This window comes from Neomegalonema sp., from assembly GCF_028688855.1.
Taxonomy (GTDB): Bacteria; Pseudomonadota; Alphaproteobacteria; order Rhodobacterales; family Rhodobacteraceae; genus Neomegalonema.
Window position 1 is genome coordinate 1 of record NZ_JAQTXI010000013.1, and the last position, 97,112, is coordinate 97,112.

The 97,112-nt window shown below is 69.0% G+C and carries 94 protein-coding genes, 3 tRNA genes and 1 pseudogene; 56 read left to right on the plus strand and 42 right to left on the minus strand.

Annotated elements, in window-relative coordinates; genetic code table 11:
• The 4 genes and pseudogenes from PHN62_RS10935 to PHN62_RS10950 form a co-directional block, all read left to right on the plus strand.
• Positions 1 to 794, plus strand: a pseudogene (locus PHN62_RS10935) (ATP-binding protein); the annotation flags it as partial.
• Positions 795 to 929: 135 nt separating this feature from the next.
• The gene (locus PHN62_RS10940) at positions 930 to 2,150 is read left to right on the plus strand and encodes a phage portal protein (RefSeq protein WP_300150335.1); all 1,221 of its coding nucleotides are present in this window, start codon (positions 930 to 932) and stop codon (positions 2,148 to 2,150) included.
• Between the two features lie 12 nt (positions 2,151 to 2,162).
• Positions 2,163 to 2,717 carry an HK97 family phage prohead protease gene (locus tag PHN62_RS10945; RefSeq protein ID WP_300150338.1) on the plus strand — a complete coding sequence of 185 codons (555 nt, stop codon included), beginning with the start codon at positions 2,163 to 2,165 and terminating at the stop codon, positions 2,715 to 2,717.
• A 23-nt stretch (positions 2,718 to 2,740) separates the two neighbouring features.
• Entirely contained in the window at positions 2,741 to 3,841 is a 1,101-nt protein-coding gene (locus PHN62_RS10950; RefSeq protein WP_300150341.1) for a phage major capsid protein, read from the plus strand.
• Between the two features lie 26 nt (positions 3,842 to 3,867).
• On the opposite strand, the gene PHN62_RS10955 is transcribed toward PHN62_RS10950, so the two are convergent.
• Entirely contained in the window at positions 3,868 to 4,863 is a 996-nt protein-coding gene (locus PHN62_RS10955; RefSeq protein ID WP_300150345.1) for a hypothetical protein, read from the minus strand.
• A gap of 110 nt (positions 4,864 to 4,973) precedes the next feature.
• Between PHN62_RS10955 and PHN62_RS10960 the strand changes: the two genes are divergently transcribed.
• The 9 genes from PHN62_RS10960 to PHN62_RS11000 all read left to right on the plus strand — a co-directional run bounded on the left by PHN62_RS10960 (position 4,974) and on the right by PHN62_RS11000 (position 9,604).
• Positions 4,974 to 5,552 carry a head-tail connector protein gene (locus tag PHN62_RS10960; protein ID WP_300150347.1) on the plus strand — a complete coding sequence of 193 codons (579 nt, stop codon included), beginning with the start codon at positions 4,974 to 4,976 and terminating at the stop codon, positions 5,550 to 5,552.
• Between the two features lie 16 nt (positions 5,553 to 5,568).
• Positions 5,569 to 5,910 carry a head-tail adaptor protein gene (locus PHN62_RS10965; protein ID WP_300150350.1) on the plus strand — a complete coding sequence of 114 codons (342 nt, stop codon included), beginning with the start codon at positions 5,569 to 5,571 and terminating at the stop codon, positions 5,908 to 5,910.
• Positions 5,907 to 6,341 carry a DUF3168 domain-containing protein gene (locus tag PHN62_RS10970; RefSeq protein WP_300150353.1) on the plus strand — a complete coding sequence of 145 codons (435 nt, stop codon included), beginning with the start codon at positions 5,907 to 5,909 and terminating at the stop codon, positions 6,339 to 6,341. Before PHN62_RS10965 ends, PHN62_RS10970 begins: the two co-directional genes overlap by 4 nt.
• A gap of 60 nt (positions 6,342 to 6,401) precedes the next feature.
• Positions 6,402 to 6,815: a phage major tail protein, TP901-1 family gene (locus tag PHN62_RS10975; protein ID WP_300150355.1), complete on the plus strand. Its 414-nt coding sequence runs from the start codon at positions 6,402 to 6,404 to the stop codon at positions 6,813 to 6,815.
• A gap of 9 nt (positions 6,816 to 6,824) precedes the next feature.
• Positions 6,825 to 7,136 carry a gene transfer agent family protein gene (locus PHN62_RS10980; protein WP_300150357.1) on the plus strand — a complete coding sequence of 104 codons (312 nt, stop codon included), beginning with the start codon at positions 6,825 to 6,827 and terminating at the stop codon, positions 7,134 to 7,136.
• A 1-nt stretch (position 7,137) separates the two neighbouring features.
• Positions 7,138 to 7,332 carry a rcc01693 family protein gene (locus PHN62_RS10985; RefSeq protein WP_018632115.1) on the plus strand — a complete coding sequence of 65 codons (195 nt, stop codon included), beginning with the start codon at positions 7,138 to 7,140 and terminating at the stop codon, positions 7,330 to 7,332.
• Entirely contained in the window at positions 7,329 to 7,967 is a 639-nt protein-coding gene (locus PHN62_RS10990) for a phage tail tape measure protein (RefSeq protein WP_300150363.1), read from the plus strand. Before PHN62_RS10985 ends, PHN62_RS10990 begins: the two co-directional genes overlap by 4 nt.
• A gap of 123 nt (positions 7,968 to 8,090) precedes the next feature.
• Entirely contained in the window at positions 8,091 to 8,714 is a 624-nt protein-coding gene (locus tag PHN62_RS10995; protein WP_300150366.1) for a DUF2460 domain-containing protein, read from the plus strand.
• The gene (locus tag PHN62_RS11000) at positions 8,711 to 9,604 is read left to right on the plus strand and encodes a DUF2163 domain-containing protein (protein ID WP_300150368.1); all 894 of its coding nucleotides are present in this window, start codon (positions 8,711 to 8,713) and stop codon (positions 9,602 to 9,604) included. The genes PHN62_RS10995 and PHN62_RS11000 overlap by 4 nt, the downstream gene beginning before the upstream one ends.
• A 10-nt stretch (positions 9,605 to 9,614) precedes the next feature.
• On the opposite strand, the gene PHN62_RS11005 is transcribed toward PHN62_RS11000, so the two are convergent.
• The 3 genes from PHN62_RS11005 to PHN62_RS11015 all read right to left on the minus strand — a co-directional run bounded on the left by PHN62_RS11005 (position 9,615) and on the right by PHN62_RS11015 (position 11,861).
• Complete coding sequence (locus PHN62_RS11005) at positions 9,615 to 10,331, minus strand: bifunctional 2-polyprenyl-6-hydroxyphenol methylase/3-demethylubiquinol 3-O-methyltransferase UbiG (RefSeq protein WP_300150371.1); 717 nt, start codon at positions 10,329 to 10,331, stop codon at positions 9,615 to 9,617.
• Positions 10,332 to 10,368: 37 nt separating this feature from the next.
• Complete coding sequence (gene dcm / locus PHN62_RS11010; RefSeq protein ID WP_300150375.1) at positions 10,369 to 11,799, minus strand: DNA (cytosine-5-)-methyltransferase; 1,431 nt, start codon at positions 11,797 to 11,799, stop codon at positions 10,369 to 10,371.
• A tRNA-Ser gene (locus PHN62_RS11015) sits at positions 11,772 to 11,861 on the minus strand. The genes dcm and PHN62_RS11015 overlap by 28 nt, the downstream gene beginning before the upstream one ends.
• Before the next feature lie 83 nt (positions 11,862 to 11,944).
• On the opposite strand from PHN62_RS11015, the gene PHN62_RS11020 reads away from it, so the two are divergent.
• Genes PHN62_RS11020 through PHN62_RS11050 form a run of 7 tightly spaced genes read left to right on the plus strand, consistent with a single transcriptional unit; the run spans position 11,945 to position 20,980 of the window.
• Positions 11,945 to 12,385 (plus strand): NlpC/P60 family protein, encoded by a 441-nt coding sequence (locus PHN62_RS11020; RefSeq protein WP_300150379.1) that lies wholly within the window; start codon positions 11,945 to 11,947, stop codon positions 12,383 to 12,385.
• Positions 12,386 to 12,400: 15 nt separating this feature from the next.
• A complete protein-coding gene (locus tag PHN62_RS11025) occupies positions 12,401 to 16,372 on the plus strand; it encodes a glycoside hydrolase/phage tail family protein (RefSeq protein ID WP_300150382.1) in 3,972 nt (1,323 codons plus the stop codon).
• On the plus strand, positions 16,365 to 18,362 hold the full coding sequence (locus PHN62_RS11030; protein WP_300150384.1) for a DUF2793 domain-containing protein: 1,998 nt from the start codon (positions 16,365 to 16,367) through the stop codon (positions 18,360 to 18,362). Before PHN62_RS11025 ends, PHN62_RS11030 begins: the two co-directional genes overlap by 8 nt.
• A 20-nt stretch (positions 18,363 to 18,382) precedes the next feature.
• The gene (locus PHN62_RS11035; RefSeq protein WP_300150386.1) at positions 18,383 to 19,390 is read left to right on the plus strand and encodes an N-acetylmuramidase domain-containing protein; all 1,008 of its coding nucleotides are present in this window, start codon (positions 18,383 to 18,385) and stop codon (positions 19,388 to 19,390) included.
• On the plus strand, positions 19,390 to 19,656 hold the full coding sequence (locus PHN62_RS11040; protein ID WP_300150388.1) for a hypothetical protein: 267 nt from the start codon (positions 19,390 to 19,392) through the stop codon (positions 19,654 to 19,656). The genes PHN62_RS11035 and PHN62_RS11040 overlap by 1 nt, the downstream gene beginning before the upstream one ends.
• Before the next feature lie 23 nt (positions 19,657 to 19,679).
• Entirely contained in the window at positions 19,680 to 20,591 is a 912-nt protein-coding gene (locus PHN62_RS11045; protein WP_300150389.1) for a trypsin-like serine protease, read from the plus strand.
• Between the two features lie 32 nt (positions 20,592 to 20,623).
• Positions 20,624 to 20,980 (plus strand): DMT family protein, encoded by a 357-nt coding sequence (locus PHN62_RS11050; RefSeq protein ID WP_300150391.1) that lies wholly within the window; start codon positions 20,624 to 20,626, stop codon positions 20,978 to 20,980.
• Between the two features lie 5 nt (positions 20,981 to 20,985).
• Here PHN62_RS11050 and PHN62_RS11055 read toward each other — a convergent pair whose 3' ends face one another.
• From PHN62_RS11055 to PHN62_RS11070, 4 genes are all read right to left on the minus strand, one after another.
• Positions 20,986 to 22,296: a folylpolyglutamate synthase/dihydrofolate synthase family protein gene (locus tag PHN62_RS11055; protein WP_300150394.1), complete on the minus strand. Its 1,311-nt coding sequence runs from the start codon at positions 22,294 to 22,296 to the stop codon at positions 20,986 to 20,988.
• On the minus strand, positions 22,293 to 23,291 hold the full coding sequence (gene accD / locus PHN62_RS11060; RefSeq protein ID WP_300150397.1) for an acetyl-CoA carboxylase, carboxyltransferase subunit beta: 999 nt from the start codon (positions 23,289 to 23,291) through the stop codon (positions 22,293 to 22,295). The genes PHN62_RS11055 and accD overlap by 4 nt, the downstream gene beginning before the upstream one ends.
• 155 nt (positions 23,292 to 23,446) lie before the next feature.
• Positions 23,447 to 24,877: an esterase-like activity of phytase family protein gene (locus PHN62_RS11065; RefSeq protein WP_300150400.1), complete on the minus strand. Its 1,431-nt coding sequence runs from the start codon at positions 24,875 to 24,877 to the stop codon at positions 23,447 to 23,449.
• An 84-nt stretch (positions 24,878 to 24,961) separates the two neighbouring features.
• The gene (locus tag PHN62_RS11070; protein ID WP_300150402.1) at positions 24,962 to 25,324 is read right to left on the minus strand and encodes a DUF2794 domain-containing protein; all 363 of its coding nucleotides are present in this window, start codon (positions 25,322 to 25,324) and stop codon (positions 24,962 to 24,964) included.
• A 190-nt stretch (positions 25,325 to 25,514) separates the two neighbouring features.
• Between PHN62_RS11070 and PHN62_RS11075 the strand changes: the two genes are divergently transcribed.
• The 8 genes from PHN62_RS11075 (at position 25,515) to PHN62_RS11110 (ending at position 33,978) form a co-directional block, all read left to right on the plus strand.
• Positions 25,515 to 26,195, plus strand: coding sequence for a methyltransferase (locus PHN62_RS11075; RefSeq protein WP_300150404.1), 681 nt, complete (start codon positions 25,515 to 25,517; stop codon positions 26,193 to 26,195).
• Positions 26,196 to 26,529: 334 nt separating this feature from the next.
• Complete coding sequence (gene greA / locus PHN62_RS11080; protein WP_300150406.1) at positions 26,530 to 27,003, plus strand: transcription elongation factor GreA; 474 nt, start codon at positions 26,530 to 26,532, stop codon at positions 27,001 to 27,003.
• Positions 27,004 to 27,140: 137 nt separating this feature from the next.
• A complete protein-coding gene (locus PHN62_RS11085; protein ID WP_300150408.1) occupies positions 27,141 to 29,747 on the plus strand; it encodes a hypothetical protein in 2,607 nt (868 codons plus the stop codon).
• A 2-nt stretch (positions 29,748 to 29,749) separates the two neighbouring features.
• On the plus strand, positions 29,750 to 30,538 hold the full coding sequence (gene trpC, locus PHN62_RS11090; RefSeq protein WP_300150409.1) for an indole-3-glycerol phosphate synthase TrpC: 789 nt from the start codon (positions 29,750 to 29,752) through the stop codon (positions 30,536 to 30,538).
• A gap of 1 nt (position 30,539) precedes the next feature.
• Entirely contained in the window at positions 30,540 to 31,043 is a 504-nt protein-coding gene (gene moaC, locus PHN62_RS11095) for a cyclic pyranopterin monophosphate synthase MoaC (protein WP_300150410.1), read from the plus strand.
• A 39-nt stretch (positions 31,044 to 31,082) separates the two neighbouring features.
• Entirely contained in the window at positions 31,083 to 32,882 is a 1,800-nt protein-coding gene (recJ, locus tag PHN62_RS11100) for a single-stranded-DNA-specific exonuclease RecJ (protein ID WP_300150412.1), read from the plus strand.
• A 99-nt stretch (positions 32,883 to 32,981) separates the two neighbouring features.
• Positions 32,982 to 33,057 (plus strand) — tRNA-Glu (locus PHN62_RS11105).
• 99 nt (positions 33,058 to 33,156) lie between these two features.
• Complete coding sequence (locus tag PHN62_RS11110) at positions 33,157 to 33,978, plus strand: squalene/phytoene synthase family protein (protein WP_300150414.1); 822 nt, start codon at positions 33,157 to 33,159, stop codon at positions 33,976 to 33,978.
• Between the two features lie 12 nt (positions 33,979 to 33,990).
• Here the strand turns inward: PHN62_RS11110 and PHN62_RS11115 are convergent, their stop codons facing one another.
• From PHN62_RS11115 to PHN62_RS11125, 3 genes are read right to left on the minus strand one after another with little or no spacing between them, the layout of a single operon-like run.
• The gene (locus PHN62_RS11115; protein ID WP_300150416.1) at positions 33,991 to 34,506 is read right to left on the minus strand and encodes a DUF934 domain-containing protein; all 516 of its coding nucleotides are present in this window, start codon (positions 34,504 to 34,506) and stop codon (positions 33,991 to 33,993) included.
• Between the two features lie 10 nt (positions 34,507 to 34,516).
• The gene (locus tag PHN62_RS11120) at positions 34,517 to 36,175 is read right to left on the minus strand and encodes a nitrite/sulfite reductase (RefSeq protein ID WP_300150419.1); all 1,659 of its coding nucleotides are present in this window, start codon (positions 36,173 to 36,175) and stop codon (positions 34,517 to 34,519) included.
• A gap of 34 nt (positions 36,176 to 36,209) precedes the next feature.
• Positions 36,210 to 36,521 carry a DUF2849 domain-containing protein gene (locus PHN62_RS11125; RefSeq protein ID WP_300150422.1) on the minus strand — a complete coding sequence of 104 codons (312 nt, stop codon included), beginning with the start codon at positions 36,519 to 36,521 and terminating at the stop codon, positions 36,210 to 36,212.
• Between the two features lie 204 nt (positions 36,522 to 36,725).
• Here PHN62_RS11125 and PHN62_RS11130 point away from each other — a divergent pair, with 204 nt between their 5' ends.
• Positions 36,726 to 37,190: a DUF2147 domain-containing protein gene (locus PHN62_RS11130; protein ID WP_300150425.1), complete on the plus strand. Its 465-nt coding sequence runs from the start codon at positions 36,726 to 36,728 to the stop codon at positions 37,188 to 37,190.
• Between the two features lie 2 nt (positions 37,191 to 37,192).
• Here PHN62_RS11130 and ung read toward each other — a convergent pair whose 3' ends face one another.
• From ung to gatB, 4 genes are all read right to left on the minus strand, one after another.
• On the minus strand, positions 37,193 to 37,900 hold the full coding sequence (gene ung, locus PHN62_RS11135) for a uracil-DNA glycosylase (protein WP_300150427.1): 708 nt from the start codon (positions 37,898 to 37,900) through the stop codon (positions 37,193 to 37,195).
• 22 nt (positions 37,901 to 37,922) lie between these two features.
• Positions 37,923 to 38,273, minus strand: coding sequence for a DUF1304 domain-containing protein (locus PHN62_RS11140; RefSeq protein ID WP_300150429.1), 351 nt, complete (start codon positions 38,271 to 38,273; stop codon positions 37,923 to 37,925).
• Positions 38,274 to 38,465: 192 nt separating this feature from the next.
• Positions 38,466 to 39,671 (minus strand): hypothetical protein, encoded by a 1,206-nt coding sequence (locus PHN62_RS11145; protein WP_300150430.1) that lies wholly within the window; start codon positions 39,669 to 39,671, stop codon positions 38,466 to 38,468.
• A 137-nt stretch (positions 39,672 to 39,808) separates the two neighbouring features.
• Positions 39,809 to 41,287: an Asp-tRNA(Asn)/Glu-tRNA(Gln) amidotransferase subunit GatB gene (gene gatB, locus PHN62_RS11150; RefSeq protein WP_300150431.1), complete on the minus strand. Its 1,479-nt coding sequence runs from the start codon at positions 41,285 to 41,287 to the stop codon at positions 39,809 to 39,811.
• Between the two features lie 226 nt (positions 41,288 to 41,513).
• Here gatB and PHN62_RS11155 point away from each other — a divergent pair, with 226 nt between their 5' ends.
• The 4 genes from PHN62_RS11155 to gorA all read left to right on the plus strand — a co-directional run bounded on the left by PHN62_RS11155 (position 41,514) and on the right by gorA (position 46,349).
• Complete coding sequence (locus tag PHN62_RS11155; RefSeq protein WP_300150434.1) at positions 41,514 to 43,580, plus strand: tetratricopeptide repeat protein; 2,067 nt, start codon at positions 41,514 to 41,516, stop codon at positions 43,578 to 43,580.
• 144 nt (positions 43,581 to 43,724) lie between these two features.
• Positions 43,725 to 44,039 (plus strand): hypothetical protein, encoded by a 315-nt coding sequence (locus tag PHN62_RS11160; protein ID WP_300150437.1) that lies wholly within the window; start codon positions 43,725 to 43,727, stop codon positions 44,037 to 44,039.
• 87 nt (positions 44,040 to 44,126) lie between these two features.
• Positions 44,127 to 44,855, plus strand: coding sequence for a ribose-5-phosphate isomerase RpiA (gene rpiA / locus PHN62_RS11165; protein WP_300150439.1), 729 nt, complete (start codon positions 44,127 to 44,129; stop codon positions 44,853 to 44,855).
• A 138-nt stretch (positions 44,856 to 44,993) separates the two neighbouring features.
• A complete protein-coding gene (gorA, locus tag PHN62_RS11170; protein WP_300150442.1) occupies positions 44,994 to 46,349 on the plus strand; it encodes a glutathione-disulfide reductase in 1,356 nt (451 codons plus the stop codon).
• Between the two features lie 32 nt (positions 46,350 to 46,381).
• Here gorA and PHN62_RS11175 read toward each other — a convergent pair whose 3' ends face one another.
• Together PHN62_RS11175 and eno are read right to left on the minus strand one after the other, a co-directional pair.
• A complete protein-coding gene (locus tag PHN62_RS11175; RefSeq protein ID WP_300150446.1) occupies positions 46,382 to 46,690 on the minus strand; it encodes a septum formation initiator family protein in 309 nt (102 codons plus the stop codon).
• Between the two features lie 3 nt (positions 46,691 to 46,693).
• Positions 46,694 to 47,971 (minus strand): phosphopyruvate hydratase, encoded by a 1,278-nt coding sequence (gene eno, locus PHN62_RS11180; RefSeq protein WP_300150448.1) that lies wholly within the window; start codon positions 47,969 to 47,971, stop codon positions 46,694 to 46,696.
• Positions 47,972 to 48,213: 242 nt separating this feature from the next.
• On the opposite strand from eno, the gene PHN62_RS11185 reads away from it, so the two are divergent.
• From PHN62_RS11185 to PHN62_RS11195, 3 genes are all read left to right on the plus strand, one after another.
• Positions 48,214 to 48,741, plus strand: a complete 528-nt coding sequence (locus PHN62_RS11185; RefSeq protein WP_300150450.1) for an MgtC/SapB family protein — start codon at positions 48,214 to 48,216, stop codon at positions 48,739 to 48,741.
• Positions 48,742 to 48,869: 128 nt separating this feature from the next.
• A tRNA-Lys gene (locus PHN62_RS11190) sits at positions 48,870 to 48,945 on the plus strand.
• Positions 48,946 to 49,052: 107 nt separating this feature from the next.
• Positions 49,053 to 50,777, plus strand: a complete 1,725-nt coding sequence (locus PHN62_RS11195) for a tetratricopeptide repeat protein (RefSeq protein ID WP_300150453.1) — start codon at positions 49,053 to 49,055, stop codon at positions 50,775 to 50,777.
• 66 nt (positions 50,778 to 50,843) lie between these two features.
• Here the strand turns inward: PHN62_RS11195 and PHN62_RS11200 are convergent, their stop codons facing one another.
• The 8 genes from PHN62_RS11200 to PHN62_RS11235 all read right to left on the minus strand — a co-directional run bounded on the left by PHN62_RS11200 (position 50,844) and on the right by PHN62_RS11235 (position 58,580).
• The gene (locus tag PHN62_RS11200) at positions 50,844 to 51,236 is read right to left on the minus strand and encodes an HIT domain-containing protein (RefSeq protein WP_300150455.1); all 393 of its coding nucleotides are present in this window, start codon (positions 51,234 to 51,236) and stop codon (positions 50,844 to 50,846) included.
• A gap of 19 nt (positions 51,237 to 51,255) precedes the next feature.
• The gene (locus tag PHN62_RS11205) at positions 51,256 to 51,579 is read right to left on the minus strand and encodes a phosphoribosyl-ATP diphosphatase (protein ID WP_300150459.1); all 324 of its coding nucleotides are present in this window, start codon (positions 51,577 to 51,579) and stop codon (positions 51,256 to 51,258) included.
• A gap of 122 nt (positions 51,580 to 51,701) precedes the next feature.
• Positions 51,702 to 53,081 (minus strand): aspartate aminotransferase family protein, encoded by a 1,380-nt coding sequence (locus tag PHN62_RS11210; RefSeq protein WP_300150462.1) that lies wholly within the window; start codon positions 53,079 to 53,081, stop codon positions 51,702 to 51,704.
• A 145-nt stretch (positions 53,082 to 53,226) separates the two neighbouring features.
• Positions 53,227 to 54,201 (minus strand): agmatinase, encoded by a 975-nt coding sequence (gene speB, locus PHN62_RS11215; protein WP_300150465.1) that lies wholly within the window; start codon positions 54,199 to 54,201, stop codon positions 53,227 to 53,229.
• Between the two features lie 37 nt (positions 54,202 to 54,238).
• On the minus strand, positions 54,239 to 55,072 hold the full coding sequence (locus tag PHN62_RS11220; protein ID WP_300150467.1) for an ABC transporter permease subunit: 834 nt from the start codon (positions 55,070 to 55,072) through the stop codon (positions 54,239 to 54,241).
• Positions 55,072 to 55,914 (minus strand): ABC transporter permease subunit, encoded by an 843-nt coding sequence (locus tag PHN62_RS11225; protein ID WP_300150656.1) that lies wholly within the window; start codon positions 55,912 to 55,914, stop codon positions 55,072 to 55,074. The genes PHN62_RS11220 and PHN62_RS11225 overlap by 1 nt, the downstream gene beginning before the upstream one ends.
• 287 nt (positions 55,915 to 56,201) lie before the next feature.
• Positions 56,202 to 57,353, minus strand: a complete 1,152-nt coding sequence (locus PHN62_RS11230; protein ID WP_300150470.1) for an ABC transporter ATP-binding protein — start codon at positions 57,351 to 57,353, stop codon at positions 56,202 to 56,204.
• A gap of 129 nt (positions 57,354 to 57,482) precedes the next feature.
• Positions 57,483 to 58,580, minus strand: a complete 1,098-nt coding sequence (locus tag PHN62_RS11235) for a polyamine ABC transporter substrate-binding protein (RefSeq protein ID WP_300150473.1) — start codon at positions 58,578 to 58,580, stop codon at positions 57,483 to 57,485.
• A gap of 680 nt (positions 58,581 to 59,260) precedes the next feature.
• Between PHN62_RS11235 and PHN62_RS11240 the strand changes: the two genes are divergently transcribed.
• Together PHN62_RS11240 and PHN62_RS11245 are read left to right on the plus strand one after the other, a co-directional pair.
• A complete protein-coding gene (locus tag PHN62_RS11240) occupies positions 59,261 to 60,607 on the plus strand; it encodes a glutamine synthetase family protein (RefSeq protein ID WP_300150475.1) in 1,347 nt (448 codons plus the stop codon).
• Between the two features lie 82 nt (positions 60,608 to 60,689).
• On the plus strand, positions 60,690 to 61,949 hold the full coding sequence (locus PHN62_RS11245) for an FAD-binding oxidoreductase (RefSeq protein WP_300150478.1): 1,260 nt from the start codon (positions 60,690 to 60,692) through the stop codon (positions 61,947 to 61,949).
• A 31-nt stretch (positions 61,950 to 61,980) separates the two neighbouring features.
• Here the strand turns inward: PHN62_RS11245 and PHN62_RS11250 are convergent, their stop codons facing one another.
• From PHN62_RS11250 to PHN62_RS11275, 6 genes are all read right to left on the minus strand, one after another.
• Complete coding sequence (locus PHN62_RS11250; protein ID WP_300150481.1) at positions 61,981 to 62,238, minus strand: hypothetical protein; 258 nt, start codon at positions 62,236 to 62,238, stop codon at positions 61,981 to 61,983.
• 111 nt (positions 62,239 to 62,349) lie between these two features.
• Positions 62,350 to 62,640, minus strand: coding sequence for a hypothetical protein (locus tag PHN62_RS11255; protein WP_300150484.1), 291 nt, complete (start codon positions 62,638 to 62,640; stop codon positions 62,350 to 62,352).
• 154 nt (positions 62,641 to 62,794) lie between these two features.
• On the minus strand, positions 62,795 to 63,097 hold the full coding sequence (locus PHN62_RS11260) for a hypothetical protein (protein ID WP_300150487.1): 303 nt from the start codon (positions 63,095 to 63,097) through the stop codon (positions 62,795 to 62,797).
• A 177-nt stretch (positions 63,098 to 63,274) separates the two neighbouring features.
• Positions 63,275 to 64,129 carry a 2,3,4,5-tetrahydropyridine-2,6-dicarboxylate N-succinyltransferase gene (dapD, locus tag PHN62_RS11265; protein ID WP_300150489.1) on the minus strand — a complete coding sequence of 285 codons (855 nt, stop codon included), beginning with the start codon at positions 64,127 to 64,129 and terminating at the stop codon, positions 63,275 to 63,277.
• 26 nt (positions 64,130 to 64,155) lie between these two features.
• Positions 64,156 to 66,453 carry a phosphoenolpyruvate--protein phosphotransferase gene (ptsP, locus tag PHN62_RS11270; RefSeq protein ID WP_300150492.1) on the minus strand — a complete coding sequence of 766 codons (2,298 nt, stop codon included), beginning with the start codon at positions 66,451 to 66,453 and terminating at the stop codon, positions 64,156 to 64,158.
• A 24-nt stretch (positions 66,454 to 66,477) separates the two neighbouring features.
• Positions 66,478 to 67,707: an aspartate kinase gene (locus tag PHN62_RS11275; RefSeq protein ID WP_300150495.1), complete on the minus strand. Its 1,230-nt coding sequence runs from the start codon at positions 67,705 to 67,707 to the stop codon at positions 66,478 to 66,480.
• A 176-nt stretch (positions 67,708 to 67,883) separates the two neighbouring features.
• Here PHN62_RS11275 and PHN62_RS11280 point away from each other — a divergent pair, with 176 nt between their 5' ends.
• Both PHN62_RS11280 and glpK read left to right on the plus strand, forming a co-directional pair.
• Positions 67,884 to 68,744: a uracil-DNA glycosylase gene (locus PHN62_RS11280; protein WP_300150497.1), complete on the plus strand. Its 861-nt coding sequence runs from the start codon at positions 67,884 to 67,886 to the stop codon at positions 68,742 to 68,744.
• Between the two features lie 93 nt (positions 68,745 to 68,837).
• Entirely contained in the window at positions 68,838 to 70,310 is a 1,473-nt protein-coding gene (gene glpK, locus PHN62_RS11285; protein WP_300150499.1) for a glycerol kinase GlpK, read from the plus strand.
• Here glpK and PHN62_RS11290 read toward each other — a convergent pair.
• Positions 70,307 to 71,455, minus strand: coding sequence for an MFS transporter (locus PHN62_RS11290; protein WP_300150502.1), 1,149 nt, complete (start codon positions 71,453 to 71,455; stop codon positions 70,307 to 70,309). The genes glpK and PHN62_RS11290 overlap by 4 nt on opposite strands.
• A 264-nt stretch (positions 71,456 to 71,719) precedes the next feature.
• Between PHN62_RS11290 and tatA the strand changes: the two genes are divergently transcribed.
• From tatA to PHN62_RS11310, 4 genes are all read left to right on the plus strand, one after another.
• Positions 71,720 to 71,980: a twin-arginine translocase TatA/TatE family subunit gene (tatA, locus tag PHN62_RS11295; RefSeq protein ID WP_300150505.1), complete on the plus strand. Its 261-nt coding sequence runs from the start codon at positions 71,720 to 71,722 to the stop codon at positions 71,978 to 71,980.
• A 68-nt stretch (positions 71,981 to 72,048) separates the two neighbouring features.
• Positions 72,049 to 72,513 carry a Sec-independent protein translocase protein TatB gene (tatB, locus tag PHN62_RS11300; protein WP_300150508.1) on the plus strand — a complete coding sequence of 155 codons (465 nt, stop codon included), beginning with the start codon at positions 72,049 to 72,051 and terminating at the stop codon, positions 72,511 to 72,513.
• Between the two features lie 12 nt (positions 72,514 to 72,525).
• A complete protein-coding gene (gene tatC / locus PHN62_RS11305) occupies positions 72,526 to 73,344 on the plus strand; it encodes a twin-arginine translocase subunit TatC (protein WP_300150510.1) in 819 nt (272 codons plus the stop codon).
• Positions 73,341 to 74,246 (plus strand): ATP-binding protein, encoded by a 906-nt coding sequence (locus PHN62_RS11310; RefSeq protein ID WP_300150513.1) that lies wholly within the window; start codon positions 73,341 to 73,343, stop codon positions 74,244 to 74,246. Before tatC ends, PHN62_RS11310 begins: the two co-directional genes overlap by 4 nt.
• A 3-nt stretch (positions 74,247 to 74,249) precedes the next feature.
• Here the strand turns inward: PHN62_RS11310 and PHN62_RS11315 are convergent, their stop codons facing one another.
• From PHN62_RS11315 to dnaG, 3 genes are all read right to left on the minus strand, one after another.
• A complete protein-coding gene (locus tag PHN62_RS11315; protein WP_300150516.1) occupies positions 74,250 to 74,633 on the minus strand; it encodes a DUF4180 domain-containing protein in 384 nt (127 codons plus the stop codon).
• Positions 74,634 to 74,770: 137 nt separating this feature from the next.
• The gene (rpoD, locus tag PHN62_RS11320) at positions 74,771 to 76,945 is read right to left on the minus strand and encodes an RNA polymerase sigma factor RpoD (RefSeq protein WP_300150519.1); all 2,175 of its coding nucleotides are present in this window, start codon (positions 76,943 to 76,945) and stop codon (positions 74,771 to 74,773) included.
• Positions 76,946 to 77,016: 71 nt separating this feature from the next.
• Complete coding sequence (dnaG, locus tag PHN62_RS11325; protein WP_300150523.1) at positions 77,017 to 79,002, minus strand: DNA primase; 1,986 nt, start codon at positions 79,000 to 79,002, stop codon at positions 77,017 to 77,019.
• A gap of 158 nt (positions 79,003 to 79,160) precedes the next feature.
• On the opposite strand from dnaG, the gene PHN62_RS11330 reads away from it, so the two are divergent.
• Positions 79,161 to 79,589, plus strand: a complete 429-nt coding sequence (locus PHN62_RS11330; RefSeq protein ID WP_300150526.1) for a VOC family protein — start codon at positions 79,161 to 79,163, stop codon at positions 79,587 to 79,589.
• 56 nt (positions 79,590 to 79,645) lie between these two features.
• Here PHN62_RS11330 and PHN62_RS11335 read toward each other — a convergent pair whose 3' ends face one another.
• From PHN62_RS11335 to PHN62_RS11355, 5 genes are all read right to left on the minus strand, one after another.
• Positions 79,646 to 80,227, minus strand: coding sequence for an NADPH-dependent FMN reductase (locus PHN62_RS11335; protein WP_300150529.1), 582 nt, complete (start codon positions 80,225 to 80,227; stop codon positions 79,646 to 79,648).
• A gap of 117 nt (positions 80,228 to 80,344) precedes the next feature.
• The gene (locus PHN62_RS11340) at positions 80,345 to 81,583 is read right to left on the minus strand and encodes a lipid-A-disaccharide synthase (protein WP_300150532.1); all 1,239 of its coding nucleotides are present in this window, start codon (positions 81,581 to 81,583) and stop codon (positions 80,345 to 80,347) included.
• The gene (locus PHN62_RS11345) at positions 81,580 to 81,909 is read right to left on the minus strand and encodes an AzlD domain-containing protein (protein WP_300150535.1); all 330 of its coding nucleotides are present in this window, start codon (positions 81,907 to 81,909) and stop codon (positions 81,580 to 81,582) included. Before PHN62_RS11345 ends, PHN62_RS11340 begins: the two co-directional genes overlap by 4 nt.
• The gene (locus PHN62_RS11350; protein WP_300150537.1) at positions 81,906 to 82,562 is read right to left on the minus strand and encodes an AzlC family ABC transporter permease; all 657 of its coding nucleotides are present in this window, start codon (positions 82,560 to 82,562) and stop codon (positions 81,906 to 81,908) included. The genes PHN62_RS11345 and PHN62_RS11350 overlap by 4 nt, the downstream gene beginning before the upstream one ends.
• A 229-nt stretch (positions 82,563 to 82,791) precedes the next feature.
• Positions 82,792 to 83,196 (minus strand): hypothetical protein, encoded by a 405-nt coding sequence (locus tag PHN62_RS11355; protein WP_300150540.1) that lies wholly within the window; start codon positions 83,194 to 83,196, stop codon positions 82,792 to 82,794.
• A gap of 286 nt (positions 83,197 to 83,482) precedes the next feature.
• Between PHN62_RS11355 and PHN62_RS11360 the strand changes: the two genes are divergently transcribed.
• From PHN62_RS11360 to PHN62_RS11380, 5 genes are all read left to right on the plus strand, one after another.
• Positions 83,483 to 84,181 carry an alpha/beta fold hydrolase gene (locus PHN62_RS11360; protein WP_300150542.1) on the plus strand — a complete coding sequence of 233 codons (699 nt, stop codon included), beginning with the start codon at positions 83,483 to 83,485 and terminating at the stop codon, positions 84,179 to 84,181.
• 113 nt (positions 84,182 to 84,294) lie between these two features.
• Positions 84,295 to 85,479: an aspartate aminotransferase family protein gene (locus tag PHN62_RS11365; protein WP_300150545.1), complete on the plus strand. Its 1,185-nt coding sequence runs from the start codon at positions 84,295 to 84,297 to the stop codon at positions 85,477 to 85,479.
• A gap of 129 nt (positions 85,480 to 85,608) precedes the next feature.
• A complete protein-coding gene (argF, locus tag PHN62_RS11370) occupies positions 85,609 to 86,580 on the plus strand; it encodes an ornithine carbamoyltransferase (RefSeq protein WP_300150547.1) in 972 nt (323 codons plus the stop codon).
• 150 nt (positions 86,581 to 86,730) lie between these two features.
• Positions 86,731 to 87,615 carry a CoA ester lyase gene (locus PHN62_RS11375; RefSeq protein ID WP_300150549.1) on the plus strand — a complete coding sequence of 295 codons (885 nt, stop codon included), beginning with the start codon at positions 86,731 to 86,733 and terminating at the stop codon, positions 87,613 to 87,615.
• Positions 87,615 to 88,175, plus strand: a complete 561-nt coding sequence (locus PHN62_RS11380; RefSeq protein WP_300150551.1) for a hypothetical protein — start codon at positions 87,615 to 87,617, stop codon at positions 88,173 to 88,175. Before PHN62_RS11375 ends, PHN62_RS11380 begins: the two co-directional genes overlap by 1 nt.
• Here the strand turns inward: PHN62_RS11380 and PHN62_RS11385 are convergent.
• Both PHN62_RS11385 and PHN62_RS11390 read right to left on the minus strand, forming a co-directional pair.
• Positions 88,172 to 88,756 (minus strand): GNAT family N-acetyltransferase, encoded by a 585-nt coding sequence (locus PHN62_RS11385; RefSeq protein ID WP_300150554.1) that lies wholly within the window; start codon positions 88,754 to 88,756, stop codon positions 88,172 to 88,174. The two genes, PHN62_RS11380 and PHN62_RS11385, sit on opposite strands and share 4 nt — an antisense overlap.
• Positions 88,723 to 89,166, minus strand: coding sequence for a PACE efflux transporter (locus PHN62_RS11390; RefSeq protein WP_300150557.1), 444 nt, complete (start codon positions 89,164 to 89,166; stop codon positions 88,723 to 88,725). The genes PHN62_RS11385 and PHN62_RS11390 overlap by 34 nt, the downstream gene beginning before the upstream one ends.
• Positions 89,167 to 89,545: 379 nt before the next feature.
• On the opposite strand from PHN62_RS11390, the gene topA reads away from it, so the two are divergent.
• From topA to PHN62_RS11420, 6 genes are all read left to right on the plus strand, one after another.
• Complete coding sequence (gene topA, locus PHN62_RS11395) at positions 89,546 to 92,176, plus strand: type I DNA topoisomerase (protein ID WP_300150560.1); 2,631 nt, start codon at positions 89,546 to 89,548, stop codon at positions 92,174 to 92,176.
• Between the two features lie 3 nt (positions 92,177 to 92,179).
• Positions 92,180 to 92,818, plus strand: a complete 639-nt coding sequence (locus PHN62_RS11400; RefSeq protein ID WP_300150563.1) for a thiamine phosphate synthase — start codon at positions 92,180 to 92,182, stop codon at positions 92,816 to 92,818.
• Positions 92,819 to 93,059: 241 nt separating this feature from the next.
• On the plus strand, positions 93,060 to 94,895 hold the full coding sequence (locus tag PHN62_RS11405) for a hypothetical protein (protein WP_300150565.1): 1,836 nt from the start codon (positions 93,060 to 93,062) through the stop codon (positions 94,893 to 94,895).
• 231 nt (positions 94,896 to 95,126) lie between these two features.
• Positions 95,127 to 95,747, plus strand: a complete 621-nt coding sequence (gene rpsD / locus PHN62_RS11410) for a 30S ribosomal protein S4 (protein ID WP_018632199.1) — start codon at positions 95,127 to 95,129, stop codon at positions 95,745 to 95,747.
• 185 nt (positions 95,748 to 95,932) lie between these two features.
• On the plus strand, positions 95,933 to 96,604 hold the full coding sequence (locus PHN62_RS11415) for a ceramidase domain-containing protein (RefSeq protein WP_300150568.1): 672 nt from the start codon (positions 95,933 to 95,935) through the stop codon (positions 96,602 to 96,604).
• Positions 96,601 to 97,112: DUF599 domain-containing protein (locus PHN62_RS11420; protein ID WP_300150570.1), on the plus strand; the 512-nt coding region annotated here is incomplete at its 3' end. The genes PHN62_RS11415 and PHN62_RS11420, both read left to right, overlap by 4 nt.

Sequence of the window (97,112 nt, forward strand, 5' to 3'; positions counted from 1 at the left end):
CTCAGGCTCTGGTGACGACGACTCCCCGGCGCAATCCTGTCCTTGAGACGCTTCTGGCGGATCCTTCGACGGCCGTGACCCGCGCCCCGACTTCGGAGAACGCGGCGAATCTGGCTCCGGCCTTCCTGAGCTACGTGCGTCGTCGTTATGGCGGCACGTCTCTGGGGCGTCAGGAGCTTGAAGGCGAGCTTCTCACCGAGGCCCCCGGCGCCTTGTGGAGCGCGGCGCTTCTGGACGCCTCCCGCGCTTCGGAGGCTCCGCTTCTGGATCGGGTGGTGGTTGCTGTGGACCCTCCGATTCTGGGCGGCCCTCAGTCGGACGCCTGCGGGATCGTGGTCGCGGGGGCGGTGATGGAGGGCGAGCCTTCCGACTGGACGGCCTGGGTTCTGGCGGATTGGTCTGCGCGGGGGAAGAGTCCTGCGGTCTGGGCCGAGCGCGCCGCGACGGCCTTCGCGCAGTTTCGGGCGGATCGCCTGGTGGCCGAGATCAACCAGGGCGGCGACATGGTGGAGACGATCCTTCGCCAGAGCGCCCCGAACATCCCTTTTCGGGGGGTCTACGCGACTCGCGGGAAGCGCCTTCGGGCGGAGCCTGTGGCTGCCTTGTATGAACAGGGCCGCATCCGCCATGTGGGGATGTTTCCCGAGCTTGAGGACCAGATGCGGAGCTTCGGCGCTTCGGGTCTGGGGCCTGGGGGGGGCCGCAGTCCCGACCGCCTCGACGCCCTGGTCTGGGCGATCACGGATCTTCTCCTGAGCGCCCCGCCGCCTGCTCCTCGGGTGCGCGGCCTCTGACGCCTACTCCCTGAGCAGGGGAGCCCCTTCCGCCTCCAAGGTTCGAATCCCTTTGGCGGAGTCGAACCCGCGCTTCGACCTCTCCCTTACCAAGGGAGAGCTCCTCGCCCGCCTCCTTCTCCCACAGGAGTCCCCTTGTCCCTCTCTTCTTTTCTTTCGCGCGCCTTTCGGGGCGCGCCCTCTTCCGCGAGTCCGGGGCCTCCTCAGGCCAAGGCGAGCGCCGCCGGCCCCCTGGTGGCCTTTCAGACTCCGGGCCGCGCGGTCTGGACTCCGCGCGATTACGGCGCTCTGGCGCGCCGGGCCTATGTGGAGAACGCGGTTGCGCATCGTTGTCTGCGCCTGATCGCGGAATCGGCGGCTTCGGTTCCCTGGCTTCTGACGCGCGGCGAGATTCCGATGGAGCGCCATCCTCTGCTCGATGTCCTCCGGCGCCCGAATCCGTCCCAGAGCGGGCCGGAGTTTCTGGAGCATCTGTATGGGCATCTGGTGGGGGCCGGAAACGCCTATGTGGAGGCGGCGGGCCCGCCGGAGTCTCCTCCGCGCGAGCTTTACATCCTTCGCCCCGACCGGATGCGCCTGCTTCCGGGCCCGGACGGCTGGCCGGAGTCCTATGAATATCGCGTGGAGGGCCGTTTCCACCGCTTTCCGATGCGGGGTCTGGATCCTCCGATCCTGCATCTGAAGACCTTCCATCCTCTGGATGATCATTACGGCCTTTCGGCTCTGGAGGCTGCTGCGGTGGCGGTTGATCTTCACGGGGCTGCGGCGGTCTGGAACAAGGCTCTGCTGGACAACGCGGCCCGACCCTCGGGCGCCATCGTCTACAGCGGGTCGGACGGCGCGGGCCGCCTGACCGATCCGCAATACGACCGCCTGAAGGAGGAGCTGGAGAGCCATCACCAGGGCCCGCGCAACGCGGGCCGCCCGATGCTCCTGGAGGGCGGCCTCGACTGGAAGCCGATGGGCTTCAGCCCGGCCGACATGGAGTTCCTGCGCTCGAAGGAGAACGCCGCCCGCGAGATCGCGCTTGCTCTGGGGGTGCCTCCGATGCTGCTCGGCCTTCCTGGCGACAACACCTACGCGAATTACCAGGAGGCGAACCGCGCCTTTCACCGCCAGACGATCCTGCCGCTTCTGCACAAATGCGCTTCGGCCCTGACGAGCTGGCTTGCTCCGCGCTTCGGCCCGGACCTGACCCTGACCCCTGATCTTGACGAGGTTCCGGCCTTGTCTCTGGAGCGCGACGCCTATTGGGCGCGCGTGGCGGGGGCGGATTTCCTGAGCCTTGCGGAGAAACGGAGTCTTCTGGGCTTCGGCCCGCCCCCTCCCGATTTCGACCCGCCTTCCGAAACCTGACCGCGAGTCCTCATGCTTCACGCTCCTCTTCTCGAGACGAAATTCTGCGCGTCTCCGCCCTTGCGCGAGAGCGCTTCGGCGTCTTCCGGCTTGTTCTCCGGCCATGCGGCCCTCTTCGACGCCCCCGACCAGAGCGGCGACCGGATCGCTCCTGGGGCCTTCGCGGCGAGTCTGGCGCGCCGCGGGGCTTTCGGGCCTTCGGTGAAGCTGCTGTGGCAGCATGACCCTGCGACGCCGATCGGCGTCTGGGACGAGATCCGCGAGGATTCGCGGGGTCTGTTCGTCTCGGGCCGCCTGGCTCTGGAGACTCAGGCTGGCCGCGAGGCTGCGGCTCTTCTGGCCCTGGGCGCTCTGGACGGCCTGTCCATCGGCTATCGCGCGACCAGCGCCGAGAGCCTTGCGGACGGGGGCCGCCGCCTTTCCGAGATCGACCTCTGGGAGATCTCCCTCGTGACCTTCCCGATGGCTCCGGGGGCGCGCGCGGCGCCCGTCGTCCCCTCGCCCGACCCGGACGAGCAGGCCGTGGCCGCCGCTCTGGCCGAGGCCGCTCTGGCCCTCGCCCTCTGACCTTCCCCATTCAAGGACATCCGATGACTCCCGATCTGAAGACCGCCGCCCTGGCTCTGGCCTCCGAGGCGAAGACCCTGCGCCGCGCCCTGGACCGCCGCGCCTCCGAAATCTCCCGCCCGGCCCTCGCGACGAGCGTCGAGAGCCGTCCCCAGGCGAAGGCCTTCGCGGCCTATGTGCGTCAGGGCGACGAGAGCCAGCTTCGCGCCCTGGGCTACCAGGAGAAGGGCATGACGACCGCCGTGGCCGCCGACGGCGGCGTCCTGGTGGATTCCCAGACCTCCGCCCGCATCGAGACGGTGTTGCGCGGGGCTTCCCCGATGCGCGTTCTGGCGAACGTGGTCCAGGTGGAGTCGGGGAGCTACGACGCCCTGATCGACCACAGCGAGATGACCGCCAGCTGGATCGCCGAGAGCGGAACCGTGGCCGAGACCACGACCCCGGCTCTGGCGCGGATCTCGATCCGCCTGCACGACCTGACGGCCAATCCGAAGGCTTCGCAGCGCCTCCTCGACGACTCCGCCTTCGACGTGGAGAGCTGGCTGGCCGAGCGGATCGCGGCGCGTTTCGCGCGGGCCGAGACGGCTGCGGCGGTGACGGGCGACGGCGTGGACAAGCCGCGGGGTTTCCTGAATCACACGGCTGTGGCGAACGCCTCCTGGGCCTGGGGCTCTCTGGGCTATGTGGCGACGGGCGCGGCGGGCGCCTTCGCGGCGAGCCATCCGGGCGACGCCCTGGCGGATCTGGTCTACGCGCTTCCTGCGGGCTACCGCTCGAACGCCTCCTTCGTGATGAATTCGAAGACGGCGGGCGCGATCCGCCGGATGAAGGACGTGGACGGCCGCTATCTCTGGAGCGACGGGCTGGCGGCGGGTCAGCCCGCGACCCTTCTGGGCCATGGGGTGACCATCGTGGAGGAGATGCCGGACGTGGCCGCGAATTCCTTCGCGGTGGCCTTCGGCGATTTCCGGTCGGGCTACACCCTGGCCGAGCGCCCCGAGCTGCGGATCCTGCGCGATCCCTACAGCGCGAAGCCGCATGTGCTCTTCTACGCGACGAAGCGCGTGGGCGGCGACGTGACGGATTTCGCGGCGATCAAGCTTCTGAAGTTCGCGGCCTCGTAAGGCGGCGTCGAGAGGGGCGGGGGCTTTCAGCCTCCGCCTGCGACCGCCCTGATGGCCCGGAAATGGGCGTAGTTCTGATCGATGCGCATGCGGTCGGCGAAAGGCATGCCGAGGGTCTGCGCCAGCTCTCTGGCTTCCCTGAAGAGGCTTTCCGCCTTGACGCAATCGCCTGTGTGAAACAGCGCGACGGCGAGATTGTTGGCGCTGTAGGCTGCGGCTCTCGACTTCGCGCCGAACTGACCGATCATGGCGGGCCGATCGGTGGTTTCGTAATAGCGCCTGGCCTCTGCGGCTCTTTTCCTGTCGAATTCGGCCCAGAACATTTCGGGCGCGGCGCCCGAGGCTCCGGCGACGGCTTCGGAGCGGATGAAGAATCTGGCCGACCCGAGGGAGACGGGCTTTCCGCCGCAAGTGGGCGCGACGGTTTCCCCGCCGAAGATCTCCCTGACTTCCGGCGAGAGCGTCGCGGCCTGCTCCGGCGGCCTCGTCTCGATCACCCGATGCGAGGCGGGCTGGATGGCCCTCGGCTCGGGCTGTCGCGGCTCCAGCCAGAGGGTCTGTTCGACCTGCGGCGTCCAGGGCTGCGGATAGACGGGGCCTGCGTAGACCGGTCCTGGCCCGGAATAGGCGACGCCCGCCTCTCCCCGCAGTTGCCGATGCGCGAGCACGCCCGTCAGCACGACGAGCCCGACGAGCAGGAAGAAGTTCCTCCAGAGCGGCCTGTCGCTTCCATGCCTGGGATCGGGCAGGGAGTTGTCTCCGAGGGGGGCGAGCTTGAGTCCGTTTCGTTCTGCGGCCTGGGCCCTGACCTGCTGGGCCCTGCGCTCCATGTCGAGCGTTCTGGCGCGCTGCGAGAGGACGACGACCCAGAAGAGCAGGAAGAGGACCAGCCCCAGCACCGCCAGCTTGAGCCATGCGGGAGAATCGCCTTCGAGCTCCGCGTAGAACCGCGCGGCCTGATCCTGGATGGCTCCCCAGAGCTCCGTGAGCTTCTGCCAGACCGTTCCTTGCGACTGCATCATTCCCGATCCCGTCCAGACGTCGCGCGATTTTCTCACGTCGCGCGCCGTCCATCAACCCGCCCCTCCGCTCCTGCCCTTAAGGTTGGGGCTCAGCTTCCGGAGGTTAACACATGGCGACGCTTGACGTCTCGCCTCTCGCCTCTCCGCCTGTTCCCCGGAGCGCCTTCGGGCGCCGTCTCGGTCTGGCGGAGGGCTTCGGCTCGGGTTCTTCTCCTGCGGAGGATTCCGGCCTCGATTCCTGGCTTCTGGCGGCTTCGGCCCATCTGGAGCGCCGTCTCGGCCTTCTCCTGACTCCCCGCGCCTGCGTCTGGCGGCTTGCCTCCTGGCCTCTGGAGTCTTCGGGCGCGCTTCGTCTGCCGAGGAGCCCCTTGAGCGGCCTGCCGGAGATCCGCCTGATCGACGCGGCGGGCGCGGAGACCCTCTGGACGGACTGGCGCCTCGACTCCGCGGCTTCCTCTCCTCGCCTGCGTCCGGTCCCCGGCGCCTTCTGGCCGGAGATCCTTCCGGGCGGATCGGCCCGGGTGAGCTTCACGGCTGGCCTGGACCCTCTTCCTCCGGATCTTGCGGAGGCTGTCCTGATGCTGGCGGCCCACTGGTTCGAGAACCGCGAGGCTTCGGCCTCGGGGCTTTCCGAAACGCCTTTCGGTCTGGCTTCCCTGCTCGCGCCCTGGGCCGGGATCCGTCTTTGAAGAAAGGAGGCTCCTGATGCCTCGCGCCACCGTTCCCCGCTGGCGCCTCGATCTGGAGGCGCGCGCGGCGCTTCCCGACGAGGGCGGCGGCTATCTGTCGGGCTGGGTGAAGATCGGCGAGGTCTTCGCCGTCGTCGAGGCGGCCAGCGGCTTCGAGAGCCTGCTGGAGAGCCGCCAGGCCCAGCGGGTGACTCACCGCGTGACCCTGCGCTCTTCGGCGCCCGGAGCTTCGGCGCGTCCTCGCGCGGATCAGCGTTTCCGGACGGGCGAGGCCATCCTGGACATCCGCGCGGTCTTCGACATGGACGGCCGCGGCCGTCGCCTCGTCTGCCTCTGCGAGGAGGGTTCTCCGTCATGACCGCCGCCCTGAGCTGGCCCTTGCACCGGGCGATCTTCGCGCAGCTTTCGAGCTTTCCGGCCCTGACTTCGGCTCTGGGCGGCTCGGGCCGCGTCTTCGACGCTCCCCCGCACGCCGACGGCCCCGGGGCGCCTCGTCCTCCCTATCTGACGATGGGCGACGAGACGACCGAGGCCTGGGACGCCCGGGGCCATTCGGGAGCCCTTCACCGCCTGAGCTTCGAGATCTGGTCTCGGGGCCGGGGCTTTGCGGAGGCCAAGAGGATTCTCTCGGCCTTGTGCGACGCCCTCGACGACCCTTCTCTGGTCCTCACACGCGGCCGCCTGATCCATCTGCGCTTCGAGGGCTCCGAAACCCGGCGCGAGGAGCAGGGCGAGACCCGCCTGATCCGCGCGGTCTTCTCGGCCCGCGTCGAGGACGACGAATCCTGACCGGATCGCGCGCTTCGCTTCCGCCCTTCCTGCAATCATTGAAGATGAAGGCGTTTCCTCATGGCCGCCCAAAAAGGCAAGGACCTTCTCCTGAAACTCGACGCCTCCGGCTCCGGCGTCTTCACGAGCGTTGCGGGCTTGCGCTCGGCGCGCCTGAGCTTCAACGCCCAGACCGTGGACTCCACCCATTCCGAGAGCGCGGGCCGCTGGCGCGAGCTTCTGGCGGGGGCGGGGGCGCGTTCGGCTTCGGTCTCGGGCTCCGGGATCTTCAAGGACGCCGCCTCCGACGCCTCGGTGCGGAGTCTGTTCTTCGCGGATTCGATCGTCTCCTGGCGGATCGTGATTCCGGATTTCGGAACCGTGGAGGGCCCGTTTCAGATCACGGCTCTGGAATATCGCGGCGAGCATGACGACGCCGCGAGCTACGACCTCGCCCTCGCTTCGGCGGGGGCCCTGACCTTCACCCCTCTCTGAGGTTTCCCCATGCCCGCCAATCCTCATCGCGGCGAGGTCGAGGCGCTTCTCGACGGCGCTCCCCGCCGCCTTCGCCTGACTCTCGGCGCTCTGGCCGAACTCGAACAGACTCTCGGCGCCGAGGATCTGACCGCTCTGGCCGCCCGTTTCGAATCCGGGAGTCTCCGGGCTTCGGATCTTGCGGCGGTGATCGGGGCCGGCCTTCGCGGCGCGGGGGCCGAGACCACCGACGCCGAGGTCTCCCGCATGGAGATTCCCGGCGGGGCTTCGGGCGCGGCGCGTCTGGCGGCGGATCTTCTCAAAGCGGCTTTCGGGGCCTGACATGGATTGGCCTCGCCTGACGGCTCTGGGTCTGGGCGTGCTGCGCCTGTCTCCCGAGAGCTTCTGGAGCCTGAGTCCCCGCGAATTCGCGGCGGCCTTGCGTGGAGCCTTCGGCCTGACCGAGACCCCCGACCCGATGAGCCGCGCCGATCTTGAATCCTTGCTCTCCCGCCATCCTGACGAAGGCCCTTCATGACGACTCCCGAGGATTTCCGCGCCCTGAGTTCGGCGGCTTCCGACTGGCGCGCGACGAGCGCCCGGACTTCCGCCGCCGTGACGAGCGACCTGCGCAACGTCGGCGCTCAATTGCGGGCGGTCTCCGAGGACTCGCGCCAGTTGTCGCGCAGTTTTTCGGGCGATCTGGGGCGCGCCTTCGATTCGATGCTCTTCAAGGGGACGAAGCTTTCGGACGCCCTGCGGGGCCTCGCCCTGGACGTCTCCCGGACGGCGCTTTCGGCGGCCCTGAAGCCGGTTCAGAACGCCTTCGCCTCGATCCTGAGCAACGCCGTTCCGGGCTTCGCCCAGGGCGCGGCCTTCGAGGGCGGCCGCATCCGCGCCTTCGCCTCCGGAGGCGTGGTCGGCGCCCCGACGCTCTTTCCGATGCGGAGCGGCCTGGGCCTGATGGGAGAGGCCGGGCCCGAGGCGATCATGCCCTTGCAGCGTGGCGCGGATGGACGCCTCGGCGTGGCGGCGGAGGGAGGAGGGCGCGCCCGTTCCCCGCACGTGACGATCAACATCAGCACGCCCGACGTGGAGGGTTTCCGGCGTTCGGAAACCCAGATCGCGGCTGCGATGCGCCGTCTGGCCGCGCGGGGCGGCCGCAACCTTTAGAGCGTTTTCCGACCAGGTTGGGTCGTTCAAACGCTCTAACCTTTTGTTTGGTCGCGTTTTCACGACGCGAAGCCGAAGCGGCTTCGCTGGAAAACGCTCTAACCCCTTCTGCGCGAGCGCCTGATGACCGCCTTTCACGAAATCCGCTTTCCGACCGATCTGTCCTTTGGCTCCGTCGGCGGTCCCGAGCGGCGCACGCGCGTCGTGACTCTGGCGAGCGGCCGCGAGGAGCGCCAGACTCCCTGGCGTCATTCGCGCCGCCGCTATGACGCGGGGCTCGGCCTTCGCCGGCTCGACGATCTTCACGCCCTTGTGGCCTTCTTCGAGGCTCGCCGGGGGCGTCTGCACGGCTTCCGCTGGAAGGACTGGCTGGACTTCAAATCCTGCGCGCCTTCGCAGGCCCCGAGCGCGACCGACCAGCTTCTGGGCTTCGGCGACGGCTCCCGCCGCGAGTTCCAGCTGGTGAAGGCCTATCTGTCGGGGAGCGCGTCTTACGAGCGCCCGATCTTCAAGCCTCTGGAGGAGAGCCTCCTCGTCGCCGTGGAGGGCGCGCCCGCCTTTCCCTCCCTTGATCCCATCACGGGGCTTCTGAGCTTTCCGACTCCTCCGCCCGAGGGGGCCCGCGTGACGGCGGGCTTTCTCTTCGACACGCCCGTGCGCTTCGACACGGACCGCCTGGAGATCGACCTTGCGGGCTTCGAGGCGGGGGCTGCGCCCTCCATTCCGATCATCGAGATCCGCCCATGAGCCGCGTTCTTCCGCCCGCCCTGCAAGCCGCTCTGGATTCGGGGGCGGCTTCCTTGTGCCGCTGCTGGCGTCTGGATCGCCGCGACGGCTCCGCCCTCGGCCTGACCGACCATGACGAGCCCCTGACCTTCGACGGCCTGACCTTCCGCCCCGCCGCCGTGAACGAGGCGGGCGCTCTGGACATGGGCCTTGGGCTCGCCCCGACCTCCACGGAGCTTCAGGGCGCGCTCTCTTCGGAGAGCCTGACGGAATCCGACCTCAGCGCGGGCCTTTACGACGAAGCCGAGGTGCGCCTCTGGCTGGTGGACTGGTCCAACCCCGGGGAGGCTCGGGCCCTGATCTTCCGGGGGTCTCTGGGCGAGGTCTCGCGTGGCTCTCTGGGCTTTCAGGCGGAGTTGCGGGGCCTGAGCCATCGCCTGAACCAGCCTTTCGGACGGGCCTATCTCCTGCACTGCGACGCCGAATTCTGCGACAGCCGTTGCGGCCTGAATCCTGCGGCCCACCAGCACGCCGCCAGTCTTTCCCGCCTCGAACCCGACGGCTCCTTTCGCGCCGCCGAGCTGGATTCCGAGACGGCGGGGCTTTTCGCGGGCGGGGTTCTGGAATGGACTTCGGGCGCGAATGCGGGCCGCCGCCAGCGCCTGCGGAGCCACATGCGGGATTCCCTCGGCGCCCGCCTCGAATTCTGGACGGAGCCTCCCGTGGCGCCTTCTCCGGGCGACGCCTTCACGATCCTTCCCGGCTGCGACAAGGCCTTTGCGACCTGCCGCGACCGCTTCGCCAATCAGAAGAATTTCCGGGGCTTTCCGCATATGCCCGGCGACGACTGGCTGACCTCCTATCCCCGCTCCGGCGAGCCCCATGACGGCCGCTCGCGCTTCACATCCTGACGTCCTGTTTTCACGTCTCCTTGCGCCATTCGAGGATATGGAACCAGGGCGCCCGGACGTAGCGCGCCGCGATCTCCGGATCTCCGCCATGGGGCTTCGGCTCGGCGAAATGGGTCAACCTCAACCCGAGATCGAGGAAGACCCGCATGTAGCTTTCCAGAGGCCTGTGCCAGTTGCGGATGCGGATTCCCTTCCATTCGACCCATTCGGCCCGTTCTTCGAGATAATGATCCATGAGGAATCCCCTGAGCGCTCCATCCCTGTCGCGCAGCCATCTTCCCGCGACGGTCCCCGCCGAGGAGAAGGAGGTGAGATTCGCGACGAGCAGCCTTCCGCCGGGCTCCAGCGCTCTGGCCATGTTGGCGGCGGCCTGCTCCAGCCCCGGAATGTCGATGAGCGAGAGATAGGAGACGACGAGATCGAATCCGCCGTCCTCGACCTGCATGTCTTCGGCGGTGGCCTGGAGATATCCGCCTTGCGGATGCCTTTCTCGGGCTCTGGCGACGAGTCCTTCCGTGGGATCGACTCCGAGCGTCCGCGTTCCCTGAGCCTGCATCATGCGGCAGAATCGTCCTTCGCCGCACCCGACGTCGAGCGCCTTCCTTGCGCCTTTCGCTCTTTCGAGCATGGGCCTGTCGAGCACCCATCTGCGTCCGAAATCGCCGTCTTCTCCGAGGCTGTCGATCCAGGCCTGCGCGGATTCGCGCCATCCGTCTGTCGCGTTCATGTGGCGCTCTCCTCCCTTTCCGGTTCACCGGCGAGTCTCACGCCTGTGGCTTCTCCGTCAAGCTGCGGAGTCTGCGCGCCATCTCCTCCGCGACGGCCCTTGCGAGGAGGGGCGGGGCGGCGTTGCCGATTCCGGTGCGGATCGTCCCGAGCTTTCCGGAGAACCGGAAGGAATCGGGGAAGGATTGCAGCCTTGCGGCTTCGCGGATGGTGAGCGCCCTTGTGGCGTGGGGATGGACGTTCCTTGATCCCGAGATCATGCCGAAGGTGGTCTGGACCGTCGCGGCGGGCTGATTCCAGATCTGGCGCTTGTAGGTGGTGTTGTATCCCGAGGGCGGTCTTTTCGCGGGATCCTGGTTGTCATGGGCGCTTGCGCCTTCGGGCACCTCCCTGAGCCAGTCCAGCACATGGTCGGGATGGGCGACGGCGCGATGCAGCGGATCTTCGCCCTGTTCTCCGGCCTCCAGGAATTCGAGATCCGAGCAGGCGTCTCCGAAGCTGCGGAGCGCCGCGCGTCCTTCGCCATGGCCGGGCCGAGGGGGCTCCGGCGCCCTCCCGAGCCTTCGGTCGACGGCGAGGAAGAAGACCCGCTCCCGATGCTGGGGCACGCCGAAGTCCTGGGCGTCGAGCAGACAGGCCCTGACGTCATATCCGGCCTCCCTGAATCCCTGCGCGATGTCGGCCCCGACCGATCTCCCCGAGGCCCCGCGCATGGAGGTGAGCCGGGCGACGTTCTCCATCACCGCGAGTTTCGGCCTGATGCGCCCGAGGACCCGCAGATAGTCCCGGAAGAGGGCGTTGCGGGGATCATCCTCGCGACGCTTTCCCGTGAGGCTGAATCCCTGGCAGGGCGGCCCGCCGATCAGCGCGTCGACCGGCCCATGGGCTTCGAGGAAGGCGTCCATCTCCCTGTTCCCGAATCTCCGGACGTCGGCGCCGATCCGGCGGGCTTCGGGGAAGTTCGCGGCGTAGATGGCGGCGAGCTCTTCGTCGATCTCGACGAATCCTCCAACGGCGAATCCTGCGCTGCGGAATCCGAGGCTCATCCCACCGGCTCCGGCGAAGAGGCTGAGCGCCGAGAACCCGGCCGAGGCCTTCTCCTCCAGCCTGGCCAGCTCCCGGAGATACTCCGGATTTCCTGCGGTGAGTCCGGGCCGCGCTCTGGATTGCGGCTCCCTGGGCCTTTCCGAGCGGACATGAGGCTGGAATCTCTTCGGCCTTGCCCTTGCGGCTCCGATCCTCCCGGGATCCCGGAGGACGGCCTCCAGCTTCGCGCGTTCTTCCGGCCTGAGGCTTCTTGCGCCGCGTTCGCCTCCCGAGAGCCGATGCTGCGCGACTCCGCTGAGTTCGGCGAGCCGCGCCTGCGAGAGTCCCGCCGCGATCCTGCGGGCCCTGAGATCCGCGTCTCCGGTCACGCGCCGCCCCACGCCCCGGGGAGGCCTGGCGGAAGAGGTGGGATTCGAACCCACGAACGGGTCGCCCCGTCGCTGGTTTTCAAGACCAGTGCCATCAACCGCTCGGCCACTCTTCCCCTGCGGCCTCGCCGCATGCGGGGCGTTTATAGGGGCGGAGTCTTCGCGGCGCAACGCCGCCCTGCGCAGCCTGGAGTCCTGCATGACCGCTTCCGCTCTCGTCCTGTCCGAGGCCCGTCTGTGGCTGGGCACGCCCTATCTTCACCAGCAGTCGACTCGCGGGGCGGGCTGCGATTGCCTCGGCCTTGTGCGGGGGATCTGGCGCGCGCTGCACGGCGCGGAGCCCGAACCGACGCCCCCTTACGCCCCCGACTGGGGCGAGGCGGACGGCGCCGAGCCCTTGCAGGCGGCGGCGCGCCGCTGGCTTGAGGAGGTCCCTCTTGCGGCGCGTCTTCCCGGCGACGTCCTGCTGTTCCGGATGCGCCGTTCCGGCCCTGCGAAGCATGTGGGGATCCTCAGCGCGCCCGACCGGATGATTCACGCCTGGAGCGGCCACGCCGTCGCGGAGACCGCCCTCGATCATCCCTGGCGGCGGCGCCTGGTGGGCGCCTTCCGTTTCCCCGCCCTTCCCCCCGAGTCCTGACCGGAGTTCTGATTCATGGCGACTCTCGCCCTCATGGCGGCCGGTTCGGCCCTGGGTTCGGCGCTTCTGCCTTCGGGCGTGGGCTTTCTGGGAGCGGCCCTGACGGGCGCCCAGATCGGTTCGGCGATCGGCGGCGCTCTGGGCGGCCTGCTGGACCAGCGCCTTCTGGGCCCCGGATCGAGCGCGGTCCAGGGCCCCCGGCTTCAGGATCTGCGCCTGACGGCCTCGACGGAGGGGGCTCCGGTTCCGCGTCTTTTCGGAACGCTTCGTCTGGGCGGACAGCTTCTCTGGGCCTCGCGCTTTCTGGAGCGCGCGACGACCCGCAAGGTGGGGGGCGGCAAGGGGGCCCCGAGCTCCCGCGTGACGGAATACAGCTATTCGATCAGCCTTGCGGTGGGGCTTTGCGAGGGCCCGATCTCGGGGATCGGCCGCATCTGGGCCGACGGCCAGCCGATGGACCTGAACGGCGTGACCTGGCGGCTGCATCGCGGGACGGAGGATCAGGAGCCCGATCCCCTGATCCTCTCTCTGGAGGGGCCCCGTCATGCGCCCGCCTATCGCGGTCTCGCCTATCTGGTGTTCGAGGATCTTCCTCTCGGACCTTTCGGCGACCGCGTTCCGCAGATTTCGGTGGAGACCCGCCGCGCGCCCGAGGAGTCGGGGTCTCCGAGCCGCCTGATCCGCGGCGTGACCCTGATTCCGGGGGCGGGCGAATGGGTTCTGAACGCGGATCCTGTGATTCTGGAGGGCGCTGCTCCCGGCGCCACCGAGGCGGAGCGGGCCGCCGCCGAGGGCCAGTCCTGGACGCCCAATCTGAACGCCTCGGCCGATGTTCCGGATCTCGTCCTGTCTCTGGACCAGCTTCAGGACCAGGCTCCGCATCTGGAGAGCGTGGCCCTTGTGGCCTCGTGGTTCGGCGAGGATCTGCGTTGCGGCTCCTGCCGGATCCGCCCCGGGGTGGAGCATGCTTCGGCGGCGGAGGTCCGCGCGCCCTGGATGGCGGGAGGCGTGGGGCGTCCTGAGGGTCGCCTTCTGGCCCGGGACGGCTCGGGCCATGCGGTTTACGGCGGCACGCCCGCCGACGCCGGAGTCTTCTCCGCCATCCGCGAGCTTCGCCGCCGGGATCTGCGGGTTGTCTTCTATCCCTTCCTGATGATGGAGGTGCTTGGGGGGAACGCGCTCCCCGATCCCTGGACGGGGGCTTCTGCGCAGCCCGCCTTTCCCTGGCGGGGCCGGATCACGCTGTCGACGGCTGCGGGCCGCCCCGGCTCACCCGACGGGACTCCCTCCGCGGCTTCCGAGGTGGCGAGCTTCTTCGGCTCCGCCGCTCCGGGAGACTTCGGCTCCTGGAACGGCCTGACGATCCCTTACCACGGGCCTGCGGAATGGTCCTTCCGCCGCCAGATCCTGCATTACGCGCATCTGTGCAAGGCTGCGGGGGGCGTGGAGGCCTTCCTGATCGGCTCGGAGATGCGCGGCCTGACGCAGATCCGTTCCGGTCCCGGGATCTATCCTGCGGTGGCGGCCTTCAAGGCCCTGGCCTCCGACGTGCGGTCCATTCTGGGCCCTTCGACGAAGATCAGCTACGCCGCCGACTGGTCGGAGTATTTCGGCCATCACCCTCAGGACGGCTCCGGCGACGTGTTCTTTCATCTGGACCCGCTCTGGTCGGACCCGGACATCGACTTCGTGGGGATCGACAATTATTTCCCTCTCTCCGACTGGCGCGAGGGCTCGACCCATCTCGACGCTTCGGCGGGCTCGATCCAGAATCCGGATCACCTTCGGGCGAACATCGAAGGCGGCGAGGGCTACGACTGGCATTACGCCTCCGATTCCGACCGCTCCGCCCAGATCCGGACGCCGATCACGGACGGCGCCCATGGCGAGCCCTGGGTCTTCCGCCCCAAGGACATCCGCAGCTGGTGGAGCCGGGCGCATCACGACCGCCCCGGCGGCCTCCGCAGCGCCGCGCCCACGGCCTGGGTTCCCGGCTCGAAGCCTGTGTGGTTCACGGAATGCGGCTGCCCTGCGGTGGACAAGGGGACGAACCAGCCCAACGTCTTCCACGACCCCAAGAGTTCGGAGAGCGCGCTTCCCTGGTTTTCGACCGGCGCCCGGGACGATTCCCTGCAGGGCGCCTATCTTCAGGCCCTGCTCGGCTACTGGTCGGATCCGTCGAGGAATCCGCCCGGCTTCGTCGATGCGTCGAACATCCACGTCTGGACCTGGGACGCCCGTCCCTATCCGCAATTCCCCCTGCGGACGGACCTGTGGTCCGACGGGCCGAACTGGGCTCTGGGCCATTGGCTGACGGGCCGGCTTGGTTCGGCTCCTCTGTCGGCTGCGGTCCGCGAGATCTGCGCGGCGGCTGGCGAGCCCGATGCGGAGGTCTCGCGCCTTCAGGGTTCGGTTGCGGGCTACGCCCTCGACCGCGCGATGTCGGCCCGCGAGGCCCTGACGCCCTTGTCTCTGGTCCACGGCTTCGACGCGGTGGAGAGCGCGGGCCGCCTGATCTTCGTTCCGCGCGGCTCTGCGCCTGTCGTGGAGCTGACCGAGGCGGATCTGGTCCTTGCGGAATCTCCGGAGTCCGAAGCCTGGAGTCTGACCCGGGCGCAGGAATCGGATCTTCCTGCGGCGGTGCGCATTCATCACATCCGCCCGGAATCGGAGGACCGGCGCGGGGCTGCGGAGGCTTCGGCTCCTGGCGCGGCCGGCCGCCGCGTGGAGGTTCTGGAGGCGCCCATGGCTCTGGACGCCTCTGCGGCGCGTTTCGTGGCGGAGCGCTGGCTCGCCGAATCCCGGGCCGGCCGCGAGAGGGCGCGCTTCGCCTTGCCGCCTTCTCGTCTGGGGCTTCAGCCGGGCGACGTGGTGCGTTTCGCTCCGGAGGGCGGGGTCCCGGCCTTTCACCGCATCGACCGCCTGGAGGATTCCCTGTCCCTGACGGTGGAGGCGACCCGCGTCGAGCCTCCCCTTCACCGGCCTGCGCCTTTGAGCGCCCCGCTTCCGGCCTCGCCGAGAAGCGCGGCTCCCGGTCCTCTGGCGGGCGAGCTGGCGGATCTTCCCGTGGGCCCGTCCGCAGGCGTGGGCGGACAGGAGGCCCCTCTCTGGGCTGCGGTCTTCGCCTCGCCCTGGACGGGCCCGGCGCTGCTCTGGCGCGAGGCTTCGCCGGACGAATGGGTTCTGGCGGCCCGTCTGGAGTCTCCGGCCGCGATGGGCCGCCTTCTGGAGCCCTTGCCGCCGTCGTCGCCGCATCTCTGGACGCGGGGCCCCGGCTTGCTGGTGGGCCTTGCGGGGGGCGGCTCCGCGCCTCCTCTTCTGGGCCGCCCTCCCGGCGCGCTCTACAACGGGGCGAACGCGGCGGCGATCCGGACTCCTTCCGGCGCCTGGGAGATCCTGCAATTCTCCGGGGCGCGCCTTGAGGCTCCGGGCGTCTGGCGTCTGGGGCCCTTGCTGCGGGGCCGGGCGGGGACGGAGCATCTGTGCGCCGACTCCCTTCCGTCGGGCTCGCGCTTCCTGCTGCTGGATGAAGCCGTGGTTCCGGTTCCCGAGGCGCCTCTGGGCCTGGCGCGCCGCTGGCGTTTCGCTCCGGCTTCCCTGAGCTGGGCGGATTCCCGCGCTCTGGCTCTGGAGGCGGCGTCCGGCGGCTCGGCTTTTCGTCCTCTGTCTCCTGCGGGCCTGCGGGCTCGCCTCGCCGTTTCCGGCGATCTGTCCCTGACCTGGTCCCGCCGCTCCCGCGGCTCCGCCGACGGCTGGACCGAACCCGAGGATCCTCCCCTGAACGAAACCCGCGAGTCTTACCGCCTGGAGCTCCGTTCCGGCGGCCTCCTGCGCCGCGCCGAGACCCTGAGCTTTCCGGCCTTCCTCTATTCCGCCGCCGCCCGCGCCTCCGACGGGGCGGGCTTCCCCCTTGAAATCTCCGTGGCGCAGATCTCCGCGATCTTCGGGCCCGGCGTCTTCGCAAGGAGCGTCTTCACGCATGGCTGACACGCTCCGCCTCGGGCTTCCCCTGATCGAAGCCGCCCAGACCCAGAAGCACGTCCCCCTCAACGAGGCCCTGGCCCGCCTCGACGCCCTGACTCATCTGGCGGTCTCTTCGCGGGGCCTGTCCGATCCTCCGGCCTCTCCGGACGAGGGCGCCCGCTGGATCGTGGGGCCTTCGCCTTCGGGGGCCTGGTCGGGTCATGCGGGCGAGATCGCGATCTTCCAGAACGGCGGCTGGCTCTTCGCGTCGCCCGTCGAGGGGATGTTCCTCCGCATCTCCGATGAGGATCTGACCCTTCTGCATGACGGCTCCGCCTGGCGGCCTCTTCCTGGCGCCACTCCCGAGGCCGCCTTCGAGCGCCTCGGGCTTGGCGGCTCCACGGCGGATGCGACGAACCGGCTTTCGGTGTCTTCGCCTGCGGTCCTGTTCAATCATGCGGGAGCGGGGGTCCAGGCCAAGCTGAACAAGGCCGCCTCCGCCGATACGGCCAGCCTCCTCTTCCAGACGAACTGGTCCGGGCGCGCGGAGATGGGCCTGAACGGCTCGGACGCCTGGAGCCTCAAGACCTCCGCCGACGGCTCCGCCTGGGTGGAGGCGATTCGAGTCGCGGCGACGACGGGGGCTTTGACTCTGGCGCAGCCTCTGGGCCTGACGCAGGGCGGCACGGGGGCTGGCACGGCTGCGGCGGCCCGGACGGCTCTGGGGGCTGCGGCCTCCACGACGGCCCTGACGGCGCTGGGCGGCCTGACGCCCGCCGCCGACCGCCTCGGCTATTTCACGAGCGCGAGCGCCGGGGCCCTGACTCCCCTGACCGCCGCGGCCCGGGCGCTTCTGGACGACGCGGACGCTCCGGCGATGCGGACGACTCTGGGGGCGGCCTCCTCGACCGAGCTTGAGGCGGCGGCCTTCGGAGACCTCGCGCTTCCGGTCTCCTCCGGCGCCTATTCCGGCTGGTCGGCGACCCTGCTTCCTGCGGGAGATCCGGCGATTCCGGCGGGCTCCTCCGGCCCCGTCGTGCAGTACGTCAGCCCCGGAACCACCGGAGTCCTCTACGTCCCGGTCCATCCGGTTCTGAGGAATTCGGCGGATGCGTCCCTGATGGCGATGCGTCCCGGCGAGACCTACCACGCGCGCGCGCGGATCTTTCTGGACGCCGGGGCGGGCGAGACGGGCCTGTGGTTCATGGGGCGCAACGGCGCGGCCGCGAGCCGGGACGTTCAGGCGGCGGCGAGTTCATCGACGCGGGGCGCCTGGGTGGAGATCGGAGGCCGCGTGACCCTGAGCGCGGCGGATCTGGTCGAGGGGCGGTTCTATCTGCGCCCGGCGAACATCCCCACGGGGGGGAAGGTCTTTCTGGAGTTCGTCGAGATCCGTCAGCTCCAGGGCTCGCGTGCGGCGGCGACGATCCAGCGGGCGGCGGATCAGCTCAGGTCCGGCCCTGCGGAGTTCGGCGGCCACCTGACGCCCACGACGGACAACGCCTTCAACTTCGGCTCGGCTTCGCGACGCCTCGGGACTCTCTTCGCGGGGACGGGGGCGATCAACACCTCCGACGCGCGGATGAAGCATCTCGCGCCCGACGAAGAGCTGGAGGCCCTGTCCCGGGCTCTGGCGGATCTTCCGTTGCACGCCTGGCGCTGGCTGGACGCCCTCGCCCTGAAGGGCGACCGCGCGCGGCTTCACGTGGGGCCTCTGGCTCAGGATGTGGAGGCTGCGCTTCTGGCTGCGGGCCTGGACCCCGACGACCACGCCCTGTTCTGCCGCGATTACGAAACCGAGGAGTCCCCCGCTCCGGACGCCTCCGGAGCCCCCCTTCTCGACGAGTCCGGCGCGCCCGTGACGCAGAGGCGCCGCCGCCGCGACGCGTCCGGCGAGCCTGTCTCCCGCCTCGGGCTCAGACCGGATCAGCTGACCTTCGTCCTTCTGGCCTGCGAACGCCGCGCCCGCGCCCGACTTGAGGCCCGGGTGGCGGCTCTGGAGGCCTTTCCCTGAAGATTCCGGAAATCCGCGCCATGCGATTGAAGACCAACCTTCCCACCGAGGCCCTCGGGCCTCTGACCGAGGCGGCGGAGGCGCTGGGCTGCGCGCCCGCGATTCTCGCCGCGATCCTTCACCGCGAGAGCGGACATCTGAGCGGCGCGGCGCGTCTGGCCGCCCGCCGTTTCGAGCCTCATGTGTTCCGGCGTCTGGGGGGCGGGCTCGCCGCGACTCACGCCGGAGCGGCGAAGCTCGACCCCGAGCTTGCGGAGCAGGCGAGCAGCCACGGGGCTCCGCAGATCATGGGCCATCACGCGAAGATGCTGGGCTACGCCTCGGCTTCGGCGATGCGGGCGGCCTTTCTGGCGGGCGGCTGGCCCGAGCAGATGCAGGCGATGCGCCTTTACGCCGAGCGGACGGGGCTTGCGTCTCCGCTGCGGGCCCTGAACATGCCGGAGATCGCCCGCATCTGGAACGGCCCGGCCTACGCCCGCGCGGGCTACGACCTGAAGCTGACTGCGGATCACGCCAGGATCAGCGGCGCCTCCCCGACGCGCGCCCTGCGGCTCGGGGATCAGGGCGAGGAGGTGTCCCGCCTTCAGCGCGCCCTGAGCGCGGCGGGCCATCCGGTCGCGCCGGACGGGGTCTTCGGTCCCCGGACGGAGGCGGCCTTGCGGGCTTTCCAGCAGGCGCGGGGCCTGTCTCCCGACGGCCTGGCCGGCGCCCTGACGCAAGCGGCTCTGGAGTCCTCGGGCTTTCTGGAACCGCCGGAGGAGTCTGCGCCGTCGCGCCTCGACGTGGAGGCCGACCGCCTTGTGCGTCACCGGGGCAAGCTTCTTGCGCTTCTGGGGACGCTTCTGGCCCTGCGCGAGGACTTCGCCTTCTGGAGCGCGCGCCTCGGCCTTGATCCAGATTTCCTGTCCGGGCTCTGGACGCGACTTTCCGCGGCGCCTCTGGAGCGCTGGGCTCTGGCTGCTCTGGGCGTCGCCTTGCTCTGGCCTCGTCTGGCGCCATTCGCGCGCCGTCTTCCGGAGCGCCTGTGATGACCTCTCCCGGAGACCGCATGGACTGGATCGAGAAGCTCGGCTCCGCCCTGACGACCAAGAGCCTTGCGGCGACCTCCGCGCTTTCGGCTGCGGGGGGCGTGGCTGCGGAGCAGGCGCCTCGCCTTTCGGAGGCGGTCCTGTTCCATGCGGGAGGCTACGGCGTGACCCTTCCGGCGCTTTCCCTGCTCGTCGCGATCGCGGCGGGGCTGCTGAGCATCTTCAAGCCCTTGATCGCGGCGGGCCTTCGCGGGTTCTCCCGCTGACCTTCGCCTGTCCCGGAGACGTCATGAATCTGAGATCCTCCCTTCTTGCGGTTCTGGCCGCGAGCCTTCTGGCTGCGGGCTTCGCCGCGCCGCGCCTGAGCCTTTCGCCTTCGGCGCCGGTTCCTGCGGATCTGCGCCTGTCCGAACGCCTGGAGGATGCGGGCTGGCGTCTGGTGGAGGAGCTGACCCCCGGCCCGGCGCGTCGTCTGTCTGCGCCCGCGAGCCTCATCGGCGGCGAGTCCCTGTCCGTTTCTCCGGAATGGTTCGTTCTGGTGCGGGCGATTCATCCGCCTTCCGCCCGTCTTCCGCAGGAGTCCCGCAGCGAATGCGGCGGGACTCTCTATCGCGGCGGCCTCGTGGTGACGGCGGCCCATTGCCTCGCCGAGGCCTGGAGCCGCGTGGAGGTCCTGATCGAGCCTCGGGGCCGTGAGCATGGCCGCGCGGCCTGGAGCCTCGGCCTCGCGGCTCTGGACGCCGGGTTCGAGCCCGACGGCGCGGGGCGCCATCGCCATGACCGGGCGGTTTTGCGCCTCCCCGAGGACCCCGGCGGCGGCCTCGATCTGCCCCAGAGCGCCCGCGCCCAGGTCTCCCCCGGCGAGACCCTGACGATCTTCGGCATGGGTCTGGACGAGGAGGGCGTCCTTGCGCAGAGCGTCCGGATCTGCCGCCAGCGGGCGACGGACGTGCGCCTCGGGGTCTTCGAGGCTCTGGGCGATCTCTGCCGTTTCCGCGACGCCGACAGCGGGAGTCTGGCGGCGCGGGTTCTTCCCGGGGGCGAGGTGGTTCCGGTGGGGATCGTGTCGCATCGCCTTCAGGGCGCCGAGGATCGGCAGTTCTACGCCCCGCTGAGCCCGGCGAAGATCCGTGCGGCGTGGGCGGCTCTGGCGGAGTCCTCTCCTCCGGAGCCTCTTGCGGATCTCCGTCCGCCGACTTAAACCCCCGCGGCCATTCGCCCGAGGGTTTCCCCATGATTCTGACCTCGCCTTACGTCCTGCCGATTCTCCTGCTGATCTGCTCGAACGTCTTCATGACCATCGCCTGGTATGGCCATCTGAAATTCCCTCAGGCCTCCCTGACGACGGCGGTGATGGCTTCGTGGGGCGTGGCCTTCGTGGAGTACTGGCTTGCGGTTCCCGCCAACCGGATCGGCTATGGGGTCTATTCCGGCGCGGAGCTGAAGACCATGCAGGAGGTGATCTCCCTGGCGGTCTTCGTGGGCTTCGCCGTGACGGTCCTGGGCGAGCGCCTGACGTGGAATCACGCCTTCGGCTTCGGCTTCATCGCTCTGGGGGCCTTCTTCATCTTCAAGGGGCCGTTTTCCTGAGAGCTTCAGGAATGGTCCCTGAGCACCACGCCCGCCAGATGCAGCGATCCGCAGATGAGCACCCGCCCGGCGGGCGAGGCTTCGCGCCCGATTTCGCGCATGGCCTCTTCGAGCGAGGGCGCGGGCCTTGCGTCGAGTCCGGCGCGGCGGGCGGCTTCGGCGAGCTTTTCGGCGGGGACGGCGCGGGCTTCGTCGGGGATGGTCACCGTCCAGATCTTGCGGAGTCTTCTGCGGAGCGGTCGGAAGAATCCTTCGGCGTCCTTGGTGTCGAGCATGCCGCAGACGGCGTCGACCGGCAGCGGCCAGCCCCGGAGGGCCTCCTCGTCGAGATGATCGGCGAGGGCCTGCCCAGCGGCGGGATTATGCCCGCCGTCGAGCCAGACGGCGGCGTCTCGCGGGGCGAGTGCGAGCAGCGGTCCGAATCGCAGCTTCTGGAGTCTGCCCGGCCATTCGACGTCGAGCATGGCCCTGGCGAGATGTTCGGGATCGGTGACGCCCATGGCCTGGAGCGCGACGACGGCGCCTCCGGCGTTGGCGATCTGATGGGGCCCCTTGAGGGCCGGGAGCGGCAGATCGAAGAGTCCGAAGCGATGTTCGACGATCAGCCTACCGGCTTCGGCTCTGGCCTCCCAGTCGCGTTCGTGGAGTCTGAGCGGCGCCCCGACCCTCATGGCCTGGGCTTCGATGGCTCGGAGGGCTTCGGGCTCCTGGGGCCCGACGACGCCGGGCGTCCCCTTCTTGAGGATCCCGGCCTTTTCATGGGCGATGGCCCCGAGCGTCTCGCCGAGATAGGCCTGATGGTCGAGCGAGACGGGGGTGATGATGGTGAGGGCGGGCCGTTCGATCACATTGGTGGCGTCGAGCCTTCCGCCGAGGCCCACTTCGAGGATGATCTGATCGGCGGGCTCTCTGGAGAAGGCGAGGAAGGCGGCTGCGGTGGTGATCTCGAAGAAGGTGACGGGCTCTCCGCCGTTGGCGCGCTCGCATTCTTCGAGCAGGGCGGCGAGTCTTTCTTCTTCGATCAGTTCGCCGGTCAGCCGGATCCGCTCGTGGAAGCGCGTCAGATGGGGCGAGATGTAGACATGGACCCTTCGCCCTGCGGCTTCCAGCCCGGCGCGCAGATAGGCGCAGGTCGATCCCTTGCCGTTGGTCCCCGCGACATGGATGACGGGGGGGAGCTTCCTCTCCGGATTCCCGAGCTTTCCGAGCAGCCTTTCGATCCGGCCCAGCGAGAGGTCGATGGATTTCGGATGCAGCGCGAGCAGCCGCTCCAGGATGGCGTCGCTGGGCGCCTTGTGAGCCGGGGCCTCGCTCACGCCTGAGGCGCCTGGGTCTGGAGGGGGGCGGCCTGGGGGGCTGCGCCCGGGGGCTCGACGGCCTCCGCCGGGCGGATTTCGGCTTGCGGCGCGGCTTCGAGCAGCGGGAGCTTCTCTCTGGGCGCTTCCTCCTCGGGAGGTTCGGGCGGCAGATCCATGAGCAGCCGCAGCAGCCTGGCGAGGGTGGGTCGATGTTCGCGGCGGTCGGTCACCATGTCGAGCATGCCATGGTCGAGCAGATATTCCGAACGCTGGAATCCTTCGGGCAGCTTTTCGCGGATGGTCTGTTCGATGACCCTCGGCCCCGCGAAGCAGATAAGCGCCTTCGGCTCGGCGATCTGGACGTCTCCGAGCATGGCGTAGCTGGCGGTGACGCCGCCTGTGGTGGGATGGGTCAGCACGACGACATAGGGCAGCCCGGCTTCCTTGACCATCTGCACGGCGATGGTGGCGCGGGGCATCTGCATGAGCGAGAGGATGCCTTCCTGCATGCGGGCTCCTCCGGCTGCGGAGAAGAGCACGAAGGGCGCCTGCTCCGCGACGGCGGTTCTCGCGGCGGTGAGGATGGCGTCTCCGACGGCCATGCCCATGGATCCGGCCATGAAGGCGAAGTTCTGGGCGGCGACGACGGTTCTGACTCCGCCTATGGCGCCTTTTGCGGCGGCCATGGCGTCCTGTCGGTTGAGCTTCTTGCGGGCTTCGCGGAGCCGGTCGACATAGCGCTTTTCATCGCGGAACTTGAGCGGATCGAGCAGCGGATCGGGCAGGGGGATGAGGTCCCATCTCCCCTCGTCGAAGAGCGCGTCGAATCGGGCGTCCGGCGAGACGGGCATGTGATGGCTGCAATGGGGGCAGACCTGGAGGCTTTCGGCCAGCGCGCGATGAAAGATCATCTCGCCGCATTCCGGACATTTGATCCAGAGATTGTCCGGCGACTCGCGACGGTTGAGCAGCGTGTCGAGCTTGGGGCGGACGAAGGAGGTGATCCAGTTCATGCGGGTGCGGGCTCGCTTCAGGGCGGCTGATCGGGGGGAGCTTCGAAGAGGCGGCGGTCCTGCGCCGCGCGGCCGCCTCTTCGTTATGTAGCCATCCCCTCCGCGCGGCGCAATCTCTCCGCCCGGGGAAGGCGGAGAGCGGTGGTCGCCGGGCTTCAGTCCTTCTTCGGTTCTTCTTTGGGCGTCTCTCCGGTTTCGATCTTTCCGTCTTCTCCGGCTGCGGCTGCGGCGCGCTGGACGATGGGCGAGGCGAGGGTGATCAGCTTGACCTGAGGCTTGTCCTCATCTCCGCCGAGTCCGCCGTCATGGAGATTGGCGACGAGCAGCGTGTTGAGCGCCAGCACAGCGACGCCTTCGACATGGGGCGGCAGCTTTCCGGGGGCCCAGGCCGAATCGAAGACGAGGGTCTTCTTGAGCGGCGCGAGTCTGGCCTTGCGCAGTCCGGCTTCGTCGAGGCTCTCGTAGGCGGCGTTCCCCGAGGCCGAGGCGACGGCGTCCGAGAGCCTGGCGCCTTCCTCGAAGGTGACGGCGAAGACGAGCAGCCTGCGCCCGTCGCTTTCGGCCATGAGCGTGAGGGTTTCGCCGGCGAGGGCGTCCATGTCGACGAGCCGGACCTGATCCTGGGTGGCGGCGGCGCCGAAGGCGATGGCGGGTTCGAGCTGATAGGCCCAGACTCCGTCGGGCTGACGGTCGGGCAGATTGAACCGGTAGATCCGCAGGGCGCGGGCGTCGGCCTTTCCGCCGAGCGGCGCGGCGGCGGCGAAATAGGCGTATCCTCCGTCGGGCGAGGCGCCGACGGCGGTGATGCCTCCACTGGCTCCGGCTCGGGCGAGTTCGGCGGGCAGCACGGCGCGGACGGGATAATCGGCGCCCTTGAAGCGGGCTGCGGATCCGCGCGGGGCGTATCGGTCGAGGATTTCGCCGTCGATGGCGACATGGAGCAGCGAGGGCCCGTTGGCGTCTCCGATGAGGAAGCTCTGATCGGGCAGACGCGCGATGGCGGCGGGCGCGATTCCCGAGGGATCGGGCTTGAGCTTTTCGCCGCTGGCGTCATAGGGCGTTTCGGAGGCGAATCCGGTGAGAGGCAGATTGGGCAGCGCGCCGACGGGCCCTTTCGCGCCGCGCAGCGGCAGCGAGAATTCATATTTGAAGCCGCCTGCGCTGGTGAGCAGGAATTCATGGATCATGGGGGTGAACTCGGGCAGGGCGTAGGCCCGTCCCTTGTCGTCGCCCGCGCAGAGCGCCGCGACGGTCGTTCCGAAGTCTTCGGCCCGGGCGCAGGGGATGGTCGGCCCTCGCCCCGAGAGCAGGAAGAGCCTGCGTTCGCGGAAGGAGAAATGCGCTCCGGCCCCCATGGGCGAGACGAGTTCGCGCACCTTGCCCCCGACGACTCCGTCTCCGAGCGAGATGGCGGGAATCTTCACGTCCGAGACTTCGGCCAGGGCTTCGGGCATGAAGTCCGCTTCCTTTCCGGTCGCGGGTCTGGGCTTCGCCTCTTCGGCCCATGCGCCTGGCGCCGTCGCGGCGCCCGCCAGCGTCGCGAGGGCCAGCCCCGTCGCGGCGCCCATCGCCCAAGCCCGAATCATGTCGCCTCTCCTCAGGATCTTCACCGGATCTCTCATGATGTTTTCGCTCGCAGCCTCTGGCGGCCCTCCCGGGGCCGCGACGCGTCAGTCTTCCGCAGGCCGCAGCAACAAACGGTTAAAGAAGCTCAGCACGGCTTCAAGATCCCGTCCGCGCTTGAGGATGCGCCCGTCTGCGCCGATCAGGGCGTATGCGCCTTGTTTCTGGGCGTCGGCGGGGATCTTCCTTACGGCGTAGAGCGGACGCTCCGACGTGCGGCGGAAGATGGAGAAGAAGGCTTCGTCCCGCAAGCTGTCGATGGCGTAATCGCGCCATTCTCCTTCCGCGACCATCCGTCCGTAGATCCGCAGGATGAGCTGCAGCTCCTGACGATTGAAGTGCACCTGCGGAGTGAACTGCGTCGCGCGCCCGGGCTGCGGGAAGGGAATGACGTTGTCGGCCTCGTTCATGCTTCCAGCATGCCCCCGGCTTGCGCGCGGCGCAAGCCCCTGCGGCTCCTCCTGCGGAGGGGACAGGCTGTCCGGGAGCGGCTATGCTGCGGGCCCGGTCGGCGAATCGCGAGAGGCGCCCTGGTCTTCATCCCCTTGAATCTACGTTCATTTTTCTGAACTGCCCTGATCCCTTGCCCAGGAGGCGGATTTGGCTCTGCGTTTGGACGACGAGGCCGCTCTGGAGGATTTCGTGCGGCGCAACACCGCCGTGACGACTCCCCCCCTTCTGCCCGAGCTGCGCCATCACGCGGCCACGGAGATCACGCCGATCTGGGAGATGGCCGAATCCGAACTGGAGCGCGAGGGCCTTCCTCCGCCTTTCTGGGCCTTCGCCTGGGCGGGGGGGCAGGCTCTGGCGCGGCATGCTCTGGATCATCCCGGGATCGTGAAGGGCAGGCGGGTGCTGTGCTTCGCTTCGGGGGCGGGTCTGGAGGCGGTGGCGGCTTCCCTTGCGGGCGCGGCGCGGGTCTGGGCGAACGACGTGGATCCTCTGGCTCTGGCGGCCTCGCGCCTCAACGCGGCGCTGAACGGCGCGTCTCTGGAGACCATCGGCCGGGATCTTCTGGCGCCGGGCGCCGAGGCCCCCGACGCCGAGGTGATCTTCGCGGGCGACATCTGTTACGAGAAGCCTCTGGCGGCTCTGGTGGAGGCGCGCTTGCGGAGCTGGAGCGCCGAGGGGCGCCTCGTGCTTCTGGGGGATCCTGGCCGGACCTATCTTCCGCGCTCCGGCCTGGAGCGGGTCGCGGGCTATGCGGTGAAGACGACCCGGGCCATCGAGGACGCTGATGTGCGCAATGCGGTGGTCTGGCGCGTTCCGGCTCCTTCCTGAAGGATCTCCGGCTTCCTGCGGGATTTCGCGCAAGATTCCGTCGCGATTCCGTCATGGTCTTTCGGATCGCGTCTCCGTGGTCTGCGGCGCGCGGTTTTCCCGGAGGCCGTCGGCTCCCATGGGCGCGCCAAAGTCAAGCGGGATATTTCCCGCATTGATCTTCAGGATTAGAACAAATTTCGAACAATCCCTCTTGCATCCTCAAAAAAGGACGCTATCTTCGGGTTCAGGTGTGATCGAGCGTCGAAACGGCCTCCTACGGGCGGGCCGTTTGCTTTTTTTGAAACTTTCTGAAACGCCGGACGCTGGAGTCCGGTCGTCGGGAGGCGAAGCCATGGAAAAGATCCCCATGACGGCGGTGGGCTATGTCCGGCTGGAGGAGGAGCTGAAGCAGCTCAAGTCCATCGACCGTCCCGGCGTCATCAAGGCGATCGCCGAGGCGCGCGAGCATGGCGATCTGTCCGAGAACGCCGAATATCACGCCGCTCGGGAGCGTCAAAGCTTCATCGAGGGGCGGATCCTGGAGCTCGAGGCGACGATCTCGCGGGCCGAGATCATCGACCCTGCGAAGCTGGGCGGCTCGACGGTGAAGTTCGGAGCGACGGTCCGCCTCGTGGACGAGGACACCGAAGAGGAGAAGACGTACCAGATCGTGGGCGAGGTGGAAGCCGACATCGCTCTGGGGAAGCTGAACGTGAATTCTCCTCTGGCGCGCGCGCTCATCGGCAAGGAGAGCGGCGACAGCGTCGAGGTGATGACCCCGAACGGCGGTCGCGGCTATGAAATCCTCGAAGTATCTTATCAGTAAAAACAACGGCTCAGAGGCATAAGGCGTAAATTTGGGTTTTCTCGGGCGGTCGGTTCGGCCTATGCTGCGGCGAAGTCGATGGACCACACCCCCGCGCGTCTCCGAGAGACGGCCAACGAGAAGCCGAAGCCCACGCCATGAGCGACATCGCCACCTCCGCCTCCATCACCGGCGCCGCGCGGAATTCGCGCGGCGCTCCCGTCGAATCGCGCGACGCCGCGTCGCCCCGGGCTTCCGATGGAGGCGGGTTCTGGTGGCGGGTTGCGGGGGTCGCCTGGGTGGGAGCCGTTCTGGCTTACGTCTGGGGGCGTTACGATCTTCCCTTTTCCCTGGAGGCCTGGCCTCTGGCGCGCGAACGCATCTCGCAAGCGGACTGGATGCTCATCCTTGCGGCCCTGCTGGGGCCTCTGGTGCTGTTGTGGGTTCTGGCTTCGGCCTTGCGGGGCTCCCGTCGCCTGAGCGACGAGTCGCGGTCCATGGCCGAGGCGGCGCGGCGCATGGCCGACGAGGCGGCGCGCGTTCCGGCGCAGGCGGCTGCGGATGAGGATTCCTGGCGGGCTTCGGGGCTGATGGGCGAGGTCCAGGGGGCGAGTCCGGCGCATATCCGCCGCGAGGTGGAGCGGGCGACTCACGCCATCGGGGCTCTGCATCAGCAGATGCGGGCCATCGAGGAGGCTCTGGCTTCGCAGTCCGCCGCTCTGGACGACGCCGCCGAGCGCGCCGAGGCCCGGGCCCGGACCATCGCCGAATCCCTCCGCGTGGAGCGCGAGGCGCTTCAGGAGCTGGTTTCGGCCATCGAGGCCGACGGCGGCCGGGCGATGAATCTGGTGTCGATGCGCCCCGGCGACATGGAGAAGACCCAGCGCACGCTCGACGCCCTGAAGTCGCAATCCGACGCCATCGAGCGGACGGTGGAGGCTGCGGGGCTTCGCCTGAACTCCATCGCGGCCGAGATCCAGCAGGCCTTGCGCAAGGCCGCCCCCGCCGACGCGCGCAGCCTCGCCGAGGACGCGCGGGCTTCGGTGCGCGAGGCCGCCCATGACGCCATCGGGGCCATCGGCGACACGGAGGCCGCAACGCGCGCCCGTCTGTTCGAGGGCGAGGCTGCCCGGAGCGCGGCGCCCGGCGAGGAATCGGCTCTGTCTCTGGCGGACGACGAGGCCGCCGAACTGCGCCGCCGCAATCTGGCGGAGTTGCGCCGTCAGATGGACCGCCTGCGCAAGGGCGAAGAGGAGCCCGCCGCCACGCCGACTCCGCCTCAACCCGGCCAGGGGCTTGCGGCCCGTCTTGCGGGCGCGGGCGCGGCTGCTGCGGGCGCCGCCCTCGCGTCGAGCGCCGCGGCCAGGACCGGAGAGGCCGCCGGATCCGTGAGCGCGCGGGTTGAGGAATCCGCCGGATCCGTGGCCGATGCGGTTTCGGAGGCGGCTTCCGCCACGCGGGCCTCCGCCTCCGAGACGCTCAGCCGGGTGGCCCAGGCCTTCAAGGAGGTGGAGGGCGACCTTCCCCGCACCGAGGCCATCGCGCCGCCTCCCGCCCCCGAGCCCGTCGCCATCGAGCCTCACGCCCTTGAACCGGCGGTCTTCGAGATCGAGCCTCCTTCCGTCGAGCCTCCGCCCGAGCCGCGTTTCGAGACCGCCTTCGCCGGTCTGATCCGCCCGCCCGAGGGCGCGGGTCAGCCCGCCGCGCCTTGGGACATGATCGGCGATTTCGACGCCTCCATGGTGGAGAGCGAGCCCCTGGACCAGGACGCCGCCGCGCTTGCGGCTCAGGCCTCCGCCCGAGGGCTCCGCGCGCCCGAGGCCGCCGTTCCCGTGCCCCCGCCTCCGCCCGAGGCGGCTCTCCCTGCGCCCGAGCCTGTTCCGGCCGCTCCTGCGCCGCTGTTCCGCGATCCGACTCCTCCCCGCGCGATGAGCTTCGATCTGGAGCGCCTTGCGCCTCTGGCGGACATGAACATCCCTTCGCCTTTCGCGGCGACGGGCGGCTCCTCGCGCCCCGAGCCTCAGGCGCCTTCGCCCGCCGGACCTCCTGCGCCTGCGGCTCCGCTGTTCCATCCCGTCGGCTCTCTGGGCGAGGGCTCCGGCGAGCCCGCCGCGCGGGGCTGGCTCGGGGCCTCCGCGCCCAGCGAGGTTCCTGCGGGCGGCCTTGATTCCTTCGGCGAGCGCCGCGAGGTGGAGGCCGCTCCGGCTCCGGCGACGCCGCCGCGTCCTGCGATCGTGTGGCGTCAGCCCGAGAGCCCGATGTTCGGGGCCCGGGCCATGCCGCGCGCGAAGCCTCTGGATTGGGAGAAGGTGGCTCTGGGCCTGAACTTCCCGGTCAGCGAGGAGGACGCCGACGCCGAGGAGGCTCTTTACGAGGTCTCGATCGATCATCAGATCGGCGCGCTGATCCAGGCGAGCGAAGACATGCTGGCGGCTCTGGTGGACCTTCGCCTCTACATGGAGGACCATGCGCCGCGCATCGCGCCGCCCGAGGTCTGGCGTTCCTGGCTGGACGGCCGCGCCAGCGTCGACTCTCCGCCGGTGATCGAGATCGGCCCCGAGGAGGCCCTGAGCCGCGTGCGCGACCTGATCGACCGCGACCCTGCGGTGGAGCGTCTGGCGGTGTCCTTCGCGGGCCGCTTCGAGGATCTGATTCGCCGCGCTCTGGACGAATCGCCGGATTCCGGCGTGGTGACCCGCCTTGCGGATACGCGCACGGGTCGGGCCTATGCGATGGTGGCTTGCGCCGGCGGGCGGGTGGACTGAGCATGGCCGACATCCTCGACCGCATCCGCGATTACAAGCTTGAGGAGATCCGCCAGCGCAAGGCGGCGCGCTCCCTGAGCGATCTTGAGGCTGCGGCGCGCGCGGCTTCTCCCTTGCGCGATTTCGCGGCGGCTCTGGCGGCCCGGGCCGCGACGGGCTGGGCGCTGATCGCCGAGATCAAGAAGGCGAGTCCTTCGCGCGGCCTGATCCGGGCGGATTTCGACCCTCCCGCTCTGGCGAAGGCCTATGAGGCCGGAGGCGCGGCCTGCCTTTCGGTGCTGACCGACGGCCCGAGCTTTCAGGGCGAGGATTCCTTCCTCTCCGCGGCCCGGTCGGCCTGTTCGCTGCCTGCGCTGCGCAAGGAGTTCCTTTACGATCCCTGGCAGGTGACGGAGGCTCGGGCTCTGGGGGCGGATTGCATCCTGATCATCATGGCCGCCGTCTCCGACGCCCAGGCCCGGGAGCTGGAATCCGCCGCCGAGTCCTGGGGCATGTCGGTGCTTCTGGAGACTCATGACGAAGCGGAGATGGAGCGGGCCTTGCGCCTGCGTTCGCCCTTGATCGGGGTGAACAACCGCAATCTGCAGACCTTCGAGGTCTCCCTGGGCGTCACCGAGCGCCTTGCGCCGATGGTTCCTGCGGATCGGGTTCTCGTGGCGGAGAGCGGCCTTTTCGTCGCGTCGGATCTGGCGCGGATGGAGCAGGTTGGCGCGCGCCGTTTCCTCGTGGGCGAGAGCCTGATGCGTCAGCCCGACGTGGCTGCGGCCACCCGCGCCCTGCTGACGGCCTGACATGAGCGATCTGACTCATTTCGACCCTGGTGGCGCGGCGCGGATGGTGGACGTCTCGGCCAAACCCGAGACCTTCCGTCTGGCGGTGGCGCGCGGCGCGGTGGAGGCCTCCCCGGAGACGATCCGCCTGATCGGATCGGGCGGCGCGTCGAAGGGCGACGTCCTGGGCGTTGCGCGCCTGGCGGGGATCATGGCGGCGAAGAAGACCGCCGACCTCATTCCGCTCTGTCACCCTCTTCCGCTCTCCGAGGCCTCGGTGAGCTTCACCCTGGACGCCGCGCGCGGCCGGGTGGAGATCGAGGCCCGCGTGAAGACCGCCGGACGCACCGGCGTCGAGATGGAGGCCCTGACGGCGGTCTCCGTGGCGGCCCTGACGATCTACGACATGGTCAAGGCGGCGGACAAGGGGATGAAGATCACGGAGATCCGCCTGATCTCCAAGGAGGGCGGACGCAGCGGCTCCTGGCGCCGCCCCGGCGAGCCGGAGTCCGATCCCGCCGCCTGAGCCCTTCCCCCGGCCTGCGGCGAGGTCTATCCTGCGCGCATGGCTATGGATGCGACCCTTGAAGACCCTCCCTATCTTGGCGTGAGCCGCTCTGTTTCGGGGCGGCGCTGGCTCGGCCCGACTCCTGAGGTGGAGCGGCGCGGCCTGGGGCTTGCGCAGCGTTGCGGCCTTCCCGAGCTTCTGGGGCGCCTTCTGGCGGGACGGGGCGTCTCGGTGGAGGAGGCGCCGCTCTGGCTGGAGCCGACCCTCAAGCAGTACATGCCCGACCCTTCGCGCCTGCGCGACATGGAGGCGGCTTCCGCGCGTCTGGCGGCGGCGGCGCTTCGGGGCGAGCGTGTGGCGCTCTTCGGCGACTATGATGTGGACGGCGCCTGTTCGACGGCCCTGATGTCGCGTTGGCTGGCGCATTTCGGCATTCCGGCGACCATCTACATTCCCGACCGCCTGAAGGAGGGCTACGGCCCGAACGTCCCGGCGATGGCGCAGCTTGGCGCGAGCCATGATCTGGTGATCACGCTGGATTGCGGGACTCTGGCCTTCGAGCCCGTCGCGGCGGCCTGCAAGGCGGGCGCCGAGGTGATGATCGTGGATCATCACCTTGCTCTGGAGACCTTGCCGGACTGCGTGGCGGTGGTGAATCCGAATCGTCAGGACGACGATTCGGAACAGGGTCATCTCTGCGCGGCGGGTGTGGCCTTCCTGTTGCTGGCGGCGACGAATCGTCGTCTGCGCGCTCAGGGGGCCTTCGCCTCGCGCGCCGAGCCCAACCTCCTGGAGGAGCTGGACCTCGTGGCTCTGGCGACCGTGGCCGACGTGGCGGCCTTGCGGGGAGTGAACCGGGCTTTCGTGCGTCAGGGCCTGAAGGTTCTGGGGCGTCGGGGGAATCCCGGGCTTGCGGCGCTCTCCGACGCCGCGCGTCTGAGCGGCGCGCCGAGCGCCTATCACCTGGGTTATCTTCTGGGGCCTCGGGTGAACGCGGGGGGGCGCGTGGGCGATTCCGGAGCTGGCGCGCGTCTGATGACCTGCGCGGATCCTGCGCTTGCGGCGAAGCTTGCGGCGGATCTCGACCGCTGGAACCGCGAGCGCCAGGCCATCGAGGCGGACGTCCTGTCTCAGGCGACGTCCCAGGCCGAAGCGCGCTGGGAGCGCGAGGGTCCGGGCGGCCTCGTCTGGGCGGCGGGCGAGGGCTGGCATCCCGGCGTGATCGGGGTTGTGGCGGGTCGGCTGAAGGAGAAGTTCGACCGCCCGTCTCTGGTGGTGGCTCTGGAGGGGGCTCTGGGCAAGGGCTCTGCGCGCTCCGTGAACGGGGTGGATCTGGGGAGCGCGGTCCATGCGGCGGAGAAGCTGGGCCTTCTGGTTCAGGGCGGCGGCCACGCCATGGCGGCGGGCCTGACGGTCGAGGCCGCGCGCCTGACGGAGGCCGTGGGCTGGCTCGAAGCGGAGCTGAGCCGCCAGGGCGCGAATCGCCTGGGGCTGCGGGACTTGCGGATCGACGGCGCCGTGACGCCTTCGGGCGCGACTCTGGAGCTGTGCGAATCTCTGGATCGCGCGGGGCCTTTCGGAGCGGGGGCTCCGTCTCCGCGTCTGGCGGTGACGGCGGCGCGGGTGAGCTGGCCCAAGCCTGTGGGCGAGACGCACATGCGCTGCGTCCTGACCGATTCGCGCGGCGGACGCCTGGAGGCCGTGGCCTTCCGCGCTCAGGAGACGGCGTTAGGGGGCTTCATGGCGGCCCGCACCGACGGGGCTCTGGTCCATGCGGCGGGGCGTCTGACGGCGGATGAATGGAACGGTCGGCGCCGGGTTCAGCTTCAGATCGAGGACATGGCGCCTCTGGCGTGACCGCCGGAGCCTCCTTGCGTTTTTCCTGCCGGATCCGGGCGCGCAAGGCGGAAAAGCCGCTTGAAACCTGCTTCCGACCCCCGTATAAGGCCCCCCGAAGCGCCCTTCGTCTAGTGGACTAGGACACCACCCTTTCACGGTGGGTACACGGGTTCGAATCCCGTAGGGCGCGCCAATCCCCTTCATCGACGTCGGGTCCGCTCTCCAGGCCTTTCAGCCTGGGCGTCCTGCGCCTGCCCGGGATGCGGTGCCCGACGGCGATCTTCGGCGGAGCATGATGACCCGACTGGATTCCCTTTCCGCGCGGCTGCGCGCGGCCGATCCCGAACGCTGGCGCGCCGTCATGATCGCCCCCGCCGAGACGCAGGAGGCCCTTGCGGCCCTGCATCTCTGGACCTTCGAGGTGGCGCAGATCCCCTGGAGCGTGGCCGAACCGACTCTGGCGGCGATGCGGCTGCAATGGCATCGGGACCGCCTCTCGGAGCTGGCCGCCGGAGAGCCCGCTCCGCGCCACGAGCTGTTCGAGCCTCTGGCGCCCCGGCTGAAGGACGGCAGCGCCTCTCTGGATCTTTTCCTGAACCACCTCGCCGCGCGGGAGCGCGACCTCGACCCCACGCCGCCGCAGGATCTCGACGAACTGCGCCTCTATCTGGAGGACACGGGCGGGGCGCCCTTTCGTCTGGCGGCGCGGATGCTCGCGCCGGGGCTCGCCCCGGAGGTCGAGGCTGCGGCGGGCGAGGCGGGTTTCGCGAAGGGCGCGGCGCGCTGGATCGCGGCCTTGCCGCATCTGGCGGCTCGGGGACGGGTGGCTGCGCCCAATGCGGGCGAGGCGGCGCGGATCCTGCGCGGCGAATCGACGCCGGAAGTCCTGCTTGTGGCGCGGGGCCTCGCCGAGGAGGCCCTGACGCGTCTGGAGGCGGCGCGTCGCGTGAAGCCCGGGGCGGCCTTGCCCGCCTTTCTTCCGGCGGTCACGGCGGAGGCGGCCTTGCGGACGGCGGCGCGTCCGGGCTTCGATCCCTTCCGGGAGGCGCTCGGCCCGAGCGAATTCCGCAGCCGCCTCCTGAATCTCCGGGCGGTCCTCTTCGGTCGCTGGTGAGGGGGGAGGCCTTCAGCCTCTTGCGGCGCGAGCGGCCTTGCGCTGCTCCAGGATGCTGGCGACGCCCGGCGCGCGCTCCTCGGTCTGATAGGCGGCTGAGATGGTCTTCGCGGCGGCCAGCCAGTCTTCGAGCGGCTGGCGCGCGAAGAGGTCTTCGGGGATGCGGGCGCTGTCGAATCCGCAGGCCCTCAGATAGGCGAGCTGATCGGCGATGACGCGCCCGTCGGCCCAGAGCTCGCCGCGCCATCCGAGTCCCCGCAGCCGCTTCGCGATGGAGAATCCGCGCCCGTCGCCGAATCCGGGGAATTCGACGGTGATCAGCGAGAGCCGGTTGAACAGGGGCTGCAGCGTTTCGGCCTCGATGGTGTTGGGCAGGGCCACGCCGGTGCGCCCCGTGCGCGGCGCGGCCAGGGCCTCCTCCAGCCGGGCCTGAGGCACGATCACATCGCCTTCGAGGGGGATGGGCTCGTGATCCTCCAGCTCGCGCCAGATCTCTTCCTGAAGGCCCTTTTCATTCAGCAGCGGCATGGCGTTTTCCTCAACCGGCTTCGGCGTAGAGCGCGTCCTTGAAGGACTCGGCGCCCGTCCGGCGATAGGTCTGGAGGAAGGTCTCGCTCGGCTCGCGGATCTCCAGATAGCGGTCCACCAGCCTTTCGATGGCGTCCACCACGCCCTCCGCCGAGAATCCCGCGCCTGCGCGTTCGCCGATGGCGGCGGTTTCGGTGGGATCTCCGCCCAGGGTGAGCTGGTAGAATTCGGCTCCGGCCTTGTCGAGTCCCAGAATGCCGATATGGCCGATATGGTGATGTCCGCAGGCGTTGATGCAGCCCGAGATCTTGATCGACAAGGGCCCGATGTCGCGCTGACGCTTCGGATCGGCGAAACGCTCCGTCAGGCGCTGGGCGATGGGGATGCTGCGTGCTGTCGCCAGAGCGCAATAATCCAGTCCGGGGCAGGCGATGATGTCGGTGACGAGTCCGCGGTTGGCGGAATCGAGACCGGCCCCCGCGAGCTTGCGGTAGAGCGGATAGAGATCGTCCTTCTTCACATGGGCGAGGACGAGATTCTGCTCATGGGTGACGCGGAGTTCGCCGAAGGCCCAGAGATCGGCGGCTTCGGCGGCGACGCGCATCTGTTCGGCGGTTGCGTCTCCGGGCGCTCCGCCCACCGGCTTGAGCGAGATCACGACGGAGGTGTATCCCGGCGCCCGGTGCGGATGCAGATTGGTTTCGGCCCAGATCCTGAAATCCGGATCGGCGGTCCTGGCGCGCTCGAAGGCCTTCGACTCCTCCGGCAGATTCTCCAGAGCGGGGGGCGCGAAATAGGCCTGGATGCGCTCGACCTCTTCGGCGGGGGCGGCGAGGCTCTCGACGTCGAGCCGGGCGTATTCGCGTTCGACCTCCTTGCGGAAGGGCTCTTCGCCCATCTCATGCACGAGGATCTTGATGCGGGCCTTGTATTTGTTGTCGCGGCGACCGTGCAGGTTGTAGACCCGCATGACGGCTTCGAGATAGGGCAGAAGCTCCGCCTTGGGCAGGAATCCGCGGATCACCTTGCCGATCATCGGCGTGCGTCCGAGTCCGCCGCCCACGATCACCTCATAGCCGAGATCCCCGTCCTCGTTCCTGATCATGCGCAGGCCGATGTCATGGGCCTTCACGGCGGCGCGGTCGTTGGGGGATCCGGTGACCGCGATCTTGAACTTGCGCGGCAGGAAGGAGAATTCCGGATGCAGGCTCGACCATTGGCGGATGAGCTCGCCGGTCGGGCGCGGGTCTTCGAATTCGTCGGCGGCGGCGCCGGCGAAGGGATCCGAGGTGACGTTGCGGATGCAGTTGCCGCTGGTCTGGATGGCGTGCATCTGCACGCTGGCCAGCTCCGCGAGGATGTCGGCGGTCTCCTCCAGCTTGATCCAGTTGTACTGGATGTTCTGGCGGGTGGTGAAATGGCCGTATCCGCGATCATGGCGTTCGGAGATGTCGGCCAGCTTGCGCATCTGCGCCGAGGAGAGCGTGCCATAGGGGATGGCGACGCGCAGCATGTAGGCGTGCAGCTGGAGATAGAGGCCGTTCATCAGCCGGAGGGGTCGGAATTCTTCCTCCGTCAGCGCGCCCGAGAGTCGGCGTCGGGCCTGATCCCGGAATTGCGCGACGCGCTCCTCGACGAAGCGCTGGTCGAATTCGTCATAGCGATACATGGCTGGAGCCCCCGGCGTCCGGCTGGATGAGGAGTCAGGCCGCTTCGGTCAGAGCGTCGGCCCGGCGCAGATCGGCGCGATGGGTCGGGCCCTCGGCGCGGATACGCTCGCGGCGGAGCTTCGCGCGGCCTTCGGCGTCGATTTCGACCAGATAGGCCCCGACCACATGGCGGGCGGCCTCTTCGGCGGCGCCGAGGGCGGAGAGCTCCGCGCCTTCTTCGGCGCTGGCGGCCACGCGCAGGTCGGCCCAGTCGCGGGACCATCGGCCGTCCCTGGTCAGGAAGACCGACCAGCCCTCCCGCAGGTCGTTGGCGGTGAGGATGGAGGAAACGAAGGCCTTGGCCATGAGCGCCGCTCCTGAAAATGCGCGTCCTGACGGTTCGGGAAAGCTTAGGTGCGGCGCAAAATCCGCGCCAATGCGCATCCTCGATAACCCCATGCGCATTTCGGATAAGGGCGGGGCTCCGGAAGCGGACGCGGCGTCAATCTTTACAGCGCCCCGCGACAGGCGGAGGATGTCCGCAGAACAAGAACTTCGGGAGGATTCGCGATGAAATCGCGTGTTTCGGCCGCTTTCGCGGCGGCCCTGACGCTTTCGGCGCCTGCTGCGGCTCTGGCCCAGAACGCCGAGGCCGCCTTCGGCACATGGCTGGTGGAGAACCGCAACGCCATCGTGCGGATTTCGCCCTGCGGCGAGAAGGCTTGCGGGACCATCGTCTGGCTCGCCGAGCCGCGCGACGCCTCGGGCGCCGCGAAGGTCGACTTCCGCAACGAGAACGCGGCGCTTCAGACGCGTCCGATCTGCGGCATGGCGATGATCGGCGACTTCACCCGCGGTTCGGACGGGCGCTGGAGCGACGGCTTCATCTACAATCCGGAAGAGGGCAAGACCTACAAATCCACGATGCACGTCCGCGAGGACGGATCGCTCTATGTGCGCGGCTATGTGGGGGTCTCGCTCTTCGGCAAGTCCCAGACCTGGACCCGCGCGGCCGACGATCAGGGCGGCTGCTGAGGTCATGTCCAGCGGATCGGCGCCGCGCCCCGGGTCTTGAGGAAGGCGTCGATCTGCGAGAAGGGCCTTGAGCCGAAGAATCCCGTCCGCGCCGAGAGCGGCGAGGGATGGGCCGATTCGATCACGAGATTGCCTTGGCGCGAGACCTTCGCGCCGAGGTTCTGGGCGTGTTTGCCCCAGAGCAGGAAGGCGCGTCCCGAGTCGGGGCGGCCCAGATGGGCGAGGATCTGATCCACGAGCGCGCCCCAGCCGTATTTCGCATGAGCGCCCGCTTCTCCGGCCCGGACGGTCAGGGCGGAGTTCAGCAGCAGGACGCCGGATTCGGCCCAACGGGTCAGATCGCCGTCCCTGGGCGCCTTGACGCCGAGGTCGGCTTCGATCTCCTTGAAGATGTTGCCCAGAGAGCGCGGCGTCCTGACGCCCGGCGCGACCGAGAAGGCCAGACCCATGGCGTCGCCGGGGGTGGGATAGGGATCCTGCCCGAGGATCACGACCCGCGCCTTCTCGGGCGGCGTGAGGCGCAGCGCCTTGAAGAGATCCTGCGGCGGCGGCAGCACCTGCGCGCCGCTTTCGGCCTCCGCCTCGATCCGCGCGAGCAGCCTTCCGCAGGGCGATTCTCCCGAGGCGTCCTTGTGGAGGAAGGGCAGGAGCGCGCCCCAATCTCCCGGACCGGTCTGCGGGTCCGTCTCCTGATCGCGCCAGATTCCCATGTCGTCCTCCCCGGTCTTCGCCTCACCAGCCCGGCAGCAGCGCGGCCATCGCGAGGCTCGCCGGGGCCGTCTGGATGTAGAGGATCTTCGTCTTGCGCGTGGTGGCCGCGCCATAGAGCCCCGCCACGATCACGCAGAGCAGGAAGAAGACCTTGAATTCGAAGCTCGGGGCGAAGATCCCCCAGAGCAGCCCCGCCGCGAGGAAGCCGTTGTAGAGCCCCTGATTGGCGGCCAGGGTCTTCGTGGCCCTGGCGAATTCCGGCGTCAGCCCGAAGGCCGCCCAGCCTTTGGGGGTGTCCCAGGCGGCCGTCTCCAGATAGAGGATGTAGAGATGGATCAGGGCCACGAGCCCGATCAGCAGATTCGCCAGCATCAATCCCTCCGCGCCGTCTGTCTCCGCCCAGCCTTAAAGCATTTCCCCGCGCAGCCGGAAGGGCTTGCGTGGTGAAAATGCGGCCGGATGCGGGATTCGGAGCTTTCGGGCGATCCTGATCGGTCGGAGGACGCCCTGAAACAGGAAGGCGCCCCCGATCGCGGGAGCGCCTGAAGCTCTGCGGCCTGGGGATCAGTCTTCGGGCGGACGCCAGAAGGGATCGTTCTCGATGTGGGTGATTTCGAGATCGCGCGCGTCTTCGTCGCGTTTCGCGCGCCCGAGCCGCCCGATCATCGCGGAGGGCGTGGCGGAGCTGGCTTCCTCCGGCGCGACATAGGTGAAGAGCCGCGGATCCTCGCCCCCGACCAGCCATCCGCCGCCATTGGGCAGGGCGGTGACTTCGGGCTCCGGCGCGACGCCGGAGCGGGGCGCGATCTGGGTCTTGAGCAGCGCCCTGGCTTCGGCTTCGGCGTTGCGGGGCTTGACCTCGAAGAGCACGACGGTGCCGTGCTTGAAGAGCGCCCATGCGCCGTCGGGCCCCTGCATGCGCGAGAGGGCCGCCCTCCAGCGCGCCACGAGCATGTCGAGGGGCGGAGCGGCGAGGAGCGGTCTGGCGCGGGTGAGCGTGCGGGCGTCCAGCGCCTCCATGTCTTCGTCCACGAGGGAGAGATCGACGAGATCCTCCTGATCCTCCTCGAAGTCGAGGGGGAGGACGGGAGGCGCGAGCAGCGCGGAGGGGGGCGCGAGATCCAGCTTCATCATGTCCGCAGGCTGCGCCTCGTCGTTTAACCGGACGTTAAGCGTGGGGCTATGCGGATGATCAGGGTCGGTCGCCTCCGCCGCTTCCTGCGCCGGGAGCTTCGGCGTCCCGGCGACGAGGGGCGGCGCGAGCAGCGAGATGGGCGGCAGGATGGGCGGCGGCGCGGGAGCGGCGTGCTCGGGCGCTTCGGCGGGAGCTGGTCCGGCGAGGGCTTCCGGATCCCTGTCGGGCGGAGGGGCCGCAGGCTCTGGGATGTCGAAGGCGGCTTCCTGCGTCTGCACGAGGCGCCGCGCTTCGCCGATGGCGAGGGCTGGCGGCGCGGCCGCAGGCGCCGGATCGGCGGCCGGGGGCCGCTCGGGAGCCTCCTGAGCGCTTCTGGCGGGCGCGGGCTTCGGCTCCACGAGGGGCGCGGCGGGCGGCGCGGCCGAGGGCGTCGGCGCGGCGGGCGGCGCCGGCGGAGCGGCTCCGCCGCGGGGATAGGGGGTCGGCTCCGCCTTGAGCGGCGGGGCTGCGGATGTCTTGAGCCCGACTCCGGTCGGACGGTGGCGTGCGATCTCCTCGCGCAGCGCCTGGGTGGGATTGGGGCGACCGCCGAAGAGGCGACCCACCCAGCTCCGGAGGTTTGAGAAGAAGCTCATTCGGATAGGGAACCCTGCGGCGGAGGATGCGTCAAGTCGATGAGCGGGTTTCTCGCAAGAACCACGCCGCCGGGCCAGCGAAAATCACGCCGAAAGGGGGTGGAGGAGGGCGCTGCGAATCGCCCTTCCCTCTGCGTTCACTCCACGCCGAGCTTGCGCTTGACGAGTTCGTTGAGGGCCTGGGGATTGGCTTTTCCGCCCATGGCCTTCATGGCCTGCCCGACGAACCATCCGGCGAGGCTGGGCTTGGCCCTGGCCTGCTCGACCTTTTCGGGATTGGCGGCGATGACGGCGTCGACGGCGGCTTCGATGGCGCCTTCGTCGGTGACCTGACGCATGCCGCGCGCCTCGACCACGGCGGCGGGGTCTCCGCCTTCGGTCCAGAGGATCTCGAAGAGGTCCTTGGCGATCTTGCCGGAGATGTCGCCCTTCGCCACGAGATCGACCACGCCGCCGATCTGCGCCGCCGAGAGGGGCGAGGCGGCGAGCTCCAGGCCTTCCTTGTTGAGGCGCCCGAAGAGTTCGTTGATGATCCAGTTGGCGACGGATTTTCCGTCCCGTCCCTGCGCGGCCTCCTCGAAGAAATCGGCGGAGGCGCGGTCTGCGGCGAGCACGGCGGCGTCATAGTCCGTCACGCCGTAATCGGCGACGAGGCGGGCGGTCTTGGCGTCCGGGAGTTCGGGCAGGCTGGCGCGGATGCCCTCGACGAAGGCTTCGGTCAGCACGAGGGGCGGCAGGTCGGGATCGGGGAAATAGCGATAGTCCTGCGCCTCCTCCTTGGAGCGCATGGCGCGGGTCTCGAGCTTGCGGGGATCGAAGAGGCGGGTCTCCTGATCGATCTTTCCGCCGTCCTCGATGACGGCGATCTGACGCCGGGCCTCGGTCTCGACCGCCTGCATGACGAAGCGGATGGAGTTGACGTTCTTGATCTCGCAGCGCGTGCCGAGCGGCCCGCCGGGGCGACGCACCGAGACGTTGACGTCGGCGCGGAGGTTGCCTTTCTCCATGTCGCCGTCGGAAGTCCCGAGATAGCGCAGGATGGTCCGCAGCTTGCGCAGATAGGCTCCGGCCTCCTCGGCCGAGCGCATGTCCGGCCGCGAGACGATCTCCATCAGCGCCACGCCCGAGCGGTTCAGATCCACGAAGGAGGAGTCCGGGTCGAGATCATGGATGGATTTTCCGGCGTCCTGCTCCAGGTGGATGCGCTCGACGCCCACCTTGCGCGCGATTCCCGGCCCGAGCTCGACCAGCACTTCGCCTTCTCCGACGACCGGCGTCTTGAACTGGCTGATCTGATAGCCCTGCGGCAGATCGGGATAGAAATAGTTCTTGCGGTCGAATCCCGAGCGCAGGTTGATCTTCGCGGCGATTCCGAGTCCCGTCCGCACGGCCTGCTCGACGCAGAAGGCGTTGACCACGGGCAGCATGCCGGGCATGGCGGCGTCGACGAGGCTGACGTTGGCGTTGGGCTCGGCGCCGAAGCTGGTGGAGGCGCCCGAGAAGAGCTTCGCCTCGGAGGCGACCTGCGCATGGACCTCCATGCCGATCACGACCTCCCATTCGCCATCGGCGCCGGAGATGTATCTGGGTTCGGGTTCGCGAAGGGCGGCGGACATGCAGGGACTCCTCGAAGACTGCGCGCCCTCTCCCTAGCGCCTTTCGCGGCGCGGCGGAAGCTTTTGCGCGCAGGCCCCGGCCGGAGAAGCGGGGGCGCCTTCCCCCGGCGGCGATGCGCCGGACCGCGATTCCGCCTTGACGGACAAGGGCTTTCCATGGCGTTTCCTCAAATTCTGGCGGCTGCGGCGGGATGGGCGTCGGGACGGGCGGGAGACCATGGAGATCATGAGAAAAGCGGGGATGGGCGCGGAGGCTTTCCGCGTCGCGGCTGTGCTGGCGGCTCTGGCGGCCGGAGGCGCCGCCGCGCAGGAGGCCTCCCCGCTTCCGGAGCCTGCGCCCGCCCTCTCCGCCGCCGCCGAGGCGCAGATGGCCGCCGAGAGCCGCCTCGGCGCCGAGATCGACCTCGAAGCCGCCCTGCGGGCCATGGACGCGGGCCGCCTCGCCGAGGCGGCGGGCTTCTTCGACATGGCTCTGGCCAAGATCGGGGGCCGCGCCTCGGCTCAGGACGAGGGCTTGCGCGGCCGCGCGGTTTTCGGGCGGGCTCTGGCTCTGGCCTCGCTGGACCGCGCGGCGGGCCGGGGCCCCCGCGAGAGCCGCGCCCTGGCGCAATTGCCGCCCCGCAGCCCGGAGATGGAGGAGACCGCCGAGACGGCGCTTGCGCGGGCTGCAGTCCATCTGGCGCTCGGCTCCTCCACGCTGGAGGAGGCGCAGATGGCGCTCGACGCGGCCTCCGCCCGGGGCCTTCGCGCCGACGGCTGGCGTCTGGAGATGCTGCGCGGCGAGATCGCCTATCGTCTGGCGGGCTACGAGGCGGCCCTGACCCATTTCAAGGCGGCCGGACAGGCGGGCGCGCCCGGCGGCGCTGCGGAGCAGGCGGTGGGCGACGCGCTGATGGCCCTGCGCCGCTGGCCCGAGGCCGAAGAGGCCTATCGTCTGGCGGCGGAGGCGCGTCCTCAGGATCCGGAGGCTCTGCTCCGCCGCATCCGCGCCCGCGAGGCGCAGCGTCGTCCTGCGGGCCGGGATTTCGACCCTCTGGCGGCGATGGACCTGGCCGGAGCGCGGGGCGCTTCGGGCTACGCCTTCCTGGCCGAGCGCGGGGCTCTGCGCCGGGCGGCGGGGCTGACGAAGGAGGCTCTGGAGGATCTGCGCGAAGCGGTGGATCTGGCGCCTCAGGAGAAGAAGGCGATGGCCCGTTACGCCTATGGGGCGGCGCTTGGCGACGCCCGGCGCTGGCAGGAGGCGGATCAGGTCTTCCAGAGCATCGAGAATCAGCCGGAGATGCGGGCCCTGCTGGATTTCCAGCGCGGCCGCATGATGCTGGACGCGGGCCAGCCGGCGCGGGCCCTGACGCTGTTCGAACGGGTGCTGGAGCTGCGTCCCGGAGATCCTTCGGCGCTCTACAACCGGGGCGTGACGCGCCTGCGGATGGGCCAGCTCTCCGCCGCCGAGGCGGACTTCGCCGCCGCCGCCGCCCGCGACCCGACGGCGCCCGATCTGCGCGACGCGCTCGGGCGGATGAAGTTCCAGTCCAGCGTGATGCAGGGCGCGGCCTTCTACGACGCGGCGGTTCTGGCCCATCCCAACGATCCGGAGAGCTGGACCCAGCGCGCGGGCCTTCTTCTGGCGATGGGTCAGCCCGCCTCCGCCGCCCAGGACGCCGCCTCGGCTCTTCGCCTTGCGGAGCGCCATCCTCAGGCGACGCTCTACATGGCCGAGGCGCAACTCGCCCTCGGCGACGTGGCGGCGGCCTACGACTACGCCGAACAGCTGCGGCGCTCCCCGACTCAGGCGGGCCCTGCGGCTCTGGTGCGGGCCCGGGCGCGTCTGGCGCAGGATCAGGCGAACGCGGCCATGCGCGAGCTGGACGCGGCGGAGGTGGCGGGCGCGCCCCTCGACCAGATCGCTCTGGCGCGCGGTGAAGCGGCCCTGGCCATGGGGCTCTCCGATCACGAGATCGGCGGCTATTACGATCAGGCGGTGTCCTTGTCGGGGGGGGCTGCTGCGGCCTTGTCGGGTCGGGCGCGTTTTCTGGCCTCGCGGGGCATGACGAGCGGGGCGCTGGCCGACCTCACCCAGGCCCTGAACATCGCGCCGAACGATCCGACGCTTCTGGCGCGGCGCGGCGAGCTTCTGCGGCTGCTCGGCGAATGCGCGCGGGCTCAGGAGGATCTGGACCGGGCTTTCGAGATGGGTCTGAAGGATTCGGAGGCGCGTCGGGCCCGCGCGGCCTGCCGCGCCAAAGATGGACGGATTTTCGGCGCCATCGGCGATTTTTTCCGCGCGATGTTCTGATTCGAATCAATATGCGGCGTTTCGACGGTTGTTCTTGCGCCGGTTTGCCTCCATTTTGGGACGGCGTCGGGCGAAACCCTCGGCGCGAAGATCCGGAGCGGGCGGGCAGGGGGCCGGGCTCGGGCGCAGGAACGAGTTTGAAACGTGAGGCGTTTTTTCGGCTTTTTCTTTCTGATCCTCGGGATCGCGGCGGCTTTCCTCGACTACGCCGCGACCGAAGGGCCGCCGACGGCGGTGGATCTGCGGCCTTTCGGCCAGTACTGGGAGCGGCTGCATGCGGCGAGCCTTCAGGGCTTCGCGGGCTTCGCCGCCGAGGAGTTTTCTCAGGGGTTCTGGAACGGGGCGGTGCGTCCCCTCCTGGAGGCGCCGGGGGCTCTGGTGTCTCTGGGGCTGGGGGCTTTCCTTCTGGTCTGGTCCCGGCTTTCGGGACGCCTGCGTCGGCGTCGGCGCTCCGGCTGAGGCGCCTCCTCCAGGCGTCGGATTGACGCGGCCTTCGCCGCATCGCAATATGCGGCCCGCGAAAGGCGCGGGCCAGGGGGAAAAGCCATGACGAACGCCGCCGACAAAGGCAAGAAGGCCGCCGCCGAGCAGGCTGTGGCTCTGGTTGAGCCGGGGATGCGTCTGGGTCTGGGCACCGGCTCGACCGCAGAGATCTTCGTGAAGCTGCTGGGGGCGCGCGCCAAGCGCGAGAAGCTGGAGCTGGTCTGCGCGCCGACGTCGATCCGCACGGGCGAGCTGGCGGAATCCGTGGGTCTGAAGCTGGCGACGCTCAACGAGCTGGGCTGGCTGGACCTCACCGTGGACGGCGCCGACGAGATCGACCCCGAGCTTCGCCTGATCAAGGGCGGCGGCGGCGCGCTTCTGGTGGAGAAGATCGTTGCGGCGGCCTCCAACGAGATGGTGGTGATCGCGGATTCCTCCAAGAAGGTGGAGCGCCTCGGAGCCTTTCCGCTGCCCATCGAGGTGGTGAAGTTCGGGTGGCGCAACACCGCCGCGCTGATCGAGCAGACCTTCGAGGAATTCGGCTGCCGCCCCGTCGAGGGCCAGCTGCGCATGCTGCGCGGGGCTCCCTTCCTGACCGACGAGGGCCATTACATTCTTGATTATCCGCTTGAATCCATTCCCGATCCGGACGAGCTGGCGATCTTCCTGCCGACCATTCCGGGCGTGGTGGATTCCGGCCTCTTCATCGACTACGCCACCCGCGCCCTGATCGGCGCGCCGGACGGCTCGGTGGAGCTCCTCGCCCTCGACGACGAGGAAGACGAGGACTGAGCCTCCGCCTTCCGTGAGGGCGGAGCGGCGTTGCGGCGCGCTTTTGGCGCATGTCGCCTTGCGGGGCGAATCGGATAGCCCTTCCGCAGCCGGAGGGGCCGCGCCCTCCCGCCAGACGCGCTTTGCAGGAGATCGCCCATGACCCGGAGCCCTTATGACCTCGTCGTGATCGGCGGCGGCTCCGGCGGCGTGCGGGCGGCGCGCATGGCGGCCCAGACGGGGGCGAAGGTGGCTCTGGCCGAAGAGAGCCGCGTCGGGGGCACCTGCGTGATTCGCGGCTGCGTGCCGAAGAAGCTCTATGTCTACGCCTCCGGCTTCTCCGAGAGCTTCCATGACGCCGAGGGCTTCGGCTGGAGTCTGCCCGCCGCGCCGGTCTTCGACTGGAGCAGGCTGGTGGCGGCCAAGACTCGCGAGATCGCCCGCCTGGAAGGGGTCTACGGCGCGAATCTCGCGGCGGCGGGGGTGGAGACGATCCCTCAGCGCGCCACGGTGGCCGATCCGCATGGGGTGCGCCTGGCCGACGGGAGCCTGCTGGAGACCCGTCACATCCTGATCGCCACGGGGGCGCGCCCGACGCGGCCTCCGGTTCCGGGCGCGGAGCATTGCCTGATCAGCGACGACGTCTTCGATCTGCCGGAGTTCCCGAAGCGGCTTCTGGTCCTGGGGGCGGGCTACATCGCGGTGGAGTTCGCGGGAGTCTTCAACGGGCTCGGGGCGGAGGTGACGCTGGCTCATCGCGGCCCGAATCTGCTGCGGACCTTCGACGCCGATCTCCAGAGCCATCTTGCTGAGGAAATGGTGAAAAAGGGCGTGACCCTGCGCCTGGACGCCGAGCTCGAGCGCATCGAGAAGACGCCTTCCGGCTTGCGGGCGCATTTCGCGGGCGGCGAGGTTCTGGAGGCCGACGCGATCCTTGCGGCGATCGGGCGGGCGCCGAACACGGCGGGGCTCGGGCTGGAGGCGGCGGGCGTCGAGCTGAACGCCCGGGGCGCCGTGCAGGTCGACGAATATTTCCAGACCCGCATTCCTTCGATCTTCGCGGTGGGCGACGTGATCGGCGGCGTGGCCCTGACCCCTCTGGCGATTCGTCAGGGCGCGGCCTTCGCCCGGACGGTCTTCGAGGGGGTGCGGACCAGGGTGGAGCTCGCCGCCCTGCCGACGGCGGTTTTCTCGCAACCCGAGATCGGGACCGTCGGCCTGACCGAAGAGCAGGCCCGCGCCCGCGGAGAGGTGGAGATCTACCGCGCGAAATTCCGGGCGATGTTTCACACGCTCGGCGGCCGCGACGAGCGGACCCTGATGAAGCTGGTGGTTTCAAAGCCGGACCGGAAGGTTCTGGGGGCGCATGTCTGCGGCCATGGCGCCGCCGAGATGATCCAGACTCTGGCCGTGGCGGTGGGGATGGGCGCGCGCAAGGAGGATCTCGACCGGGTTCTGGCCGTGCATCCCTCCTCCGCCGAGGAGCTGGTGCTCATGAGCAAGCCCGTCGCCTGACGGGCCGTCGCGCAAGGGCGGTCACCCTGCCTTCATGGCAGGATGATCACCTCGTTCGTCTTGAGATAGCCGAGCGTGGCGCGGAGGCGCTCTTCGAGCAGGTCGGGATCGAGGTCGTCTTCTCCGAGCCCCTTCACCCGCCCTTCGAGCGCCGCGATCTCCCGATCCAGTTCGGTGCGCTGGGCTTCGAGCCTTTCGATCAGCGCCAGCTGCTCGTCGCGGGCGACGAGGCCGTATTTGCCCTGGAAGGCGTGGAAGGTGAAATAGGCCACCCCCGCCAGCAGAGCCGCCGGCAGCAGCCATGATCCGATCCGATCCGCCCAGAACCCGGCGCGCTCCATAGGTCAGCCTTTCAGCACGTCGCGTCCGGCGTAGATCGCCGCCGCGCCCAGCTCCTGTTCGATGCGCAGGAGCTGATTGTATTTCGCCACCCGATCCGACCGGGCGAGCGATCCGGTCTTGATCTGCCCGCAATTCGTGGCCACGGCAAGATCTGCAATGGTGGAGTCCTCGGTCTCGCCGGAGCGATGGGACATCACCGCGCGATAGCCCGCCTTGTGGGCCATCTCGACGGCTTCGAGGGTCTCGGTGAGGGTGCCGATCTGGTTGACCTTGACGAGGATGGCGTTGCCGACGCCGCCCTTGATCCCCTGGGCGAGGCGCTTCGGATTGGTGACGAAGAGATCGTCGCCGACGAGCTGGACCTTGCCGCCGATCTGGTCGGTGAGGATCTTCCAGCCCTCCCAGTCGTCTTCGGACATGCCGTCCTCGATGGAGAGGATGGGATAATCTCCGGCGAGCTTCGCCCAGTAGGCGGCCATTTCGGCGGGCTTGAGCTTCAGGCCCTCGCCGTCGAGATGATAGAGGCCGTCCTTGAAGAATTCGGTGGCGGCGGCGTCGAGCGCCAGCATGACGTCATGGCCGGGCTTGAATCCGGCGGTCTCGACGGCCTTGACCACGAAGTCCAGCGCGGCGCGGGTCGAGGCGAGATTGGGCGCGAAGCCGCCTTCGTCGCCGACGTTGGTGTTGTGCCCGGCGGCCTTGAGCTCCTTCTTGAGCGTATGGAAGATCTCGGCGCCCCAGCGCAGCCCCTCGGAGAAGCTCTCCGCGCCGACGGGCATGATCATGAATTCCTGGACGTCGATGGGATTATCCGCATGGGCGCCGCCGTTGACGATGTTCATCATGGGGGTGGGCAGCCTGCGCGCCGAGACTCCGCCGACATAGCGGTAGAGCGGCAGCCCGACGCTTTCGGCGGCGGCCCGCGCCACGGCCAGCGACACGCCGAGGATGGCGTTGGCGCCGAGGCGGCCCTTGTTCTCGGTGCCGTCGAGCTCGATCAGCGCCTGATCGACCTCGACCTGATCGGTGGCGCGCAGGCCCACGAGGGCGCCGAAGATCTCTCCGTTGACGGCTTCGACGGCCTGGGTCACGCCCTTGCCGAGGTAGCGGCCCTTGTCTCCGTCGCGCAGCTCGACGGCCTCATGGGCGCCGGTGGAGGCGCCCGAGGGCACGGCGGCGCGTCCGAAGGATCCGTCCTCCAGGGCCACGTCCACTTCGACGGTGGGATTTCCCCGGCTGTCGAGAATTTCGCGGCCAGTCACGTCGATGATGGCGACCATGGAATGCGCTCCCTGAGGCTCCGGTGGGCGGTTGAAGACCTGTCGGCTGTCTAACGCAGCGCAGCAGGAAAGGAAAGCGGCGGAAGCCCGGCCCCGAGGGCCTTGCGGCCCCGGAGATCCCCGTGACGGAATCGCGGAGCGGCGGCTTCCTGATCGGGGGGCTCCCTCGCGAAAGGCCTTCCGCCCGCCTATCTCCAGAGGCTTGAGCGCGCCTCCGGGCGCGGCGCATCCGGGAGAAATTCATGGCGATCGAGGCTCTGGCGGAGATCTGGGACGATGTGGCGAGTTCCTTTCAGGCGACTTCTGCGCCTGTCGCGGCGGCGCGGATGTTCATCGCGGCCTGTTTCGGGGCTCTGGTGGGAATCGAGCGGGAGCTGAGCGCGAAGGCGGCGGGTCTGCGGACGCATATCCTGATTTCTCTGGGGGCCTGTCTGTTCGCGCTGGTCTCCTTCGAGATCGTGGAGTTCGCGCAGCAGGATCCGACGGCGCAATCGGCGGATCCCTTGCGCCTGATCAGTTCGGTGACTTCCGGAGTGGCCTTTCTGGCGGCGGGTTCGATCATCGTGAGCAAGGGGCGGGTGCGCGGCCTGACCACGGGCGCGGGCATGTGGATGGCGGGCGCGATCGGCCTGGCTTGCGGAGTGGGCAAGATCGGGCTTGCGGCCATGGCGACGGGCTTCGTGCTGGCGGTGCTGTGGCTGTTGCGGGGCGTGAAGGAGGCGCTCGCGCCCGAGGAGGAGCCGCCCGTCGATTCGAAGGGCGGCGGCTGAGCTTTGGGGGGCTTCGCAGAAAAAACAGATTTCCTGCGTCTTGATGCCGTCTTCCTGCTTGCCAAGCCTGAAACGGCCGATTATAAGCCCCCCATCCGCCGCCGAGCCAAGATGTTCGAAGGGCGTAGGGGTGCATAGCTCAGTTGGTAGAGCAGCTGACTCTTAATCAGCGGGCCGTAGGTTCGAGTCCTACTGCACCCACCAAGATCTCTCCAGATCGTTGAAAATCATCTTCAAATCGTCATGAAGGCTGGGCTTCACCTTCGCCTCTGAAAGCGTTAACCTTTCCGAGAAATCGGAAAGGAGCCGTCATGAAGGCCTGGTGGGAGAATGTTTCGGTCTGGTTCGGGGCTCTGGAGCCGCTCGCGAAAATCGCCGTGGCGATCGCGGGCCTCCTTCTGCTGGTCGGAGTCCTGAGAGGGCTCCTGGGCGGTTCGCGGCGCAAGACCGTCGGAACGCCCTTCACGCCCGCCGCCTCCTATGGCGCTCCCCCCATTCAGCCGAGAATCACCCCTCCCTCCGCGCCCGCCCCAAGGGACGAGCCGAAGGAGGAGGCGCGTCCGGTCCCGGTCTCCGCGTCCGCCTCCGCGCTTCCGCTCTCGCTCGCGACGGGCTCGGCGCTCGGGCGCTACGTCGATCTGGAGCCTCTGGACCGCGCTCTGGTCGAGCAGGCCTTCGACGCCTTCCGCCGTCGGGCGGGCAAGGGCGGCGAGGTCGGCCTCGCCCCCATCCTCGCCGAGGCCGAGGAGGGACGCGGCGCCAGACTTCTCGCGCGGGCCGAAGCCGAATACGCCAAGGCGGCGGGTCCTCAGGCTCTCGGCGAGGCGGCCTGGCGTCTGGCGGGCCTGACCCATCCCGAGGACAGGACGCGGGCTCTGGCGCTCTATCGCGAGGCGACGGGCCTTGCGCCGCATCTGGCGGGGGCCTGGCTGGGGCGCGCCCGCGCCGCCGAGGCCGCAGGCGAGTCCGCCGAATCCGTCGAGGCTCTGGAGCGGGCCGTCTCCCGGGCGCGCGAACCGCGTCTGCGGGCGGCGGTCCTCGCGGAGCAGGCCGCGCGGGCTCTGGCCGCGGAGCAGACCGCCGAGGCGCTGCGGATCGCTTCCGAGAGCGCGGCGCTCTGGCGGCCTTTCGCTCTGGAGCAGACTCCGGCGGGCGAGGCGGCGCAGACGGCTCTTGCGGCGGTTCTGGGCTCCTCCGGCGAGGCGGCGCAGGCTCTGGGGGACTGGGCTCAGGCGCGGCTGCGCTTCGAGGAGGCGATGGAGCTGACCGCCTATCTGGCCACGCGCCGTCCGGCGGACGTCGAGCGGGCCTGGGCGGCGGGCGAGGCCGCCGACCGCATGGCCGATTTCCAGGAGGCCGAAGTCGAAGCCCGTCAGGCGGCTCAGGCGGCTCTTGCGGCGCGTCGGGCTGCGGCGGCGGAGCGCCGCGAATCGGGCGTGACGGCGGTGAAGATCGGCGATTCCCTGCGGATGCGGGGCAAGACCGAGGAGGCGCGGGCGCAATACGCCGAGGCTCTGGAGATCTTCGACGAGCTCGCCCTGAAGTCGCCCTCCAGCGCGACCGCCCGGCGGGATCGCGCCGTGGCTCTGGAGCGTCTGGGCGACGCGGCCTTCGCTCTGGGCGATCTGGAGGAGGCGCGCAGGCGCCTCGAAGCCAGTTTCCAGCTTCGCGAGGCGCGCGCGGCCGTGGATTCCTCCGATTCGGAATCCCGGCGGGATCTCGTCCTGGCGCTGATCAAGCTGGGGGACGTCGGGCGGGCTCTGGGCGAGCCGGGCGCCGAAGGCCGCTATGGGCGGGCTCTGGATCTGGCGCGCGGGCTTCCCGTCGCCGGTCCGGATCAGGTTCCGGCGGCGCATGTGCTGGTTCTGGCTCTGGACCGGGCGGCGACCGTCGCGCCCGCCGGAGAGGCGCGGGCGCTCTATGAGGAGATCCGGAGGATTCTCCAGCCTCTGGCCGAGGCGGGCCGGCTTTCCCCCGAGCAGCGGGCGGCGCTCTCCGCCGTGGAGGCTCATCTGGCGGGGTCGAGCGCGGCCTGAAACGGAGAAGGGCCCTCGCGGGCCCTTTCCTGTCGTCCTGTCGTTCCTGGGCGAGGGAGGGGCCTTTCAGGCCTTGTCGCGGGGTTTCTGCGCGCCCACCGGGCCGAGGTCTCCCCCGCCGAGAAGATGCATGTGGAGATGCGGAACCTCCTGATGCGCGGCGGGTCCGGCGTTGGCGACGAGGCGGAAGCCCTGGCCGCCGTCGGCTTGGGTCAACCCGGCCTTTTTCGCGGTTGCGGCGATGGCGCGCACGAATCCGACGATCTCCGCCTCGCTGGCCTTTTCGGCGAAATCCTCGAAGGAGACGTATCTTCCCTTGGGAATCACGAGGATATGCGTCGGGCCGAGCGGATTGATGTCCGGGAAGGCGAGGCTGTGCTCATCCTCATGGACGGGCCTGGAGGGGATTTCTCCGCGCAGGATCCTGGCGAAGACGTTGGACTCGTCATAGGCGGTCATGCCGTTCTCCTTGGAAGGCTCAATGCGCGCGCGAGGCCTTTTCGGCGAGGCCCGACAGGCCCTCGCGCCGGTCGAGTTCGGCGAAGACCTGCGCCATCCCGACGCCGCGCGCCTGAAGCAGCACCAGCCAGTGATAGAGCAGATCCGCCGATTCCGAGACCAGAGCTTGCGGGTCGTCCTGCAAGGCGGCGATGACGGTCTCCACCGCCTCCTCTCCGAGCTTCTGCGCGCAGGCTGCGGGGCCTTTGGCGAGCAGGCTGGCGGTGTAGGATTTCTCCGCTTCGCCCGCCGCCGCGCGCGCGCGAATCCGCGCCTCCAGACGATCCAGCGCCGATTCGCTCACTTCGCTTCTCCCGCAGAGGCCTCGGAGCGTCTCCCGGCCAAGCTGGGCCGTTCGACGCTCTCAGTTTCGAACTGGTCGCGTCTTCACGACGCGAAGCTGAAGAGGCTTCGCGGGAAAACGCTCTAGATTTCCCCCGTTTCTTTCACATGCCGATGAAGCTCGTCCAGAGTCTTGAGCGCCTTGGCGGCCATTTCGTCGATCTCGGCTTTGGTGATGCTGAGCGGCGGCGAGATGATCATGGAATCGCGCACCGCCCGCATGACCAGACCATTGGCGATGGAGCGGTTGCGCGTCCAGCCGCCGATGCGGCCCGGCTTGGCGAACCGCTTGCGGCTGGCCTTGTCCGGCGTCAGCTCCAGCTTGCCGAGCATGCCGAAGGTGGAGGCGTCGCCGACCACGGGGTGATCCGCGAGGGCGCCCCATTTCTCCTTGAGATAAGGCGCGAGCTCGCGCCTGGCCTTGCCCACGAGATCCTCGCCTTCGAGAATCGCGATGTTGGCGAGGGCCGCCGCGCAGGCCGCCGGATGCCCCGAATAGGTGAAGCCATGGGTGAACTCCCCGGCCTTCTCGTACATCGTCTCGGAGACGTGATCGGCCACCGCCACCGCGCCCATGGGCAGATAACCCGAGGTCAGGCCCTTGGCCATGCAGAGCACGTCCGGCTGGAGGTCGAAGCTGGTCGAGCCCCACCATTCGCCCGTGCGGCCGAATCCGCAGATGACCTCATCGGCGATGAAGAGGATCTCGCGCTCCCTGAGGATGCGCTTGACCTCCGGCCAGTAGGTCGAGGGGGGGATGATCACGCCGCCCGCGCCCTGGATGGGCTCGGCGATGAAGGCCGCCACGCGGTTCTCGCCGAGGCGGTCGATTTCGGCTTCCAGCGCCCGCGCGGCCTTGAGTCCGAATTCCTCCGGCGAGAGGTCGCCGCCTTCGTCATACCAGTAGGGCTGGTCGATATGGGCGATGTCGGGCACGAGCGGCCCGCCCTGCTCGTGCATGGCCTTCATGCCGCCGAGCGTCACGCCCGCCAGCGTCGAGCCGTGATAGCCGTTGCGGCGGCCGATGATGATGGTCTTTTCGGGCTTGCCCTGCACGGCCCAATAGGTGCGGACCAGCCGCAAGGCCGTGTCGTTCGACTCGGAGCCCGAGCCGGTGAAGAAGATCTTGCTCATGCCGGGCGGCGTCAGGCTGGCGATCTTCTCGGCCAGCTGGGTGGCGGGCGGATGGGAGCACTGGAAGAAGAGATTGTAATAGGGCAGCTCGTCCATCTGCTTCGCGACGGCGTCGCGGATCTCCTTGCGGCCGTAGCCGACCATCACGCACCAGAGCCCGGCCATGCCGTCGAGGATCTTGTTGCCGTCGGAATCGTGGATGTAGACGCCTTCCGCCCGCGTGATGATCCGCGAGCCATGAGCGTTCACCTCCTTCATGTCGCTTTGCGGATGCCAGTGATGGGCGGCGTCGCGTTCGCGCCATTGGGCGGTGGTCTGATTGGTGAGCATGTGAGCTTCCTCCCGGGGCTCGGAACGACCCTTGGGCCGCGGCCCGAAGGCTGCGGCGAAGGCCGGATGACTCCGGCGGCCAGGTCGAGGGTTCGGCGCGGCGCGGAGGGCTTCGCGCCCTCCATCCGTCCCGCGCATCTGAAATCTAGAGCCGCCCCACCGGACGGGGCGTCGCGCCTTTGGCCAGAGCCTGCAGGCAGAGCCATTCATAGGCCACGTGCGCGCCCGCCAGGGCGGTGATTTCGGCGTGGTCGTAAGGGGGCGAGACCTCCACCAGATCCATGCCGATCAGGTTCAGGCCGCGCAGACCCCGCATCAGCTCCAGCGCCTGCCAGCTCGCGAGTCCTCCGGGCACTGGCGTGCCGGTTCCGGGCGCGAAGGCGGGATCCAGCACGTCGATGTCGAAGGAGACGTAGACGGGTTTGTCGCCCACCCGCGCGCGGACGGCCTCGATGGTTCTGGCGACGCCTTCGCGGTGAATCCACGGGCTGCTGAGGATCTCGAAGCCGAAATCCGAGTCGTTATAGGTGCGCAAGCCCACCTGGACCGAATGCCCGGCGTCCACGATTCCCTCGCGGACGGCCCGCAGGAACATGGTCCCGTGGTCGAGGCGGCCCGGATCGTCGGGCCAGGTGTCGCAATGGGCGTCGAACTGCACGAGCGCCACCGGGCCATGTTTCCGCGCATGGGCCCTGAGCAGCGGGTAGGCCACGAAGTGATCGCCGCCGAAGGTCAGCATCTTCGCGCCCGAGGCCAGCAGCTCCGCCGCATGGGCTTCGATGCGGGCGGGAACCTCGGTCGGGTGATGGGGATCCACGAAGTGGTCGCCCCAATCGGCCACGGCCAGAGTCGCGAAGGGGTCGAAGCCCCAGGGAAAGGACTTCAGCTCCGCCAGCTGCGTCGAGGCCTCGCGCAACGCCCGCGGCCCGAAACGGCAGCCCGGACGGTTCGTCACGGAGGAATCGAAGGGGATCCCGCTCACGACCACATCCGCGCCCGTCAGGTCGCGGGTGAAGCGGCGGCGCAGAAAGGACAGCGCCCCGCCATAGGTCATCTCCGGAACCGAGCCGAGCAGGGATCCGGCCCGGAAGGCGCGGTCGCCATGGGTTTCTGAAGTCACGACGCCGCTCCTCTCTGGAAGCTCATGCAAGCTCCTGTCATTTGCCCGCGAGGGCCTTCTGTTCGTCGCGCCGCCTCTGACGCTCGGCGCGGATCATCAGCAGGCTCGCGATGAGGAAGCCCACCGCCACCACCACGATGATCAGCGTGGCCAGCGCGTTGATGACCGGACTCACGCCGCGCCGCACGCGAGACAGGATCTCGACGGGCAGGGTGGTCGAGCCGGGGCCCGAGACGAAGCTCGCGATCACCGCGTCGTCGAGCGAGAGCGTGAAGGCCAGCAGCCACCCCGAGATCAGCGCCGGAGCGATGATCGGCAAGGTCACCGAGAAGAAGACCTTCAGCGGTCTTGCGCCCAGATCCATCGCGGCCTCTTCGAGCGAGCGGTCGAAGCCCGCCAGCCGCGACTGCACCACCACCGCCACATAGGCGAGGCAGAAGGTGGTGTGGGCGATGATGATCGTGGTGGCGCTGCGTCCTGCGGGCCATCCGGTGGCCTGCTCCAGCCCCACGAAGAGCAGCAGCAGCGAGAGCCCCGTGATGACCTCGGGCATGACGAGCGGCGCCGTGACCATGCCCGTGAAGAGCAACCTTCCCTTGAATCGCCCGAAGCGCGAGAGCACGAAGCCCGCGATGGTGCCGAGGATCGTGGCCAGAGTGGCGGCGATCACCGCCACCTTGAGGCTCACGAGGGCGGCGTTGACCAGGGCGACGTCCTTGAAGAGCTCGCCGTACCATTTCGTGGTGAATCCGCCCCAGACCGTCACCAGCCGCGAGTCGTTGAAGCTGTAGACCACCAGCGAGACGATGGGCGCATAGAGGAACAGAAAGCCCAGACTGGCGGCGATGAGCAGGAAACTTCCGCTACGCATCAGCGTTCCTCCCCGGTTTGGCCCTGCGCGTTGCGGAACAGCATGATCGGAGCCACCAGAAACAGCAGCATGGCGATGGCGACCGCCGAAGCGATGGGCCAGGCGCGTCCGGTGAAGAACTCGTCCCAGAGCACGCGGCCGATCATGAGCGTGTCGCTCGGGCCGAGCAGCGCGGGGATGACGTATTCGCCCACCGCCGGAATGAAGACCAGCAGACAGCCCGCCAGGATTCCGGGCAGCGACAGCGGCAGCGTGATGCTGAGGAAGCTGCGGATGGGCCCCGCCCCGAGATCCGCCGAAGCCTCCAGCAAGGTGCCGTCGAGCTTCTCCAGGGTGGTGTAGAGCGGCAGGATCATCAGCGGCAGATAGGAATAGACGATGCCCACATAGACCGCGAAATTGGTCTGCATCATCACGATGGGCTCGTCGATCACGCCGAGCCACATCAGGAAGTTGTTGATCACGCCGTTGTTGTTGAGGATGCCGATCCAGGCGTAGACGCGCAGCAGGAAGCTCGTCCAGAAGGGCAGGATCACGAGCATCAGCAGGGTGTTGCGCCAGGCGGGCGAGCTGCGCGCGATGGCGTAGGCCATGGGATAGGCCACGAAGAGGCAGAGGATCGTCGAGATCGCCGCGATCCGGATCGAGGTCAGATAGGCGTCGATGTAGAAGCGGTCTTCGAGCAGGAACTGATAGTTCTCCAGATGGGCGGTGATCTGGAGCTTGCCCTCCGCCCAGGTGAAGAGCGGCGAATAGGGCGGCTGCGCGATGAGCTGCTCGGCCACCGAGACCTTGAACACCACCAGAAAGGGCGCGAGGAAGAACAGCAGCAGCCAGATCATCGGCAGGGCGATCACCAGCCGCCGCCCGTCGGTGAGGACGCGCAGCAGCCAGAGCGCCAGACCCAGCCCGAGAATCGCGTAGATGATGGTGCCGAAGCCCACGCCCTTGTTCGAGAAGAGCATGACCGCGAAGACCAGCCAGGCCAGCCCCAGACCGATCAGGGCGACGGCGCCGCGCGTTTCGGCGCCCTTCGTCACGCCGAGCCGGTGGAGCGTCGGGGCGAGGCGTTGCGCCCAGGGTTCGGGGGCGGCCATCGCCGTCCCTGCGCCCGCGAGGTCCGGCGCGCTCATGACGACAACGCGACGCCGCTGGGCGTCTCCCAGGAGAGGAAGACGGGCTCTTCCCAGGTGATGGGGTCTTCATGGCGGTCGCGGTTGGTCTGGGTGATGCGCACCCGCTTTCCGCTCGGCAGCCGGATGCGGTAATGCGAGAGCCCGCCCAGATAGGAGATGTCCTCGACCACGCCGGAGAGCACGTTCTCCGTTTCGGCGGGGCGCTCGCGGCCCATGAGGATCTTCTCGGGCCGCACGGCCACCGCGATGGGATCGCCCTCGCGGCCGGGCACGGCGTAGCCGATGCGGATGCGCGCGCCGGCCTCCTCGGAGTCGATCACGGCGTGGTCCACGCCGTCGACGAGGATGCGGCCCTCGAACATGTTCACGTCGCCGATGAAGTTCGCGACGAAGCGGCTGCGCGGATATTCGTAGATCTCGCGCGGCTCGCCGACCTGGGTGATCTGGCCCTGATTCATGACGCCGATGCGCGTCGCGAGGGTCATGGCCTCCTCCTGGTCGTGGGTGACCACGATGAAGGTGGTGCCGAGCTTCTCCTGGATTCCGACCAGCTCGAATTGCGTCTCCTCGCGGAGCTTTTTATCCAGCGCGCCCAGCGGCTCGTCGAGGAGCAGCAGCTTGGGGCGCTTGGCGAGGGCGCGGGCCAGCGCCACGCGCTGTCTCTGGCCGCCCGAGAGCTGATGGGGCCTGCGCTTGCCGTAGGGCTCCAGCTTGACCATGCGGAGCATCTCGGCGACGCGTTCGTCGCGTTCGGCGCGCGGGACGCCGTCCTGCTTGAGGCCGTAGGCGACGTTGTCGGCCACGCTCATGTGCGGAAACAGGGCGTAGGACTGGAACATCATGTTCACGGGGCGGTCGTAGGGCGGAGCCCCCGCCATGTCCTGGCCCTCGATCTCGATGGCGCCGGAGGTGGGCTGCTCGAATCCCGCCAGCATGCGCAGCAGCGTGGACTTCCCCGAGCCCGAACCGCCCAGCAGACAGAACAGCTCCGAACGGTAGATGTCGAGGGAGACGTTGTTCACCGCGACGAAGTCGCCGAACTTCTTCGTGACGTTCCTGATGCGGATGAAAGGCTTGGCGTCGGGATCGGCCCATGGCGCGCGCGCGGCGGCCCCCGGAACCTTGGGTTTCTGGGCGAGGCTCATGCTCCGCGTTCTCCCCTCTGTGGCGCTTTTCTGTGGCGCTGCGGGCCGGAGCGCCGCCCCGCCCTCGGGAGCGGGGAGGCGCGAGAGCTCCGCCCGGTCCCCTCGGCCGGGCGGCGCGGGATCTCCGGATCAGCGGCCGGTGCGGATCTCGGTCCACATGCGGTTGATGATCCGGTCCACGTTCGGCGGATAGATCGGCGAACCGAAGGTCTTCTCCATGACCTCGGGGGGCGGATAGACGCCTTCGTCCGCGCGGACGCTCTCGTCGATCAGCTCCTCGGAGGCCGGGACGGCGTTGGCGTAATGGACGTAGTTGGAGATGCCCGCGATGATGTCCGGCCGCAGGATGAAGTCGATGAACTTCTGGGCGTTCTGCGGATGCACGGCGTCCCTGGTGATGGTCATCAGGTCGAACCAGAGGATCGAGCCTTCCTTCGGGATGACGTAGCCGATCTCGACGCCGCGTCCGGCCTCTTCGGCGCGGTCGCGGGCCTGGAGGATGTCGCCCGACCAGCCGTAGGCCACGCAGATCTCGCCGTTGGCGAGGTCGTTGATGTATTGCGAGCTGTGGAAATACTTGATGTGCGGCTGCACGCTCTTGAGCAGCGCGGCGGCCTTGTCGAGATCGGCGCGCTCGAAGCTGTCATGGGGCAGGCCGAGGTAGTTCAGCGCGACGGGGAAGGTGTCCGGCGCGGCGTCGAGCAGCGTCACGCCGCAGGCGGCGAGCTTGCTGACGACCTCGGGCTTGAAGAGCAGGTCGAAGGTGTTGAGCTCGAAGTCCTCGCCGAGGATCTCCTTCACCTTCTGGACATTGTAGCCGATGCCGTTGGTGCCCCAGAGGTAGATGGCCGAGAACTTGTTGTCGGGGTCGTATTTGGCGACGCGCTCGGCGAGGACCGGATCGACGCCCTGCAGGCTGGGCATCTTGTCCTTCTCGAACTCGCGGAAGACGCCCGCCTGGATCTGGCGCGCGAGGAAGTTGCCGGTCGGGACGACGATGTCGTAGCCCGAGGAGCCGGCCAGGAGCTTGGCCTCCAGCACGTCGTTCGAGTCGAAGACGTCGTAGGTGACCTGGATGCCGGTCTCCTCGGTGAATTTCGCGACGGTGTCCTCGGCGATGTAGTCGGACCAGTTGTAGACGTTGAGGCGCTTGGGCTCCTCCTGGGCGGCGGCCGGGAGGGCGATCAGGGCCGTCAGGGCGGCGACGCTGAGCGAAGAAAGACGCATCTGCGGGCATCTCCTCAAAGAGAACCGTGGTCCCGACCCGAAGGCCGGAGGGCTTTTGCGGCGAAGCCTCGCCACGACGTTCAGGGAACGCGCAAATCGCGACGCGCGCAAGAGCCAACTGCGAAAATCTCACAAGGTCATGCGCGGCGGCGGATCCTGAGCGCGGGGCCCTGACGAAAATGTGAACATGGGCGCGGAGCCGCGTCAAGCCTTCCCGAAGGGGCTCCGGCGGGGCGCGGAAGAACTTCCGCAGGCGGAAGGCGCCCCGATTGACAGCCTGCGAAATCTCCCGCTAGGCTTGGATCCGGAGAAGATCATGACCAGAACGCAGAAAGACGACCGCGTCGCAAGGGCGACGCGAGCTCCTGATTTGCGGCTTGGCCGCCAGACTTCGGATGCGCGGCCTGGCCGCCAGGCTTCGATCGGCGGCCGCTTCCGGAAGGCGGCCTCCGGGCGCAGCTTCGCCGAGCCCGACCCTGACCCCATGGGCGGTCGGGTCCCGGCGCAGGCCCTGTCCGGGGCTGCGTCTTCCGGCGCCCCCGACGGGGAGGACGTCCAGCGCGCCTTCGGGCGATCCGCCGGACCCGGCGCCGCCTTTCCCGATTCCGTGATCGACGCCGTCCGGACGAGGCCGCGCGCCTGAGGGCCGGCCCCCAATCGCTATCATGAGGAGGAACGACATGAGCTTCGCCGATGAGGTGGAAGCCTTCGCTGCGGCGAATCCCGGAGTCGACGTGGTGGAGGTGCTCTTCTCCGACATCGGCGGCGTCTGGCGGGGCAAGCAGTATCCCTTCAAGTCGCTCGCGAAGATGGGCGATTCCGGAGCCAACTTCCCGCTTTCGGCGATGCTGCTGAACGCGCATGGCGAGACTCCGCGCGAGGTGCTCGAAGATCCGCTCGGGGGCGACCCGGACGGCGTCTTCTTCCCGGTGCCGGGGAGTCTGCGCATCATCCCCTGGGAGAAGCGCCCGACGGCTCAGGTGATCGTCCGCGCCCATGGCCCGGACGGCAAGCCCTGGCTCGGCGATCCGGCGCGGGTGCTGCATCAGGCGCTGGAGCCCTTCCGGCTGATGGAGCTGCGGCCGGTGGTGGCGCTGGAGTACGAGTTCTATCTCGTGGACGCGAGCCAGGATCCGCCCCGTCCCCTGACTCCGCCGCGCGGCGGCGTGCCCTTCGAGGGCGCGCAATGCTACAACATGGACGTGCTCTACGACGCCGCCGACTTCCTCGACGAGCTGGAGGACGTCTGCGAGATCCAGGACATTCCGATCACGACCATCCTCTGCGAATATGGAGACGGGCAGTTCGAGGCCAATCTCCAGCACGTCGACGATCCGGTGAAGGCCTGCGACGACGCCATGTATCTGAAGCGGGCGGTGAAGGCTCTGGCGCGCAAGCGCGGCCTCATCGCGAGCTACATGGCCAAGCCCTTCTCCGAGGGCACCGGCTCGGGCATGCACATCCACATGAGCGTGCTCGACCGCAAGGGCCGCAACATCTTCTCGGGCATCGAGGGCGAGGTGGCGCTGAAACACGCCATCGGCGGCATGCTGGAGACCATGTCCGAGGCCATGGCCTTCTTCGCGCCCAACGCCAACAGCTACCGGCGGCTCCAGCCGGGCGCCTTCGCGCCCTGGGGGCCCAACTGGGGCGTGAATCATCGTTCGGTGGCGGTGCGCGTGCCTCTGTCGGGAGATTCGGACGCCCGTTTCGAGCATCGCGTCTCGGGCGCCGACGCCTGTCCCTATCTGGCTCTGGCGGCGGTTCTGGCGGGGGCGCATCACGGATTGTCGCAGCGCCTCGACCCTGGTCCGGCCATCGCGACGGGCCGTCGGGGCGGGGCTCCGCCGCCGATGCCGCTGCGCTGGCGCGAGGCGCTCAACGCGCTGGACGACGCCCAGATCATTCCGGATTATCTCGGCGAGGACTTCATCAACCTCTATCTGAGGGCCAAGCGGATCGAGGAGCAGCTCTTCCACGCCGAGGTCTCCGACCGCGACTGGGGCTGGTATCTGCGCGTCATCTGATCGTCGCCGCGTCCGGCGAGACATGAGACCCCGTCCGGAGCGGATCCGGGCGGGCCCAGGTTTTCTTCAGGAGGCCCCGCCCATGCCCGAGCCGCACGCTCCTTCCCTTTACGCAGCCACGGTCTCGCCGGTTCCGGAGCGCCCCGTCTTCTCCGGCGAGGCCTCGGCCGACGTCTGCGTGATCGGGGCGGGCTTCTCCGGACTGAACGTCGCGATCGAAATGGCCGAGCGCGGACGCAGCGTGATCCTGCTGGAGGCGCAGCGCGTGGGCTGGGGCGCCTCGGGGCGCAACGGCGGACAGGTCCAGGGCGGCTTCCTCAAGGAGCCGGGCATGGCGAAGGTCGTCGGCCAGGAGACCCTCGACGCCCTGCGCTACCGCGGTCAGGAGATCATCGCCGCGCGCCGCGCGACATACGCCATCGACTGCGACTGGCGGGACGGCCACATCGAATGCGCCGCCAAGCCCTCCCATGCGCGGGGAATGGAGGCTCACGCCGCCGAAGCCGGGCTGCGCTTCGTGGCGAAGAAGGACATGCCCGCCGAAATCGGCTCCGAGCGCTTTCATGGCGGCGTCGTGGACATGCGCAACGGCTATCTGAATCCGCTGAAGCTGGCGCTCGGCGAGGCGGCGGCGGCGGAATCCCTCGGGGTGAGGATCTGCGAAGGCTCCGAGGCTCTGGACATCCTGCCCGGCGACGCCAGGGCCGGACGCAAGCCCGTCGTGGTCACGGCCAAAGGCCGCGTGACGGCGGGCGCCGTGGTTCTGGCGGGCGACGCGCTGCATCATCTGCTTCCGGGGAAGCTGGACGGCGCGATCATTCCGGCGGGCAGCTACATCATCGCCACCGAGCCGCTGGATCCCGACGTGCTCGCCTGGACCGCGCCCAGGGGGCTTTCCGCCCATGACACCCTGACCATCCTCGATTACTGGCGGCCCTCGGCGGATGGACGGATGCTCTACGGCGGGCGCTGCGATTACGCCAACATGCCTCTGAAGAACGTGGCGGAGAAGATCCGTCCGCGCATGATCGCGACCTATCCGCAGCTGGCGGCGCTGAAGATCGATTTCGCATGGGGCGGCGCCATCGGCGTCACCTTCACCCGGGCGCCGCAATTCGGGCGCGTCGAGGGCGAGGTCTATTATCTTCAGGGCTATTCGGGCCATGGGCTGAACGTCAGCCACATCGGCGCGGAGATCGTGGCTCAGGCCATCGCCGGATCGGGCGAGCGGCTGGACCTCTTCGAGAAGCTGCCGCTCTGGAGATTGCCGGGCGGCTCGCGCTTCGCCAATCCGGCCCTGGCGCTGGGGATGCTCTGGCACCGCCTGAGGGACGCGCTCTAGACGCGCTCTGGCCGGGCGCGCTCCGGGGTGGTCAGTCTCCGCCGCCGCCGCCGCCCTCTCCGCCGCCTCCGTCTCCGCCGTCGTGGCCGTCGGCTGCGTCTGCGTCGCCGCTTTTCGCGTCGTCGTCCTCTTCTTCCTCTGAGGGGCCGAAGAGGAGGATCATGCGCAGGCCGAGGAAGCCGATCAGGCAGGCGAACGCGAGGGAGGCGACAAGGTCCCCTCCCTGGCTGGAGGAGGGCGCGGCGCCCGGGAGAAGCATCAGGATTCCCGGAAACAGGATCATGCGCATGGATTTCCCCTCTTCAAGAGGGAGGAATCCTGCCGTCATGTCCTGGGGATTGCAAGTCGATCCGGAAAAAGGGCGCCCCGGAAGGCGCCCCGTCCGGCCTGCGCGGCGGCGTCAGAAATCGGGGCGCTGCTCGATCAGGCCGAGGTGGCGCGTCTCCAGACGCAGGTCGTATTTGGTGCCGTCCTCCATGTAGGCGTCCTCGACGGTCCATTCGGCGCCGTTGGCGGAGAGCACGATGTCGCGCCAGGACATGAAGGCCAGTTCGCGGAGGCGGCGCTCGATCTGGTCGCGCTCGTCGCCGTCGGGCAGACGCTGGGCGGCGGCGGGCGCGGGAGTCAGGGCGGAGGCCGCGACGCCGAGCGCGGCGGCCAGGAGGATCGGAAGGCGGAGACGGGCGGTCATGGATCGTCCTTTCTCGGAGGGCGGGGCTGGACGACGCAAGAAGGGCGCCGTCGCCGCGCATTTAGCCGCGAAGGGCGCGGGTCTTCAAGCTTTCGAGCCGGTTGAACGCGCAGGCGTCTTTCGCGTGGTCAACCTCGTCGCAGAGGCCTCCGGACTATTCCGCCTCAATGATCTTCGCGCCTTGCCGCAGGGCCCAAGCGGCGGCTTGTTTGCTCGCGCGGCATTTCGTGAGGTTGATGAGCTTGCGACCTGCATGCCATTTCTCGTCGCCGCTGGAAGCGCTGAGCCTGACGCGATCGCCAGCGAGATCCACAGAGACGACCTTGCCGACGATATTGATGGGGCCGAGGCGGTCGATGCAGACGATCTCGCCGACTCGCACACTGCTCGCCGATTGTGCGAAAACGGTTGAAGGGACAGCCATCATGAAAATCATGGTCGCGAAGATCTTGTTCATATCCCTCTCCGTGAATAATTGATATTTCTTCAACCATAATGATTCATGAATAAATAATTATTTTTGTCAAGTTGTATCTTTGAGCTGTGCGGAAACATGAAAAACTCCCCCTGCGAAGAGGGGGAGCACCGGAATTTATGGACTCAAACTGGCGAGATCCGGAAATCCACCCGGGCGTCAATCCCGCAGGAGTTCGTTCACGGCGGTCTTGGCGCGGGTCTGGGCGTCCACGCGCTTGACGATCACCGCGCAGGAGAGGCTCGGGCCGGGCGAGCCGTCGGGCAGGGGCTTGCCGGGCAGGGAGCCGGGCACCACCACCGAATAGGGCGGAACCTCGCCGATGAAGATCTCGCCCGTCGCGCGGTCGACGATCTTCGTCGAGGCGCTGATGAAGACGCCCATCGACAGCACCGAGCCCTTGCGCACCACCACGCCCTCGACCACCTCGGAGCGGGCGCCGATGAAGCAATCGTCCTCGATCACCACGGGCGCGGCCTGAAGGGGCTCCAGCACGCCGCCGATCCCGACGCCGCCCGACAGATGCACGTTCGCGCCGATCTGCGCGCAGGAGCCCACCGTCGCCCAGGTGTCGACCATGGTGTTCTCGCCCACCCGCGCGCCGATGTTCACGAAGCTCGGCATGAGCACCGCCCCCGGCGCGACATAGGCCGAGCGGCGCACCACGCAGCCCGGAACCGCCCGGAAGCCCGCCGCGCGGAACTCCTTTTCGGTCCATCCGGCGAATTTCGAGGGCACCTTGTCCCACCAGACCGCGCCGCCGGGACCGCCGGGGACGATCTCCATGTCGTTGAGGCGGAAGGAGAGCAGAACCGCCTTCTTCACCCATTCGTTGGCGTTCCATTTCCCCGCCGCGTCCTGTTCGGCGGCGCGCAGGGCGCCCGCGTCCAGTCCCGCGAGCGTCTCCTCGACGGCGGCGCGGAGTTCGGCTTCCGTCGCCGAGATCCTGATCTCGGCGCGGCGCTCCCAAGCGGCTTCGATCAGGCTGCGCAGGGTCTGAAGGCGGTCGGCCATGGGATGTCTTCCTCAGGAATCGGGAATCAGCGACGCGCCAGAAGCGCGGCCAGTTCGGGTTCGGGATAGGCGTCGCGGGCGAGGGCGGCGTCGATGATCTCCCGCGCCTCGCCGAGGTTCACGCTGCGGATGGCCTTCTTCACCGCCGCGATGGAGGCCGGACGCATCGACAGCGTCTCCACCCCCAGCGCCGCGAGCGCCACCGCCGCCACCGGCCTGGCGGCGGCCTCGCCGCAGAAGGACAAGGGCAGGTCGAGGGCGGAGCAGCGTCCGCAGATCTCGCGGATGAAGCGCAGGAAGCTCGGCTTGAGCACGCCGTAGCGCCAGGCCACGCGGTCGTTGCCGCGGTCGGCGGCGAAGAAGAACTGCGCCAGGTCGTTCCCGCCGATGGAGAGGAAATCCACCTCGCGCAGGAAGTCGTCATGCGCATAGGCGAGGGAGGGCGTCTCCATCATGGCGCCGACCTCCAGCTTCGAGGGACGGGGCGTCCCGGCCTCGGCGAGCCGCTCGATCTCGCGCATGAGCAGGGCCTTGGCGCGCTGGAACTCCTCGCGCTCGGCGACCATGGGGAACATCACCGCCAGAGGCCCGCCCTCGGCGGCGCGCACCAGAGACTGAAGCTGCATCTTGAGCAGCGCGGGCCGATCCAGCCCCACCCGCAGAGCCCGCCAGCCGAGCGCCGGATTCTCCTCGCGGCGGGTCTGGAGGTTGAGATAGGGCAGCACCTTGTCCGAGCCCACGTCCAGCGTGCGGAAGACGACCCGCTTGCCCGCCGAGGATTTCAGGATCGCGCGATAGAAGGCCTCCTGATCGGAGCGGCGCGGCAGCCGGGCGCGGATGAAGAACTGAAGCTCGGTGCGCAGCAGCCCGACGCCCTCGGCGCCGGAATCGCGCAGGCTCGGCAGATCCGCGAGGATGCCCGCGTTCATGAAGAGCCGGATCCTCCGCCCGTCGAGGCTCACGGCGGGCAGACGCCGCCAGGGGGCGAAGGCGGCGCGCTCCTGCTCCTTGAGGGCGATCTTGTCGCGGAAGGCGGCGAGCACGTCGGGATGAGGCCGCAGATGGACCTGGCCCTGATCGCCGCTGACGATGACCGGATCGCCCTGCTCGACGCTCTCCAGAGCGCCCCGCGCCTGGACGACCATGGGAATCCCGAGGGATTTGGCCACGATGGCCGCATGGGCGCCCGAAGACCCCTCCTCCAGCACCACGCCCTTGAGGCGCTCGCGGCCGTAATCGAGCAGCTCGCCCGGCCCGAGCGCCCGCGCGATGAGGATGGCGTTTTCCGGCAGATCCTCGGGATCGATCTCGCGCACGCCCAGCAGCTTGCGGATGAGCCTTTCCGCCAGATCGTCGAGATCGTCGAAGCGCGCCCGGATGTAGGGGTCGGAGACCCGCGCCAGCTTGGCCCGGGTGTCGGCGCGGGCCTGATCCACGGCGGCCTCGGCGGTGAGTCCGGCGGCCACGCCCTGTTCGATGCGGCGCATCCAGCTTTTGTCCTGGGCGAAGAGCCGGAAGGCCTCCAGCACGTCGCGGGGGGCGTCGTGAGCCTGGGCGGCTTCGCTCTCCAGCAGGCGGTCGAGGTCGCCGCGCAGCGACTCCATGGCCTCGCGCAGACGATGCTGCTCCGCGGCCGCGTCCTGAGCCACCGGATTGGGCAGGCTGTAGGGCGGTTCGCGCAGGGCGGCCACCCCGATGGCCACGCCCTCGGCGGCGGGAGTCCCGTGCAGATGCAGCGGCGCCTTGCGGCCTCCGCGCGGCAGCAGCCCCGCCGGCTCGGCGGTTTCGGCCAGCACGGCGGCGAAGGTTTCGAGGGCGGCGATCTCGTCCTCGGTGTAGCGCCGCGCGACGCGGTTCTGCACCACCAGCACGCCCCGCAGACGCATGCCGCTCTTCACCGGCACCCCGAGGAAGGAGCTGAAGTCCTCTTCGCGGGTTTCGGGCAGATAGCGGAAGGCGGGATGTTCGCGGGCCTCGGGGGCGTTGACGATCACCCGCTCGCGGGCGATCAGCCCCACCAGCCCCTCGCCGACGCGCAATTGCGCCCGCCGCACCGAATCGGGGTTCAGGCCCTCGGTGGCGTAGAGTTCGAGGATCTCCGAGCCGCGCAGGGCGTAGAAGGAGCAGACTTCGGCCACGAAATGTCCGGCGATCCGCTTGACGAAGGCGTCGAGCCGCTCCTGGGCGGAGGCGCCGGAGGTCAGGGTTTCGCGCAGCTGGCGCAGGAACAGGAAGGCCGTCCCCTCGCGGCGGAGGCCTTCGCCTCCCGCCGCCCCGGGGGCGCTGCGTCCTTCCGGCTCGCGGGCCTGATCGGAGCCCGTCATGCGCCCGTCCTTTCGTGAACGCCCTCAGGCGGCTTCGAGGTTGAAGGCCTTGTGGAGCGTCCGCACGGCCAGCTCCAGATACTTGCGGTCGATCAGCACGGAGATCTTGATCTCCGAGGTGGTGACCACCTGGATGTTGACGTTCTCTTTCGCCAGAGCGGCGAACATGGTCTTGGCGACTCCGGCGTGGCTGCGCATGCCCACGCCCACGATGGAGACCTTGGCCACCTCGCGGTCGGTGAGGATCTCCTGATAGTCGATCTGGGGGCGGGCCTTCTGGAGGGCGGCCAGAGCGCGGTCCACCTCGGCGAGGCCGACGGTGAAGGTCATGTCCGTGCGGCCCTGGGCCGAGACGTCCTGGACGATCATGTCGACGTTGACGCCCGCGTCCGCGATGGCGGCGAAGATCGCGGCGGCGACTCCCGGCTTGTCGGGGATCCCGTGCAGCGTGAGCTTGGCCTCGTCGCGCGAGAAGGCGACGCCGGTCACCGGTTTGTTCTCCATGACTTCCTCCTCGGCGCAGACGAGCGTGCCCGGAGTGGCCGCGTCGGCGGGTTCGAAGGTCGAGCGCACATGCAGCCGGACCTTGTTGCGCATGGCCAGCTCGACCGAGCGCGTCTGAAGCACCTTGGCCCCGAGCGAGGCCATCTCCAGCATCTCCTCGAAGGAGATGCGTTCGATCTTGCGGGCGGCGGATTCGATGCGCGGATCGGTGGTGTAGACTCCGTCCACGTCGGTGTAGATGTCGCAGCGTTCGGCGCCGATGGCGGCGGCCACGGCCACGGCGCTGGTGTCGGAGCCGCCGCGCCCGAGGGTCGAGACGCGGTTGTCGGGGCCGATCCCCTGGAAGCCCGAGACCACCGCATGCAGGCCTTCGTCGAACTTCTTCAGGAGGTTCGCCGGATCGATGGACTCGATGCGGGCCACGCCGTGGGCTCCGGTGGTGCGGATGGGGATCTGCCATCCCTGCCAGCTGCGGGCGGGCACGCCCAGCTCCTGGAGGGTGAGGGCCATGAGTCCCGAGGTGACCTGTTCGCCCGCCGCGACGACCGTGTCGTATTCGCGGGCGTCGTAGAGCGGCGAGATCCCGCGCACGTAGTCGACCAGCCTGTTCGTCTCGCCCGCCATGGCCGAGACCACCACGGCCACCTGATGCCCGGCGTCCACTTCGCGTTTCACATGAAGCGCGGCCTGACGGATGCGGTCGGGGGTGGCGACGGAGGTGCCGCCGAACTTCAGCACGAGCCGGGACATGAGGGCCTCTTGATCTTCGGACGATCTTTGCGCGGATGTGAGAGAGCGGGCCGCCTTGCGGCGGCGGCGCTCTTGTAGACTCGGGCGGGGGAAGGCGCAAGCGGGGCCTCGCCTTTCGGGGAGGGCGTTTCGTCTCGGTTCTCGACGCGGGAAGGCGGGGGGATTATCCTTGAGCCATGACTCAGACCCGCCCTCTGTCTCGCGAGACGCTGAAGGCCGCCCTCGGCTGGCTGGCCGAACTGGGCGTGGACGAGACTCTGGCCGAGGCGCCGCAGGATCGTTACGCCGAGGCTCTGCGCGAGGCGCCGCGCCTGAAGAGCGGCGCTCCTCCGGCGGCTTCCGCGGCGCAGCCTCGGGCGCGCCCCGCGGCGAGGCCCGCGCCTGCTCCGGCGGCTGCGCCCGTCGCGCCGGACCCTCAGGAGGCGGCGGCGGCTTCTCTGGCTTCGGCGGCGCGCAAGGCGCCCGATCTCGACGCGCTGAAGGCCGTGCTGGAGGCGTTCCAGCATCCCTTGCGGGCGGGCGCGCGGCGGGCGGTCTTCGAGGACGGCCTGCGCGGGGCGCGGCTGATGGTGGTGGGCGAGGCTCCCGGCGCCGACGAGGACCGGCTTGGAAAGCCCTTCGTGGGGCGCTCGGGGCAATTGCTCGACAAGATGCTGGCGGCCATAGGTCTCGACCGGAGCAAAAGCGACCCCAAGGAGGCCTTTTATCTCGGCAACATCCTGCCTTTCCGGCCTCCGGGGAACCGCACGCCGAGTCTGGCGGAGGTCGAGGTCTTTCGTCCGGCGCTGGAGCGTCAGATCGCTCTGGCCAGGCCGGAGATCCTGCTTCTGGCGGGGGGCACCCCGACCAAGGCCCTGCTCCGCACCGAGACGGGCATCATGCGCCTGCGCGGGACATGGAGCCTCGTGCAGGTCGAGGGCCGCGAGCTTCCGGCCTTGCCCTTGTTTCATCCGGCCTTTCTGCTGCGGGCTCCGGCGATGAAGGCTCTGGCCTGGCGCGACCTCCTCAGCCTGAGGCGGCGTCTGGACGGGGGGTGACCCGCGTTCCGTCTCCTCCGCCCCAAAAGCCTCTTGGCGGAGGGGCGGCCTCGGTTATGCTTCCTCCAACCAAAAACCAGGGAGGAGGAAGCCATGGCCGTTCTGGCGGTGGATCAGGGCACCACGTCGAGCCGCGCGATTCTCTTCGACGACAAGCTGCGCCCCATCCGGACGGGCCAACATGAATTCGCGCAGCATTTCCCTCATTCCGGATGGGTCGAGCATGACGCCGAAGAAATCTGGGCGACCACGCTTCAGGCCATCCGCGACGCTCTGAAGGGCTCCCCGGCCCCCGCCGCCCTCGGAGTCACGAACCAGCGCGAGACGGTCGTCATCTGGGAGCGCGCCACCGGCAAGCCCATCCACCGGGCGCTCGTCTGGCAGGATCGCCGCGTGGCCGAGCGTTGCGCGGCTCTGCGGGCCGAAGGCGTCGAGGGGATGATCTCCGCCCGGACGGGCCTGTTGCTCGATCCCTATTTCTCGGCGCTCAAGGCGGCCTGGATCCTCGATCACGTCGAGGGCGCCCGCAGCCGCGCCGAAAAGGGCGAATTGCTCTTCGGCACCATCGACAGCTGGCTGATCTGGAATCTGACCGGCGGCCGCCTCCACGCCACCGACGCCACCAACGCCTCAAGAACCATGCTCTACGACATCCGCCGCAACGCCTGGGACGAAGATCTCTGCCGTCTGCTCGGGGTGCCCATGGCCCTGCTGCCGGAGGTCAAGGATTGCGCCGATGATTACGGCGCGACGGATCCAGCCTTGTTCGGCTCGGCGATCCCGATCCTCGGCGTGGCCGGAGACCAGCAGGCCGCCGCCATAGGCCAGGCCTGCTTCCGGGCGGGCATGATGAAATCCACCTACGGGACCGGCTGCTTCGCGCTGCTGAACACCGGCGAGACTCCCGCCTTTTCGCGCAACCGCCTCCTGACGACCATCGCCCTGCGGCTGAAGGGCCGGACGACCTATGCTCTGGAAGGTTCGATCTTCGTGGCGGGGGCGGTGGCGCAATGGCTGCGCGACGGATTGAAGATCATCCGGTCCTCCTCCGAGACCCAGGCTCTGGCCGAGGCGGCCGATCCGGAGCAGGATCTCTATCTCGTGCCCGCCTTCACGGGGCTCGGCGCGCCCTGGTGGGACGCCGAGGCCCGGGGCGCGATCTTCGGCCTGACGCGCAACTCCGGCCCGGCCGAGTTCGCCCGCGCGGCTCTGGAGTCGGTGGGCTACCAGACGCGCGACCTCTGGGAGGCCATGCGCGCCGACTGGCCCGAAGCCGCCGAATCCGTGCTGCGCGTGGACGGGGGCATGGCGGCCAACGACTGGGCGATGCAGTTCCTCTCCGACATGCTCGACGCGCCCGTGGACCGGCCTCACGCGCTGGAGACGACGGCTCTGGGGGCGGCCTGGCTGGCGGGCTCTCAGGCGGGCGTCGCGCCGGATCAGGAGGCCTTCGCGCGGGAATGGGCTCTGGAGCGCCGTTTCGAGCCCCACATGAGCGCCGAACTCCGCGACCGCAGATACGCCGGCTGGCGCGACGCCGTCCGCCGCACCCGCACGACCTCCTAACCCGTCCTGCGCTCCCGCATCCAGAGCATCCCGGCGAGGATCAGCCCGCCGATCCCCATGGCCATGCTCGCCAGATAGCTCGCGGCCCCGAAGCGCGGATAGAGCCAGGCGGCGCCGAAGCTCGCGGCCCCCATGCAGGAGGCGATGAACAGGGCCGAATAGAAGCCTTGCAGCGTCCCCGCCATGCGCGCGGGGGCGTGTCCGGCGATGAAGCGCATGGCCGCGATATGCGCCGCCCCGAAGCTGAAGCCATGCAGAAGCTGCAGGGGGCCCAGAAGCGCCAGATGCGGATTCGTCGCCGTGATCCCCCAGCGCAGCGCCGCCCCCGCGCCCGCCAGAGCCAGCAGAGCCGCCGGAGAACTCCGCGGCGAATAGCGGTCGATCAGCAGGAAGAACAGGATCTCGCCCATCACGCCCAGGGCCCAGAGCGTGCCGATCACGCCTTCGCCATAGCCGATCTCCCGCCAGTGGATCGAGCCATAGGCGTAATAGATGGCGTGGCTGGCCTGGACCAGCGCCGCCCCCAGGGCGAAGAGCGGAAAGGGCGGGCGCCTGAGCAGGGCGAAGGCCTCCTTGAGGAAGCCTTTGGGCCTCTCCGGCGCGGGGGGCGGCTTGGGAAAGGCCGTCACCGCCGCCGCCGAGGCCAGTCCCAGCAGCGCGAGGCTCCAGAAATAGGGCGCCCAGGGCCCCCAGGCCTCCATCATGAAGCCGCAGACCAGATTGGCCAGGATGAAGGCCGCCGAACCGAAGCTGCGCGCCACGCCGTAGAGGAAGCCCTCGCGCCGGGCCGCCGCATGGGCCAGCGATTCGCAGAGCGGATAGACTCCCGCCAGCATGGCCGCCGCGACCACATAGGCGACCATCATGGCCCCTCCGCTCAGGAGCCCCTGAGCCATGATCGCCGCCGCCACGCCCAGCAGCGCGAAGCTCAGCGTGCGGCGCGGGGCGTCGAAGCGGTCGGCGATCATGGGCGTCCCGAGCGTGAAGAGCGGACGGGCCAGAAAGCTCGTGGCGATGAGCGTCCCCACGGCGGCTTCGCTCAGGCCCCGCGCCTGCAGCCAGAGCGGCCAGAAGGCCGTCTGCGCCGAGGAGCCCATGAACAGCACGGCGTAAAAGGCCGAAACGCGGTGAAAGGGCGTGAGCATGGAGCGGCCTCGAAGCCCCGGACGCGGGGCGGGAGAAGGCGCGAGGCTTCGTCCCTGCGCGCCCCGGAGCTGAAGGCCGGAGCTATAGGACCGAAGCGCGCCCGCCGCAATCTCGCCTCCCGAGGGGGCGGCGGCTTCTCCGGCTTCCGGAGGGCGACGCAATCGCCTCTTTGCCTTCCCGAGCGAAACCCCTAAATAGGACGGAAGGGAGTTTCTGGGGGAGTTCTCGAGAGCCTCCGGGCCGAACCTCCAAAGGAGCAAGATATGAACGCCGTCCTTCTGGCCAATTTCAGCGTCTGGCAGCTGCTGATCGTGGCCATTCTCGTGGTCGTGCTTTTCGGGCGCGGCAAGATCTCGGATGTCATGTCGGAGTTCGGCAAGGGCATCAAGGGCTTCAAGAAGGGCCTGAACGAAGGCGAAGAGAGCGCCGACGTCGCCGCCCGCAAGCTCGACTCCACCGACCCCGCCGCCCCCGGCGCGAACGCGACCATCATCGAGGGCGACCGGTCCAGGGATCGCGCCTGACGTCGAAGGCGCGGCCGCTTCCTGCGCGGCCGTCGCCGCGCGGTCTGGCGGCCTGAGAGGAGTCCCGGATGTTCGAGATCGGCTGGAGCGAGATGCTTCTCTGCGCCATCGTCGCCCTGGTGGTGGTGGGGCCGAAGGATCTGCCGCACATGATGCGCGCCTTCGGGCGATGGGTGGCGCAATTGCGGGGCCTGGCCGCGCAGTTCCAGCGCTCCATGGAGGAGGCCGCCCGCGAGATGGACAACGAGGATCTGCGCGACGCCCAGAAAAGCTTCCGCGACCTGAAGTCCATCCGCAATCCCTTCGACGCGGCCATGCGCGGCGTGACCGACGCCATCAAGGCGCCGCCGAAGCCTGCGCCCGGCGCCGGAGCGCCCCGGCCCGCGACGCCTTCGCCCGCGACGCCGTCTCCTCCTGCGCCCGCGCCGCCGCTCCCGAGCGGGGAAGGCGACGCCGCCGCTCCGCCGTCGGCCGCGGTTCCTGCGGCCTCCGCGGCTGCTCCGGCCTCCGCCCCTTCCGACCCCTCCCGCTGAGGCCCCTCCGCGATGAAAGACGAAGACGACATCGAAGCCTCGCGCGCGCCGCTGATCGAGCATCTGGCCGAACTGCGCAAGAGGCTGATCTGGGCGCTTCTGGCGCTGATCGCGGGCTCCATCCTCTGCTACGTCTTCAACCGCGATCTCTACAACATCCTCGCGCAGCCGCTGCTGAAGGTGAATCCCGCCGCCGAGATGATCTCGACCTCGCCGCAGGAGGCCTTCTTCGCCAAGCTGAACCTCTCGATCTGGGGCGGGTTCTTCCTTTCGTTTCCGGTGATGGCTTCGCAGCTCTGGGGCTTCGTGGCGCCGGGGCTCTATCGCGACGAGAAATCCGCCTTCGGGCCCTTCCTCGTGGCGACGCCCTTCCTCTTCGCGCTGGGCGCGCTTCTGGCCTATTACGTCGTGGTGCCCATGACCCTGGACTTCCTGATCGGCTTCGCCGAGCAGGAGAAGCAGGAAGGCTGGATCCCCATCCGCAACGTCAACCGGGTGAGCGAATATCTGGGCTTCATCAAGGCGATGCTCTTCGCCTTCGGCATCTGCTTCCAGCTTCCGGTGATCCTGCTCCTGCTGGGGCGGATGGGGGTGGTCTCGGCGGATCAGCTGGCGCGCGGACGCCGCTATGCGGTGGTGGGCATCTTCTTCATGGCCATGCTGCTGACGCCGCCCGATCCGCTGAGCCAGACCATCCTCGCCATTCCGGTCTATCTGCTCTACGAGATCTCGATCCGGCTCCTGCGCGTCTTCGAGCGCAGGCGCGCCGAAGAGGACGCGCGCGAAGCCGCCGCAGAGCAGGCCGAAGCCGGAGGAGAAAAGACCTCATGACCATCGAATTCGGGCAGGCCGACTCCCTGCGGCGCATCGCGGAGGCTCTGGAGCGCATCAGCCCGGCTCCGGCCCCGGCTCCGGACTTCGCTCAGGCGACGGTCTGGGTCTGGCGCGGAGCGGGCGAAAGGCTCGACCCGGTGACGCGCGTGAGCCGGGTTCCTCTGGCGCGTCTGGTGGGGATCGACCGCGCCCGCGACACGCTGCTGGCCAACACCCGGCGCTTCGCCGAGGGGCTGCCCGCCAACAACGCCCTGCTCTGGGGCGCGCGGGGCATGGGCAAGAGCGCCCTCGTCAAGGCGATCCAGGCCGACATCGAGGCGGAGCGGCCCGGAAGCCTGCATCTGATCGAGATCCTGCGCGAGGATCTGCCGACGCTGGGGCGTCTGCTCTCGATCCTGCGCGAGGCGCCGGAGCATCGCTTCGTGATGTTCTGCGACGACCTCTCCTTCGACAAGGACGACGCCCATTACAAGGCGCTGAAGGCGGCGCTGGACGGCGGCGTCGAGGGGCGTCCGCCCAATGCGCTGCTCTATGCGACCTCGAACCGCCGCCACCTCATGCCGCGCGACATGATCGACAACGAGCGTCAGACGGCCATCCACCCCGGTGAGGCGGTGGAGGAGAAGGTGTCGCTTTCGGATCGCTTCGGGCTCTGGCTGGGCTTCCATCCCTGCGGCCAGGACGAATATTTCGCCATGATCGAGGGCTACGCCAAGGCCTGGGCCATCCCCGTGACGCCCGAGGAGCTGCGCGCCGAGGCCGTCGAATGGCGCCAGACCCGAGGCGCCATGTCGGGGCGGGTGGCCTGGCAGTTCATTCAGGATCTCGCGGGCCGCAAGGGCGTGCGGATCGACGTCGAGGCGCCGCCCGCCGCGCGTGGGGCGGTCGCCGCCTCCTGAAGGTCAGGCGGCCCGCGCCGCGAGCCGCCGCTCCAGCTCTTCCGGCGAGGCCACGAACCAGACGCTTTCGCCCCGGTTGGATTCCTGGATGAAGTCGCGCAGGGCGCGGCTCTGAGCGCTCAGGGCGGCGAGATCGCCCATGATGACGATCCTCATGTGGTAATTCACGAATTTCTGCAGGATCGCTCCGGCGAGCCCCGTCTCCAGCCGGAAGAAGGCGGCGCCCAGCCTCTCCGCCGGGATGAGGGTCAGATCCGCGTCGCGGCCCCAGGCCTCGCCGAGGATCTCGTCGGCGTCCGCCTCGCAGAGGATGGCCAGGCCCTCGCGGGGCAGCGCCAGAAGGCGCAGGCCATGAGCCTCCCGGATCTCGCAGGTCGGTCGAGTCATGTCGCGCCCTCCCTCGCCGGAACTTCGCCTGCGATATGGAGCGCGGAGCCCCTGCGCGCAAGACGGCGATTCCGCGCGGAGGGCGAAAGAAAAAGGGCGCCGCAGCGCCCCTTTCCGGATCCCGTCGATCCCGGAGATCAATTGTCGAGGAAGCTCCGCAGCTTGCGCGAGCGGCTCGGATGCTTGAGCTTGCGCAGGGCCTTGGCCTCGATCTGGCGGATGCGCTCGCGGGTGACGCTGAACTGCTGGCCGACCTCCTCCAGGGTGTGGTCGGTGTTCATGCCGATGCCGAAGCGCATGCGCAGCACGCGCTCCTCGCGGGGGGTCAGGGAGGCCAGGACGCGGGTGGTGGTCTCGCGGAGATTCTGCTGGATGGCCGAATCCAGCGGCAGGACCGCGTTCTTGTCCTCGATGAAATCGCCGAGCTGGGTGTCTTCCTCGTCGCCCACGGGGGTTTCGAGGCTGATCGGCTCCTTGGCGATCTTCATGACCTTGCGCACCTTCTCCAGAGGCATCTGGAGACGGCCGGCCAGCTCCTCCGGGGTGGCCTCGCGGCCGATCTCGTGGAGGATCTGGCGTCCGGTGCGCACGAGCTTGTTGATCGTCTCGATCATGTGCACCGGAATGCGGATGGTGCGCGCCTGATCGGCGATGCTGCGCGTGATCGCCTGACGGATCCACCAGGTGGCGTAGGTGCTGAACTTGTAGCCCCGGCGATACTCGAACTTGTCCACCGCCTTCATCAGGCCGATGTTGCCTTCCTGGATCAGGTCGAGGAACTGGAGGCCGCGGTTGGTGTATTTCTTCGCGATGGAGATCACCAGCCGGAGGTTGGCCTCGACCATCTCCTTCTTGGCGATGCGGGCTTCGCGCTCGCCCTTCTGCACGCTCTGGACGAGGCGGCGGAATTCGGCGATGTCCACGCCGACCGCATGGCTGATCTCGGCGACGTCGTCGCGCAGCTTCTCGACGCGGGCGCCGTCGCGTTCGATGAACTTCGTCCAGGTCTTGCCGAGCTTGCCCACGCGGAGCGTCCAGCCGGGTTCGAGCTCGCGGCCGTAATATTCGCGCAGGAAGTCCTCGCGCTTGACCTTGTGGCTGTCCGCGAGCCGCGCGATCTGGCTTTCCAGCGAGATGAGCCGCTTGTTGAACCCGTAAAGCTGGTTCATCAGCGTCTCGATGCGGTGCGGGTTCAGATGGAGCTGATTCACCAGCACCACCATCTCGGCGCGCACGCGCTGATAGGCCCGCTCCTGATCCTGGGTCAGGCGGTCTCCGGCGGCGAGCGCCGCCTGGATGCGCGAATGCTGCATGCCGCGCAGTTCTTCGTAGAGCTCGGCGATGCGCCCCAGCGCCTCCAGAGCCTGAGGCCGGAGCTGGGCCTCCATCACCGACAGCGAGACGCTGGCCTCGTCGAACTCCTCTTCGGCGTCGGCTTCGCCCTCGGCGGCGGCGGCTTCCTCCTCCTCTTCCTCCTCGGGCAGCTCTTCTTCTTCCTCGTCCTCCTCCTCGTCGTCGTCCTTGCGGGCGGCCTTGAGGGGCCTGGCGGGCTTTTCGGGCCTGGCGGGCGCGGGCTTCTCCGCCTTCACGGCCTCGGGGGCGGCGGGAGCGGGCTGGGCCTTCGGCGCCGGAGCGGCCGGACGGGGCGCGGGCGGGGCTTCGGGCGCCTCGTCGAGCTTGCCTTCGGCTTCGGCGAAGTCGGGGCCTTCCTCGCCCTCGAATTCGCGGCCGCCGAAGGTGGCGTCGAGGTCGATGACGTCGCGCAGGAGGATCTGCTCCTCGAGCAGCTCCTTGCGCCAGATGGTCAGGGCCTGGAAGGTGAGGGGGCTCTCGCAGAGCCCGGCGATCATGGCGTTGCGTCCGGCCTCGATGCGCTTGGCGATGGCGATCTCGCCCTCGCGCGACAGCAGCTCGACCGATCCCATCTCGCGCAGATACATGCGCACCGGATCGTCGGTGCGGTCCATTTCGCCGGCGTTGCCTGCGGCGGCGGCGGGGAGTCGGGCCTCTTCGCCTTCGGCGGCTTCAGGCTCCTCCTCTTCATGGGCCTCTTCGGCGGCGGCGGCGCGGGCTTCGGTGGCCTCGGCCTCCTCCTCCTCGATGACGTTCACGCCCATGTCGTTGAGCATGGACATGATGTCCTCGATCTGGTCTGGAGAGACCCGATCCGAGGGCAGGGCCCGGTTGAGTTCGTCATAGGTGATCCAGCCGCGCGCCTTGGATTGGGCGATGAGCTTCTTGAGCTCCGCCTGCGTGGCTTCGCCGACGGGCGCAGCCGTCTCCGTCGCGCCGTCCATTTCCTTGTCCGCCATTGCCGTCCCCTTGGTCCGAACGCCCCTTCGCCGTGGTGAGGGCGCCTGTCGAAATTTCGCCGTTCGCGTCGTCACCGACGCCGTTTCGCCGCCTTCGCCGCGCGGGCGCTGGCTATGGCGGCGTCGAGATCCGCGCGGTCGCGGTCGGTGTCGACGCCGTCGGCCTTCCCGCCGACGGCCGCCATGGCGGCCGCGCGCTTGCGGGCGAGGCGTTCCTCGAAATCGGGATCCTCCTGCGGCGGAGCGGAAGGCGCCCGAGCCTGCAAGAAGGAAGCCAGCGCCTGGAAGGCCTTCTCCATCTCCGCCCGCGCTTCGGCCTCGGAGGCCTCGGCGCGCAGGGAGCCGCTCGGAACCTGCGCGGTCAGCTGCGCGCCGAGCAGGGCTCCGGGATCTTCTCCCAGCCTTTTGCGGAGATCCGCGCGCAGATCCTCCTCGGTGAGCGCCTCCCCACGGGCGATTCGCGCGGCGGCGGACGATAGGAGCCCGTCGCGAATCAAGTCAAGCCGCCGCGAATCGAAGTCCCAGCTCCAGAGATCCGATTCGAATCGCTCGATCAGGGCGGGCCGCCGCAGGCAGCCGAGCAGGATCCGCGCTTCCAGAGCCTTGCGGCCCATGGCGCCCGCATCCTGTTTGAGGCGGGATTCGCGTGTTGAATTCGTTGTCAGAATCGGCGCCTCCCAGGTTGCTCCGCGCCCTGCGCGTCTCCCGCCGGAACTTGTTCGTCTCGCCCCCGGAGCGAAGCCGCCCCTGCTCCGGGCCTCCTCGCGGGCCGCGCCCGCCGGCGCGAAGAGCGCCGCCCGGCGCTCGCGGATCGCCGCCGTGTAGTGAGCCCGCACGTCTGATTCGCGAATCAGGGCGAGCAGCTCCCTCAGCCGCGAATCGAAGGCGGCGCGCCGCTCCGGCGTGTCGAGCGGGCGGGCCTCCGTCTCGCGTCGCCAGAGCCGCGCGATCAGGGGCTCCGCCGTCTTCAGCACGGCCTCGACCGCCGCCGCTCCGCCTTCGCGGGCGAGGTCGTCCGGATCGCGGCCCGCCGGAGGCGAGGCGAAACGCAGCGACTTTCCCGCCGTCAGGAGCGGCAAGGCCAGATCCGCGGCGCGATCTGCGGCGCGCTGGCCTGCGGCGTCTCCGTCCAGCAGGAGAATCGGCTCGTCCGCGATTCGCCAGAGGGTCTTCAGATGGGACTCGGTCAAGGCCGTGCCAAGGGGGGCCACGATTCTGGACAGGCCCGCCTGAGTCAGGCTGATGGCGTCCATGTAGCCCTCGACGACGATCAGATCCGCCTCGCGGGAGGCGGCCCGGGCGCGGGCGACGTTGAACAGCGTGTCGCCCTTGTGGAAGAGCGGCGTCTCGGGCGAATTCAGGTATTTCGCCTTGGCGTCGGCCGAGAGCGCCCGTCCGCCGAAGGCGATGGCGCGTCCGCGCGCGTCGCGGATGGGGAAGATCACCCGGTCGCGCATCCGGTCGTAGAGCGATCCGTCCTCGCGCGCGGCGCAGAGCCCCGCCGTCTCCAGATCCTTCGCCGAGGCGCCGCCCTGCCGCAGATGCTGCGCCAGAGCCGACCCCGTCGCCGGGGCGTAGCCCAGTTCGAAGGCCTCGATGGTCTGGGGCGTGAGCCCGCGCCGCCGCAGGTAGTCCAGGGCCTCGCGGCCCGCGGCGCCGTGGAGCTGGCTGCGATGGAAGCGGATCGCGGCCTCGTTCAGCTCGACCAGCCCGCCTTGCGCCTCGCGCCGGGCCTCGGCCTGGGGATCGCGCGAGGGCAGGGGCATGCCCGCCTGAGCCGCCACGCGCTCCACCGCTTCGGGAAAGCTGAGGTTCTCCGTCTTCATGACGAACTCCAGCGCCCCGCCCTTGGCGTGGCAGCCGAAGCAGTAATAGATTCCCTTGCCCTCCAGCACATGGAAGCTGGAGGATTTTTCCTGATGAAAGGGGCAGCGCGCCCAGAAGTCTCCCCGGGCGGGCTGGGACTTCTTTCGGTCCCACGCGAGCTTGGCGCCGACGATCTGCGAAATCGAGACCCGGGCGCGCAACTCGTCCAGAAAGGCGTCGGAGAATCGCATGGGCTGGATATTGGCCGCGAGGCCTCCGAACGCAAGCCGGGGAGGGTCCGCATCCGAGGATCGGCGCGGGAAGAGGCGCGTCCGCCACGCCGGGCGGCTTTCCCCGGGGCTCCGGAGCGGCTACAGAAGACGTCGGTCTGACCAGAAGGAGACGGAGAATGAGCCTCAGATATCTGCATACGATGGTGCGCGTGCGGGACATCGAGGAGTCGAAGCGCTTCTATTGCGATCTGCTCGGGCTGGTCGAGGTCCGGCGCGTGGAGAACGAGAAGGGGAAGTTCACGCTGGTCTTCCTCGCGCCGCCCGACCAGCCGGACGCGCAGGTCGAGCTGACTTATAACTGGGGCTCCGAGGAGGCCTACAAGGGCGGCCGCAACTTCGGCCATCTCGCCTATGAGGTGGACGACATCTACGCCGCCTGCGCGAAGCTCCAGGCGGGGGGCGTGACCGTCAATCGTCCGCCGCGCGACGGCAACATGGCCTTCGTGCGCTCGCCGGAGGGGATTTCGGTGGAGCTGCTCCAGCGCGGCGCGCCTCTGCCGCCGCAGGAGCCCTGGGCCTCCATGCCCAATACGGGCGAATGGTGACGTGAAGACCCCCGGCGCCGGAGAGATCCAGCGCCGGGAGCCTGAAGGAAGGGGGCTCAGCCCTGAGCGCGGGCGGCCTTGGTCGCGGCGCCCCACCAGGCGAGTTCGTCGAGGAGCGATTTGGCCGAAGCGCCGATGCTGCCCTCGATCTCGCTGATTTCCTTGCCGCCTTGCCAGACCGCGAAGAAGTCTCCGCCGGCGATGTGCGTCGCCGAGCGCACCGGGACCATCTGGAGCTCCACGGCGATGTTGCGGGCGTGCTCGATGGCGCGGGCCGCGCCCACGCCGCCATAGCCCACGAAGCCGATGGGCTTGCGCGCCCATTCGACATAGGCCTGGTCGAAGGCGTTCTTCAGCGAGCCCGTGACCGAATGGTTGTATTCGGCGGCGACGACCACATAGGCGTCGAATTCGCCGATCTTCTTCTGCCAGGCGACGGCGCGGGGATCCTTGCTCGGCGCCCAGGCGTTGGAGGCCGCTTCGTTGAACAGCGGCAGGTCGAAGTCCTTGAGATCCACGATCTCGACGTCGAATTCGGGGCGCTGCGCCGCGAGGTCGGCGATCCATTTCGCGGGCTTGGGGCCGAAGCGGGTCTCGCGGGTGCTGCCGATGACGACGGCGAGTTTCAGCTTGCTCATGCTTGAAAGATCCTCATGAATCCTGGCCCGAACCGGGGGACGGACCGGGCCTTCGCCCAGCAATCTAACCCGATTCCGCGTCGTGCAAAGACGAAAGCCGGAAACAGAGCGTTCTGCTCAGGAAACAATGGCCGCAGCTTCCTTGCGCCGGATCGCCGCCAGAAGGCTCCGCGCGGCCCGCAGGGAAGGCAGCTCCTCGCCGGGGCCCCCGCCGAGCGCCGCCAGAGCTCTGGCCGCCGCGCGCTCCTGACGCGCCCGCCCGGGGCCGGAGCGCAACAGCGGCTCCAGAGCCGCCGCGAGGGCTTCGGGCGTGCAATCCTCCTGAAAATATTCGGGGATCGCCTTCTCGCCGCTCAGCAGGTTGGGCAGGGTGGCCGTGTCGATCTTCAGCAGCCGCCGGGCGATGGCCGCGCTCAGCGGATGCGCCTTGTAGCCGACGACCATCGGGGCTCCGCAGGCGGCCAGCTCCAGAGTCACCGAGCCCGAGGCCGCCAGAGCCGCGCCCCCTCGTCTCGTCTCGTCGCGCGCCGTCAGACGGAAGGCCGCGAATTTCCGCGCCTCGCTCTGCGCGAAGGGCTGTCCGCGCGGATCGAGCAGATGCGGCCGCACGGGCCAGCGCGCGGCGGCCTCGACGGCGAGGGCGGCCGAGCCCTCCGCCATGGGCAGCAGCGCCTGAAGATCCGGATGGCGGCCCTTCAGCAGTCCCAGAGCCGCGCCGAAGGGCTCGGCCAGACGCGCGATCTCGCCGCGACGGCTCCCCGGCAGAGCGACCAGAACCGGCGCCTCGGGCGAGAGCCCCAGATCCCGCGCCAGAGCCTCCGCCGCCCGGGGATCGGCCTCGCCGACGCGCTCCGCCGCCGGATGCCCGACGAAATCGCAGCTCAGGCCGTGGACGGTGAAATAAGGCGGCTCGAAGGGGAAGAGCGCCATCAGATGGTCGATCAGCCCTGCGAGCTTCTGCGCGCGGCCCGGCTTCCAGGCCCAGACCGTCGGCGCGACGTAATGGACGCGGGCCGTCTGCGGCGACACCTCGCGGGCGCGGGTCTGGAGCCGCTTCGAGAAGCCTTGCGCGTCGATGGTGACCAGCGCCGCAGGCTTGAGCCTGGCGATCTCCGCCGTCGCCTGCTTCAGCCGCCGCAGGATGCGCGGCAGGCTGGGGATCACCTCGGCGAAGCCCATCACCGCCAGATCCTGCATGGGAAAGAGGCTGCGAAGCCCTTCGGCCTCCATGGCCTCTCCGCCAACGCCGTAGAGCGGGCGCTCCGGGGCGATCTCGCGCAGACGCCGCATCAGCGCCGCCCCGAGCCGGTCGCCCGAGGCCTCGCCCGCCAGCAGGAAGATTCCGCCCTCGCTCACAGCAAGGCTCCCAGACCCCAGAAGACCGCCGCTCCCGCGCCGATGGTCGCCAGCATGCTGCGGGTCGCCGCCCCGACGACCAGCGCCGCCACAGCCGCCAGGATCCGCAAGGGATCGACCGCCCCTCCGCCCGAAGCCGGAAAGACCACCATCGGCGCCAGAATCGCGGGCAGGATCGTGAAGGGCGCGAATTTCAGCGCCCGGATCAAGCCCGGAGGCGGCGCATGACGGCGCATCAGCGCCATGAAGGACAGGCGCATGGCGTAGGTGATCGCCCCGAGCGCCAGAGCCAGAATCCAGAAGCGGGCGGGATCCACCGCGGTCATGACCGGGCCTCCTTGCCCGCGAGGCGGCTTTCGCTCCAGATCCCCGCCGCCACGCCGATCCCCGCCGCGACCAGAGGCCCCAGCCCGTAGGGCAAGCCGCGCAGCAGCAGCGCCGAACCCGCCGCCACGATCAGCGCGAACCAGCTGGGCTTGTCCCGCAGCGCCGGAGCGAAGATCGCCAGGAAGCTCAGCGGAACGATGAAGTCGACGCCCCAGTCCATGGGGATGCGCGCCCCCACCGACCATCCCAGAGCCGAAGCGACATGCCAGACCAGCGTGAAGGCGACCGCCGAACCGAGGAAATAGGCCAGCCGCTCGACGGGCGTCTCCTGAGGCTGGCGCGGGTAGCGCACGGCGCAGAGCCCGTAAGGCTGATCGAAGAGCATGTAGGCGGCGGCGGCCTGGGTCCGGAAGGGCGCGCCCCGCCAGTAAGGCGCCATGGAGGCCGAATAGAGCAGGAAGCGCAGGTTCACCGCCGCTCCCGCCACGACCGCCACCAGAATCGGCGCGTCGGATTTCAGAAGCTCCACCGAGGCCAGTTGCGAGGCCCCCGCCAGCACCGTCACGGACATCATGACCGTCTGGAGCAGATCCAGTCCAGCCGCCGCCGCCACCGCGCCCCAGATGATTCCGAAGGGGATGATGGCGAACATCAGCGGCAGGCTCTCCAGAGCGCCGAGGCGGAACAGAGAGGATGGAATTGGCGACGCGCGCAAGAGGCGACTCCCGTCCGAAGCTGTCTCGACGCCTGCGGGAGGCGCGATGCGGAGGGTCTAGCGCGCCGGAGGCCCCCTTGTCACCTCCTGCGGCCGGAGGAGGGGCGTGCGAAAGCCGGGACGCGACGCGCCCCGGCTTCCGGAGAATTCGGCCTGCGAGGCGGCCTTACTGCGGCTGGGCGGCGGCCGGAGCCTCTTCCTCGACCGGAGCGACGTCCTCGATGATCACTTCCTCTTCCTCGATGACCGGGACCTCTTCCGAGGGCGGGGCGTCGAGGGAAGGAGCGACCGCGCCTTCGGGAGCCGCCGGAGCGGGCTCGGCGGGGGCGGAGCCCGGAGCCGGAGCCACCTGGACCGGCGCCGGAGCGGGCTCGGGCGTGGGCGCGACGTCGACCGCAGCGGGGGCGGCGGGAGCGGGCGCCGCAGGAGCGGCCGGAGCCGGAGCCGGCGTCGCGGGCGCGCTCACCGTCGCCGGAGCCGGCGGGGTGGTGCTCGTCGTCGTGGTCGTGCTCGAGTCGCAGCCCGCAAGGGCGACGCCCGCCATGAGGACGGCGGCGATTTTGAACTTCATGAACGCTCACTCCAAAGGCGCGCCCTCGGGCCGTCTGGCCGGATTCGCGGCGCGCCGTTGCTCGATTCGTGCCTACGTCTTAAGACGTAGTGCCTTCGCGCGCGGAAGCCAGCGTTTTCACACATGATGAACAAGGTTTAACCCGATCCTTCCGCCCGCCCTCGCGCAGGTCGGGGCGAGGGGTTCCCTCGCGGCGCGAAAAGCCCCAGGATGCGCCGGAGCGGGGCCTCCTCGCGAGGCCCGCCCTGATGACGGCGACCTGAAAAAGGCGATAAGGAGATCCCCCATGTCCTCCCCTCGGCCCGCCCTCTTCGTTCCCGGCCTGCTCTGCGACGCGGAGCTGTTCGCGGCCCAGATCCGCGACCTCTCCGACTTGCTTGAGATTCAAGTCGCCGATCAGGGCGCCGGAGAGAGCGTCCCGGAGACCGCCGCCGCGATCCTCGAGAAGGCTCCGCCGAGCTTCGTTCTGGCGGGGTTGTCGATGGGCGGCTATCTCGCCTTCGAGATCCTGCGCCAGGCGCCTGAACGCGTGACGCGTCTGGCGCTGCTCGACACCGCCGCCCGCGCCGATTCGCAGGAGCGTCGCGAAGACCGCGAGCGTCAGATCGAGCTGGCGGGCTCCGGCGGCTTCGGCAAGCTGGTCGCGGCCATGACGCCCAAGCTCGTCGCGCCGGAGAACCGCGTGGAGGTCGGGCCGGTCTTCGAGGCCATGGCGCATCGCGTCGGGCCGGAAGGCTTCATCCGCCAGACCCGCACGATCCTCAGCCGCCCCGACAGCCGTCCGGATCTCGCCGGGATCCGGGTTCCGAGCCTCGTGCTCGTCGGGACGGAGGACGCGCTGACGCCGCCCGAACTGGCGCAGGAGATGGCCTTCTCGATTCCCGGCGCGCGGCTCGCGCTGATCGAGGGGGCGGGGCATCTGGCGCCTCTGGAGCGCCCGGCGGCGGTCACGGCGGCCCTGCGCGACTGGCTGACCGCCTCCTGAGGGGCGAAAAGGCTTCCGGCTTCTCTCTGCGCTTGACGCCGCCGTCGCCCGGCCCTTAGCATAGGGCGCGCGCCGCCCCCCGAGGGGGCGGCTTTTTGCTTTGGAGTTCAGCCATGATCTCGCCCGTTCTGCCCACCTACGCCCGCGCCCCCCTGGCTTTCGAGCGCGGCGAAGGCTCCTGGCTCATCGAGCGTTCCGGCGAACGATATCTGGATCTGGCGGCGGGCATCGCGGTCTGCGCGCTGGGCCACGCCCATCCGAAGCTCGTCAAGGCGCTGAGCGATCAGGCGGCGAAGCTCTGGCATGTGTCCAATCTCTACGAGATCCCCGGTCAGGAGGCTCTGGCGCGGCGGCTGGTCGAGACCACCTTCGCCGACACCGTCTTCTTCACCAATTCGGGCACCGAAGCCATCGAATGCGCGGTGAAGATGGTCCGGCGCTATTTCTACAGCCTCGGCCAGCCGGAGAAGAGCGGGATCATCGCCTTTCAGGGCTCCTTCCACGGACGCAGCAGCGCGGGAATCGCGGCGGCGGGCGGCGACAAGCTCGCGAAGGGCTTCGGGCCTCTGCTGCCGGGCTTCACCCAGGTTCCCTTCGGCGATCTGGAGGCCGTGAAGGCCGCCATCGCTCCGGAAACCGCCGCCGTCATCCTGGAGCCCATCCAGGGCGAAGGCGGCATCAAGCCCTTCGGCGCCGAGAAGCTGAAGGAGCTGCGCCGCATCTGCGACGAGAACGGCCTCCTGCTGATCCTCGACGAGATTCAATGCGGCATGGGCCGCACCGGCAAGCTCTTCGCCCATGAATGGGCCGGGATCGCCCCGGACGTCATGGCCGTGGCCAAGGGCATCGGCGGCGGCTTTCCGCTCGGCGCCTGCCTCGCCACGGAGAAGGCGGCCTCCGGCATGGTGGTCGGCACGCATGGCAGCACCTATGGCGGCAATCCTCTGGCCATGGCCGTCGGGCTGGCGATCATGGAGGAGCTGCCGCAGACGGAGTTCCTCGCGCAGGTCCTGCGGGCGGGCGGACGCCTGAGGCAGGGCCTCGAAGGGCTCGTGGCGAGCCACCCCGAGGTCTTCGCGGAAGTCCGCGGCGAGGGGCTGATCCTCGGCCTCGTCTGCCGCAGGTCCAACGCCGAATTCGTGACGGCGGGCCGCGCGGCGGGGGTTCTGCTCGCGCCGGGCGCCGAGAGCGTGGCGCGCGTTCTGCCGCCGCTGAACATCTCCGACGCGGAGATCGACGAGGCGCTGCGGCGGCTCGACAAGGCGGCGCAGGCCGTCGGCGCCGCTCCGGCGGCGTGACCTAGAGCGCTTTTCAGCGAAGCCGATCAGGCTTCGCGTCGCGAAAGCGCGACCACCCAGGAAGGGGGAGCGTTCGAACGACCCGGTTCGGTCGGAAGACGCTCCGACGACCAGCAGAGGGAGAGCGCGATGAACGCTCAGGAGGACGCCGCGGGTCTGGCGGCGGGACGTCGGCATTTTCTGGATCTGCATGAGGCTTCGCGCGTGGATCTGCGCGCGATCCTCACGGATTCGGAACGTCGCAAACGCGCCCGGGCGGGCCTCGGCGCCGCCGCCGCTCCCGACGAGGACGCGCCGCTCAAGGGCAAGATGCTGGCGATGATCTTCGAGAAGTCGTCCACGCGCACCCGCGTCTCCTTCGACCTCGCCATGCGTCAGCTCGGGGGGGCGACGATGGTCCTCAACGGCGCCGAGATGCAGTTCGGGCGCGGCGAGACCATCGCCGACACGGCCCGCGTGCTCTCGCGCTACGTCGACGCGATCATGATCCGCACCTTCGAGCACGACAAGCTTCTGGAGCTGGCCGAGGCGGCGACGGTCCCGGTGATCAACGGCCTGACCGACAAGACCCATCCCTGCCAGATCCTCGCCGACGTGCTGACCTTCGAAGAGCATCGCGGCCCGATCCGGGGCAAGAAGGTGGCCTGGCTCGGCGACGGCAACAACGTCTGCGCGAGCTTCATCCATGCGGCGGGCCAGCTCGACTTCGAGCTGGTGGTGGCTTGCCCCGAATCGCTCTCGCCGGATCGCGACGTGCTCGAATGGGCCCGGAAGACCCAGGCCCGCGTGAGCGTCACCCGCGATCCGGGCGAGGCCCTGACGGGGGCGGATCTCGTCGTCACCGACAGCTGGATGTCGATGCATGATCCCGAGCACACCCGCATCCGTCGCCACAACCTGCTCAGCCCCTATCAGGTGGACGAGAAGGCGATGAAGGTCGCCAGGCCCGACGCGCTCTTCATGCATTGCCTGCCCGCCCATCGCGGCGAGGAGGTCACCAACGCCGTCATGGACGGGCCCAATTCGGTGGTCTTCGACGAGGCCGAGAACCGGCTCCACGCCCAGAAGGGCGTGCTGAACTGGTGCCTCGGGGCGATCTGAGCGCCGACGCGCAGCCGGGCGGGAGCGATTCGCTCTCGCCCTTTCGTCGCGAGCGCAATCATCTTTCGCCGTCGCGCGAAAGAAGCTAATCCTGTTGCGCTGCAAACCCCCCGAGGATTCGCCTTCCGGAATTCGCCTGAGGATCACGTCATGGCTCAAGCTTCCCTTCGTCCCCGCCGCTCCGTCCTCTACATGCCCGGCTCGCGGGAGCGGGCGCTGGAGAAGGCGCGGAGCCTCAAGGCCGATTCGCTGATCCTCGACCTCGAGGACGCCGTGGCGCCCTCCGAAAAGATCGTGGCGCGCGAGCTGGTCGCCGGAGCGGTGAAGGCGGGCGGATTCGGCGGCCGCGAGATCCTCGTGCGCATCAACGGCTTCGACACCGAATGGGGCGAGGAGGATCTCGCCGCCGCCTCCAGGGCCGGGCCGGACGCCGTGCTGCTGCCCAAGGTCGAGACGCCCGAACTCGTCCGCGAGGTCGCCGCGAAGCTGGAGAAGCTCGGCGCGCCCGACAAGACGAAGATCTGGATCATGATGGAGACGCCGCTCGGGGCGCTGAACATCGCGGCCATCGCGGCCTCCTCGCCGCGTCTGGCGGGGATCGTGGTGGGCTCCAACGACCTCGTGAAGGATCTCCACGCCGAGCATGCGCCCGCCCGCGAGCCCATCGTCACGGCGCTGGGCCTGACCCTGCTGGCGGCTCGCGCCCATGGCCTGGCGGCGGTGGACGGCGTCTACAACGCCTTCAAGGACGTCGAGGGGTTCCGCGAGTCCTGTCGTCAGGGCCGGGCCTTCGGCTTCGACGGCAAGACCCTGATCCATCCCGACCAGATCGCCACGGCCAACGAGGTCTTCGCGCCCGCCGAGGCCGATCTCGATCTCGCGCGGCGTCAGGTGGCGGCCTACGAGGAGGCCACCGCGCGCGGCGAAGGCGTGGCGGTGGTGGACGGCAGGATCGTCGAGAATCTGCATGTGGTCACGGCGCGGCGTCTTCTGGCGCTCGGCGAGGAGATCGCCCGCCTGGAGAGCGCCGCCTGATGCGCGGACGCGGCGGATTCCTCGCGCGGATGGGGGCGCTGGCCGCCGGAGCCTTCGGGCTGCTCGGGGGCTGCGACGCCTACACCATCACCCGCGTGGATTCGCTGGCGCTGATGAGCAAGGGGACGCTCTACACCCTCTCGACGCGGGGGGGCATCCCGACCGAGATCCACGGGACGCCCTTCGCCGGAGTCGAACCCTCCGAGGTCGCCGCGCGGCTGAAGCTTCCCGCCGGACTCCCGGCGGGGATCCGGTTCCGGGCCGTCGCGCCGGGCGGCTTCGAGGACGAGCACGAGAAGGCGCGTCTGGTGCTGATCTTCAACGGCGCCTCGCCTCCGGGCTCGGGTCCGGCCTGCCGCCTGCGCGAGGTCGCGCCGGTGAACCCGCCCCAGCCGGGAGGCTTCACGCTCTTCGCGGTCTTCTGCGACGGGCGGAACTGGTTCGGACAGGGCTTTCTCGAAGCCCGCAAGACCGCTCACGGCGATTGGGAGCGCTTCGGACGCCTGACGGCCAGCCTGTTTCAGGAAATCCTCTCCCAGGCCGAGAGCGCGCGGCGCTAGACCGGAGGATCGGGGGCGATGCGGGCGGTCAGCACATGGTCGCGCCAGCGGCCCGCGATCTTCAGATAGGCCCGCGCATGGCCCTCGCGCTCGAAGCCGAGCCGCGCCAGAAGACGCGCGCTGCGCTCGTTTTCAGGCAGATGGGCCGCCATGATCCGATGCAGGCCGCAGTCCTGAAAGACATGGGGAATCAGGGCGGACAGGATCTCGGACATCAGGCCGCGCCCCTGATGCGCGCCGTCGATGGAATACCCCAGATGGCAGGCGAGGAAGGCCCCGCGCGCCACATTGCTGAAAGCGCAGAGCGCCAGGATCTCCCCGCTTCCGTGAAGGCCGGCGAGGAAATGATAGCCGGATCCCTGACGGATGTTCTCCGCCTGAAGCGCGGCGCGCGCGCGCCAGGCCTCCGGATCGTGGAAGCCCTCGGGACGCTCGGGCTCCCAGGGGGCCAGATGCGCCCGGTTGGCCAGGTGATAGGCCCGGAGCCTCTCCGCATCCGCCCCGCAGACCGGACGGATCCAGGCGCGCTCCGTGGCGAAGATCGGGCTCAGACGCGCCCGGCCTGCGTCTTCCCGGCCCATTCGGGCGCCGGAAAGACGCGGTCATAGGCCCAGTTGAAGGCGAAGGCGTAGACCACGTAGAAGATCGCCATGCCGATGTCCATGAGCAGCGCCTCCCAGAGGCTGATCCCCAGCCACCAGGAGATGAAGGGCAGAAGCAGCAGCAGGATCCCGACCTCGAACAGGATCGCATGGCCGACGCGGATCAGCGGCGTCTTCTGCGTGGTTCCGCGCCAGCGCGCCATGAGGTGGTCGAAGCCCCAGTTGTAGACGTAGTTCCAGAGCGTCGCGATGGTCGCGCCGCCCACGGCGATCACGCCCATGTCCTTCATCTCCAGCCCGAAGAGCAGCATGCCGCCGGGCACGGCGATGAGCAGCGCGAAGATCTCGAACAACAGGGCGTGGCGGATGCGGTCGGCGGGGGTGCGCATGGAGGGAGATCCGATCCTGACGCAGCCGGGTCGTCCCGGGAGAATCGCCGCAGGGCGCGGCCCATGATGGGGAGGTCGTCCTCGAGGCGGAGATATAGGCCCCGCGCGGCGCAGAGGCAAGAGGCCGCAGGAAGACCAGAGCCCCGGCCTCCGGCGCGAAGCCCCGTCGCGACGTCCTCCGCGTCTTCTCCTCCCGGATCTTCTCCTTCTGATTGCAAGGCGCAAGCCTCTGGTCGCGAACGGAGGAAGCGGATCGCCTGCGGGGAGAATCCCGCGCCTCCGGGACTCCGGGCGGCGGCGCTTCCCCGGAGAGGCGGGTTGACAGAGCTCCGGAACCTCGCCCATCTTCGCGCCGCGTATAGCAGGAGATGCAAGGCTTATGGCCGTCGTCGTCGTGGAATCCCCCGCCAAAGCCAAAACCATCGAGAAATATCTCGGGAGCGGCTTCAAGGTTCTGGCCTCATACGGCCATGTTCGCGATCTGCCCGCGAAAGACGGCTCGGTGCGCCCGGCCGAGGATTTCGCCATGGATTGGGAGGTGGATCCCAAATCCTCCAGGCGCCTCTCGGACATCGCCCAGGCGGTCAGGGAGGACGGGACGCTCATCCTCGCCACCGATCCCGACCGCGAAGGCGAAGCCATCTCCTGGCATCTCGTGGAGGCCCTGCGCGCCCGGCGGGCGCTGAAGAAGGACTCGAAGATCTCGCGGGTGGTCTTCAACGCCATCACCAAACCGGCGGTCCTCGCGGCCATGCAGGCCCCGCGTCAGATCGACATGGCGCTGGTCGAGGCCTATCTGGCGCGGCGGGCTCTGGATTACCTCGTGGGCTTCACGCTCTCGCCGGTGCTCTGGCGCAAGCTGCCGGGGGCGAAATCCGCCGGACGCGTGCAGTCGGTGGCGCTGCGGCTCCTCGTCGAGCGCGAGATGGAGATCGAGGCCTTCAAGAGCCGCGAATACTGGACCGTCTCCGGCGCCTTCGGGGCGGCGAAAGGCGGCTTCGAGGCCCGGCTCGTCAGGAGCGAAGGGAAGAAGCTCGAAAAATTCGATCTGGCGACCGAAGAGGACGCGAAACGCGCCGTCGCCTTCGCCGCCGCCCGGGACTACCGCGTCGAGGCGGTCGAGCAGAAGCCCGCCCAGCGCCATCCGGCGCCGCCCTTCATGACCTCGACCCTCCAGCAGGAGGCGAGCCGCAAGCTCGGCTTCGGCGCCCAGAACACCATGCGCGTGGCCCAGAAGCTCTATGAGGCGGGCTGGATCACCTACATGCGCACCGACGGCGTGGACCTCGCGCCGGAGGCCGTGCAGGCCCTGCGCTCGGAGATCTCCAGCCGCTACGGGGCGCAATATCTGCCTTCGGCCCCGAGGGTCTACAAGACCAGGGCCAAGAACGCCCAGGAGGCCCATGAGGCCATCCGCCCCACCGAGGCCTCGCGCCATCCGGACAAGGCCGACCTCGCGGGCGAGGAGGCGAAGCTCTATGACCTGATCTGGCGACGCGCCGTGGCCTCGCAGATGGAATCCGCCCGCTTCGAGCGCACCGTGGCCGAGATCGTCAGCGCCGATTCTCAGGCGGCCTTCCGCGCCACGGGCCAGGTCCTGCTCTTCGACGGCTTCCTGACGCTCTATCAGGAAGGCCAGGACGACGCCGAAGACGAAGACTCCCGTCGTCTGCCCGCCCTGAGCCAGGGCGAGGCGTTGAAACGCGGCGCGGTCACGCCCGAGCAGCATTTCACCCAGCCCCCGCCGCGCTTCACCGAGGCCAGCCTCGTGCGGCGCATGGAGGAGCTGGGCATCGGGCGCCCCTCGACCTACGCCTCGATCATCACGGTGATCCAGGATCGCGGCTACGCCCGCAAGGACAAGAACCGCCTGATCCCCGAAGACAAGGGCAGGCTCGTCACGGCCTTCCTGGAGAATTACTTCGCCCGGCTCGTGCAATACGACTTCACGGCGGGGCTCGAGGAGAAGCTCGACGACGTGACCGCCGGTCAGGCCGACTGGAAGAAGCTCCTCGCGGAGTTCTGGACCGAGTTCAACGGCGAAGTCGAGGCCACCCGGGAGCTGCGCGTCGGCGACGTGCTGGAGCGCATCAACGAAGCCCTTGAGCCTCATGTCTTCCCGCCGAAGGAAGACGGCTCCGATCCGCGCCTCTGCCCGACCTGCGGCAAGGGGCGGCTCTCGATCCGCACCGGCAAGTTCGGCGCCTTCATCGGCTGCTCGAATTACCCGGAATGCCGCTATACGCGCCCCTTCGGCGTCGAGGAGGGCGAGAACGGCGAAAGCTCCGAGGCCCTGCCGCCCGAGGGCAAGCCCCTCGGCCAGGCCCCCGACGGCGAAGCCGTGACGCTGCGCGTGGGCCGTTTCGGGCCCTACGTCCAGAAGGGCGAGGGCGAGAAGCCGCCGCGCGCCTCTCCGCCGCGCGGGGTCGCCCTCGACGAGGTGAATCTGGACTTCGCCCTTCAGCTCCTGTCGCTGCCGCGTCTGGTCGGCGAGCATCCCGAAGGCGGCGAGATCCGCGCCAATCTCGGGCGTTTCGGGCCCTATGTGCAGCATGAGAAGACCTACGCCAATCTTCCCGAATGGCGCGAGGTCTTCAGCATCGGGCTGAACCGGGCGGTCGATCTGCTGGCGCAGAAGCGCGCCAAGGGCTCCGGACGCGCCGCCGTCGCGCCGCTGAAGGAGCTGGGCGCCCATCCCGCGGACGGCGCGCCGGTCAACGTCATGGCCGGGCGCTACGGGCCCTATGTGAAATGGGGCGCAGTCAACGCGACCCTGCCCAGGGACGTCAAGCCCGAAGACCTGACCATGGAGCAGGCCCTTCCTCTGCTGGCCGCCCGCGCCGAGGCCGCTCCGAAGAAGAAGCCCGCCGCCAAGAAGGCGCCCGCCAGGGCGAAGGCCGAGCCTGCGGGCGACGAGGGGGAGGCGGCTCCGAAGAAGAAGGCGGCCGCGAAGCCCAAGGCGGCGAAGCCCCGAACCGCGACGAAGAAAACCCAGACGGCGGAGTCCTGAATCATGGCGCAGTCCGCCGAATCCGCGCCGACGCGGCTCTACCTCGTCGCGCCCGCCGAGATCGCCGACCCCGGAGCCTTCGCCGCCCTCTGCGCCGAGGCCTTCGCGGCGGCGGACGTCGCCTGTCTGAGGGTGCCGCTGGCGGAAGGGCTCGCCGACCGCGCGGCGGCGGCCCTGCTCGACGCGCTGAAGGCGCCCTGCCACGCTCACGACGTGGCGCTGCTCGTCGAGGACCGCTTCGATCTGGTCCGCCCCTACGGGCTGGACGGCGTCCATCTCTCCGGACCCCATGCGCTGAAGGCCATGACCGAGGCTCGCGCCGCCATCGGAGGCGGGGCCATCCTCGGCGTGGATTGCGGCGATTCCCGCCACAAGGGCCTCACCGCCGGAGAGCGCGAAGCCGATTACGTCGCCTTCGGCCCCCTCGAAGGGCTTGACGCCGACCCGGATTTGCGCGAACTCATCCTCTGGTGGCAGGCGATGATCGAAATTCCCTGCGTGGCCGAGATCGCCCCGGACCCGGCTCTGGCTGCGGCGCTCTGGGGGAAGGCGGATTTCCTCGCGCCCTCCGCCGCGTTCTGGACGGCTCCGGAGGGCGCCGCCGCGCGTCTGAAGGCCCTGGCGCCGGGCGCGGGCGCCTGAGGGAATCAGGCCGCGCCAGAGGCCGCCCCGGAAGACGCCGGGGAAGGCCCTGCAAGAAGAAAAGAGCGGAATCTCAGGAATCCGTTCATCATGAACGACGCATTATTGAAATAATTTTATGAATTCCTTGGAGTTGTTCTTCGGGAGGGCGGAGGTTTTTATTACATAAGACAAACCGTGATTTAAAATAAAACTAGCCATTTCGGGCGATCATCGGATCTGCTTCAGTGGAGGAGCGATGATGCGCAAGAACAAGATCTCGAGCTTTCTGAAGGGTCGGCGCGGATCCGTCGCGACCGTGGGCGGCATGACCATCGGCGTCGCCGTGGCTGCGGTCGCGTTGTCCGCGACGGTGGCCCACACCTTCGAAACGCGCGCCGACATGCAGCGCGCGCTGGACGCAGCCCTGCTGAGCGCGGCGCGTTCCGACGAATATCTCACGCCGCAGAGGATCGTCGAGGCCTATCTGCAGTCCTATGTGAAGGACGCCGGGATCTCGGCCAAGGACATGCGGATCGAAGCGGTCTACGACGACGAGAAGGGCGTGATCAACGGCCGCGTGGTCTTCAACGTCGACGCGATCTTCCCCATGCCCAGCTCCGTCGCGGACAGGATGACGCCCCGCGTGGCTTCGGAGGTCACGCCTCCGGGCGCGCGCCGCATGGAGATCGCGCTGGCGCTCGACATGAGCGGCTCCATGAACGAACCCATGCCCGGCGGCGGAACGCGGCTCGACGCCCTGCGCGACGCCCTCGGCGCCATGTTCAACGAAATCGCCGCCCAGGAGACCGAGAACGGCAACAACGTCTACGTCTCGATGGTCCCCTACGCGAGCGGCGTGAACGTCGCCAACCTCCGGGGCGCCCTGACCCCCAGTTCGGTGCGGGGCGGCTCGATCCAGAACACGCGCCCCTCGCCGCACAGCTTCTTCGGCGCGGCCAGGACGCGCACGAACTACATGGGCGATTATTACGGCATCCAGCGCACCACGAGCGGCTCCCAGGAGACGCTGAAATATCAGTCCATCGGCGAGTGCCTGTCCTATAACGGCCGCGGATACTGCACGTCCACCCTGAGCAGCGCCGCCTTCTACCAGCGGGCGGCCTATCTCAACGACGGCCTCTGGGCCGCCGAGCAGGGCCTGACCAAGGTCACGCAGGATCTGCCGCCGAATCAGGAGAAGGGCCTCTATTTCACCTATCAGGACGTCCAGGCCCTGAGGATGGAGATGCGCGACGACCTGCGCCAGAGCCTCGGCGCCAACTTCATCCACAAGAGCTGGGTGTCGCCCGTCATGCACGTGCTGCCCCTGACCAACGACGTCAACGAGATGCGCGCCTACGCCCGGAACATGGTGGCCTACGGCTCCACCGCCGGACATCTCGGCATGGAGTGGGCCTGGCGCACCATCTCGCCGAACTGGGGCGGCGCCTGGGCGATCAAGCCCACCGATTCCTCCGGACGCTTCCAGCTGATCACCTCGATCCTGCCGCTGGACGTGGTGCAGGGGATCCTCGACAATCTGGCTCTGGGCGAGGTCGGGAACCTCGTGACCGAGATCACCACCGGCCTGCTCCAGGGCCTCGGCCTGACGGGCGGCGGCGGCGGCGGCCAGTCCTACGTCGCGCCCGACCGCCTGCCCGTGGCCTACGACGCCTACAACGTCGGCAAGGCCATCGTGATGATGACGGACGGCGCCTTCTCGAACTTCCAGAACACGCCCTACGTCGACCAGTTCGCGACCGGATCCGTCGCGAACGGGATCTCGGCGGGCGCCATCTCGGCCTGCATGGCGGCCAGCGCCGCCACCGACGCCACGGGCGTCGTCAAGACGCGCGTCGAGAAGGCCTGCCGGGCGAGCTTCTCCTATTTCGAACAGGTCTGCACGGCGGCCAAGGCCCGGGGGATCAAGGTCTACACCATCGCCTTCACCGACGGCGCCGCCGGCTCGCTCGACTCGATGAGCCGTTGCGCGAGCGATCCCGACCAGGCTTTCGCCGTCGACACCGGCGTGCAGCTGAAGAGCGCCTTCACCCGCATCTTCCGCGACACGAGCTCGATGTACGTGAGCCGCTGACCTTCGCGCCGACCTCCTCCACAGGAGGCGCGGGCCCCGCAGCCGGAAGGCTTCGGGGCCTGCGTCCTTCCCGGCCTTGACTTTCCGGCGCAAGCCGGAGTAAGTCCCGCATCCGCCGTCCGTTAGGGCGGCGTTTTTTCGCGTCCGCGAGGCCCTCCGGGGCTTCTGTCGTCTCCCGGAAGGGAGAGCCGAGGAGGACGCGCCCATATTCGAACCGATTGGACGACCGACATGACCAAACGCGCCAATGCGAAATACAAGATCGACCGCCGCCTCGGCGAAAACCTCTGGGGCCGCGGCAAGTCGCCGGTGAACCGCCGCGAATACGGCCCGGGCCAGCACGGCCAGCGCCGCAAGGGCAAGATGTCCGACTTCGGCCAGCAGCTCCGCGCCAAGCAGAAGCTCAAGGGCTATTACGGCGACATCTCCGAGCGCCAGTTCCGCCGGATCTACGCCGAGGCCGACCGTCGCCGCGGCGACACCTCCGAGCATCTGATCGGCCTGCTGGAGAGCCGTCTGGACGCCATCGTCTACCGCTCGAAGTTCGTGCCGACCGTCTTCGCCGCCCGCCAGTTCGTGAACCACGGCCATGTGACCGTGAACGGCAAGCGCGTCAACATCGGCTCCTACGTCTGCCGCGTCGGCGACGTGATCGCCATCAAGGAGAAGTCGCGTCAGCTGGCGCTGGTGCTGGAGGCGGCCCAGTCGGGCGAGCGCTCCATCCCGGACTACCTCTCGGTCGATTCCGCCAAGGGCGTCGCGACCTATGTCCGGATGCCCACCATCACCGACGTGCCCTATCCTGTGCAGATGGAGCCGAACCTCGTCATCGAGTACTACGCGAAGAACTGACGTTTTTCCCGATTCAGACTTCAGGGCCGCGCTTCGCAAGGAGCGCGGTCTTTTTCATCGGGAAGCGTGAAGCGAAGGCCGAAAAGAGGCCGAAAGCTTCACGGATTCGCCTTATGCTGTCCGGGCTGCGCCCCCTTGCGACCGGTCCCCTCGTCACTGGAAAGACCGCCACCGCCGGAGAGATCATGAGCCGCTGGCTGACCCCCCTCGACAATTATTGCGAACGCACCGGACCGGAATTCTGGTCGGAGCCGATCAACGCCGTCACCAACGCGGCCTTCGTGCTCGCGGCCTTCCTCGCCTGGCGCGAGGCGCGGCGGCTCGGCAAGGAGGATCCGCTGATCCTCGGGCTCTGCGGGCTGGTGGCCGTGATCGGGATCGGCTCCTTCCTGTTCCACAGCTTCGCGCAACGCTGGTCTCTGATGGCCGACGTCATCCCCATCCAGATCTTCATTCTGGCGGCTCTGGCGGCCACGCTGAACCGCGTCTTCGGGCTGAGCTGGAAGGTCGCCGGGCTGGCGACCCTCGGGGCGGCGCTGGCGGTGGGCTTCGCGGGCGGCTGGCTGCGGACTCTGACGGGCGGGGCGCTCAACGGCTCGGAAGGCTATCTGCCGCCGCTGTTCGCGCTGATCGTCACTTCGGGGATCCTGATCTCGCGAGGGAATCCGGCGGGGCGTCTGCTGGGCGCGGCGGCTCTGGTCTTCACGGTCTCGCTGACCTTCCGCACCCTCGACCGTTCGATCTGCGAGGCCTTCCCGCTCGGGACTCACTGGCTCTGGCATGCGCTGAACGCCGTGACGCTCTGGCTGGTGCTCGTCACGATCATCCGCTTCGGCCGGAGGCCCGCTGCGCCATGACCGGATTGATCAGCGGCGCGGATCTCATGGCGGCGCTCTGGACGGTGGCCTGCTGGCTCGGGGTGGGCTGGTGGATCGAGCGCGGACCCTACGCCGAAAGCACCATGGCCGCCCTGATGTCGCGCCGACGCTACGAATGGGCGTTGCGCACCGCCGAGCGCGAACAGCGCATCGTGGACGCCGCCCTGCTCAACAGCCTGCAGAGCGGCTCCGCCTTCTTCGCCTCGGCCTGCATGTTCGCGATAGGCGGCGCGGCGGCCCTGCTCGGCCAGGCGGAGGCTCTGGCGGCGCTCTCCAACGATCTGCCCTTCGCCGACCACGTGGCCGCGACCGACTGGCGGCGGCGTCTGCTGGCGCCTCTGGGGCTGCTGGTCTACGCCTTCTTCAAGTTCGCCTGGTCGCACCGGCTGTTCAACTACAACGCCATCATGCTGGGCTCGATTCCCATGCCGAGGCTCGGCGAGACGGGGATCTCGCCGGAGGCCGAGGACGCCGCCCTGCGCGCCGC

Bases quoted from the DNA above. Each gene is read 5' to 3' on its own strand.
- PHN62_RS10945 (WP_300150338.1), top strand. From the start codon at position 2,163: ATGCTTCACGCTCCTCTTCTCGAGACGAAATTCTGCGCGTCTCCGCCC.
- PHN62_RS10950 (WP_300150341.1), top strand. From the start codon at position 2,741: ATGACTCCCGATCTGAAGACCGCCGCCCTGGCTCTGGCCTCCGAGGCG.
- PHN62_RS10955 (WP_300150345.1), bottom strand. From the start codon at position 4,863: ATGATGCAGTCGCAAGGAACGGTCTGGCAGAAGCTCACGGAGCTCTGG.
- PHN62_RS10960 (WP_300150347.1), top strand. From the start codon at position 4,974: ATGGCGACGCTTGACGTCTCGCCTCTCGCCTCTCCGCCTGTTCCCCGG.
- PHN62_RS10965 (WP_300150350.1), top strand. From the start codon at position 5,569: ATGCCTCGCGCCACCGTTCCCCGCTGGCGCCTCGATCTGGAGGCGCGC.
- PHN62_RS10970 (WP_300150353.1), top strand. From the start codon at position 5,907: ATGACCGCCGCCCTGAGCTGGCCCTTGCACCGGGCGATCTTCGCGCAG.
- PHN62_RS10975 (WP_300150355.1), top strand. From the start codon at position 6,402: ATGGCCGCCCAAAAAGGCAAGGACCTTCTCCTGAAACTCGACGCCTCC.
- PHN62_RS10980 (WP_300150357.1), top strand. From the start codon at position 6,825: ATGCCCGCCAATCCTCATCGCGGCGAGGTCGAGGCGCTTCTCGACGGC.
- PHN62_RS10985 (WP_018632115.1), top strand. From the start codon at position 7,138: ATGGATTGGCCTCGCCTGACGGCTCTGGGTCTGGGCGTGCTGCGCCTG.
- PHN62_RS10990 (WP_300150363.1), top strand. From the start codon at position 7,329: ATGACGACTCCCGAGGATTTCCGCGCCCTGAGTTCGGCGGCTTCCGAC.
- PHN62_RS10995 (WP_300150366.1), top strand. From the start codon at position 8,091: ATGACCGCCTTTCACGAAATCCGCTTTCCGACCGATCTGTCCTTTGGC.
- PHN62_RS11000 (WP_300150368.1), top strand. From the start codon at position 8,711: ATGAGCCGCGTTCTTCCGCCCGCCCTGCAAGCCGCTCTGGATTCGGGG.
- PHN62_RS11005 (WP_300150371.1), bottom strand. From the start codon at position 10,331: ATGAACGCGACAGACGGATGGCGCGAATCCGCGCAGGCCTGGATCGAC.
- PHN62_RS11020 (WP_300150379.1), top strand. From the start codon at position 11,945: ATGACCGCTTCCGCTCTCGTCCTGTCCGAGGCCCGTCTGTGGCTGGGC.
- PHN62_RS11025 (WP_300150382.1), top strand. From the start codon at position 12,401: ATGGCGACTCTCGCCCTCATGGCGGCCGGTTCGGCCCTGGGTTCGGCG.
- PHN62_RS11030 (WP_300150384.1), top strand. From the start codon at position 16,365: ATGGCTGACACGCTCCGCCTCGGGCTTCCCCTGATCGAAGCCGCCCAG.
- PHN62_RS11035 (WP_300150386.1), top strand. From the start codon at position 18,383: ATGCGATTGAAGACCAACCTTCCCACCGAGGCCCTCGGGCCTCTGACC.
- PHN62_RS11040 (WP_300150388.1), top strand. From the start codon at position 19,390: ATGACCTCTCCCGGAGACCGCATGGACTGGATCGAGAAGCTCGGCTCC.
- PHN62_RS11045 (WP_300150389.1), top strand. From the start codon at position 19,680: ATGAATCTGAGATCCTCCCTTCTTGCGGTTCTGGCCGCGAGCCTTCTG.
- PHN62_RS11050 (WP_300150391.1), top strand. From the start codon at position 20,624: ATGATTCTGACCTCGCCTTACGTCCTGCCGATTCTCCTGCTGATCTGC.
- accD (WP_300150397.1), bottom strand. From the start codon at position 23,291: ATGAACTGGATCACCTCCTTCGTCCGCCCCAAGCTCGACACGCTGCTC.
- PHN62_RS11065 (WP_300150400.1), bottom strand. From the start codon at position 24,877: ATGATTCGGGCTTGGGCGATGGGCGCCGCGACGGGGCTGGCCCTCGCG.
- PHN62_RS11070 (WP_300150402.1), bottom strand. From the start codon at position 25,324: ATGAACGAGGCCGACAACGTCATTCCCTTCCCGCAGCCCGGGCGCGCG.
- greA (WP_300150406.1), top strand. From the start codon at position 26,530: ATGGAAAAGATCCCCATGACGGCGGTGGGCTATGTCCGGCTGGAGGAG.
- PHN62_RS11085 (WP_300150408.1), top strand. From the start codon at position 27,141: ATGAGCGACATCGCCACCTCCGCCTCCATCACCGGCGCCGCGCGGAAT.
- trpC (WP_300150409.1), top strand. From the start codon at position 29,750: ATGGCCGACATCCTCGACCGCATCCGCGATTACAAGCTTGAGGAGATC.
- moaC (WP_300150410.1), top strand. From the start codon at position 30,540: ATGAGCGATCTGACTCATTTCGACCCTGGTGGCGCGGCGCGGATGGTG.
- recJ (WP_300150412.1), top strand. From the start codon at position 31,083: ATGGCTATGGATGCGACCCTTGAAGACCCTCCCTATCTTGGCGTGAGC.
- PHN62_RS11110 (WP_300150414.1), top strand. From the start codon at position 33,157: ATGATGACCCGACTGGATTCCCTTTCCGCGCGGCTGCGCGCGGCCGAT.
- PHN62_RS11115 (WP_300150416.1), bottom strand. From the start codon at position 34,506: ATGCCGCTGCTGAATGAAAAGGGCCTTCAGGAAGAGATCTGGCGCGAG.
- PHN62_RS11120 (WP_300150419.1), bottom strand. From the start codon at position 36,175: ATGTATCGCTATGACGAATTCGACCAGCGCTTCGTCGAGGAGCGCGTC.
- PHN62_RS11125 (WP_300150422.1), bottom strand. From the start codon at position 36,521: ATGGCCAAGGCCTTCGTTTCCTCCATCCTCACCGCCAACGACCTGCGG.
- PHN62_RS11130 (WP_300150425.1), top strand. From the start codon at position 36,726: ATGAAATCGCGTGTTTCGGCCGCTTTCGCGGCGGCCCTGACGCTTTCG.
- ung (WP_300150427.1), bottom strand. From the start codon at position 37,900: ATGGGAATCTGGCGCGATCAGGAGACGGACCCGCAGACCGGTCCGGGA.
- PHN62_RS11140 (WP_300150429.1), bottom strand. From the start codon at position 38,273: ATGCTGGCGAATCTGCTGATCGGGCTCGTGGCCCTGATCCATCTCTAC.
- PHN62_RS11145 (WP_300150430.1), bottom strand. From the start codon at position 39,671: ATGAGCTTCTTCTCAAACCTCCGGAGCTGGGTGGGTCGCCTCTTCGGC.
- gatB (WP_300150431.1), bottom strand. From the start codon at position 41,287: ATGTCCGCCGCCCTTCGCGAACCCGAACCCAGATACATCTCCGGCGCC.
- PHN62_RS11155 (WP_300150434.1), top strand. From the start codon at position 41,514: ATGAGAAAAGCGGGGATGGGCGCGGAGGCTTTCCGCGTCGCGGCTGTG.
- rpiA (WP_300150439.1), top strand. From the start codon at position 44,127: ATGACGAACGCCGCCGACAAAGGCAAGAAGGCCGCCGCCGAGCAGGCT.
- gorA (WP_300150442.1), top strand. From the start codon at position 44,994: ATGACCCGGAGCCCTTATGACCTCGTCGTGATCGGCGGCGGCTCCGGC.
- PHN62_RS11175 (WP_300150446.1), bottom strand. From the start codon at position 46,690: ATGGAGCGCGCCGGGTTCTGGGCGGATCGGATCGGATCATGGCTGCTG.
- eno (WP_300150448.1), bottom strand. From the start codon at position 47,971: ATGGTCGCCATCATCGACGTGACTGGCCGCGAAATTCTCGACAGCCGG.
- PHN62_RS11185 (WP_300150450.1), top strand. From the start codon at position 48,214: ATGGCGATCGAGGCTCTGGCGGAGATCTGGGACGATGTGGCGAGTTCC.
- PHN62_RS11195 (WP_300150453.1), top strand. From the start codon at position 49,053: ATGAAGGCCTGGTGGGAGAATGTTTCGGTCTGGTTCGGGGCTCTGGAG.
- PHN62_RS11200 (WP_300150455.1), bottom strand. From the start codon at position 51,236: ATGACCGCCTATGACGAGTCCAACGTCTTCGCCAGGATCCTGCGCGGA.
- PHN62_RS11210 (WP_300150462.1), bottom strand. From the start codon at position 53,081: ATGCTCACCAATCAGACCACCGCCCAATGGCGCGAACGCGACGCCGCC.
- PHN62_RS11220 (WP_300150467.1), bottom strand. From the start codon at position 55,072: ATGCGTAGCGGAAGTTTCCTGCTCATCGCCGCCAGTCTGGGCTTTCTG.
- PHN62_RS11225 (WP_300150656.1), bottom strand. From the start codon at position 55,914: ATGATCTGGCTGCTGCTGTTCTTCCTCGCGCCCTTTCTGGTGGTGTTC.
- PHN62_RS11230 (WP_300150470.1), bottom strand. From the start codon at position 57,353: ATGAGCCTCGCCCAGAAACCCAAGGTTCCGGGGGCCGCCGCGCGCGCG.
- PHN62_RS11235 (WP_300150473.1), bottom strand. From the start codon at position 58,580: ATGCGTCTTTCTTCGCTCAGCGTCGCCGCCCTGACGGCCCTGATCGCC.
- PHN62_RS11240 (WP_300150475.1), top strand. From the start codon at position 59,261: ATGAGCTTCGCCGATGAGGTGGAAGCCTTCGCTGCGGCGAATCCCGGA.
- PHN62_RS11245 (WP_300150478.1), top strand. From the start codon at position 60,690: ATGCCCGAGCCGCACGCTCCTTCCCTTTACGCAGCCACGGTCTCGCCG.
- PHN62_RS11250 (WP_300150481.1), bottom strand. From the start codon at position 62,238: ATGCGCATGATCCTGTTTCCGGGAATCCTGATGCTTCTCCCGGGCGCC.
- PHN62_RS11255 (WP_300150484.1), bottom strand. From the start codon at position 62,640: ATGACCGCCCGTCTCCGCCTTCCGATCCTCCTGGCCGCCGCGCTCGGC.
- PHN62_RS11260 (WP_300150487.1), bottom strand. From the start codon at position 63,097: ATGAACAAGATCTTCGCGACCATGATTTTCATGATGGCTGTCCCTTCA.
- dapD (WP_300150489.1), bottom strand. From the start codon at position 64,129: ATGGCCGACCGCCTTCAGACCCTGCGCAGCCTGATCGAAGCCGCTTGG.
- ptsP (WP_300150492.1), bottom strand. From the start codon at position 66,453: ATGACGGGCTCCGATCAGGCCCGCGAGCCGGAAGGACGCAGCGCCCCC.
- PHN62_RS11275 (WP_300150495.1), bottom strand. From the start codon at position 67,707: ATGTCCCGGCTCGTGCTGAAGTTCGGCGGCACCTCCGTCGCCACCCCC.
- PHN62_RS11280 (WP_300150497.1), top strand. From the start codon at position 67,884: ATGACTCAGACCCGCCCTCTGTCTCGCGAGACGCTGAAGGCCGCCCTC.
- glpK (WP_300150499.1), top strand. From the start codon at position 68,838: ATGGCCGTTCTGGCGGTGGATCAGGGCACCACGTCGAGCCGCGCGATT.
- PHN62_RS11290 (WP_300150502.1), bottom strand. From the start codon at position 71,455: ATGCTCACGCCCTTTCACCGCGTTTCGGCCTTTTACGCCGTGCTGTTC.
- tatA (WP_300150505.1), top strand. From the start codon at position 71,720: ATGAACGCCGTCCTTCTGGCCAATTTCAGCGTCTGGCAGCTGCTGATC.
- tatB (WP_300150508.1), top strand. From the start codon at position 72,049: ATGTTCGAGATCGGCTGGAGCGAGATGCTTCTCTGCGCCATCGTCGCC.
- tatC (WP_300150510.1), top strand. From the start codon at position 72,526: ATGAAAGACGAAGACGACATCGAAGCCTCGCGCGCGCCGCTGATCGAG.
- PHN62_RS11310 (WP_300150513.1), top strand. From the start codon at position 73,341: ATGACCATCGAATTCGGGCAGGCCGACTCCCTGCGGCGCATCGCGGAG.
- PHN62_RS11315 (WP_300150516.1), bottom strand. From the start codon at position 74,633: ATGACTCGACCGACCTGCGAGATCCGGGAGGCTCATGGCCTGCGCCTT.
- rpoD (WP_300150519.1), bottom strand. From the start codon at position 76,945: ATGGCGGACAAGGAAATGGACGGCGCGACGGAGACGGCTGCGCCCGTC.
- dnaG (WP_300150523.1), bottom strand. From the start codon at position 79,002: ATGCGATTCTCCGACGCCTTTCTGGACGAGTTGCGCGCCCGGGTCTCG.
- PHN62_RS11330 (WP_300150526.1), top strand. From the start codon at position 79,161: ATGAGCCTCAGATATCTGCATACGATGGTGCGCGTGCGGGACATCGAG.
- PHN62_RS11335 (WP_300150529.1), bottom strand. From the start codon at position 80,227: ATGAGCAAGCTGAAACTCGCCGTCGTCATCGGCAGCACCCGCGAGACC.
- PHN62_RS11345 (WP_300150535.1), bottom strand. From the start codon at position 81,909: ATGACCGCGGTGGATCCCGCCCGCTTCTGGATTCTGGCTCTGGCGCTC.
- PHN62_RS11350 (WP_300150537.1), bottom strand. From the start codon at position 82,562: ATGTTCGCCATCATCCCCTTCGGAATCATCTGGGGCGCGGTGGCGGCG.
- PHN62_RS11355 (WP_300150540.1), bottom strand. From the start codon at position 83,196: ATGAAGTTCAAAATCGCCGCCGTCCTCATGGCGGGCGTCGCCCTTGCG.
- PHN62_RS11360 (WP_300150542.1), top strand. From the start codon at position 83,483: ATGTCCTCCCCTCGGCCCGCCCTCTTCGTTCCCGGCCTGCTCTGCGAC.
- PHN62_RS11365 (WP_300150545.1), top strand. From the start codon at position 84,295: ATGATCTCGCCCGTTCTGCCCACCTACGCCCGCGCCCCCCTGGCTTTC.
- argF (WP_300150547.1), top strand. From the start codon at position 85,609: ATGAACGCTCAGGAGGACGCCGCGGGTCTGGCGGCGGGACGTCGGCAT.
- PHN62_RS11375 (WP_300150549.1), top strand. From the start codon at position 86,731: ATGGCTCAAGCTTCCCTTCGTCCCCGCCGCTCCGTCCTCTACATGCCC.
- PHN62_RS11380 (WP_300150551.1), top strand. From the start codon at position 87,615: ATGCGCGGACGCGGCGGATTCCTCGCGCGGATGGGGGCGCTGGCCGCC.
- PHN62_RS11385 (WP_300150554.1), bottom strand. From the start codon at position 88,756: ATGGGCCGGGAAGACGCAGGCCGGGCGCGTCTGAGCCCGATCTTCGCC.
- PHN62_RS11390 (WP_300150557.1), bottom strand. From the start codon at position 89,166: ATGCGCACCCCCGCCGACCGCATCCGCCACGCCCTGTTGTTCGAGATC.
- topA (WP_300150560.1), top strand. From the start codon at position 89,546: ATGGCCGTCGTCGTCGTGGAATCCCCCGCCAAAGCCAAAACCATCGAG.
- PHN62_RS11400 (WP_300150563.1), top strand. From the start codon at position 92,180: ATGGCGCAGTCCGCCGAATCCGCGCCGACGCGGCTCTACCTCGTCGCG.
- PHN62_RS11405 (WP_300150565.1), top strand. From the start codon at position 93,060: ATGCGCAAGAACAAGATCTCGAGCTTTCTGAAGGGTCGGCGCGGATCC.
- rpsD (WP_018632199.1), top strand. From the start codon at position 95,127: ATGACCAAACGCGCCAATGCGAAATACAAGATCGACCGCCGCCTCGGC.
- PHN62_RS11415 (WP_300150568.1), top strand. From the start codon at position 95,933: ATGAGCCGCTGGCTGACCCCCCTCGACAATTATTGCGAACGCACCGGA.